Annotated in this window: 114 protein-coding genes, 1 pseudogene, 1 riboswitch and 1 other annotated feature (1 of these 117 running past the window's edge); of the genes and pseudogenes, 34 read left to right on the forward strand and 81 right to left on the reverse strand. The window is 35.9% G+C overall.

Features of this window, described 5'->3' with window-relative positions:
- Together H8718_RS03955 and H8718_RS03960 are read left to right on the forward strand one after the other, a co-directional pair.
- Positions 1-317: IS3 family transposase (locus tag H8718_RS03955; protein WP_249331694.1), on the forward strand; the 317-nt coding region annotated here is incomplete at its 5' end.
- Between the two features lie 141 nt (positions 318-458).
- Complete coding sequence (locus H8718_RS03960) at positions 459-1,430, forward strand: copper amine oxidase N-terminal domain-containing protein (protein WP_249331697.1); 972 nt, start codon at positions 459-461, stop codon at positions 1,428-1,430.
- A gap of 84 nt (positions 1,431-1,514) precedes the next feature.
- Here H8718_RS03960 and H8718_RS20755 read toward each other — a convergent pair whose 3' ends face one another.
- The 28 genes and pseudogenes from H8718_RS20755 to H8718_RS04090 form a co-directional block, all read right to left on the reverse strand.
- Positions 1,515-2,039: an IS66 family transposase gene (locus H8718_RS20755; RefSeq protein WP_330597578.1), complete on the reverse strand. Its 525-nt coding sequence runs from the start codon at positions 2,037-2,039 to the stop codon at positions 1,515-1,517.
- The gene (locus H8718_RS20760; protein WP_330597579.1) at positions 2,008-2,208 is read right to left on the reverse strand and encodes a hypothetical protein; all 201 of its coding nucleotides are present in this window, start codon (positions 2,206-2,208) and stop codon (positions 2,008-2,010) included. Before H8718_RS20760 ends, H8718_RS20755 begins: the two co-directional genes overlap by 32 nt.
- An 18-nt stretch (positions 2,209-2,226) precedes the next feature.
- Positions 2,227-2,721 carry a transposase gene (locus H8718_RS20765; protein ID WP_330597580.1) on the reverse strand — a complete coding sequence of 165 codons (495 nt, stop codon included), beginning with the start codon at positions 2,719-2,721 and terminating at the stop codon, positions 2,227-2,229.
- Positions 2,722-2,728: 7 nt separating this feature from the next.
- Positions 2,729-3,085: an IS66 family insertion sequence element accessory protein TnpB gene (gene tnpB, locus H8718_RS03970; RefSeq protein WP_249331699.1), complete on the reverse strand. Its 357-nt coding sequence runs from the start codon at positions 3,083-3,085 to the stop codon at positions 2,729-2,731.
- Positions 3,078-3,434, reverse strand: a complete 357-nt coding sequence (gene tnpA, locus H8718_RS03975) for an IS66 family insertion sequence element accessory protein TnpA (RefSeq protein WP_249331702.1) — start codon at positions 3,432-3,434, stop codon at positions 3,078-3,080. The genes tnpB and tnpA overlap by 8 nt, the downstream gene beginning before the upstream one ends.
- A gap of 503 nt (positions 3,435-3,937) precedes the next feature.
- Positions 3,938-4,342 (reverse strand): GNAT family N-acetyltransferase, encoded by a 405-nt coding sequence (locus H8718_RS03980; protein ID WP_249331705.1) that lies wholly within the window; start codon positions 4,340-4,342, stop codon positions 3,938-3,940.
- Between the two features lie 121 nt (positions 4,343-4,463).
- Complete coding sequence (locus H8718_RS03985) at positions 4,464-5,708, reverse strand: MFS transporter (protein WP_249331708.1); 1,245 nt, start codon at positions 5,706-5,708, stop codon at positions 4,464-4,466.
- Positions 5,709-5,817: 109 nt separating this feature from the next.
- Positions 5,818-6,957, reverse strand: coding sequence for a tetratricopeptide repeat protein (locus H8718_RS03990; protein WP_249331710.1), 1,140 nt, complete (start codon positions 6,955-6,957; stop codon positions 5,818-5,820).
- Between the two features lie 425 nt (positions 6,958-7,382).
- Positions 7,383-7,916 carry a VanZ family protein gene (locus tag H8718_RS03995; RefSeq protein WP_249331711.1) on the reverse strand — a complete coding sequence of 178 codons (534 nt, stop codon included), beginning with the start codon at positions 7,914-7,916 and terminating at the stop codon, positions 7,383-7,385.
- Positions 7,917-8,214: 298 nt separating this feature from the next.
- On the reverse strand, positions 8,215-8,610 hold the full coding sequence (locus tag H8718_RS04000; protein WP_249331714.1) for a F0F1 ATP synthase subunit epsilon: 396 nt from the start codon (positions 8,608-8,610) through the stop codon (positions 8,215-8,217).
- A gap of 9 nt (positions 8,611-8,619) precedes the next feature.
- Positions 8,620-10,011, reverse strand: a complete 1,392-nt coding sequence (gene atpD / locus H8718_RS04005; protein ID WP_177670638.1) for a F0F1 ATP synthase subunit beta — start codon at positions 10,009-10,011, stop codon at positions 8,620-8,622.
- Positions 10,012-10,036: 25 nt separating this feature from the next.
- Positions 10,037-10,897 (reverse strand): ATP synthase F1 subunit gamma, encoded by an 861-nt coding sequence (gene atpG, locus H8718_RS04010; RefSeq protein WP_177670636.1) that lies wholly within the window; start codon positions 10,895-10,897, stop codon positions 10,037-10,039.
- Between the two features lie 23 nt (positions 10,898-10,920).
- A complete protein-coding gene (atpA, locus tag H8718_RS04015) occupies positions 10,921-12,432 on the reverse strand; it encodes a F0F1 ATP synthase subunit alpha (RefSeq protein ID WP_249331716.1) in 1,512 nt (503 codons plus the stop codon).
- A 21-nt stretch (positions 12,433-12,453) separates the two neighbouring features.
- Entirely contained in the window at positions 12,454-12,999 is a 546-nt protein-coding gene (locus H8718_RS04020) for a F0F1 ATP synthase subunit delta (protein ID WP_177670632.1), read from the reverse strand.
- Positions 12,987-13,505: a F0F1 ATP synthase subunit B gene (gene atpF / locus H8718_RS04025; RefSeq protein ID WP_177670630.1), complete on the reverse strand. Its 519-nt coding sequence runs from the start codon at positions 13,503-13,505 to the stop codon at positions 12,987-12,989. Before atpF ends, H8718_RS04020 begins: the two co-directional genes overlap by 13 nt.
- A 47-nt stretch (positions 13,506-13,552) precedes the next feature.
- Positions 13,553-13,837, reverse strand: a complete 285-nt coding sequence (atpE, locus tag H8718_RS04030) for an ATP synthase F0 subunit C (protein WP_177670628.1) — start codon at positions 13,835-13,837, stop codon at positions 13,553-13,555.
- A gap of 21 nt (positions 13,838-13,858) precedes the next feature.
- Positions 13,859-14,113 (reverse strand): ATP synthase F0 subunit C, encoded by a 255-nt coding sequence (atpE, locus tag H8718_RS20930; protein ID WP_334299074.1) that lies wholly within the window; start codon positions 14,111-14,113, stop codon positions 13,859-13,861.
- A pseudogene (locus H8718_RS20935) lies at positions 14,105-14,368 on the reverse strand (ATP synthase Fo subunit C); the annotation flags it as partial. The pseudogene H8718_RS20935 and the gene atpE (H8718_RS20930), both read right to left, overlap by 9 nt.
- Before the next feature lie 50 nt (positions 14,369-14,418).
- Positions 14,419-15,117 (reverse strand): F0F1 ATP synthase subunit A, encoded by a 699-nt coding sequence (gene atpB, locus H8718_RS04045; protein ID WP_177670624.1) that lies wholly within the window; start codon positions 15,115-15,117, stop codon positions 14,419-14,421.
- Positions 15,118-15,179: 62 nt separating this feature from the next.
- Positions 15,180-15,542 (reverse strand): ATP synthase subunit I, encoded by a 363-nt coding sequence (locus H8718_RS04050; protein WP_249331718.1) that lies wholly within the window; start codon positions 15,540-15,542, stop codon positions 15,180-15,182.
- Entirely contained in the window at positions 15,535-15,762 is a 228-nt protein-coding gene (locus tag H8718_RS04055) for an AtpZ/AtpI family protein (RefSeq protein WP_177670620.1), read from the reverse strand. Before H8718_RS04055 ends, H8718_RS04050 begins: the two co-directional genes overlap by 8 nt.
- A 14-nt stretch (positions 15,763-15,776) precedes the next feature.
- Positions 15,777-16,940 carry a non-hydrolyzing UDP-N-acetylglucosamine 2-epimerase gene (gene wecB / locus H8718_RS04060; RefSeq protein ID WP_249331719.1) on the reverse strand — a complete coding sequence of 388 codons (1,164 nt, stop codon included), beginning with the start codon at positions 16,938-16,940 and terminating at the stop codon, positions 15,777-15,779.
- A gap of 305 nt (positions 16,941-17,245) precedes the next feature.
- The gene (locus tag H8718_RS04065; protein ID WP_330597581.1) at positions 17,246-19,603 is read right to left on the reverse strand and encodes a homocysteine S-methyltransferase family protein; all 2,358 of its coding nucleotides are present in this window, start codon (positions 19,601-19,603) and stop codon (positions 17,246-17,248) included.
- Positions 19,593-20,261 (reverse strand): vitamin B12 dependent-methionine synthase activation domain-containing protein, encoded by a 669-nt coding sequence (locus H8718_RS04070; RefSeq protein WP_249331723.1) that lies wholly within the window; start codon positions 20,259-20,261, stop codon positions 19,593-19,595. The genes H8718_RS04065 and H8718_RS04070 overlap by 11 nt, the downstream gene beginning before the upstream one ends.
- Before the next feature lie 3 nt (positions 20,262-20,264).
- Positions 20,265-21,143 carry a methylenetetrahydrofolate reductase [NAD(P)H] gene (gene metF, locus H8718_RS04075; RefSeq protein ID WP_177670612.1) on the reverse strand — a complete coding sequence of 293 codons (879 nt, stop codon included), beginning with the start codon at positions 21,141-21,143 and terminating at the stop codon, positions 20,265-20,267.
- A 25-nt stretch (positions 21,144-21,168) separates the two neighbouring features.
- Positions 21,169-21,777 (reverse strand): DNA-3-methyladenine glycosylase, encoded by a 609-nt coding sequence (locus H8718_RS04080; RefSeq protein ID WP_249331725.1) that lies wholly within the window; start codon positions 21,775-21,777, stop codon positions 21,169-21,171.
- The gene (locus H8718_RS04085) at positions 21,770-22,636 is read right to left on the reverse strand and encodes a YihY/virulence factor BrkB family protein (RefSeq protein WP_177670610.1); all 867 of its coding nucleotides are present in this window, start codon (positions 22,634-22,636) and stop codon (positions 21,770-21,772) included. The genes H8718_RS04080 and H8718_RS04085 overlap by 8 nt, the downstream gene beginning before the upstream one ends.
- A 230-nt stretch (positions 22,637-22,866) precedes the next feature.
- Positions 22,867-23,316 (reverse strand): hypothetical protein, encoded by a 450-nt coding sequence (locus tag H8718_RS04090; RefSeq protein ID WP_249331728.1) that lies wholly within the window; start codon positions 23,314-23,316, stop codon positions 22,867-22,869.
- A 104-nt stretch (positions 23,317-23,420) separates the two neighbouring features.
- On the opposite strand from H8718_RS04090, the gene cls reads away from it, so the two are divergent.
- Positions 23,421-24,866, forward strand: coding sequence for a cardiolipin synthase (cls, locus tag H8718_RS04095; RefSeq protein WP_249331731.1), 1,446 nt, complete (start codon positions 23,421-23,423; stop codon positions 24,864-24,866).
- 238 nt (positions 24,867-25,104) lie between these two features.
- On the opposite strand, the gene H8718_RS04100 is transcribed toward cls, so the two are convergent.
- Together H8718_RS04100 and H8718_RS04105 are read right to left on the reverse strand one after the other, a co-directional pair.
- Positions 25,105-25,842, reverse strand: a complete 738-nt coding sequence (locus tag H8718_RS04100) for a lysophospholipid acyltransferase family protein (protein ID WP_177670606.1) — start codon at positions 25,840-25,842, stop codon at positions 25,105-25,107.
- An 11-nt stretch (positions 25,843-25,853) separates the two neighbouring features.
- A complete protein-coding gene (locus tag H8718_RS04105) occupies positions 25,854-27,308 on the reverse strand; it encodes a nicotinate phosphoribosyltransferase (RefSeq protein ID WP_249331732.1) in 1,455 nt (484 codons plus the stop codon).
- Positions 27,309-27,467: 159 nt separating this feature from the next.
- Here H8718_RS04105 and H8718_RS04110 point away from each other — a divergent pair, with 159 nt between their 5' ends.
- Positions 27,468-28,085, forward strand: a complete 618-nt coding sequence (locus H8718_RS04110) for a DedA family protein (RefSeq protein ID WP_249331737.1) — start codon at positions 27,468-27,470, stop codon at positions 28,083-28,085.
- Positions 28,086-28,103: 18 nt separating this feature from the next.
- Here the strand turns inward: H8718_RS04110 and H8718_RS04115 are convergent, their stop codons facing one another.
- The 5 genes from H8718_RS04115 to H8718_RS04135 form a co-directional block, all read right to left on the reverse strand.
- Entirely contained in the window at positions 28,104-28,274 is a 171-nt protein-coding gene (locus tag H8718_RS04115; protein ID WP_177670600.1) for a hypothetical protein, read from the reverse strand.
- Between the two features lie 357 nt (positions 28,275-28,631).
- Positions 28,632-29,894, reverse strand: coding sequence for an RNA polymerase sigma factor (locus H8718_RS04120; RefSeq protein ID WP_249331740.1), 1,263 nt, complete (start codon positions 29,892-29,894; stop codon positions 28,632-28,634).
- A gap of 228 nt (positions 29,895-30,122) precedes the next feature.
- On the reverse strand, positions 30,123-30,338 hold the full coding sequence (locus tag H8718_RS04125; RefSeq protein ID WP_249331741.1) for a hypothetical protein: 216 nt from the start codon (positions 30,336-30,338) through the stop codon (positions 30,123-30,125).
- A 225-nt stretch (positions 30,339-30,563) separates the two neighbouring features.
- Entirely contained in the window at positions 30,564-30,740 is a 177-nt protein-coding gene (locus H8718_RS04130; protein WP_249331744.1) for a hypothetical protein, read from the reverse strand.
- A 47-nt stretch (positions 30,741-30,787) separates the two neighbouring features.
- On the reverse strand, positions 30,788-31,006 hold the full coding sequence (locus tag H8718_RS04135; RefSeq protein ID WP_249331746.1) for an RNA polymerase sigma factor: 219 nt from the start codon (positions 31,004-31,006) through the stop codon (positions 30,788-30,790).
- Positions 31,007-31,316: 310 nt separating this feature from the next.
- Positions 31,317-31,556: a binding site (T-box leader), on the forward strand.
- Between the two features lie 391 nt (positions 31,557-31,947).
- Here H8718_RS04135 and ileS point away from each other — a divergent pair.
- A complete protein-coding gene (ileS, locus tag H8718_RS04140; RefSeq protein ID WP_249331749.1) occupies positions 31,948-35,067 on the forward strand; it encodes an isoleucine--tRNA ligase in 3,120 nt (1,039 codons plus the stop codon).
- Between the two features lie 352 nt (positions 35,068-35,419).
- Here ileS and H8718_RS04145 read toward each other — a convergent pair whose 3' ends face one another.
- Positions 35,420-36,349: a magnesium transporter CorA family protein gene (locus H8718_RS04145; protein WP_249331752.1), complete on the reverse strand. Its 930-nt coding sequence runs from the start codon at positions 36,347-36,349 to the stop codon at positions 35,420-35,422.
- Positions 36,350-36,653: 304 nt separating this feature from the next.
- A riboswitch (purine riboswitch) is annotated at positions 36,654-36,757 on the forward strand.
- Positions 36,758-36,787: 30 nt separating this feature from the next.
- Here H8718_RS04145 and H8718_RS04150 point away from each other — a divergent pair.
- Positions 36,788-38,185, forward strand: coding sequence for an NAD(P)/FAD-dependent oxidoreductase (locus H8718_RS04150; RefSeq protein ID WP_249331754.1), 1,398 nt, complete (start codon positions 36,788-36,790; stop codon positions 38,183-38,185).
- 71 nt (positions 38,186-38,256) lie between these two features.
- On the opposite strand, the gene H8718_RS04155 is transcribed toward H8718_RS04150, so the two are convergent.
- Positions 38,257-38,412, reverse strand: coding sequence for a hypothetical protein (locus tag H8718_RS04155; RefSeq protein ID WP_177670590.1), 156 nt, complete (start codon positions 38,410-38,412; stop codon positions 38,257-38,259).
- A gap of 165 nt (positions 38,413-38,577) precedes the next feature.
- Between H8718_RS04155 and H8718_RS04160 the strand changes: the two genes are divergently transcribed.
- Complete coding sequence (locus tag H8718_RS04160) at positions 38,578-39,294, forward strand: hypothetical protein (RefSeq protein ID WP_177670588.1); 717 nt, start codon at positions 38,578-38,580, stop codon at positions 39,292-39,294.
- A gap of 43 nt (positions 39,295-39,337) precedes the next feature.
- On the opposite strand, the gene H8718_RS04165 is transcribed toward H8718_RS04160, so the two are convergent.
- Positions 39,338-41,770: a heavy metal translocating P-type ATPase gene (locus tag H8718_RS04165; protein WP_249331756.1), complete on the reverse strand. Its 2,433-nt coding sequence runs from the start codon at positions 41,768-41,770 to the stop codon at positions 39,338-39,340.
- Positions 41,771-41,931: 161 nt separating this feature from the next.
- Here H8718_RS04165 and H8718_RS04170 point away from each other — a divergent pair, with 161 nt between their 5' ends.
- The 8 genes from H8718_RS04170 (at position 41,932) to H8718_RS04205 (ending at position 49,108) form a co-directional block, all read left to right on the forward strand.
- On the forward strand, positions 41,932-43,221 hold the full coding sequence (locus H8718_RS04170; protein ID WP_249331759.1) for a M18 family aminopeptidase: 1,290 nt from the start codon (positions 41,932-41,934) through the stop codon (positions 43,219-43,221).
- 104 nt (positions 43,222-43,325) lie between these two features.
- On the forward strand, positions 43,326-43,712 hold the full coding sequence (locus H8718_RS04175; protein ID WP_249331760.1) for an adenine nucleotide alpha hydrolase family protein: 387 nt from the start codon (positions 43,326-43,328) through the stop codon (positions 43,710-43,712).
- 31 nt (positions 43,713-43,743) lie between these two features.
- Positions 43,744-44,322 (forward strand): thymidine kinase, encoded by a 579-nt coding sequence (locus tag H8718_RS04180; protein WP_177670581.1) that lies wholly within the window; start codon positions 43,744-43,746, stop codon positions 44,320-44,322.
- Positions 44,323-44,458: 136 nt separating this feature from the next.
- Entirely contained in the window at positions 44,459-45,490 is a 1,032-nt protein-coding gene (locus H8718_RS04185) for an L-threonylcarbamoyladenylate synthase (RefSeq protein ID WP_249331763.1), read from the forward strand.
- Positions 45,491-45,573: 83 nt separating this feature from the next.
- A complete protein-coding gene (gene rpiB / locus H8718_RS04190) occupies positions 45,574-46,008 on the forward strand; it encodes a ribose 5-phosphate isomerase B (RefSeq protein ID WP_177670577.1) in 435 nt (144 codons plus the stop codon).
- Positions 46,009-46,020: 12 nt separating this feature from the next.
- The gene (upp, locus tag H8718_RS04195) at positions 46,021-46,650 is read left to right on the forward strand and encodes a uracil phosphoribosyltransferase (protein ID WP_177670575.1); all 630 of its coding nucleotides are present in this window, start codon (positions 46,021-46,023) and stop codon (positions 46,648-46,650) included.
- Between the two features lie 313 nt (positions 46,651-46,963).
- Positions 46,964-48,013, forward strand: coding sequence for a glycosyltransferase family 4 protein (locus tag H8718_RS04200; protein WP_177670571.1), 1,050 nt, complete (start codon positions 46,964-46,966; stop codon positions 48,011-48,013).
- A gap of 114 nt (positions 48,014-48,127) precedes the next feature.
- Positions 48,128-49,108 (forward strand): zinc dependent phospholipase C family protein, encoded by a 981-nt coding sequence (locus tag H8718_RS04205; protein WP_249331766.1) that lies wholly within the window; start codon positions 48,128-48,130, stop codon positions 49,106-49,108.
- A gap of 88 nt (positions 49,109-49,196) precedes the next feature.
- On the opposite strand, the gene H8718_RS04210 is transcribed toward H8718_RS04205, so the two are convergent.
- Together H8718_RS04210 and H8718_RS04215 are read right to left on the reverse strand one after the other, a co-directional pair.
- Positions 49,197-50,681, reverse strand: coding sequence for a GTP pyrophosphokinase (locus H8718_RS04210; protein WP_249331768.1), 1,485 nt, complete (start codon positions 50,679-50,681; stop codon positions 49,197-49,199).
- A 127-nt stretch (positions 50,682-50,808) separates the two neighbouring features.
- The gene (locus tag H8718_RS04215) at positions 50,809-51,660 is read right to left on the reverse strand and encodes a DegV family protein (protein WP_177670566.1); all 852 of its coding nucleotides are present in this window, start codon (positions 51,658-51,660) and stop codon (positions 50,809-50,811) included.
- A gap of 357 nt (positions 51,661-52,017) precedes the next feature.
- Between H8718_RS04215 and H8718_RS04220 the strand changes: the two genes are divergently transcribed.
- A complete protein-coding gene (locus H8718_RS04220) occupies positions 52,018-53,841 on the forward strand; it encodes a PAS domain-containing sensor histidine kinase (protein ID WP_249331770.1) in 1,824 nt (607 codons plus the stop codon).
- A 62-nt stretch (positions 53,842-53,903) separates the two neighbouring features.
- Here the strand turns inward: H8718_RS04220 and H8718_RS04225 are convergent, their stop codons facing one another.
- The gene (locus tag H8718_RS04225; protein WP_177670562.1) at positions 53,904-54,167 is read right to left on the reverse strand and encodes an AbrB/MazE/SpoVT family DNA-binding domain-containing protein; all 264 of its coding nucleotides are present in this window, start codon (positions 54,165-54,167) and stop codon (positions 53,904-53,906) included.
- Positions 54,168-54,534: 367 nt separating this feature from the next.
- Here H8718_RS04225 and H8718_RS04230 point away from each other — a divergent pair, with 367 nt between their 5' ends.
- From H8718_RS04230 to H8718_RS04240, 3 genes are all read left to right on the forward strand, one after another.
- Positions 54,535-55,116, forward strand: a complete 582-nt coding sequence (locus H8718_RS04230) for a nucleoside recognition protein (RefSeq protein ID WP_177670560.1) — start codon at positions 54,535-54,537, stop codon at positions 55,114-55,116.
- A complete protein-coding gene (locus tag H8718_RS04235; protein ID WP_177670558.1) occupies positions 55,117-55,650 on the forward strand; it encodes a spore maturation protein in 534 nt (177 codons plus the stop codon).
- Between the two features lie 66 nt (positions 55,651-55,716).
- Positions 55,717-56,757, forward strand: a complete 1,041-nt coding sequence (locus H8718_RS04240) for an MORN repeat-containing protein (protein WP_249331773.1) — start codon at positions 55,717-55,719, stop codon at positions 56,755-56,757.
- Between the two features lie 209 nt (positions 56,758-56,966).
- Here H8718_RS04240 and H8718_RS04245 read toward each other — a convergent pair whose 3' ends face one another.
- Together H8718_RS04245 and H8718_RS04250 are read right to left on the reverse strand one after the other, a co-directional pair.
- Positions 56,967-58,316: a rhamnulokinase gene (locus tag H8718_RS04245; RefSeq protein WP_249331776.1), complete on the reverse strand. Its 1,350-nt coding sequence runs from the start codon at positions 58,314-58,316 to the stop codon at positions 56,967-56,969.
- A 12-nt stretch (positions 58,317-58,328) separates the two neighbouring features.
- A complete protein-coding gene (locus H8718_RS04250) occupies positions 58,329-60,125 on the reverse strand; it encodes an L-fucose isomerase (RefSeq protein WP_177670553.1) in 1,797 nt (598 codons plus the stop codon).
- 672 nt (positions 60,126-60,797) lie between these two features.
- Here H8718_RS04250 and H8718_RS04255 point away from each other — a divergent pair.
- Entirely contained in the window at positions 60,798-61,121 is a 324-nt protein-coding gene (locus H8718_RS04255) for a hypothetical protein (protein WP_177670551.1), read from the forward strand.
- A gap of 35 nt (positions 61,122-61,156) precedes the next feature.
- Here H8718_RS04255 and H8718_RS04260 read toward each other — a convergent pair whose 3' ends face one another.
- The 13 genes from H8718_RS04260 to H8718_RS04320 form a co-directional block, all read right to left on the reverse strand.
- Positions 61,157-64,285 carry an alpha-mannosidase gene (locus H8718_RS04260; RefSeq protein ID WP_249331779.1) on the reverse strand — a complete coding sequence of 1,043 codons (3,129 nt, stop codon included), beginning with the start codon at positions 64,283-64,285 and terminating at the stop codon, positions 61,157-61,159.
- Positions 64,286-64,313: 28 nt separating this feature from the next.
- Positions 64,314-65,303, reverse strand: coding sequence for a glycoside hydrolase family 130 protein (locus H8718_RS04265; RefSeq protein ID WP_177670547.1), 990 nt, complete (start codon positions 65,301-65,303; stop codon positions 64,314-64,316).
- Positions 65,304-65,343: 40 nt separating this feature from the next.
- Positions 65,344-66,360 (reverse strand): LacI family DNA-binding transcriptional regulator, encoded by a 1,017-nt coding sequence (locus H8718_RS04270; RefSeq protein ID WP_177670545.1) that lies wholly within the window; start codon positions 66,358-66,360, stop codon positions 65,344-65,346.
- A gap of 92 nt (positions 66,361-66,452) precedes the next feature.
- Positions 66,453-69,002 carry a transglutaminase domain-containing protein gene (locus H8718_RS04275; protein WP_249331780.1) on the reverse strand — a complete coding sequence of 850 codons (2,550 nt, stop codon included), beginning with the start codon at positions 69,000-69,002 and terminating at the stop codon, positions 66,453-66,455.
- 12 nt (positions 69,003-69,014) lie between these two features.
- Positions 69,015-70,046, reverse strand: a complete 1,032-nt coding sequence (locus H8718_RS04280) for a carbohydrate-binding family 9-like protein (protein ID WP_177670542.1) — start codon at positions 70,044-70,046, stop codon at positions 69,015-69,017.
- A 25-nt stretch (positions 70,047-70,071) separates the two neighbouring features.
- Positions 70,072-71,358 (reverse strand): alpha-L-fucosidase, encoded by a 1,287-nt coding sequence (locus tag H8718_RS04285; protein ID WP_177670540.1) that lies wholly within the window; start codon positions 71,356-71,358, stop codon positions 70,072-70,074.
- A 39-nt stretch (positions 71,359-71,397) separates the two neighbouring features.
- Entirely contained in the window at positions 71,398-72,816 is a 1,419-nt protein-coding gene (locus tag H8718_RS04290; protein WP_249331782.1) for a leucyl aminopeptidase, read from the reverse strand.
- Positions 72,817-72,840: 24 nt separating this feature from the next.
- Positions 72,841-73,869 carry a glycoside hydrolase family 18 protein gene (locus tag H8718_RS04295; protein ID WP_177670536.1) on the reverse strand — a complete coding sequence of 343 codons (1,029 nt, stop codon included), beginning with the start codon at positions 73,867-73,869 and terminating at the stop codon, positions 72,841-72,843.
- A 122-nt stretch (positions 73,870-73,991) separates the two neighbouring features.
- Complete coding sequence (locus tag H8718_RS04300) at positions 73,992-74,840, reverse strand: YitT family protein (RefSeq protein ID WP_249331785.1); 849 nt, start codon at positions 74,838-74,840, stop codon at positions 73,992-73,994.
- Between the two features lie 68 nt (positions 74,841-74,908).
- Entirely contained in the window at positions 74,909-76,477 is a 1,569-nt protein-coding gene (locus tag H8718_RS04305; protein ID WP_249331787.1) for an extracellular solute-binding protein, read from the reverse strand.
- A gap of 65 nt (positions 76,478-76,542) precedes the next feature.
- On the reverse strand, positions 76,543-77,457 hold the full coding sequence (locus tag H8718_RS04310) for a carbohydrate ABC transporter permease (RefSeq protein WP_249331790.1): 915 nt from the start codon (positions 77,455-77,457) through the stop codon (positions 76,543-76,545).
- A 17-nt stretch (positions 77,458-77,474) separates the two neighbouring features.
- Positions 77,475-78,431, reverse strand: coding sequence for an ABC transporter permease (locus H8718_RS04315; RefSeq protein ID WP_249331792.1), 957 nt, complete (start codon positions 78,429-78,431; stop codon positions 77,475-77,477).
- A 462-nt stretch (positions 78,432-78,893) separates the two neighbouring features.
- Positions 78,894-79,988 carry a YkvI family membrane protein gene (locus H8718_RS04320; RefSeq protein WP_249331795.1) on the reverse strand — a complete coding sequence of 365 codons (1,095 nt, stop codon included), beginning with the start codon at positions 79,986-79,988 and terminating at the stop codon, positions 78,894-78,896.
- 323 nt (positions 79,989-80,311) lie between these two features.
- Here H8718_RS04320 and H8718_RS04325 point away from each other — a divergent pair, with 323 nt between their 5' ends.
- From H8718_RS04325 to H8718_RS04340, 4 genes are all read left to right on the forward strand, one after another.
- A complete protein-coding gene (locus H8718_RS04325; RefSeq protein WP_249331796.1) occupies positions 80,312-81,091 on the forward strand; it encodes a hypothetical protein in 780 nt (259 codons plus the stop codon).
- Positions 81,092-81,152: 61 nt separating this feature from the next.
- Positions 81,153-81,491 carry a hypothetical protein gene (locus H8718_RS04330; protein WP_249331798.1) on the forward strand — a complete coding sequence of 113 codons (339 nt, stop codon included), beginning with the start codon at positions 81,153-81,155 and terminating at the stop codon, positions 81,489-81,491.
- A gap of 73 nt (positions 81,492-81,564) precedes the next feature.
- Positions 81,565-81,999 carry a universal stress protein gene (locus tag H8718_RS04335; protein ID WP_249331800.1) on the forward strand — a complete coding sequence of 145 codons (435 nt, stop codon included), beginning with the start codon at positions 81,565-81,567 and terminating at the stop codon, positions 81,997-81,999.
- Positions 82,000-82,045: 46 nt separating this feature from the next.
- Complete coding sequence (locus tag H8718_RS04340; RefSeq protein WP_330597582.1) at positions 82,046-82,882, forward strand: tRNA 2-thiocytidine biosynthesis TtcA family protein; 837 nt, start codon at positions 82,046-82,048, stop codon at positions 82,880-82,882.
- Positions 82,883-82,939: 57 nt separating this feature from the next.
- On the opposite strand, the gene H8718_RS04345 is transcribed toward H8718_RS04340, so the two are convergent.
- The 4 genes from H8718_RS04345 to H8718_RS04360 form a co-directional block, all read right to left on the reverse strand.
- A complete protein-coding gene (locus H8718_RS04345) occupies positions 82,940-84,028 on the reverse strand; it encodes an iron-containing alcohol dehydrogenase family protein (protein WP_249331802.1) in 1,089 nt (362 codons plus the stop codon).
- Positions 84,029-84,047: 19 nt separating this feature from the next.
- Complete coding sequence (locus H8718_RS04350; protein WP_177670517.1) at positions 84,048-84,416, reverse strand: CoA-binding protein; 369 nt, start codon at positions 84,414-84,416, stop codon at positions 84,048-84,050.
- Positions 84,417-84,441: 25 nt separating this feature from the next.
- Positions 84,442-84,702 carry a DUF1294 domain-containing protein gene (locus H8718_RS04355; protein WP_177670515.1) on the reverse strand — a complete coding sequence of 87 codons (261 nt, stop codon included), beginning with the start codon at positions 84,700-84,702 and terminating at the stop codon, positions 84,442-84,444.
- A gap of 150 nt (positions 84,703-84,852) precedes the next feature.
- Positions 84,853-85,842 (reverse strand): aromatic acid exporter family protein, encoded by a 990-nt coding sequence (locus tag H8718_RS04360; protein ID WP_177670513.1) that lies wholly within the window; start codon positions 85,840-85,842, stop codon positions 84,853-84,855.
- 212 nt (positions 85,843-86,054) lie between these two features.
- Here H8718_RS04360 and H8718_RS04365 point away from each other — a divergent pair, with 212 nt between their 5' ends.
- The 4 genes from H8718_RS04365 (at position 86,055) to H8718_RS04380 (ending at position 91,160) form a co-directional block, all read left to right on the forward strand.
- Positions 86,055-86,735 carry a TraX family protein gene (locus H8718_RS04365; protein WP_249331804.1) on the forward strand — a complete coding sequence of 227 codons (681 nt, stop codon included), beginning with the start codon at positions 86,055-86,057 and terminating at the stop codon, positions 86,733-86,735.
- An 87-nt stretch (positions 86,736-86,822) separates the two neighbouring features.
- A complete protein-coding gene (locus tag H8718_RS04370) occupies positions 86,823-88,700 on the forward strand; it encodes an ABC transporter ATP-binding protein (RefSeq protein ID WP_249331806.1) in 1,878 nt (625 codons plus the stop codon).
- Positions 88,681-90,537 carry an ABC transporter ATP-binding protein gene (locus H8718_RS04375; RefSeq protein ID WP_249331808.1) on the forward strand — a complete coding sequence of 619 codons (1,857 nt, stop codon included), beginning with the start codon at positions 88,681-88,683 and terminating at the stop codon, positions 90,535-90,537. The genes H8718_RS04370 and H8718_RS04375 overlap by 20 nt, the downstream gene beginning before the upstream one ends.
- Before the next feature lie 86 nt (positions 90,538-90,623).
- Positions 90,624-91,160 carry a 50S ribosomal protein L25 gene (locus tag H8718_RS04380; RefSeq protein ID WP_177670505.1) on the forward strand — a complete coding sequence of 179 codons (537 nt, stop codon included), beginning with the start codon at positions 90,624-90,626 and terminating at the stop codon, positions 91,158-91,160.
- A gap of 403 nt (positions 91,161-91,563) precedes the next feature.
- Here H8718_RS04380 and H8718_RS04385 read toward each other — a convergent pair whose 3' ends face one another.
- The 4 genes from H8718_RS04385 to H8718_RS04400 form a co-directional block, all read right to left on the reverse strand.
- The gene (locus H8718_RS04385; protein ID WP_249331811.1) at positions 91,564-92,004 is read right to left on the reverse strand and encodes a hypothetical protein; all 441 of its coding nucleotides are present in this window, start codon (positions 92,002-92,004) and stop codon (positions 91,564-91,566) included.
- Positions 92,005-92,016: 12 nt separating this feature from the next.
- A complete protein-coding gene (locus tag H8718_RS04390) occupies positions 92,017-93,258 on the reverse strand; it encodes an aminopeptidase P family protein (protein WP_249331814.1) in 1,242 nt (413 codons plus the stop codon).
- The gene (locus tag H8718_RS04395; protein ID WP_249331818.1) at positions 93,251-93,913 is read right to left on the reverse strand and encodes a pentapeptide repeat-containing protein; all 663 of its coding nucleotides are present in this window, start codon (positions 93,911-93,913) and stop codon (positions 93,251-93,253) included. Before H8718_RS04395 ends, H8718_RS04390 begins: the two co-directional genes overlap by 8 nt.
- 222 nt (positions 93,914-94,135) lie before the next feature.
- A complete protein-coding gene (locus H8718_RS04400) occupies positions 94,136-94,651 on the reverse strand; it encodes a hypothetical protein (RefSeq protein ID WP_249331820.1) in 516 nt (171 codons plus the stop codon).
- Between the two features lie 185 nt (positions 94,652-94,836).
- Here H8718_RS04400 and H8718_RS04405 point away from each other — a divergent pair, with 185 nt between their 5' ends.
- From H8718_RS04405 to H8718_RS04420, 4 genes are read left to right on the forward strand one after another with little or no spacing between them, the layout of a single operon-like run.
- The gene (locus H8718_RS04405; protein ID WP_249331821.1) at positions 94,837-96,372 is read left to right on the forward strand and encodes an ABC transporter substrate-binding protein; all 1,536 of its coding nucleotides are present in this window, start codon (positions 94,837-94,839) and stop codon (positions 96,370-96,372) included.
- 15 nt (positions 96,373-96,387) lie between these two features.
- The gene (locus tag H8718_RS04410; protein ID WP_249331824.1) at positions 96,388-97,335 is read left to right on the forward strand and encodes an ABC transporter permease; all 948 of its coding nucleotides are present in this window, start codon (positions 96,388-96,390) and stop codon (positions 97,333-97,335) included.
- A gap of 1 nt (position 97,336) precedes the next feature.
- Positions 97,337-98,137 (forward strand): ABC transporter permease, encoded by an 801-nt coding sequence (locus H8718_RS04415; RefSeq protein WP_177670492.1) that lies wholly within the window; start codon positions 97,337-97,339, stop codon positions 98,135-98,137.
- Positions 98,138-98,197: 60 nt separating this feature from the next.
- On the forward strand, positions 98,198-99,367 hold the full coding sequence (locus H8718_RS04420) for an amidohydrolase (protein ID WP_249331827.1): 1,170 nt from the start codon (positions 98,198-98,200) through the stop codon (positions 99,365-99,367).
- A gap of 68 nt (positions 99,368-99,435) precedes the next feature.
- Here the strand turns inward: H8718_RS04420 and H8718_RS04425 are convergent, their stop codons facing one another.
- From H8718_RS04425 to H8718_RS04435, 3 genes are read right to left on the reverse strand one after another with little or no spacing between them, the layout of a single operon-like run.
- Entirely contained in the window at positions 99,436-99,753 is a 318-nt protein-coding gene (locus H8718_RS04425) for a DUF1540 domain-containing protein (protein WP_177670488.1), read from the reverse strand.
- A 46-nt stretch (positions 99,754-99,799) separates the two neighbouring features.
- Positions 99,800-100,666, reverse strand: a complete 867-nt coding sequence (locus H8718_RS04430; RefSeq protein ID WP_249331830.1) for a S66 family peptidase — start codon at positions 100,664-100,666, stop codon at positions 99,800-99,802.
- A 12-nt stretch (positions 100,667-100,678) separates the two neighbouring features.
- A complete protein-coding gene (locus H8718_RS04435; protein WP_249331832.1) occupies positions 100,679-101,320 on the reverse strand; it encodes a site-2 protease family protein in 642 nt (213 codons plus the stop codon).
- Positions 101,321-101,445: 125 nt separating this feature from the next.
- Between H8718_RS04435 and H8718_RS04440 the strand changes: the two genes are divergently transcribed.
- Positions 101,446-101,952 (forward strand): flavin reductase, encoded by a 507-nt coding sequence (locus H8718_RS04440; protein ID WP_249331836.1) that lies wholly within the window; start codon positions 101,446-101,448, stop codon positions 101,950-101,952.
- Between the two features lie 15 nt (positions 101,953-101,967).
- On the opposite strand, the gene H8718_RS04445 is transcribed toward H8718_RS04440, so the two are convergent.
- The 11 genes from H8718_RS04445 to H8718_RS04495 all read right to left on the reverse strand — a co-directional run bounded on the left by H8718_RS04445 (position 101,968) and on the right by H8718_RS04495 (position 109,418).
- A complete protein-coding gene (locus tag H8718_RS04445) occupies positions 101,968-103,494 on the reverse strand; it encodes a DUF4179 domain-containing protein (RefSeq protein ID WP_249331838.1) in 1,527 nt (508 codons plus the stop codon).
- Positions 103,487-104,038 (reverse strand): RNA polymerase sigma factor, encoded by a 552-nt coding sequence (locus H8718_RS04450; RefSeq protein WP_249331841.1) that lies wholly within the window; start codon positions 104,036-104,038, stop codon positions 103,487-103,489. Before H8718_RS04450 ends, H8718_RS04445 begins: the two co-directional genes overlap by 8 nt.
- 182 nt (positions 104,039-104,220) lie before the next feature.
- Positions 104,221-104,604 carry a hypothetical protein gene (locus tag H8718_RS04455; RefSeq protein ID WP_249331843.1) on the reverse strand — a complete coding sequence of 128 codons (384 nt, stop codon included), beginning with the start codon at positions 104,602-104,604 and terminating at the stop codon, positions 104,221-104,223.
- Positions 104,582-104,920 (reverse strand): hypothetical protein, encoded by a 339-nt coding sequence (locus H8718_RS04460; RefSeq protein ID WP_249331846.1) that lies wholly within the window; start codon positions 104,918-104,920, stop codon positions 104,582-104,584. Before H8718_RS04460 ends, H8718_RS04455 begins: the two co-directional genes overlap by 23 nt.
- Before the next feature lie 17 nt (positions 104,921-104,937).
- Positions 104,938-106,461 carry a DUF4153 domain-containing protein gene (locus tag H8718_RS04465; protein ID WP_249331848.1) on the reverse strand — a complete coding sequence of 508 codons (1,524 nt, stop codon included), beginning with the start codon at positions 106,459-106,461 and terminating at the stop codon, positions 104,938-104,940.
- A 20-nt stretch (positions 106,462-106,481) separates the two neighbouring features.
- Positions 106,482-106,694, reverse strand: a complete 213-nt coding sequence (locus tag H8718_RS04470) for a helix-turn-helix domain-containing protein (RefSeq protein ID WP_177670471.1) — start codon at positions 106,692-106,694, stop codon at positions 106,482-106,484.
- A gap of 14 nt (positions 106,695-106,708) precedes the next feature.
- Positions 106,709-107,164: a DUF2975 domain-containing protein gene (locus H8718_RS04475; protein WP_249331850.1), complete on the reverse strand. Its 456-nt coding sequence runs from the start codon at positions 107,162-107,164 to the stop codon at positions 106,709-106,711.
- 122 nt (positions 107,165-107,286) lie between these two features.
- On the reverse strand, positions 107,287-107,748 hold the full coding sequence (locus H8718_RS04480) for a methylated-DNA--[protein]-cysteine S-methyltransferase (protein ID WP_283246149.1): 462 nt from the start codon (positions 107,746-107,748) through the stop codon (positions 107,287-107,289).
- A 35-nt stretch (positions 107,749-107,783) separates the two neighbouring features.
- On the reverse strand, positions 107,784-108,116 hold the full coding sequence (locus tag H8718_RS04485; protein ID WP_249331855.1) for a hypothetical protein: 333 nt from the start codon (positions 108,114-108,116) through the stop codon (positions 107,784-107,786).
- Positions 108,092-108,544, reverse strand: a complete 453-nt coding sequence (locus H8718_RS04490; RefSeq protein WP_249331857.1) for an N-acetyltransferase — start codon at positions 108,542-108,544, stop codon at positions 108,092-108,094. The genes H8718_RS04485 and H8718_RS04490 overlap by 25 nt, the downstream gene beginning before the upstream one ends.
- 46 nt (positions 108,545-108,590) lie before the next feature.
- Positions 108,591-109,418: an AraC family transcriptional regulator gene (locus tag H8718_RS04495; protein WP_249331860.1), complete on the reverse strand. Its 828-nt coding sequence runs from the start codon at positions 109,416-109,418 to the stop codon at positions 108,591-108,593.
- 139 nt (positions 109,419-109,557) lie between these two features.
- On the opposite strand from H8718_RS04495, the gene H8718_RS04500 reads away from it, so the two are divergent.
- On the forward strand, positions 109,558-112,608 hold the full coding sequence (locus H8718_RS04500) for a glycoside hydrolase family 2 TIM barrel-domain containing protein (protein WP_249331864.1): 3,051 nt from the start codon (positions 109,558-109,560) through the stop codon (positions 112,606-112,608).
- A 400-nt stretch (positions 112,609-113,008) separates the two neighbouring features.
- Here the strand turns inward: H8718_RS04500 and asrC are convergent, their stop codons facing one another.
- The 3 genes in view from asrC to asrA are tightly spaced (at most 13 nt apart) and all read right to left on the reverse strand, a layout consistent with a single transcriptional unit that may run on beyond the window.
- Positions 113,009-113,974: a sulfite reductase subunit C gene (gene asrC / locus H8718_RS04505; protein WP_177670460.1), complete on the reverse strand. Its 966-nt coding sequence runs from the start codon at positions 113,972-113,974 to the stop codon at positions 113,009-113,011.
- 13 nt (positions 113,975-113,987) lie between these two features.
- Positions 113,988-114,779 (reverse strand): anaerobic sulfite reductase subunit AsrB, encoded by a 792-nt coding sequence (gene asrB, locus H8718_RS04510; RefSeq protein ID WP_249331866.1) that lies wholly within the window; start codon positions 114,777-114,779, stop codon positions 113,988-113,990.
- On the reverse strand, positions 114,779-115,343 hold the 3' portion of the coding sequence (asrA, locus tag H8718_RS04515) for an anaerobic sulfite reductase subunit AsrA (RefSeq protein WP_249331868.1). The gene runs 446 nt beyond the window's last position; 565 of the gene's 1,011 nt are visible here — the last part of the coding sequence; the start codon falls outside the window, past its right edge; its stop codon occupies positions 114,779-114,781. Before asrA ends, asrB begins: the two co-directional genes overlap by 1 nt.

Consider the following 115,343-nt stretch of genomic DNA (forward strand, 5'->3'; position numbering starts at 1 on the left):
AAGAACATCCAGATGCTGGCTTAATCGTTCACACCGATCAAGGTTCACAATTTACAAGTGGAAATTTTAGATCCTTACTCGCTAAATATCACGCTATTCAGAGTAACAGTCGAAAAGGAAATCCTTATGATAATGCTGTTATGGAATCTTTCTATAGAACAATAAAAAGAGAGCTTATTCAGGATGCAAAATACGAAAGCCCTGAACAAGCTCAAAAAGATATCTTTAAATATATTGAAATGTATTATAACACAAAGCGAATTCATTCTGCTCTTGGGTATATTTCACCTGCACAATTTGAAGAATTAAATTCATAAAATCAACTTAACTTTGTGTCTACTTTTTATTGACAACTCCACAGTTTTATTATTTAAACTGTCTACCTTAAGGGGAGCATATCACTATTAAGCTCCTATGTTACCCTTTACCTATAGATGATTCATTTAAGGAGGTCCACCATGCGAAAGCTAACTTTAATTTTTCTAGTTTCATGCGCTTTAATTACTCTTGCTCTCCCTGTTCTCGCTTCACCTAAATCCGTTCAGTATGAGATCATTTTAAATGAGCAAGACGTAACACCTACTCTGCCTCTTATAGAAGAAAAAGGTAATATCCTTATTCCCCTTAGAGAATTTGCTAGTGCTATGGGTGCTTCTTCTATTACTTGGGATGACTCTCACCATACAGTTACAGTGGTAATAGACGACTTTTTTAAAGCTCATGAATATTTATCTTTTTTAAGCGGCTTACAATCTGCTCAAAATGACTATCCTCTTCCTCCTAGATTACAAAATCTCAATCTACCTGCCTATCCTCTTTATAGCAAGACTCCTCCTATGCTTCACTCAAATCCTATTGGCCTTAATATTGTTTCTGGAGAACTTACCATGCCTTGGTCCGTGTATGACTATGAAGTTCAAAACGGCACCCTTTATATAGGTATAGATTGGCTCAACACCTTATTTCTAGCTCAAATTGAACAAACGCCTACTTCCCTACTTATTACTTATCCTACAAGTGAAGCGCTAGACCAAGATATTGCTGCCTTATCAGAACTTACTATGCCCCTTTCAGCGGAAGAAGCCATAGCACTATGGATTCACGGTCAGCAAAATCGTAATGGTGCTCTTCAATATGCTGCCCTTTCTCCAAAACTTAAAGTAAAAGCCCTTACCTATTTTCATAAACAAGGCTGGGTAACGGGCAGCTCAAGCCCTTCATTAGAACAAGCCGCTGTTGATGATATCTCCTCTCCTGATGACTCTACAGTAATCTATAAAGTTACCTTCAAAGAAAGAAATGGCATTCATGAAAACTCCCAAATCCACCAGACACTTACCATCAAGAAATACACATGTGATGAACAAGACTATTGGTTTATTACAGAAGCTTCTGGTGACTTAGACTACTACAGCGTTCTGTCTGATTAGTCAAGCGCACTGCTACGTTATAAAGTAAACGCTCCAACATAAGTACACTCAGCAAAAATGCTACCATTTTGGGCGGCATTTAAACTATTCTTTAATTGTTTTAGATTTATGGCATTTAGCCGGTAGCTTAGGTGACCAAGGTAGTAAATCTTGGAGAAAGTCTAAGCTTTTTTCATTCATATATTTAGGTATTTCTCCAAGTAGAAATTCAAAGTACTCATAAGGCTTCAGATCATTAGCCTTTACTGTTTCAGCAATGCTGTAGAGGATTGCACTAGACTTTGCACCAGCTACAGTATCTATAAGACGCCAGTTTTTACGCCCTATACAAAAGCCTCGTATCGTTCCTTCCGTTGCACTGTTATCCATAGGAACATTTCCGTTTGTTAGAAATTCACGTAGGTACTTTTCTTGGTTTAAGCAGTAGGTAAAGCCCTTACCTGTTTCAGATTTAGCAGATACTGCATCTTTTTTCGTTTTTACCCACTCAAAGAAGGCCTCAACGAGAGGTGCAATAATTAAATGGCGTTGATGCAGGCGTTCCTCAGCTGAAAGCTTCGCTAGTTCTTTCTCAAGTTTAAAGAGGGATAGCATTGACGTATTTACCATTAAGAATCGCAGCTTCAAGAGAAGACGTAACAATACTATGACGTAATAATCCTTCTGGTATTGGGGCTTTCACAACTGTTTCGTCGCCATCTGCCTTGCTAGTGTAGACTGCAACCTGATGTTCTTCTACTTCAAAGGTTGCTGGATGGAAAGCCAGGCATTTATACACTTCATCCGGTAAGCGTCTCTAAGTGCTACCAAACTTCTCCTGTAGTTCAGTTTCACACAAGGTATGTTCAATGATTTTGATAGGTAGACCAGCTAGATCTTCTTCTCTTTTGCCTTTTGGACGTGGTGAACGCTTTTTAGTTGTAACATTGTTAAGTTCAGGGCACACCTGTTCAAGAGTAGGTTCAACCACATATTTATCAACGATCAATACCTCGTCTTCATTAAAAAGCATCTCAAGCTGACCTTCCCAGTCAACCTTCTCTGTGGAACTTCCAAAACGTTCTTGCTGCTTTTCGCACTGAGTTGTCAAAGATTCAACCAACTGCTGTAAAGAAATGCACATACCAATGATGTCCTTTTTGGTAAGCTTGGTAAGTTGGGTTTCTGTAAACTCCATATTCATAAGTACACCTTCGCACAAACCAGATTTTCTATATACGAAAACAACGGAATTTTTGCAATCTGTGGCCAGGTCACAACATCCTGTTGTTTTAAGTAGCTGCTTATCCACAAGAAAACTACAAGGCTTTCTTAGGATAAACGTTTTGAACAGCTTTTAGTTGATCAATGGCAAGCCCTTCCGTAAGCCATCTGAATTGTGTCGATGTGATTGCTCTTGCTTCCTGCTCTGTACGAGCCCATTGAAATTTACCACTTTCAAGTCTTTTATAAAAAAGTACAAATCCATCGCCCTCCCAAAGAAGTGCTTTGATACAATCTTTTCTTTTACCACAAAAGAGAAATAAGACATTCTGGAAAGGATCAAGTTGAAATTCTTGTTGAAGGATTGCTGTAAGGCCATCAATACCTCTCCTTAAGTCTGTATATCCTGTAGCAACATAAATTTTATCAAGGCCAGAAGCATTATTAAGCATCTTTCAAAACCTTTAATACAGAAGATAATAATCCAGGCTGAACTTCAGGAAAAAGTTCAACGGCTGCATCACCCACCCGAATAACCATTGCTGAGATAAAAGCGTTATTAGATGTACTTTTAAGTATTAGCATTGGAATAGGTACAAAATGAGCTTGATCTTTAGCCAAGGCAGGTAACGATTCACCAGCAAGCGTTCTTAATTTATTTTCCCAGTAGTAGAACTGGTTTTCATTAATATTATTTTGTTTGCACCAGAACTTAACTGTCATGCCACTCTTTCTACATTCTTTAATGATAGGTAACCATTGGGTTAATCGGTATTCTTGTGTAGCTTTTCTAGAGCTCATGAGAAGATCTCCTTCCGAGTTTTTAGAGCTTACTCGAAAAACTCGGAAGAACTAGAAATGGAGTTTTTCGAACTGTTTCTTATTTATGAAGATTATCTCATGAATAATCGCTAAAGAAAATGTACATATGATACTACGTTTACGTTATAAAGGAGCTTTATATATAGAGAGTTTTATTCAAATTTATATTTTTAGACAAAAAAATAGTAAGAACAACTTTCGCTGTTCTTACTACTTTTGCTAAGCGGCGTACTTTTTCTCTTTAAAAACTTCAGTTTTTAACGTTTAAAAAGTGCCTTTCTTAGACTTTGGTCATTTTGGTGTTTCTTCGCTTAGTTTCTGTTTAGATAAATCTACACTTCTCCAAGGGAATCAGCCCCTCCATGATCATTTTATACACTTAATGTAACATATCTTTTTAAGGATGCGCTGCATTCTGTGTATGTTATTATTATATCCGTTTTGATTTTTAATATGTAAAAAACCTAAAATTTATTTTTAAATTATATAGACTTTATAAAGATAATTTCCAAAGGCTCCTGTGGAAGAAGTAATGAACCTGCATCTCTATACCCTAACTTTCTATAAAAATGCTGTGCACCTTCATTAGATAATGTAGAGGTCATCACAAGTTCATAACCTAAACACTTCATTTTCTCCTCCCAAAATAAAGTGAGCACTTTCCCATATCTTTTTCCCCTATAATCCTCTAAGATATAAAGCATATTCATAAAAGGCGTATTATCCCAGAATAAATTATATCTCAGCCACCCAATTAAATGATTATTCTCTTCTATAATTAATATGCGCTCTCTCATCATACTATAGGCAAGTTCATCCGCACTAATATGCTTATCATAGTGCACTAGAATACTTAGATCACTTTTATTCGCTATTCTTATATTCACTTTAGCTCCACCTCTTCTTTCATCATCTTATATCTAGCTCTTTCTTGATCATGCCACAACTTTCACACACTTGTTATCAAAAAAGAATTTCACAAGTTTATTACCATAATTTCTTTAAGGTCTATTGTTCTTCCGTTATTCTCTGCGCAGCATAGATTGGCGCATTGTCTTTCTTTGGGATGACAATAAGGAAAATCATACTAGTAAAGGTAAGCATACCAAGTAAAAAGGCCACCATTCGATAAGGCATCATCTCCCCTAGTATACCCGCTACTAACTGAAAAAAGATTCCACCAATAGCAAAGACGACGCCAAATAAAGCTTGTACTCTTGCACGCATATGAGCTGGCAAATAAGACTGTATAGCTACAGAACGAATAGTCGCACTCATACTTCCTAATGTCCCGCATAAAAAGCGATTCAATAGCATCAGTGGATAAGGCATAAACAGTAAAAAACCATCCATTGTATCATACACACTGTAGACCATTTTGGTAAAGGCATAACGCTTCTTGGGTGCTATTTCCCATTTATACTGTACTGCTCCTCCAATAACACGACCAATCATCTCAGCACTCTTTAAAAACCCTAACATAGTCACAGATAGCCATGGCTGTGTCTGGTAATACGCCTGCGCCATAACTGCTACTCCTTCTGAGGCCCCACTTGTAATACTCATATAGGTATAAATATTCCTAACTCCATGCTCCTTTTTAAGATATATAAAGCCTTCTTTTATATCCGCCACATACCTAAAAAAAGTATATGTTTCAGATGTTGTCTTTTGAGTTTCTCTAATACAAAGCTCTACTAACACTGAAAGTAGGGTAAGCCCTGCTACTAGATAAAATAGTATACTTATAGAAATTTTCTCATAGAGAAAAGTAGCAATAGGCGCCATGCAAATGGTTATAATTGGATAAATTGTCCCACTTACTGCAAAACCTTTTTGCTCAAATCCTACAGGAATCAAATCTGGGTACCACGCCGAAAAGCTCAGCCTATAAAATACAGAAATGGTTCCTACAACGAATACAAATAATATGTAAATACCATAATTAAATCCATATTGCCCCGCCCATGCTCCAATTGCTACATATAAAAGTGCCATGAGTACATCCAGTCCTACAATCCATTTTTTCTTAGTCCCCCTATCGATAACGGGTGCTACCAATATAGGTAAGATCACATCCGGTAGCATACCACATATTAATAAAAGTGCTGCAAGAAAAGTGGACTGTGTTTCCTCAAAAACAAGTAAGCTAAGTGGCAAATTCATCGCTTCTCCACCAATTGCAGATAATATGGTTGCCACTGTAATACACGAAAAATCCTTTGTCCATAACGTTTCTTTTTTATTTCTCATTCTTTACCCCTTATACTTTTATTTCTTCTTAATAAAAGCATACGATACGATTTGCGCAAAATCCAATACTATTTTCTGAGAAATTTAGAGGCAAATTTCCTACTTTAACTTACATCACAACTACTTTTGAAGAAATTTCTTTTTGGAATACTAAAGCTTTCTTGTATTTTTTTTGTGCACTATAAGCTTCTATTATTTGTTCCCTATAAAAATAGAGATAACCAAAATGTCTTTCTTCTTTAATCACTTTTTGAAGCCTTTCTAGTATCTCCAAATAAGCTGGATCCTTCAGATAATCTTTCTTTTGTTCCATCACAGCTTCCTCATACATGACTGAATAGACCTTGGCATCCTCTCCCTCATTCATATAATCTTTCATTTTTTCTAAGTAAATTTGTGCTTCTTCCACATGACCTGTTCGAATATGTACAAGTGCTTTTTTCTGACATAGCATAAAGGTTTCTACAGTCACTTTATCTAGATAATCCAGTGCTTTTTGATAGTCTTTTGTCGTTACAAAGACAGAACCCATATTATAATAAACACTCTCAAGTTCCTTATCTTCTATCCAATTTGTATTTTGTAAAAGTCTAAGGCCTCTTTCATAATATTCCATCATAAATTCATCTAAATCTAAAACAGCATAAGCATGTCCTTGCATCAAAAAAGTAGCTGCTAATATATAAGTATTGCCTTCTTCTATGGCAAGTTCTCTACAAATCTTAGCTCTTCTATTTATTTCAGCATAACGTCCAAGCTGCAACAGTGCTATCATAATATTATAATAACTTGCACTTGTCCCCAAAAGCTTATAGGCTTTTTCATAAGCCTCTAATAACTCCTCCCAAGACCTATCCGTAGGTGTAAGTAGGTAAAATATTCCTAACTGCTCATCTGTCATACAGCCTTCGCAACTTTTCACCATTTCATAAACAGCTTCTCCCTGCATACCACAAATTAACCTATAATCCAAACCTAATGGACTATACTTAAGCCTATCTTCTAATTGCTTTAATCCTTCAAAAGCAGTTCTTGGAAGGTTATAATGAACTTGCTCATAATACTGTTTTATAAGTATACTTGCTTCTTCTAATAGCTGCGCATCCTGACAATAATCTATACCTAACTGTTTAAATAATTTTTTAATGATTGCTTCATCTGCTCTGACTTGCCCCTTTTCAATCTTACACAAATAACTCGTGACACAAATACCATAACAAATTTCCTTTTGTCCCTTTCCTTGTCTCACCCGTTCCATCCTAAGTAAATTTCCAACAAAGTTCCCTGTCACACTTTTCTCTCCTATTTGACCTATCTATTATTTTCATATATCTAAAAACTTCTTGAATTATAACATATTATCTTGCTTCAGGAGGTCTATTATCATTTTCTTTTCAACAGTTTTACTTTCTTGCTCCACTTCTCCATAAAATTTCTCAAAGAGACTATCTTTCCAAAGATTGAGCGCTATTTTCTTGATTTGAAAAATAAACTTTAAATTTAAAGAACTTATAATATGATTCACCTCACCTAGGAAAAGGGAGGTTTTTTTATAAAATAAAAAGAGTAATAGATCTTAAATCTTTAGCCAAAGACTTATCCTATTACTCTTTTTATTCCTGTAGCTTATAATTACTTTTCAGTAATTACATATTTATAATATATACTTACAAATTAAAGAATACGAATTTTAATACCGAAAACACCTGATGAAAGACAAATATTCAAAATCAAGAAAGTGATTCCTACTATAAGTGAAGCTAATTCAATAGCATATCCAACTTTATCTTTAAAAATTTTGCGTAAGATTTTATAAATCATAATCCCAAGGAATCCACCTAATCCATTTAAAATAATATCGTCAATATCAGTAGCACCTACTTTAAATACGTACTGCAAGATTTCAACTGCCATACTAATAAGGACGACCCATAAAGTGTTAAGACATATCCTTTTATTATGATTGAAGAACATTAAATAGATACCTAATGGTATAAATAAAACAATATTACCTAATACATTAATGAATGACAAAAAGCCACCATAAGATAAGTAATCTGTTATAGTACGGAACGGTATAAGACTTACAGATTGAAACGACCTCGCTTTTAAAAATAAAAATGCAAATAAAATAAGAATATAAACTCCCAATACTATCATTAACACAGTATGGTTGTGTTTTATTTTCTTACTTTCATTAATATTCATAGTGTATACTCCAAATTCTAATTTATCTATTTATAAAATATCTCTCTATTCTATCATAACCTCTTATAAGACATCAATAATTGTGTCGAACAGTTTACTTAAGCTAATCTCTCTATCTCGACATATAATTCCCAGGAAATACTTTATTCCTCTTCTTTTTCAAACTAACTCCTACCACTCCCCTTTCTTATCGGATATACCATAAGGTCTTAACGATTAGGTGGGGTACTTTGTCTAGCCTTATCCTGTTAGAAATGTACAAAAAAAGAAGACTGCTTTTTAAGCAGTCTCCTCTTTCTTATTTATTTAAGCTGAGGCGTACAAGTGCTTTACGAAGGGCAACTTGTGCTCTTGCCACATCATAATCTGCATTTGAAACTCTTCCTTCTGCACGTTCTTTTGCTGCCTGTGCACGTGCAAAGTCGATTTCATTTTCAAGTTCTGCTGCATCTGTAAGCACCACAACTTTATCTTCTGTTACCTCTGCAAAACCACTCATCGTTGTTACGTTGTAAGTTTTGCCTTCTACTTTGTAGCGAAGTACGCCATAGCTTAATAGCGTAACGACTGGTTCGTGGTCGTAGTACACACCCATATCGCCTTCTGCTGTACGAAGTACAACTGAATCTACTTCTGAATCCAACACTGAACGGGTCGGTGTAATAATTTGAAGGCGTAATTTATTTTTTGCCATAGCTATCACCTACAATGTTTTTGCTTTTTCTACTGCTTCTTCAATAGAACCAACCATTAAGAATGCATTTTCTGGAAGGTCATCATGTTTACCTTCAAGAATTTCTTTGAAGCCACGGATAGTTTCTTTAATTGGTACATATTTACCAGGGCTACCTGTAAAGACTTCTGCTACGAAGAATGGTTGTGAAAGGAATTTCTGAACACGACGAGCACGGTTTACAACTACTCTATCTTCTTCAGAAAGTTCATCCATACCTAAGATAGCGATGATATCTTGAAGTTCTTTGTATCTTTGAAGAATAGCTTGAACGCCACGAGCTACTTCGTAGTGATCTTCACCTACGATTTGTGGGTCAAGGATACGTGATGTAGATTCAAGTGGGTCTACTGCTGGGTAGATACCTTGTTCTACTTGTGCACGTGAAAGTACTGTTTTCGCATCAAGATGGGCGAAAGTAGTAGCTGGAGCTGGGTCAGTTAAGTCATCGGCTGGAACGTAAACCGCTTGAACAGATGTGATTGACCCTGTGTTTGTTGATGTAATACGTTCTTGAAGTGCACCCATTTCAGTTGCAAGTGTTGGTTGGTAACCAACGGCACTTGGAGTACGTCCAAGAAGGGCAGATACCTCAGAACCAGCTTGAACAAGACGGAAGATGTTATCTACGAACAGAAGTACGTCTTGTCCTGATTGGTCACGGAAGTATTCAGCCATAGTAAGACCAGTAAGTGCAACACGCATTCTGGCACCAGGTGGCTCGTTCATTTGTCCGAACACCATTGTTGTTTTTGAGATAACGCCTGAATCTGTCATCTCATGGAAAAGGTCATTACCTTCTCTAGTACGCTCACCTACACCTGCGAATACAGAGAAACCACCATGCTCTGTAGCAATGTTACGGATAAGCTCTTGAATGAGTACAGTTTTACCTACACCGGCACCACCGAATAAACCAATTTTACCACCTTTAAGGTATGGACAAAGAAGGTCAACTACTTTAATCCCTGTTTCAAGAATTTCTGATTCTGTAGCTAATTCTTCAAATGTAGGTGCTGCTCTATGAATAGGCCATTTTTCTACATCTGGATTTTCTTTACCATCTACTGCATCTCCTGTTACGTTAAAGATACGTCCAAGTGTTGCTGTACCTACTGGTACACTAATTGGTGCACCTGTGTCAACTGCTTCTATTCCACGCACTAAACCATCTGTTGCAGACATAGCAATACATCTTACAACATCATCACCAAGATGTTGAGCAACTTCTACTACAAGTTTTTCTCCATTTTCTCTTGTGATTTCAATAGCGTTGTAAAGTGCAGGAAGGTTATTTGGCGTAAATTTTATATCTAAAACAGGACCGATAATTTGAACAACATGTCCTATGTTTTGTGCCATTAACTCTTCACTCCTTTTAATTTAATTACTTAAGGGCTCCAGCTCCAGCTACGATTTCAGTTAATTCTTGTGTAATCGCTGCTTGACGTGCTCTATTAGATTCGATTTCAAGTTTTGCAATCATTTCGTTTGCATTTTCTGTAGCAGAATCCATAGCTGTCATTCTGGCACCTTGTTCACTTGCACTAGACTCTACAAGTCCTCCGAAGATAACATCTGTTACATAACGAGGCATGAGATAATCTAATACAGCTTCTGGAGAAGGATCATAGATTAATAAATCTTTTGGTCCTTCTGTTTCTGGTTCTTCAATTTCTGATATATCTACTGGTAAAAGACGAATCATAGTAGGCTCTTGTTGGATAGTAGATTTAAATGCTGTATAAGCTAAATAAACTTCTCCAACTTCACCTTTATTAAATAAATCAATAACATAATGTGCAATCTCTTTTGCATCATTGTAAGTAGGGTCAGCAGAAATACCTGTGATTTCTTTTTGGATATCAAAATGTCTTGCTCTGAAGAACTCTCTTGATTTTTTACCTACTGTAATAAGACGAGCTTCGTCTTTATTTGTTATATGATTCATTACTAATTTACCAACGTTGGCATTGTAACCACCAGCAAGACCTCTATCTGCTGCTAAAATAACATAACCTTTATTACTTGACCCATTCTGTTTAAGAAGTGGTGAGTTAAGGTTTTCTGAGTTTTTAGCAATAGATTTAATAACCTTTTGTACTTCAGTAAAGAACGGTCTTGATTTAAGAGCCGATTCTTTAGCTTTAGTAAGCTTAGCTGTTGCTACAAGGTTCATGGCATTAGTAATTTGTTTGGTGCTGCTTACGCTTTTAATTCGTCCTTTGATAGCTTGTAAAGACGCCATTTACCGCACCTCTTCTTTCTAAATTATTCAGCTTTAAAGCTAGCTTTAAATTCACTAATAACTTTTTTAAGTTTTTCATCTAGTTCGTTTGTAATACCAGCTTTGCCTGTTACTTCAGTAAGAAGTTCTGGGTATTTAGTGTTTACTGTTTCAAGAAGTTCTTTCTCGAATTGTTTTACTGCTGATACTGGAATATCAAGAAGATATTTTCTTGTAGCTGCAAAGAGTACGATTACTTGCTCTGCTACACTCATTGGCTTGTACTGTGGTTGTTTTAAAACTTCCATAATACGTTCACCTTGTGCTAATGCATTTTGAGTAGCTGCATCAAGGTCTGAACCGAACTGAGCGAATGCTGCAAGAGAACGGTACTGAGCAAGTTCCACACGGACTGGACCTGCGATTTGTTTCATCGCTTTAATTTGAGCTGCACCACCAACACGTGATACTGAAAGACCTGGGTTAACCGCTGGTCTTACACCTGCGTTGAAAAGTTCAGTTTCAAGGAAAATCTGACCATCTGTGATAGAAATTACGTTTGTTGGGATGTATGCTGAAATATCCCCAGCTTGTGTTTCAATGATTGGAAGAGCAGTCATAGAACCGCCGCCTCTTTCATCTGAAAGTTTAGCTGCTCTCTCAAGAAGTCTTGAGTGAAGGTAGAATACGTCCCCTGGATAAGCCTCACGACCTGGTGGTCTATGAAGAAGTAATGCCATTGTACGGTAAGCAACAGCGTGTTTAGATAAATCATCATAAATGATAAGTACATCTCCACCGTTTTCCATCCATTCTTCACCAATAGCAGCACCTGCATAAGGAGCAAGGTATTGAAGTGGTGATGAATCACTTGCTGTTGAGGCTACTACTGTTGTGTAGCTCATTGCATCATGTTTCTCAAGTGTTTTAACAAGTTGAGCAATTGTTGATGCTTTTTGTCCGATTGCAACGTAGATACATTTTACATTTTGACCTTTTTGGTTAATGATTGTATCGATAGCAATTGCAGTTTTACCTGTTTGACGGTCTCCGATAATAAGCTCACGTTGTCCACGTCCGATTGGAACCATGGCATCGATAGCTTTTTCACCTGTTTGAAGTGGTGTATCTACTGATTTTCTTTCGATAACCCCTGGAGCAATACGCTCTACAGGACGGAAATTTGTAGTATTGATTGGGCCTTTACCATCGATAGGTTGGCCAAGAGGGTTAACAACACGTCCGCAAAGTGCGTCACCAACTGGAACTTCTACTACACGTCCTGTTGATTTAACGTCGCTACCTTCTTTAATATGTTGGTCTGAACCTAAAAGAACAACCCCAATGTTGTCTTCTTCTAAGTTAAGAACCATTCCGTATACGCCGCCAGTGAATTCAAGAAGTTCCCCTGCCATTGCTTTTTCGAGTCCGTGTACACGAGCGATACCGTCCCCTACTGTAATAACAGTTCCTACTTCTGATACTTCAAGGCGTGTTTTATAGTTATTAATTTGACTTTTAATAACGCTGCTGATTTCCTCTGGTCTAAGGTTCATTAAATCATTACACCCCTTTTATTATGCAAGTCGCAAACTATTAAGCTCAGCTTTAAGTGCATCCATTTGACCTTTGATGCTACCATCTACCACTTTATCACCAACACGTACGATAAGACCTCCAATAATAGAAGCATCTATTTGCTCTTCTATAACGACTGTTTTACCTGTATTGTTTTCAATATGTGCTTTAATTTGCGCTAATTGCTGATTTGTTAATGGCTTAGCTGAAATAACAGTTGCCTTTAAAACTCCTGCTGCTTCTTCTGCCATAGAAATAAATTTTTCAAGAATACGTACAAGATACTCAGTTCTTGCTTTTTTAATAACAAGAGCTATAAGACCTACAAACTCTTCAGATACTTGACCTGCAAAAGCTTTCTCTACAAGCTCAATTTTTTGTTCCTCTGTAATACTTGGATGACTAAGTAATTTAAGGTAATCTGCTTCATCAGCAAGTACTTTAAGAATCATCCTAGCCTCTTCTTCAAATTTAAGCATTGCTCCTTTTTCAAAAGCAATATCAAAGAGGGCAGTAGCATAGCGGTTTACGATTATCTCAGCCACTGTACATCCCCCATCTCTTTAATCATTTCATCTACTAATTCATTTTGTTTATTTTCATCCATAGAAGCTGCTACAAACTTGCTTGCCATAAGGCTAGCTACTTCGATCATTTCAGCTTTCATTTCAGCTTGTACACGCTCTTTTTCAAGTTCGATATCTTTAAATGCTTTAGTTTTAATGACTTCGGCTTCTTCTCTAGCTGCTCTGATGATTTCTTCTTCACGTGCTAGAGCTTTAGCTCTGGCTTCTTTTAATATTTCGTTTGCTTCAGCCTCAATGTTAGTAAGTTTTGCCTGATAATCCTTTTTAAGACCTTCTGCATCTTTTTTAGCATTTGTTGCATCATTAACTTCAGCAGCAATCATCGCTTGACGTTTTTCTAAAAATTCACTTACTGGCTTAAATAATAATTTAGCAAGAATAAAGATAATTAAGCCTAACGCGAGAAGCTGTACAAACCATTCCCATCCTGTTTGCATGGAGAATTCAATAATTTTTGAGCTCAAAGGGAAAGTCCCTCCTTTCTATAGTCTTTATAGCGCCTTTTATTTAATTAACCAATTAAGTTCATGTATGTTGAGATAAGTGGGTTAGCAAATAAAAGAATGATAGCTACGATAAGACCATAGATACCTGTTGTTTCAGCTACGGCTGCACCAAGTAACATTGTACGTACTACGTCTGATTGTGCTTCTGGTTGACGACCTACTGCTTCTGCACCTTTACCAGCTGCATAACCTTGTCCAATACCAGGTCCAATACCTGCGATCATTGCAAGACCAGCACCAATTGCTGAACATGCTAAAATTAAAGCTCTTCCATCGATTTGGTTTTCCATTTTAAATTCCTCCTTATATTCCTATGCGAATAAGTTTACAAATAATAATAGTAATGCAATAATAAGTGCGTAAATACCTGTTGTTTGAGCAACTGCTTGACCAAGAAGCATGGTTCTTACTATAGCACTTTGAAGCTTAGGTCTTTTACCTACTGCTTCCGCAGCCTTACCAGCTGCATAACCTTGTCCAATACCAGGTCCAATACCTGCAATCATTGCAAAACCTGCACCAATTGCTGATGCTGCAAGAACGATTGCTATACCGCCTTTGTTAATAAGCGGATTGGCAAATAACATGATAATGGCAATAACAAGTGAGAAAATCCCTGATGTTTCAGCAACAGCAGCTCCAAGTAACATAACAAGTGTTGCTGGTTTACCACCATCTTTAGGATTTTTACCCATAGCCTCTGCCGCTTTACCAGCTGCAAAGCCCTGACCAATACCTGGTCCAATACCTGCGATCATCGCAAGTCCTGCACCAATCGCGGAGAAGGCTAAAACAAGGGCTACAGGGTCTACATTTGCCATCCATCCAAAAAGGAAATCTGCGTATCCCGTCATTTCTTTCACCTCTTCTTTTAGTCTTCCATTGCGCTAGATACAAATGTCATGCTTAGCATAACGAAAATCAGTGTTTGTAATGCCCCTGCAAATACGTCGAAGTATGAATGCAGTACTGAAGGCAATCCAAGTTGTGCCCACCATGGCATCATGGCATAGTAAAGTCCCATGATGATTGTTCCACCTAAGATATTACCAAATAAACGGAAACTTAATGAAATTGGGTTAGCAAGTTCACCAATAATGTTAAGTGGTAATAAGAATGGCATTGGCTCTAAGAAACCTTTTAAGTATCTTGTTCCTCTTGCTCTTAAACCATACCACTGAATCATAAAGAATGTGGTTAAAGATAAGGCAAAAGTAGTCGCAATGTCCGCAGTAGGTGGTCTTAGTCCAATTAATCCTGTAAGGTTACATAGCAGGATGAATAAAAACATAGGACCATAGAATGAACTGAATCTTGCATTTTTTTCACCCATTGTACTAATTGTAAAGCTATTAATAGTGTCTACTAAAAACTCAATGATAATTTGAAATTTACTATCTGGTATCATTTTAAAGTTTTTAAGTTTATAACGTACAATAAGTCCAAAAATTGTAAGTACAGCCATTACCAGAAATGTATTAATATGCGTAGTTGTGAGACCAAAAGATTGTCCATTATATTCAAAGAATGTGACTACCTGATGAATCCCAAAATCTAAATTTTGCTCCACCTACCCACTCTCCTTTCCATATAAATTTCTATGCTAAAGAGCTAATGCTCTTGTTGCCTCATTTACTTTAGGCCTAATTGTACATAGGCTCCTACTTTCATGGAGACTAATCCAAAAAATACACCTAAAAGACTTACATCCTTATTAAGGGCTGCTACTAAAAGGACAATACCTGTCAGTACATAACGAAGCATATACTGTCTTTGTGTATATCCCTTTGCTTTAGCTTCCGAAAGATTAACTGCCTTTGTAAAAGTATTTTCCATAAGTTTAAGTTTAAGAAGGGCTATAAGAAGACCTAAAACAATACCTAAAGTCCAGCTTAAAGCATCTGTTACCATAAACAATCCTATTCCATATACAACTAACGAAAAAGCTACCATTGTACATTGCATTGCATAATTTTTCATAAATGCTTTATTCATTTTTCTTCCCTTTCTTAGCTTCCTTACCTACAATGTAAAATAAATTTCTAAAGGCACTTCCTACTCCTAGCAAAATAAAAATCACTAGAAATAGTGGTGCTTTACCAGTTACTTTATCTAAAAAATTCCCTATAAATACGCATAGAAAAATAGGAATGATCATAGATAGACCAACTTGTTCTACAAGAGCTAAAGCACTTATCCATCCCTTACTCTTCATCTATTCACCTACTTCTATGCATTATAAATATAATCTTGTGGTCTTTCTTTACCTTCTTTAAAGTAAGAAAGAATAGCTTCTACAATACGTACAGAAGCATGTCCATCTCCAAATGGATTTTTAGCTTGTGCCATTTGCTTATAAACGACTTCATCCGTAAGGAGTTCTTTTGTAAGGTTGTAAATGGTTTCTTTTTGTACACCAGCAAGTTTAAGTGTACCAGCTTCAACACCTTCAGGTCTTTCGGTTACATTACGAAGTACAAGTACAGGTTTCCCCATAGAAGGTACCTCTTCTTGCAGACCGCCTGAATCTGTAAGCACAAGATATGAACGGTTCATCAAGTTATGCATATCTTTAAGATCGAGCGGTTCAATAAGATGGACATTACATGTGTCTCCTAATATTTCGTAGACTACATCTCTTACAACTGGATTTTTATGCACTGCATAAACAACTTCTACATCATCAAATTCCTCTGCAATAGCTTTTACAGCTTCACAAATTTGACGAAGTGGCTCTCCTTGATTCTCTCTTCTATGAGCTGTCATTGTAATGACGCGTTTATTTTTATAGTCAATGTTATTGAGCAAATCTACTGTAAAGTGATAATCCTCTTCAATAGTTGTTTTAAGTGCATCAATAACGGTATTCCCTGTTACATAAATAGCCTGCTCATCTACTGCTTCTTTTAATAAGTTCTTTTTAGCTTGTGGTGTAGGAGAAAAATGAAGTGTTGAAAGCGCACCAGCTAACTTTCTGTTCATTTCTTCTGGAAATGGCTCGTATATATTGTATGTACGAAGCCCTGCTTCTACATGTCCTACAGGAATTTGTTTGTAAAAAGCTGCAAGCGCTGTTACAAATGTTGTAGATGTATCCCCATGTACCAAAACGATATCTGGTTTAGCTTCTTCTAACACACTTTCCATTCCTTCTAGTACACGTGTTGTAATACCTGTTAACGTCTGGCGATCCTTCATAATGTTAAGATCATAATCAGGTACAATGTTAAAAATTTCTAATACTTGATCGAGCATTTCTCTGTGTTGTGCTGTTACACAAACTAAATTTTCAATTTCGCTGTTTTTCTCTAGTTCTTTTACAAGTGGTGCCATTTTAATAGCTTCTGGTCTTGTGCCAAACACGCTCATAACGCGAATTTTATCTCTTATCATTTCTACGCTCCTATTATCCTCTTTTATCATTTGATATCAGATTTAGTGTGTTTATTATACCTTAATATTATGTATATCCTATAAAAATAAGCTTTTTATCCTACTTACTTTACCACTATAGTTGTACAATTGTAAATGCTCTAAGTATATTTTGCATAATATCGAATTTTACAAAAAATTTAAGACAGAGATAAATCTCTGTCTTAAATACTACGCAAATCTATTTTAGAACAACATTAATATCCTTTTATTTCTTGCTTAGTAGCTCTTTTATCCAAGCCTTTTTCCCTCAATTTCCCTGCTATCTACATTTCAAAATATGTTTTAGCAATTCTTACTGTTTCCATTGCATCTTTGGCATAAAAATCTGCCTGAACGAACTGAGCTAATTCCTCAGTCAAAACGGCGCCTCCAACAACAACCTTACATTCTGGCACCTCTTCCTTTAAGCATGTAATAGTCTCTGCCATGCTTGTAACTGTTGTTGTCATAAGTGCACTAAGTCCTACTAATTTTACATTATGTTTTCTTACTGCCTCTAAGACTTCTTCATATGACACATCTTTACCTAAATCGATAACCTCAAAGCCATAGTTTTGCATAATGACTTTCACGATATTTTTACCAATATCATGAATATCACCTTTTACGGTTGCCAGTATGACTTTAGGTCCTTTGCTAGGATTCTCTGTTCCCTTATTCATCAGCGCCAACTTTAAGACTTCAAAACTACTTTGAGCAGCTTCAGCTGATTTAATAAGCTGTGGAAGGTAAAGAATCTCCTTCTCATAATCTTCTCCTACCTTATTCAGTGCTGGCACAATATACTCTTCTACAACTTCTAAAGGCTCATGGTCTTTTAATAACACTTCTGTTAATTGCTTGGCTTCTTTTTTAAGTCCCTTAATAATAGCTTCCTCTAAAGTATGCTCTTGCACACTTACTGTCGCATTATTTGCCTCCTGCTGTTTACCACTAAAGTACTCAATATACGCTTTAGACTCTTTATCATGGCCTGCTAATACACGGTAAGCCATAATAGCTTCTAACATCTGGGTATTTTTCGGATTAAGAATAGGTGCATCTAATCCCTGCATAAGTGCCATAGTCAGCATGGCTTCATTTAGTACACTTCTTTGTGGTAAACCAAAGGATACATTGCTCACACCTAGAATAGTCTTAACACCAAGTTCTTCTTTAACTAGTTTTACAGCTTTAAGTGTCTCAATAACTAAGTCCTGCTGAGCGGAAGCCGTTACAACCAGGCAGTCGATAAAGATATCTTCCCTCGGTATGCCATACCCCTCGGCAGCTTCTACAATACGTCTTGCTACCTCTAGTCTTTCCTCCGCACTTTCAGGAATACCTTTTTCATCAAGTGTAAGGCCTAGTACTGCTGCTCCATATTTCTTCGCAATAGGTAGTATAGTCTCTAAACTTTCCTTCTTACCATTAACGGAGTTGATAAGTGGTTTACCATTATAAATACGTGCCCCACTTTCTAAAGCAGCTACATTTGAAGAGTCGATTTGAAGTGGTAAGTCAATGACACCCTGTATTTGTTTAATAGCTTTAGTAAGCATAGCCACTTCGTCAATATCAGGAAGTCCCATATTCACATCTAAAATATGTGCACCTTCTTCCTTCTGTTCAAGCGCTAATCTTAAAACATAATCCATATTGTCATCTCGAAGTGCTTGCTGTAAAAGTTTCTTACCTGTTGGATTAAGTCTTTCCCCTATTACGCGTACATCATCAAAAAATACAGCCGTTTGACTGCTACAGATGCCACATAACTTTTTAGGTGTTAGTGGTTTTACCTCTATAGATTCTACCTTTTCTACAACTTGTCTGATGTATTCAGGGTTTGTACCACAGCATCCTCCAAGGATATGAACGCCTATTTCTGCAAAGTAAGCCATACAGTCTGCAAACTCTTCTGGTGTAATGTCATACTGAGCTTTACCCTCTATCATGGTTGGCAATCCTGCATTGGGCTGTACAAGCACTGGAATAGACGCAAGGGATACAATTTTCTCTACAATTGGTTTTAATTCCTTTGGTCCTAAGCTACAGTTTACTCCTAGTGCATCTACCCCTAAAGCCTCTAAGGTTAAAATCATAGATTCAATACTTGTCCCAAAGAAGGTACGCCCATTAGCTTCAAAAGTCATGGTACAGTAAATAGGAAGTTTTGTATTTTCCTTAGCTGCAAGTACGCCTGCCTTTAATTCATAAAGATCTGTAAATGTCTCAAAAAGTATAAGGTCTGCTCCTGCCTTTTCACCAGCTACAACTTGTTCTTTAAAAACTTCATAAGCTTCTTCAAATCTTACATCCCCTACTGGTTCTATTAGCTTACCGGTCGAACCAATGTCGAGCACTACTTTTCCACGCCCTACTTTTGAGACAGCACTTTTCGCTAATGCAACTGCCTTAGTAATGACCTGTTCTACTGTGTATTTTGTTTCATTAATTTTATAAGCGTTGGCACCAAATGTATTAGTCGTTACATAATCTGCACCCGCTTCTAAATAAGATAAATGTACACTCTCTATAAGCTGGCTATGTGTAAAGTTAAAAAGCTCTGGAATTTCCCCAAGCTTTAAACCTTTGCCTTGAAGCACAGTTCCCATAGCACCATCAAAAAATCTAGCTCCCACACTTTTCACCTCTTCTTCTATATGCACATACGCCTTGAATTAAACACTCGCCACAGCCCTTTTGCCTATCTTCTTTTATAGAAGAAAGTCCGATAAAAGCTGTAACGGATTTAATAGGAAGGAGCATGCCTGCTTTAGTTGTTGTTAAACCTATTTTGCGCGCTGTATCTAATACCCTCAGTAACTCTGGTTGTACATTAAGGGGTACATCTCCATAACCAGGACTATAACGCATGGTTAAATACCTATCTTCTGATAAGCTTTCCATAATTTCACGCTCTACTTGGTCACAAGCAGATTCAATAAGCACATTAGCACAAGCATTAAAAAGTAAAGCCTTTAACATATCAGTCTGCTGAATGGCACTGATTTTCTTATCTACTTGCGTACCTAATGTAGCTGCTAATACATATACTTCATCACAATTTTTAAGTACTCTAGATAAATCTGATGTCATGATTTGAAGTGATGTATCTTTAAGGCCTATTTGCTGCGCTTCTTTTTCAAGAGCAAATTTTTGATACGTATATCTTATATCGGCAATGTCTTTAAGCTCTTTATAAGTAGCTTGAATCTGCATCTTAATTTCATCATCCGCTTTCGCATAAGGTACATTAATATATCTGAGTACTTCTTTTATAATAATTTTATCGTGCATACTTTAAGCCCTCTTTGTTCTTACAGCGTAATTAATTCCCCTTATATTTTCCATAATACGTTTTGCAATATCTGCTTGATTCATGGTATAAAGGTGAATACCATCTACACCTGAGGCTAATAAATCTATAATTTGCATGGTGGCATAAGCAATACCTGCTTCCTTCAGCGCTTGTGCATTATGATTATAGGCTTTAATTAAATTCTGTATAGATGCTGGAATACTAGCTCCGCAAAGTGTTACCATACGTTCAAGCTGTTTTCCCGATGTAATAGGCATGATTCCTGCCACAATTGGTGTATGTATGCCCTGACTTCTCACGTTTTCTCTCCATTTATAGAAAGCGTCATTGTCAAAGAAAAGCTGACTAATAAGTAGCTCAGCTCCGCAGTCTACTTTATATTGAAGATGTTTAATATCTTCTTCTAAAGTGAGTGCTTCAATATGTTTTTCTGGATAGCAGGCCGCTGCTACATCAAAGCTATCTCTTTGCTTAATATATTTAATAAGGTCACTGGCATAACTAAAATCCCCTAAGCTGCTTCCTTCTGGTAAGTCACCTCTTAATGCCAGTATATTATGAACACCCTCTCTTTCTAACTCATCTAGAATTTGGTCCATACTTTCCTTACTTCCACCGACACAAGTTAAATGTGCAAGTGGTGTAATATTATATTGATTTTTAAGCAAAGATGCAATCTGAACTGTTTTACCTTGAGTACTTCCACCTGCACCATAAGTCACACTAATGAAGTCTGGTGACAAAGGTGCAAGTGCATCGATAGTACTGTAAATACTTTCTATAGATGTAGTCTGTTTTGGTGGAAAAATTTCAAAAGATATGATTGGTTTACTTTCATTAAATAATGTACTGATTTTCAAGCTGAATCTCCCCTTACTTATTATTTTATTTTTTGAATACAGATACGAACTTATTCCCCTCTATATAGAAACGCCACTCTTTATCTCTGTATTCCTCAGCATAATCAATATTAATACGTTTATCTCTTACAATATTTAAAGGTGTATCCCCTTCCTCAACATAAAGCTGTCCCTTCTTTGTAACAGGCAATGCATTAAGCGTCTTATCAATATGAAGCGCTTGGCATAGTTTACCTGGCCCATTCGTTAGATCTTGTACTTTTTTAGATTTAATATGCCTATAGGTTCTACAAAATGCTAGCGCTTCTTCATCTAATGGTTCTACTGCTCTTATTAGTACACAATGTGGTATATCCTTATAGTTCGCTATAATGTTAAGGCAGTTATACATTCCATAAATAAGATAAACGTAGGTAATTCCCCCATCTTCAAAAATAGGCATGGTTCTTGGTGTACGTTTTCCTCCGTAAGAGTGTGCCCCCTTATCCTCTGGTCCTAAATAAGCTTCTGTCTCTACAATTCTAAAACGTGCTACCCTTCCCTCTATCTCTCTTACTAATACCTTACCTAATAAATCCCTAGCTACCTTTAGCCCATCTCTCAAATAAAATTTCTGTTCAATAATTTTAGTCACTTAGATGCTCCCTTCGTTTTCTAGCTCTACTAATTTGCTTCATATCTTGATATAAAGCATTTATTTCAGCGCCTAATAATACTAAAATACAGCTTGTATAAAGCCAAATGAGTAAAATAAAGACACTCCCTAAGCTTCCATACATCTGATTATATCTACTGAATCTATCTACATATAATGAGAATAAATAAGAAAAAGCATACCAACCCATACTTGCAAAAATGGTGCCAGGCCACACATTCCCATCTCTTAAATGCCTACGCGGAATAAACTTATAGATCATATAAAGTCCCATAAGTAGTCCTACTACAGGTAGAGTAAGTCTCACAATATCCCATAGCAACTTATATCCCTCTCCTTGGATGTGAAAAGTGGTAATGACATATTCTCCTATACGATTCCCAAATACTAATAGAATAATAAGCCCTGCAATCAGTACAGCTAAAACAACGGTATAAAGCATAGAAAAGATTTTTCTCACCCAGAAACTTCTACCATCTACGCCACTATAAGCCTTATGAATACCTCTTATTATTACATTAACTGCTGCCGAAGCAGACCAAATGGCAGCAATAGCACTAAAAGACAGTAAAGTTGCACTGCGGTACTCTATAAGCTGATTAATCGTTTGCTCAATAAATGGCATAACTGCTCCAGGCACAACCTCTGATAAGTACACCATAAACTCACTCTGAGCAATATTGGTATAAGTTAAAATGGAAATGATCATCATTAAAAAAGGAAAAAATGCCAATATCCAATAGTATGTGCTTTGTGCACTGCGTGCTGCAATATCGTGCCCGATAAACCTTTTCTTTAGCCTCATAATATAATCAATAAAAAATTTAATGGATTCCAATTAAATGCCCACCTTTATGTAGAATTTCTCCTTTTCAGTATATCTCACTCATTTAAGGAGTATACTTATTTTTTGAAATCTTTCATTTACTATATCACAATTTATACCTCGGTTAAATATTTTAAATTAATAAAGTGAGTAATAGTCCCCTGTATTCCCTATATTATAGAAAAGTAAAATTTTCTCTAATATAAAAAAAGACATGAGTCTACACTCATGTCTTACGCACTTTATTTATTTTGAAGCTCTTTTGCTTTACGTTTCATCTTGTTCATAAAACCTTCTTTTTTAGGAACTGGAAGTTTACCTGAAACAACATTAACAAGCATGATTCCAGCGACTTCTGCTTTAATTTGTTTTTTTACAGGTACTGTATTGTACACGATTTCATCACACATAAGTGTAACAATTTGAGGACCAGCTTTTGCAATAACAACTGGCATCTTTCTTTTACGTTGCATCTTTGGTACTTGGTCTTTTACCTGTTTAGGAAGCTTGAGGTTCTCTAGCTTGTCCTTTTTCTTATCTATAATGAATAAAGGTACAACTTGTTTATGCTGATTAACGAGTTGTTGTTGCTCATCATATCTTTTTTGTAATTTTTTACCCCAAAAATAAAGTCCGACTCCGATTGCCGCGATCACTACGACCCATATTAATACGATCTGCCAGGTTTCCACCTTAATACCTCCTTAGTACGACTAAATATGTAAAATAGTATAGCATATAACGGAATATACCACAATATCAATAAGATATTATCACATTTGAAAGGTGTGCATACATGCTTATTTTACTTGTATTATTGTCGCTTATTATTGATTTAACTTGTATTGGTTATATTATTTTTATTGAACATAAAGATGTAACAACCACCTGGGCTTGGGTAATGGTTATGCTCTTCATTCCTATTGTGGGTTTTATTCTTTACCTTTTCTTTGGGCAAAGCATGAAAAGGCGTAAGATGTTCAATCAGAAAGAAGAATCTGACCGCTATATGCATCTTCTGCATACACAGATTTACAAGGATTCTTGCAGTTCTTGCACATTAGGTACTTGCCCAGCCTGCTATGATTATAACCTCTTAAACCTTCATCTGATAGGCCATGAAACAGTTTATACGTGTGACAATAGTCTTACCTTATTCACGGATGGGAAGGCTAAGTTTAGCGATCTGTTTGAGAGTATTAAAGCAGCCCACTCTTATATTCACTTAGAATATTATATTATCCATGATGATGAAATAGGACAACTCTTTAGCGAATGTCTTATTCAAAAAGCTCAAGAAGGTGTAGAGATTTCTCTCCTTTATGATGGTATGGGATGTCTTAAAACACACTCGGCTTACTTTAAAAAATTAGAGAATGCTGGCATTAAAATTATTTGTTTTGCACCACCTTTTAAACCTTTTATCAACTTACGTTTCAATTATCGTAACCATCGTAAACTCTGTACTATCGATGATAAGATTGCCTATTTAGGTGGCTTTAATGTAGGTGATGAGTATTTAGGTAAAAATAAGAAAATGGGTTACTGGCGTGATACACACTTAAAGATTGAAGGAAGTGGTGCCATTTTAGCCAACCTCCAGTTTCTTTTAGACTGGCGCTTTGCTTCCCATGAAACGCACCTTCTAGAACACTATAAGATTCCTCAACTTACACCACTTTGCTATAGTACTGGCGCTGTTGTTCAACTTGTATCTGGCGGACCTGACTCTAAACATTCTAGTATTCTAAATGGTTATATTGGGATGATTGCTGGCGCCCGCAAAAGTATTTGGATTCAAACCCCTTACTTTATTCCTAATGAAGCACTCCTAACTACGCTTAAAATCGCTGCCTTATCAGGTTTAGATGTACGCATTATGTTCCCTAACAAACCCGACCATGCCTTTGTCTATTGGGCTACCTATTCCTATATTGGGGAGCTTATCGATTGCGGTGCCCGCGCCTATACTTATGATAAGGGCTTCTTACATTCTAAGACTATTATCGTAGATGAAGCCCTCTCCTCTGTGGGCACAGCTAACTTTGATATGCGTAGCTTTAAACTAAATTTTGAAATGAATGCTTTTATATATGATAAAAGCTTCGCCAAAGAACTTAGCGAAGCCTTTATACACGACCTAGACGACTCTTCTGAGCTTACTCTAGAAAGATATAATAACCGCTCACGTCTCATTCGCTTTAAAGAATCTGTATCCAGATTATTTTCTCCTATCCTGTAATCCGATAGAAAGGTATCGTAGGAGTGTAGTGAATCCCCTTCCCAGCTACCTGAAAGGAGGGAGGCTACTACACCCCGAAAGCAGCTAGCGAGGTACGCTTAGAGTGTGTTAATGAAGGTGGACACCGAGCGTTAAGCTAAAGGAGTGTAGTAGCCTCCCTCCTCCTGGAACCAATAAAAAGAGGCCGCTCTGTTTACAAGTAAAAGGGACTATTGCTCATGCAACAGTCCCTTTTACTTTAATCTGTAATCTCTGCTAAAAGCTCTCTCACTATATCTTCTACATGCTTAGGCAGTTTTTTCTTTTCCTCTGCACTTAAAGAAGGTACATCAATAGGTTTTCCAACATTCACATAAATAGTTGTCTTTTGAATCTTTTTCTTTTCCTCTAATACTTTATAAGTATTTTGAATAGCGATTGGTACAATCGGTACATTAGCTTTTGTCGCAAGTTTAAAACTTCCTGCTTTAAAGTTTCCCATTTCTTTTCCCTTCATACGTGTCCCTTCTGGGAAAATAACAATGGATTGACCATTTTTAAGCTCATCAATACCTTTTAAGATAGCTTGAAGGGATTGTTTCATATCATCACGCGCTAAATAAATACATCCCATAGCTTCAAACCATTTACCGAATACTGGCATCTTCTTTGTTTCTTCTTTCCCAATAAAGATGACTGGTTCATTTTCTATAAGAATAGCCATAACTGGACTATCAAAGAGGCCTTTATGTGTCGCCATATACACCACAGGTCCATTAGCCGGTAAGTTCTCTTTGCCTTTAATCTCTATAGTCGCTCCTGCAGCCTTTACCATACGACGGCTTAAGTCTTGCATGGCACGATATATATGAAAGCGATATTCTCTTTTTGTGGCTAAGTCTAGTTCTTTATTATCCACTCTATACTTTTGCCTTTTAAAGATATTGATAACGTAGTGGAATCCTATGCTCCACAATACTCTCATTCCTCTTATCATTGTATCACTCCCTATTCTGTTTTATAGGCATCAAGCATACGCTCTTTCAGATAGTATAAGTCATCTGATAAGTCAACTGGCATACTAGCTGGGTTGATAAGACGTTTATATTCATCCCATAACGTTTCAAGCTCTTCTTTAGCATAGCTACGAATGTCCATAACTTGTGGTGATTCATACACACATTTACCCGCTCTAAAAATAGGCACAAGGAGTTCACGTACTGTATACTGGCCTGCTTTAAGCTTCATTTTCTTCCATCTTGCTTTAGGGTCACGTACAACTAAATCTTGGTTTGTATCAATTGTTTCTTCTTCCAGTGCAATAAGGTCTACTTTTAATTTACCTGTTGTTTTATCATAAATTCTAAGTACTTTTTTAATACCTGGATTTGTAACTTTCTCTGGGTTATCTGAAATCTTAATTTTAGGTATAAATTCTCCGCCTGTCTTACGCTCTGCTGCCAATTTGTAGATACCGCCAAATGATGGACAGTCATCTGATGTAATTAGTTTTGTACCTACACCCCATAAGCTAATTTCAGCTCCTTGTCTCTTAAGGTCTGCAATGAGGTATTCATCAAGGTCACAAGATGCACTGATTACGGCATCTTCATGACCTGCATCATCTAACATTCTTCGAGCTTGTTTAGATAGGTAAGCTAAGTCACCACTATCGAGGCGGATACCATAAGAATCCATTGAAATGCCTGCTGCTTTCATCTCATCAAACACCGCAATAGCATTTGGTACACCTTGCCCCAATGTATCGTAAGTATCTACAAGTAGAATGCATTTGTTAGGGAAGAGTTTTGCATAAGCTCTAAAAGCATCAATTTCATGATCAAAGCTCATAACCCAGCTATGTGCATGTGTTCCTGCTACTGGTACATTAAACATTTGACCTGTAAGGACATTTGATGTAGCATGACAGCCTCCTATAACAGCAGCTCTTGCACCATAAATCCCTGCATCAGGACCTTGCGCACGTCTAAGACCAAATTCAAGTACAGTATCTTCTTCTGCTGCTCTTACCACTCTTGCTGCCTTTGTGGCAATCAGACTTTGATGATTAATAATATTCAGAAGTGTTGTCTCAATAAACTGTGCTTCAAAAATTGGTGCTTTCACACGCATAAGTGGCTCATTTGGTTGTACCACCGTTCCTTCTGGAATGGCATCAATATCTCCTGTAAATTTAAAGCTTCTTAAATACTCTAAAAAAGCTTTACTAAAAATATTTAAAGAATCAAGATATTCAATATCTCCATCTGTAAAATGTAGGTTCTTAATATAATCAATGGCTTGTTCTAAACCACAGCAAATAGCATAGCCATTACCTGATGGATTATTTCTATAAAATAAATCAAAAACGACTTCGTGATTGTTAACATCATTTTCAAAATACCCCTGCATCATTGTTAATTGATAAAGGTCTGTTAACAATGTAAGGTTTCTTGTACTCATATTTTTATCTCCTATTCTTAAGTAAAATTTAAGATAATTTATTTAATTTTATTATAGCACATAAATACTTTTTTGTTGAAGAAATGGTTATACTCATTTTAGCACTATTTGTCCACACTTTGGCATATATTTTATTTGAAAGGAGTGGATAAGTTTATTATGATTGCACACATTGTGGATTACCTTATGCAACTGGCAGGTGGACTAGGTTATTTCGGCATTATTTTTATTGTAGGTTTAGAGTATGCATGCTTCCCTATTCCTAGTGAAGTAGTCCTTCCTTTTGTAGGAATGGGCATTGCAACAGGTACCTATGAAATGGTCTATGGATTTACTGCCAGCATTATCGGCGCTGTTTTTGGCACACTACTCGCCTATGCCATCGGCTACATAGGTGGTGTTCCTTTACTTGAGTGGTCTAAAAGACGTTTTCCTAAGACTAAAAAATCTATCATCGCCTTAGATAAGTGGTTTAAGCAGTACGGAAATCTAGCCGTACTCTTTAGCCGAGTCTTTCCTCTTACACGTACCTATGTATCCTTCCTAGCAGGTAGCCAGAAACTTGACCTACTTTCCTTTATGAGCTATTCTGCTCTTGGCATATTGGCTTGGAATACAGCACTTATTAGCCTAGGATACTTCTTAGGGAATAACTTAGAACTTATTGATAGTATTATGAAAAAATATAGTACATTTGCTCTTATTATTCTAGGTATAGGTATTTTTTATTTACTTCTAAGAAACTATCAGAGTAAAAAAGAAACACGTAGAGCATAAGCCTTACGTGTTTCTTTTTTACTCCTTATTCTTCTTAATATAAAGATTAAGTGTTTGAATACCTTTACAAATTAAAATCCCTAACCCAACTACTAGTACCAACTGTACTAAAAATAGTAAAATAGCCATACCTTGCACTGCCCAATCCAATCCAGTTGACCCATTTATTTCTATGATTTTATCTTGCATTTACATCTTCCCCTTATTATCTTCTTTTACCTTTTAATATAAATTTATCTTACATACTTTTTTCTATAAACTCTATACACACTCTAAAATTTTTTAAAAAATATTGAGGAAATTTTGCTACTTACGACTATATATATAATGTAAGTAATAGAATACATCCTAGGCATTTTTAATACTTACATTTTAAGAAAGATTATAAATCAGCCCCCCCTTCCTTATTTATAATCTTTCTTAAATCCCTACTTATAATAAGGTGACTTTATAAGTAGGAAAGGGGGGGGGAGTGGTCACTAATAAAAGCTAGCACATATACCGCCATATTTAAGGGGGGGGCGTATTTGTGCTGGCTTTTTTTGCTTATAAAATATAATCTGTTATACAATCATACCAATGAACATAGTTTTCTCCATTTACCTTAATGTGTATGTTCTTTGATAACCTTTCACTCCATTTGCTCCCATATCTTTCTATTTGCCAATCATCTTTATTGTAGCGCCTCCAAAGAACTGTTCTACCTTTTTGATCAATATACTTTTCAGCTATTAAATCGCCTTCAAATAATACATATCTGACTGTATCATAAGTTTTACCTTGAATGGTTACATCATACCTACCTATTACACCTATTGCTTCCTTTTGGTCACATATGATTTCACCATCAACAAGTTTTAAATGAGCATCTTGCTTAAGCTGTATTGGGAAACCATAGTTATCTTCTCCCCATCCAAAGTGCTCTAAGAAATTTTCCTCTAAGAAAGTAGCAAACTTCTTCACACCATTTTCTATATGCCACTCAGCTACATATTGAACAGCATCTTCTGTAAGTCTTATATATTCTGCACATTCATAGACCATTTCCCCTTCTGAATTGTACTCTTTAGATTCTATCTCTACACATTCAATGCCACTTATCATAGCCTTTCTTGTAACCTTTGACTCTCTTTGAATAGTCATTGTCTTTTCTGGATAATCATAAAAAGCTACACTACACTTCTCATGTTCTCTAGGTATAATAAATCCCCCAAATCCCTCTTCACAGATTACCTCAAATGGTACATCACCCTTAAATACTATACTCACCTCTGGCATTACTTTCGGGAATTTTATCATTTTCTCTTCTCCTTTCAATTTTGGCGGATAAGGATACTTATCCTTAAACTGTTGTTTGGCCTTGTATAATCTACTCTTAACCGTCCCAATAGGTATATTTAATCTCTTGGCAATCTCATTTTGCTTCTCATTTCTCATGTAGTATAGAAATAAAATCTCTTTATCTTTGTCTGCTAATTCTTCCAGTGTCTCACTTACTACTTCTTCTATACTTCTTCCTGCCCTAGTTTGTCTCATTTCATAAGAGGTCACCTCTTCTAAAGGCAATTCTAGTACCTTACTTCTTACTCTATAGAAATCTTTACATTTGTTTGCTGCAATGGTTAGTACCCATGCTTTAAATTTACTCTGATCCTCTAATTGCTCAAATCTTTTATAAGCACTAAGATATACTTCTTGCAGTACATCTTCTCCATCTTGTTTACAGTTCATCTTATAATACACAAATCTCTGAAGCACATTTTTGTTAGCCTCTAGCAAAGTTTCGAAAACGCTTTTCTTTTCATTCATTTGTATAGCCTCACCCCTTTCTCTACCTTCTAAGATCGATCTTGCTTATATAGACGAACTCACACACCAAAAGGTTCACTCGAATTTAAAAATTACAACAAAAAAATCTTAGAGTATGTACCACTCTAAGATTTTTGCCTATCTTATCGCTTCTGTTAATTCTTGAATTTCTAATGCCTTTCTCTATCTTTCTATAGTTTTTACAAAGGATTCCAATCTATTTTTTTACTAATTAAATTTCTTTTTAATCATTTTTGCTATGATACAAATAACACTACTTAGTAATAAAAATTCTAATGCTCTTACTAAAATAAATGCATAGAATGGGGCTGAATTTTCTATAGAGTTATATTTTAAATAATCAGCACTTATCCTAAAGCAAAACCCAATTATTAAAATAATATTTATTACATATAAAAATCTGTACCAATATTTCTTTTGCATAATAATAGTCCCCCTCATTCTACATTCATTAAATCAATGCACTCTCTATTTTCTTATTCCTAATATGTCTAGAGGTACCTTTTCCTCAGGCACTTGTAAATACTGTTTACGCACCATCTCTTCTACAATACATGCCATTACATCCAACTTATATTTAATAAATGCTAACTGTCCATATTGGTCCTTTAAATTTTTAGGGGCATGATTTTTAAGAATTTTACTAGCTTATTCGATAATCGTCAGCGTACTAGTCCTTATATCTTCAATAATCTGATTAAGCTCATTCCATAAACTCTCTAACATATCCTGTGTGAGGACAGGAAAGTTTGGCTTTAAGTCTCCATCTTTATTTAAGATAATGTTATCTTCTATTAAGTTAATACAACTATTTGTATACTGCATAACCTCCTCATCTAAAGCAATTGATGCTAATAGCTTACACTCGTCTCTTAATTTCGGATTAGATCTTTGACATTTCTAGCAACTGCCCACATGTAGCCATAAAAAGCTTCTTCATTTTTAATGATTTTAATAGAATTTAAAACTTGTACTATTATTTCACTGCATAAATCTTCTGCCTCTTCTTTATTACGCACTTTAGAAAAAGCAAATGCAAATAATATTTTCATTTGTTCTTGTATAAGCTGCGCAGCTTGTTTTCGTTCCAATGTTATGCCCCTCCCTGTATGTTTTGAAAGCTTTCATTTATATAGTGGTACTAAACTTAATTTGGTTAATAGCTACTTTAAAAAATATTGATTTATATTCATCTTCCTTTTTTCTTCAGTATATCATTTCAAGCCTCTTCTCCCTTTCTTGAATGTAGAACATTTTATATTTTTTCATTCCCCAGCTATACTTACCAGAATGGAATACAATGAGATTATCAAATTCTAAGAAAAATACTGGTACATTCCATAAATAATCTTTACAAAAACACACTTACCTTTTATAATAGGAATAAATTTATTTATAATTTAAAACACTATGAAAAGGAAAAGTAGTATTTTTAAAGCGTCTTAGCGAGTGGGGATGGTGCAAGCCCATACGATAGAAAATATGAAAAATCACCTTGGAGTGGCAGACCGAAATTTAAAGTAGGCTCTGACGGAATCCTCCCGTTAACTTAAGGAAAGGTATAACGAGTGGCCAGTCTCAATCTCTGGCAAATCAGGTGGTACCGCGGAAGATGCATACTTATGCCCTTTCGTCCTGTTATCTAGTGGACGAAAGGGCTTTTTTATTGCTTTTACATCAGTCCACGCACGTCGCCCAGCCTCCTGGCTGTGCAGCGTTTTTCTATTTTATCTTTTATTCCCCCTCTGCCCTTGGCATTGGTCGGAATATTTTAATTCACTTATTCTTTATTCGGGCAGAGTGTGACTAGGGCGGGGTGAGCTGTTAGCAGAGTACACCTTCGTAGTTTTTAACTAGAAATTCATGAAGTTATAAAAAAGATGTACTTAGCCGTATGTCTGAGCACTAGCGAGTTTACGGCGTTATCTTTTTTATAACGAATAGAATTTCTCTAAAAACGGAGAGAGTGTACGGCGCTAATAGCTTACCCTGCCCGGCCCACTTCACCCTATTAAACTTAGGAGGTAGAACAATGTACAAAAAAGTTGACACCAATCTCAACTTCGTTGACCGTGAGCTTGAAATCCTCAAGTTCTGGCAAGAAAACAACGTATTTGAAGAATCTATTAAATCAAGAGAAGATGGCCCAGTATTCACATTCTATGATGGTCCTCCAACAGCAAATGGTAAACCACATATCGGCCATATCTTAACACGTGTAATCAAAGACCTTATTCCTCGTTACCGTACTATGAAAGGCTATAAAGTACTTCGTAAAGCTGGTTGGGATACACATGGTCTTCCAGTAGAGCTTGAAGTTGAAAAACTTCTTGGTATTAGTGGTAAACCAGAAATCGAAAACTACGGTGTTGAAGACTTCATTACTAAATGTAAAGAAAGTGTTTGGAAATACCAAAGTGAATGGGAAAAAATGACTAACCGTGTTGGTTACTGGGTAGACATGGACAACCCATATGTTACTTACCACAATAACTACATTGAATCTGTATGGTGGTCACTTCGTCAAATTTGGGATAAAGACCTTATTTACAAAGGCCATAAAATCGTACCTTACTGCCCAAGATGTGGAACATCTTTATCTTCTCACGAAGTAGCTCAAGGCTACAAAGATGTAAAAGATGCTACAGCTATCGCTAAGTTTAAAGTAGTCGGCGAAGAAAACACTTACTTCCTTGCTTGGACAACAACACCTTGGACACTTCCATCAAACGTTGCACTTTGTGTGAACCCAGATGAAACATACGTAAAAGCGAATGACAATGGTACACTTTACATCTTAGCTGAAGCACTTGTAGCTAGTGTACTTTCAGAAGATGCTACAGTTGTAGAAACATACAAAGGATCTGACCTTTGTGGCATGTCATACGAACCACTCTTTAACTTTGTAACACCAGAGAAAAAAGCTTACTTTGTAGTAGCTGATAGCTACGTTACAATGTCAGATGGTACAGGTATCGTACACATTGCTCCTGCATTCGGTGAAGACGATGCTAGAATTGGTCGTGAAAATGACCTTCCATTTATACAACTTGTAAACGAACAAGGTTACTTCACACCAGAAGTAACAGAGTGGCAAAACATCTTTGTTAAAGATGCTGACCCAGCTATCCTTAAATGGTTAGAAGAAAATAATAAACTCTTTAAAGCAGCACCATACGAACATAGTTACCCACACTGCTGGAGATGTGATACACCACTTCTTTACTATGCTCGTGACACATGGTTCATCTCTATGTCAAAAGTTCGTGATGCTTTAGTTAGAAATAATAATACAGTTAACTGGTTACCACCATCAATTGGTGAAGGCCGTTTCGGTAACTTCCTTGAAGGTGTTATTGACTGGGGTCTTTCACGTTCACGTTACTGGGGTACTCCACTTCCAATTTGGGAATGTTCTTGTGGCCATAAACACTTAATTGGAAGCATTGAAGAGCTTAAATCAATGAGCCCTGACTGCCCAGAAGATATTGAACTTCACAAACCATACATTGATAACGTACACCTTAACTGTCCTGTATGTAGCAAAGAAATGACACGTGTACCAGACGTTATTGACTGCTGGTATGATAGTGGATCAATGCCATTCGCACAACTTCACTATCCATTTGAAAACAAAGAAGTGTTCGAGGCTAACTACCCAGCTGACTTCATCTCAGAAGCTGTTGACCAAACTCGTGGCTGGTTCTACACACTTATGGCTATCTCAACACTTATCTTTGATAAAGCACCATACAAAAACGTAATCGTTCTTGGTCACGTATGTGATAAAGATGGTCTCAAAATGAGTAAACATAAAGGAAACGTAGTTGATCCTTGGACAGTACTTGATGGTCAAGGTGCAGATGCTGTACGTTGGTACTTCTACTCTGCAAGTGCTCCATACCTTCCAAGCCGCTTCGGCCCTGAAAATGTAAGTGAAGCACAAAGAAAATTCATGGGTACATTCTGGAACACTTATGCGTTCTATGTACTTTATGCAAATATCGATAACTTCAATCCAACTAAGTACGAGTTAAATTATGACTCACTTAACATGATGGATAAATGGGTACTTTCTAAATTAAATACTTTAGTTAAAGAAGTCGATAATCACTTAGAAAACTACCGTATCTTCGAAGCATCTCGTGAAATGCAAAACTTCATTGATGATGTATCTAACTGGTACGTACGTCGTAGCCGTGAAAGATTCTGGCAAAGTGATATGCCACAAGATAAAGTAAATGCGTACATGACACTTTACACTGTTCTTACAACACTTGCTAAAGTATCTGCACCATTCGTACCTTTCATGACAGAAGAAATGTACCAAAACCTTGTTCGTACAAACGATAGTGCAGCTCCAGCAAGTATTCACCTTTGCGACTTCCCAGTAGCAAACGAAGCTATGATCGACAAAGAGCTTGAAAAACACATGGATGATGTTCTTCAAATCGTAGTACTTGGTCGTGCTTGTCGTAACGAATCAAACATTAAAAACCGTCAGCCAATCGGTACAATGCGTGTAGGTGCTACTGAAGTTCTTCCAGAGGCATACAACGAAATCATTGCTGAAGAGCTTAACGTTAAGAATGTAATCTTCACAGAAGATGCAAGTGAATTCATTTCTTACACATTCAAACCACAAATGCGTACACTTGGACCAAAATACGGCCAACTTCTTAACCCAATTAGAACTGCTCTTACAGAACTTGATGGTACAAAAGCTATGGCTGAGCTTAATGCTACAGGTGTACTTAAACTTGACATCAACGGCCAAGAAATTGAGCTTACAAAAGATGACGTTCTTATCTCTACAGCTCAAAAAGAAGGTTTCGTAGCTCAAAGTGAAGGTGGTTTCACAGTTGTACTTGATACTCACCTTTCAGAAGAACTCATTGAAGAAGGATTTGTTCGTGAACTTATTTCTAAAATCCAAACAATGAGAAAAGAAGCTGATTTTGAAGTTCAAGACCATATTTTAGTAGCTTACACAGGTAATGCTAAAATTGCTGAAATCATGTCTAGAAACAACAGCGAAATTGCATCTGAAGTACTTGCAAATGAAGTTGCTGAAGGTACTTTAGAAGATGGTTATACAAAAGAATGGAAAGTTAACGGTGAAACTGTAACTCTTGCAGTAAAACGTGCTTAATTTTCTGGTTTATATAAAATAATAAGGAGCTTGCCCACGGGCAAGCTCCTTATTATTTTCTTATTTCTTCTAATCCCTTTTCTGTACGTTCAAGCTATTCTATAGTATGCTTTTCCTTATTGCATTTTAGTAAATCAAATCCTATGGAGAACACATCATCTATGAAATTGATTTTTCCATATGTATCTATGCCTAACTTAAATATTCTCCATTTATATATCTTCTTTAAGCCTACTACAATTTTAAGGAGAGGTCTTGGGGATACATCCCTTAATAACATTATTACTGTTTAAGTTTTAAAGAATGTATCTTTAATCCCTTCTATTGTATCAGCTCTACTGCACTACCTTGTTTAAAACATTTTCTTTCTAAACATAACAATTGAACCCATTATAATAAGAACCACACATCCTAATAAAATATAATTAAGTGCTTTTGGATCATGCATAAAAGGTAAGGGCACATTCATTCCAAATAGACTAAAAATCATAGTTGGAATAGAAAGTATAATAGTAAGGGAAGTAAGTGTCTTCATGACAACATTTAGGTTATTAGAGATAACCGAAGCAAAAGCATCCCTTGTCTCACTTAAGATGCTACTGTATATACTGGCCATTTCCATAGCCTGTTTATTTTCAATAATAACATCTTCTAGTAAATCTTTATCTTCTGGATACTGTTTAATATTTTCCATACGCATCATTTTCTCAAGTACCATTTCATTGGCACGTAGTGAAGTTGTAAAGTAAACCAAACTTTTTTCTAATTCTAGAAGCTGGATAAGCTCTTTATTTCTCATAGATTTGCTCAGTTCTTGCTCTATTCTATTTCCTGCTTTATCAATAGATCTTAAGTACTGTAAATAGTAAGATGCATTTTTATAAAGTAATTGCAGAATAAAGCGTGTTTTCTTGAAGGTATAGAAAGTCTTTACTTTTCCTGTAATAAAGTCTTGTACCAGATCTATCTGTTTTAAACAGATAGTCATAATGAAGTTATTGCTGATGATAATTTCCATAGGAATCGTCACATATTCATGGATACCCTCTTCATCTTTAATAGGAACGTCAACGATAATAATCGTATAATTATCCTCTGTGTTAATATGGGCCCTCTCCTCCTCATCAAGACCTGCTCTTAAATCTTCAGGTGCAATATGAAAAGTCTTAGAGATATACTCGATCTCATTAGCAGTAGGGGCCTCTACATTAATCCATGTTCCCGCTTCAAAGGAATGCATGCATTCTAGCCTATCGTTTATCGTCTTATACATTTTAATCATGTTTCCACATCCTTTGCCTCCTTATTAGACAAAAGGCATGAAAACAAAACTCTATTGCATCAAATGTCTAATAAAGAAAGTGATTTTTTATTCAGTTTGAAATCTTTCTGCCTGGCACAACTCGGTCCAAGGTCCATCTGGAAACTCACTCTCCTTTAGTATCTTAATTTAGACAAAAAAATATAACCTAACTCTCTTTTAATAGTAGTTGATTGTACTACATGCCGTCAAGAAATTAAATTTAATATTGAATTTTTTTTGCTCATGGTGTAAAATACTCTTCGTAAACCGAACATTTATTAAATTTATTTATTTAATATTCGCTTATATAGATTTGAAGATAAGGTTCAAATGTCTCTACTTAGCTCCCGTAAAGAGCTAACCGCTATAAGTGAATTACTTTTTTGTAATTTACTTTTATTTGAGGAGGCATGAATCATGAAATATGATTTAATTATTGTGGGCGCTGGTCCATCAGGTATTTTCACAGCTCTTGAACTTGTAAAAACAAATAATGCAAAAAAAGTATTAATTGTAGAAATGGGACATCGTATTGATAAACGTAGCTGTCCAAAAGACAAGACAGAGATTTGTGTAAATTGTAAGCCATATTGTAACATTACAACAGGCTTTTCTGGTGCAGGCGCTTTTTCTGATGGAAAACTTTCTTTAAGTCCTGAAGTAGGTGGGGATTTACCTGAACTTATTGGTTATAAAAATGCTGAAGAGCTCATCCGCTATACAGATAGTATCTACTTAGAATTTGGTGCTGATCCTCATGTAGAAGGCATTGGCAATGATGAAGAAATTAAAGAAATCCGTAAAAAAGCTATTGAAGCTAACCTTAAACTTGTAGACTGTCCTATCCGTCACTTAGGTACAGAAAAAGCTCAAGAAATCTACCTTAAAATTCAAGAATACCTTCTTGCAAATGGTGTAGAGATTATGTTTGATACAGTAGCTAAAGACCTTGTGATTGAAAATGGCATAGCTAAAGGACTGGTTATAGCACCATCTCGTAAACAAGATGAAGAAACTACATTATATGCAGACACTGTTGTTGTTGCTACGGGCCGCAAAGGTGCTGACTGGCTTAAACAAATGTGCATTAAGCACAATGTAGCACATCGTAACGGTACAGTAGATATTGGTGTACGTGTTGAAGTACGTAATGAAATTATGGAAAAAGTAAACACTGTACTTTATGAATCAAAACTTATTGGTTACCCTGAACCCTTTAAAAATAAAGTTCGTACTTTCTGCCAAAACCCAGGTGGTTTTGTAAGCCAAGAAAACTACGATAATGACCTCGCTATTGTAAATGGTCACTCTTATAAAGATTTAAAATCGAATAATACAAACCTTGCTATTTTATGTTCTCATAACTTCAGTACACCATTCAACGAGCCAATCGCATATGGTAAAAAGGTCGCTGAACTTGTGAACATGCTTGGTGATGGCCACATTCTTGTACAACGCTACGGGGATATCCTAGAAGGCAAACGTACATGGCAAGAAGAACTTGACCGTGCAAATGTACGCCCTACTCTTCCTGATGCAGTGGCTGGAGACTTAACTTCTGCTATGTCTTATCGTACAGTACTTAATATTATTAACTTCATCCAAGCTATGGATAAAGTTGTACCTGGTTTTGCAAGTAAAGAAACTCTACTTTATGGACCAGAAATTAAATTCTATAGTAACAAAGTTACAATGGACGAAACACTTAAAACAAACATTTCAGGCCTCTTCTGCCTAGGTGATTCAAGTGGCTGGACACGCGGTCTTATGATGGCTTCCGTAATGGGTGTCCTTATGGCCCGCAAACTTTCTTAATAGATGAATAAGAAAAATACAAAAAGACTAAGAAACTTTAATTTCTTAGTCTTTTTTGCTTATTATTTTATTTAATAAATCTTTCCAGCCTTTTTATTACCTGTTTTAGCTTTGCCGCCTATTTCTGGTACAGGCTCCACATCATTTTTAGGAAAATGTGATTTACTATTGCTTTCTGTACCATGTGGTTCGTTTACATCAGGTCTTCTCATACCTTTTTTAGCCATTATGAAGCACCTCCATTATAATTCAATTCATACTTATTCTTTCCTTGATTTCTATTTTCATGCTTAAAGCTTAATGTAAAAGTGTAACAAAGATACCGCTTCTTTCATAAAATATAGTACTCCTATTTACTCTTTCTACGTTTTCTTATAAAGGAGGTTGACGGAATGAGCAAAGATTTTCTTAAATGTATTTTATCCTTTATCTGTTTTGTTTGTGGCCTTGTCTTAACTTTACTATTTTCTTTTCATTTCAACGCCACTAATCCTTCCTGCATCATTGCGCTTTGTCTCGGGCTAGTTCTTGCAGCAATAGGAGTATTTGGTTTTATTTTGCACTACAAAAATCTAATGATTATAGAAAACATGAAAAAAAATAAATTACCTATTTTAGCTAGGTGGTCCTATAAACCTAGTGACTTTAGTTTAGTTAAAGATAAAATCTTAGAAGACTGTTACGTAGATCTCTCTCTTATTGTTCTTATTGGGGTCTTTTGCCTCATCTTGGCTATAGGCCTTATCTTTCCAATTGCAACTGATAGTATAGGTCTTAGTATACTTATTATCATTTCAACAGTTATACTTTGTAGCCTATGTAGCATATTGGTCTACTTCTATCATGTAAGTAAACTTGAAAAATACACAACTGCACTTATTAACTATCACTATATTTACTTTAACAATGAACTTTATAGTATCTATAGATCTTGTTATATGCTTGAAGAAATCGAGATTACAACCGGAGTTCAAAATTACCTTAGATTTGTCTATGGTGCTCCGGGAACACCTTATGGCCCTTTTCAAATCATTGACATTCCTATTCCACCTAGTGAACTTGCTACAGCTTATCAAATTAAAGAACATTATTTATCTCTTATATCTTGAAACTAAAATAAGCTGAACCCTCAAAGGCCCAGCTTATTTTTTATTATTTATTTTTTTGCGGAAGAATTCTAATAGCATTTAAAATAGCAATAATAGAAACCCCTACATCAGCAAATACTGCAAGCCACATATTAGCTATGCCAAAAATACCAAGAAGCATAACAATAAATTTTGTGCCTAATGCAAAGATAATATTTTGTTTTACAATACGCTCAGTTTGTTTAGCAATATCCATACCTTTTACAACTTGCATGAGGTTATCCTGCATTAATACAATATCACTAGCTTCTACTGCTGCATCTGACCCAATACCACCCATGGCAATACCTAAGTCTGCTAATGCTAATACTGGCGCATCATTAATACCATCACCTACAAAGGCTACTTTCTCGCCTTTATCAATAAGTTCTTGAACTTTTGTTACTTTATCTTGAGGAAGAAGTCCTGCATAAACCTGATCTACACCTACTTCTTTGCCAATGTAGTCTGCTACTTCTTTTTTATCCCCTGTCAGCATAATAACCTTTTTAATGCCTTTTTCTTTTAGCCTTTTAATTGCTGCTTTGCTTTCTTCTTTTACAACGTCTGCTACAATAATGCAGCCTAAATACTCACCATCTACAGCTACATGAACACTTGTACCAACTACTTTAGGTACTTTGTAAACAATCTTTTCTTCTTCCATTAAGCGTTCATTACCTGCAATAACCTTCTTACCTTCAATAAGTGCACTTAAACCATAACCTGCTTTTTCTGTAAAGCCTGTCATCTCTACTTCAGCTACGCCTTTTTTATAATTAGCAATGGCCTTTGCAATAGGGTGGTTAGAATGTCTTTCTAACTGCACACCATAGCTTATAAGGTCTTCTTCTAACCCTTTTTTATCTGGGAATATGCCAATAACTTCAAAGGAACCTTTTGTAATAGTGCCTGTTTTATCCATTACAAAAGTATCTACTTCATTTAATCTTTCAAGGTAGTTACTTCCTTTAATAAGCACACCTTGCTTAGATGCTGCTCCAATTCCACCAAAGAAGCTTAATGGAATAGATACAACTAGTGCACATGGGCAAGAAATAACTAAGAATACGATACTTGTATAAACCCAATGATTCCACTCTCCTGTAATAAGTGATGGAATAATGGCAATAAGCACTGCTGCGATTACAACAATTGGTGTATAGATAGCAGCAAATTTCGTAATGAATTTTTCTGTTTGAGCTTTTTTGCTTGTTGCATTTTCTATAAGGTCTAAAATTTTTGAAACTGTTGAGTCTCTTAAAACTTGTGTAACGCGTATTTCAATAAGCTGTTCAATATTGATACTTCCACTTAATACTTCACTATTTTCCTCAGCAAATACAGGTACAGACTCCCCAGTCAGTGCAGAATGGTCAATAGTCGTTGCACCTTTTACAATGACACCATCAAGAGGAATTTTCTCACCTGGTCTAACAGCAATCACATCACCTACTTTAATGGTATCTGGTGACACAACAACCCAGTTGCCATTTTGTTTCACACGGGCGAACTCTGGTTTAATATCCATAAGGCCTTCAATAGCTTTACGTGATTTAGCAACTGCTTTAGATTGGAAATACTCACCTACTTGGTAGAATAACATAACTGCTACTGCTTCTGGATGTTCTCCAATTACAAATGCTGCTATCGTTGCAATAGTCATAAGGAAGTTTTCATCAAATACTTTACCTTTTGCAATGTTTGTTATAGCTTTTAAAACAATATCATAACCAATAACAATATAAGAAATAAACACAAATAAATCTATCTTTGTTACAAGACCAAAGAGTAAAAGTCCTAGAGAACAAATAATACGCATTAACATATTACTTTCTTTTTCTTTAGATTTAGGCGTAGTGCATCCACAGCCACATCCTACTGGGAAGTTATCTTTTTTATCCACAGAACACTCTACACTACCACGAGTATGTCCACTACATCCACAGCTCTCTCCACATGATTCTTCATGTTTATGCTCATGTTTTTCTCCATGACTGTGTCTATGCTCATATCCACCACACCCACATGCTTCTCCATGTGCATGTTCATGTTTTACCTCATGCTTATGTTCATGATCATGTCCACCACATCCACATGCTTCTCCATGTGCATGTTCATGTTTTACCTCATGCTTATGTTCATGATCATGTCCACCGCATCCGCATGCCTCTCCATGTGCATGTTCATGCTTCTCTTCTGGTGTACGAACTTCTACCTCACCTCTATACCCTGTATCAATTCTACTTAATGTTACGCCACTTTCAACACGTGTTGCAATTTGTCTTACACGTTCTTCTACGCGTTTTTCATCGCTTTCCTTTGTATGTACTTCTATTTTCTTTAACATAAAATTAAGATATGCTTCATCAAACATTTTATCATTTTCTAAAGCTCTCTCTATTTTAGCACCACAGTTTGCACAATCAATGCCTTCAATTCTAAATACAAATTTCATCTTACTCCTCCTTTCATATGAATGATTGCTCATATATTATTATAATATGCAGACCATCGCCTTTTGTCAATACTTTTTCTATTTCCCTGTTATTATGTTCATATTTTTGTTAGAATACTAATTGAAAAATATTTTGAATATCACATACAAGGAGGCTTATTATGTCTAATACATTAGTAAATGGACTCATGTCTTTCATTGATCAAAGTCCATCTATGTTTCATGCTGCAGATACAATTATTAGTCAATTAGAATCAAATGGATTCTCTTACTTAGATCCATCTTCAAACTGGAACCTTGAAGTAAATGGTAAATACTATGTAACTTCTAATCAATCTGCTGTTATTGCCTTTATTGTAAACAGTACTGCTGTTGAAAATGAAGGATTTAAAATTGTAGGTGCACATACAGATGTCCCTGGATTTAGAATTAAACCAAACCCTCAAATGACTACTGAAAGTTATGTCAAATTAAATACTGAAATCTACGGTGGTCCTATTCTCAACACATGGCTTGATAGGCCACTTTCAGCTGCTGGCCGTGTAGCACTTAAATCTGACAACGTACTTAGACCAACTATTAAATTAGTGGATCTTGAAAGACCACTTTTAATTATTCCTAACCTGGCTATTCATATGAACCGTGATGTAAATAATGGTGTTAAACTTAACGCACAAAAAGAAACCCTCCCAGTTGTTTCTTATGTTAAAGAAAAACTTGAAGGGAATATCATACTTGAAGAGGTTGCTAAAAAACTTAATGTAGCTCCTTCTGACATTCTTGAAATGGATTTATTCCTTTACCCGACAGAAAAAAGCTGTATGGTAGGTTTAAATGAAGAATTTATCTCTGCATCTCGTCTTGATGATCTTTCTATGGTTTATAGCGGACTCCATGCCCTTTTAAACAGTTCTTCAGCTTCTGGTGTTAACGTACTTGCATGCTTTGATAATGAAGAAGTAGGCAGTACCTCTAAACAAGGTGCAAATTCACCATTTTTAGGAACAACTCTTGAACGTATTGCAGTAAGCCTTGGTAAGTCACGTGAAGACTACTTTAGAGCACTTGCTCATTCCTTTATTATCTCTGCTGACGTAGCTCATCTTCTTCATCCAAACTACCCAGAAAAATCTGATCCAACTAACAAAGTACTTCCAGGTAATGGCCCTGCTATCAAGTTAAGTGCTAGCTGTAGCTATACAACAGATAGTGATTCATTTGGTGTATTTGCTCACCTTTGCGACAGCAACAATATTCCTTATCAAGTATTCGTGAACCGTTCTGATGAGCGTGGTGGTTCTACAATTGGACCTGTTACCGCCTCACACATTGCTATCCGTTCAGTAGATATTGGTACACCTATGCTTAGCATGCACTCTGCTCGCGAGCTTATGGCATCAGCTGACTTTATTCATACAACATCTGCAATGCTTGCTTTTTATAATCTGTAATTTAATTGGTAATTATTTGTTAACAAATCGCTATATACAGTTTCATAATTTAATTGTATGATATTAAAGGTGCAGGTATAGTCCATAAACTAGGAGGTAGGCACATGAATAAAATACTCGTATGTATTACTATCCAAGAAAACAGTAAACGCCTTATGAAAAAAGGTTATGATCTTGCTAAAAGCAGTGGGGGCGAACTCCATATCCTACATATCAGGCATGGTGAAACTATTTTTGAGACGCCAGATAGTAGCCAGCTTTTTGAAGAACTTTTTATCTATGGCAGTGAACTAGGTGGCCAAGTACATTTTTTATGTAGCACTGATATTCCTCATACAATTAGTGATTTTATAACGCAAAATGCTATTACACACCTTGTTATAGGAAAACCACCAGTATGTACAAACGGACTGGCTCCTAATGTTTTTGAAAAGCTTATATCTCTTCCTAAAGATATTCAGCTATGTGTATTAGATAGAGAAAACCATTAATTATTATGTACCCGAAAGGATTGTTTAAGATATGTATTCACATTATATCGATGTTGGTCGTTTAGAGATGATTTGCGGTCCTATGTTCTCAGGAAAGTCTGAAGAACTTATTAGACGCCTTAAACGTACCATTTTAGCTGGGATGCCAACGATTATTTTTACTCCAAAAATCGATAACCGTTATTTAGAAAATCATATTTGCTCTCATGATGGCAAGCAGCTCGAAGCTGTGCCAATTAGCCATATTGAGGAAGTACTTGAACATGTTACTGATGAAACAAAAGTAATCGGTATCGATGAAGTACAATTTTTAGATGGTGAAATTGTAAGTGTAATTATGAAACTTGTAAATGAAGGTAAACGTGTTATCTGTGCTGGCCTTGATAAAGACTTTAAAGCAGAAAGCTTTGGTCAAATGCCTGAACTTTTAGCTCTTGCTGATGATGTTACTAAACTTACTGCTATTTGTATGAAGTGCGGTAGACCAGCTAACTTTACGCAACGCTTAATTGGAGGTCAACCAGCATCTTATAATGATCCGCTTATTTTAATCGGTGCTTCTGAAAGCTATGAGGCAAGATGCAGATTATGTTATAAAATAGATAAATAAAACCAAAAATAAGACGAGCCTTGACAGGGCTCGTTTTATTTTTACACTTTTTTATAGCAGGCTATTATTTTTATGTAGTGTTTGTGGTATACTATATAAGATAAATTTCTAACTGCTAAAATATAGGAGTATTGTCATGAATACATTAATGATTACTGATGTTAACGCCCTTCATACTGCTGCTGACATTTTAAAAAATGGCGGTCTTGTTGCTGTTCCTACAGAAACAGTATACGGACTTGCAGCAAACGCGTTAAATGAACAAGCTGTATCTAATATTTTTAAAGCTAAAGGTCGTCCAAGTGATAATCCTCTCATCATACATATTGCGGACTTAGAAATGCTTAACCCTCTTGTTAAGAGCATTCCTGATAAGGCGCGTCTGCTCATGGAGCACTTTTGGCCAGGTCCTCTTACACTTATCTTTGAGTCTTCTGATTTAGTACCTGCTAGTGTACGTGGAGGCTTATCTACTGTTGCCATTCGTTTTCCATCTCATCCGGTTATACAATTCCTTATTAAAATGACAGGTTTACCACTTGCAGCACCTTCTGCAAACACATCAGGCAAACCAAGTCCGACCAATGCTCAAAGAGTATTTGAAGACTTAAATGGAAAAATAGATGCTATTATCGATGGTGGTCATTCTTCTGTAGGCCTTGAATCAACAGTTGTCGATATGACTGGATCTGTTGCAACCATTTTAAGACCAGGTGGCATTACAGAAAAAATGCTTAGAGATGTACTAGGTGAAGTAGTCATGGACCCCGCTTTATTAAGTGTAGATGCCAAAGCTACCCCTAAAGCACCAGGTATGAAATATACTCACTATTCACCTAATGCAGATGTAGTCATTTATAAGGGAAATAGCCAAAAGGTTGTAGATGCTATCAACAAACGTCTTTTAGAAGATGCACAAAATGGTATTCGTTCTAGTGTATTATGTGATGATGAAACTAAGACATTATTTAAAACGACTCATACTATTAGTTTAGGAAGCCGCAATCACCCTAATGACCTTGCAGCGCATTTATTTGAGTCACTAAGATGTTTTGATGATTTAGGCATGCAAAAAGTTTATGCACTTGCTTTTTCTGAAGATGGCATCGGCAGTGCAATTATGAATAGATTGGAAAAATCAGCAGGACATCATATTATTGAAATTTAGCTAAGTTTACATGCACTAATGAATTAATCTCTTAGTGCGTATACTATACAATAACAACTATGAATTTGACGGAGGATTTTTTTATGTTAGCACTTGCTTGTGACCATGGTGGTTATGAACTTAAACAAGAAATTATTAACTACCTGAACTCAAAAAATATTGAGTTCATTGATTTTGGATGTACATCAACTGACGCTGTAGACTATCCTGAGTATGGTAAAAAAGCTGCTCATGCCGTAGCTAGCGGTCAGTGTGATAAAGGTATTATTATTTGCGGTACAGGTATTGGTATTTCTATCAGCGCTAATAAAGTACCTGGTATTCGATGTGCATTATGCCATGATTGTTTCTCTGCTGCTGCAACTCGTGAACACAATGATGCAAATATGCTTGCTCTTGGTGCACGCGTTATCGGTGTAGGACATGCACTTAAAGTTGTAGAAACTTTCTTAAATACACCATTTTCAAATGATGAACGTCACATCAGACGTATCGAACAAATCGAAAAAGAATTCTAGGAGGATTTTATTATGAGTAAAGTATTTATTATGGATCACCCATTAATCCAACACAAAGTATCACGTCTTAGATGCATCGATACAGGTTCAAAAGAATTCCGCGAACTTGTTAGAGAAATTTCACAACTTATGTGTTTTGAAGCAACAAGAGACCTTCCTCTTGAAGATTATGAACTTGAAACACCAATTGGAAAAGCAACTGGTAAACGTATTGCTGGTAAAAACTTAAGCATCGTTCCTATTCTTCGCGCCGGTCTTGGTATGGTTGATGGTATGCTTGACCTTGTTCCAACTGCTAAGGTAGGTCACATTGGTCTTTACCGTGACCCTGAAACACTTCAACCAGTAGAATACTACTGCAAACTTCCTCAAGACATCCAAGAAAGAGATCTTTTCGTTCTTGATCCAATGCTTGCTACAGGTGGTTCTGCAGTTGCAGCTGTACAATTCATCAAAGATAAAGGTGCTAAAAACATTAACTTCCTTTGCCTTATCGCAGCTCCAGAAGGTCTAAAATGTCTTCAAGAAGCTCATCCAGATGTAAACATTTACGTTGCTTGCCTTGATGAAAAACTTAATGATCACGGTTATATCGTTCCTGGTCTTGGTGATGCTGGTGACCGTTTATTCGGTACAAAATAAGACATTTCATAAAAAAGGTGCGTATATTAGCTTCATATAATAGGTTATATGCGTACCAAAATTCTTATTTCTACCTCATTGCAATCGCACAAACTGCTCAGCATGGTACTTTACGGCTGGTGCTACACTCTCTGTGAACAATCAACCTTGTAGTTTATGTGCGAAACTTATCATTAATATGGGCATTTCGCATATTATTTATGAGGGTGATTATCATGACGAGTTATAGCAGTAACTCCTTCAAGAGTCTGATATTCACCTTACTCCATTTATAAGTGACCATAAGACTACATAAGTTAAGGAGATGAAAAGCATGAATTTTGCTAGTCTATATATAATGGCCTTTGTGTTAGCATTTTTAATTTCATTTGCAATGACACCTGTAGCCAAAAAAGTCGCCTTTAAAGTAGGCGCTATCGCAAATCCTAGAAAACGTGACATGCATAGCAAACCAATTCCACGTATGGGTGGTATTGCTATTGTGGCAGGCTTTATGATTACTTTATTTATAAGTATTCAATTTATTACGGTATTAGATTGGAAACAAGTTATCGGAATTACGTCAGGGGCACTTATTATCTTCCTGCTGGGCTTCTTTGATGATATTTATGAACTGAGTGCTAAGCTTAAGTTCCTTATTCAAATTCTAGCAGCAACGATTGTTGCCTTATCTGGTGTATCTATACCTTTCATATCTATCCCATTCATTGGAAATGCACCAATGTTCTTAGATATGCTTTCTATACCTATTACAGTTATTTGGATTGTAGGAATCACCAATGCCGTTAACTTTATTGACGGTCTTGATGGCTTAGCTGCTGGTGTTTCTTCTATTGCCTCTCTTTGCCTTATGGTTCTTTCTATTTATAGTGGTTATCCTATTGCTATTTTACTTACAACCATTTTGGCTGGATCTTGTTTAGGCTTCCTTCCATATAACTTTAATCCAGCTTCTATTTTCATGGGTGATACAGGTTCTACTTTCCTAGGATTTATCCTAGCTGTAACGTCTATACTTGGACTTTTAAAAAGCTATACAATTGTTACAATCGTTGTGGCCGTTCTCGTACTTGGCCTTCCAGTATTTGATACAGCTTTTGCTATTATTAGAAGACTACTTGCAGGCAAACCTATTACGGCTCCAGATAGAGGACATCTTCATCACCGTCTAGTAGATAGAGGATATAGTCAAAAACAGGCTGTTATTACACTCTATGCCATTAGTGGTGTATTTGGCCTCTCAGCTATTGCTGTAGCCAATCATGATTTTAGATTTATTGTAGCTATTTTCATTATTATGGGGCTACTTCTTTACTTCAATTTGAAGATTATGTCTTCTCATAATGATAATAAAAAAGATTAAACAAAAAAGCACCTATTCCTAGGTGTTTTTTTTTATAAAAATACTCTATCTCCCTCCTCCCTATAATGCTATAATTACCTTAAATTAGTGTTGTAAACGAAGGAGTTAACAAGTATGCCAGATACCATTACCCACTACCTGTTCGGATTAGATCAGGCAAAGAATATTATAGACTCTCCCCTCTATAAAATGATTAAAGATAACCGTAACCTTTACTTTATAGGTCTCCAAGGCCCTGATCCTATGTATTATCATGCTCCTTACAAAAAACATAATCATTTTAAAGTAGCTTCTCTTATGCATCAAGATCATACTGGCTATTTTTTATCTTCTGCTCTCTGCTTTGCTAAGAAGCACATAGATACTCCTGAGCTGTTTAATCCTTGTATGGCTTATATCAGTGGTCTTATTTGTCATTATGCGCTTGATATTACAGCACATCCTTATATTTTCTATCTAGGCGGACGCTATAGATTAGACGACCCTTCTACTACTAAATATCAAGGACTGCATAAGCGTATAGAAGTGGCTATTGATGCCTTACTTCTAGAAGAGAAATTCGACCGTAAAGCACATACTTTTAAAATCCATAAGCATATTCTTAAGAACCTTAGCTTACCACCTATTATCTTAGAGCTTTATGAGGAACTTCTCTTTTCTATTTATGCTATTCCAAATGGTGGACAGATTTTCAAACATTCTTATGAGGATTTTAGAAACTACTTTAGGCTTACTTATGATAGAACAGGCCTTAAAAAGAGCCTGGCTGTTACAGCTATGCCTCTTCTGCCTTCATCTATTGCAACCTTAGCACCAACTTTCTCTTATCATGACTGCGTTGATGAATTCACAGATTATCTTAATACCCAAAAAGCCGTATGGCTTCATCCTGTAACAGGTAATGTCTATACTTACAGTTTCCATGATTTATTAAGAAATGCACATAAACTGGCAACTACTCTCCTTCTAGGTGCATATAGCTTTATTAATTCAGAAATCTCTTTAGAAGAACTTGAAATGCTTCTTCCAAACTTATCTTACCTTACAGGTCTTAGAACTTCTGATACACGTCCAATGCAATATTTTAAATTTTAATAGTTAAAATAGCCTTTATTGGAAATTAGAATAGAGTAACTTAAAAGGATTGCCACAAAACTTAGTAAATAGTCTTGTGGCAATCCTTTTAAAGTTTATCAATATATTTTACAATACTTTTGTGAATCTCAATATTCGATTCGCTTTTGCGTACATCTTCTAGGAAGTCTAATACTTTAACTGCTTCTACATCCATATCTAACATAGAAGCTATACGAAGTTCGAAGAGTCTTAGGTAGATTTCTCCTTCCCTCTCCCATTCCTCATATGTATTAATATTGCGGTTAATAGTATCTAGAATGTTATTTAAGATGTTTATAATTTGCTCAATAATATTATCATAGAAAAGCTCTACTGTATCTACTCTTATAAATAGATCTGCTAGTCTATTCATTAGCTCATTCATAATATAAGCTGTTTGTTCTTTTCCAAGTTTCTTCTCTAAACCTTTTAAATTAACACCTTTATAAAATCTTTCTTTATAGAATGTAAGGAACTTCTCTAAGTCTCCTGCATTACAATCTGGCTCTATAGCAAATAGGATTCTAAAGAATATATTCCATTGGAATTCATCATTGACTGTCTCTTGGATGAAATGTGCAATCTTATTACTAAATGCATCTTCTAAGTTACATTTTCTCATAAATTCTATCTGACTTGTAAAGTCTATTTCTTTATGCTCAATCTCATTAAGCCTTGCAAATACACTTACCATCGTTTCATTGTATACATCATCATTATCCCCTAATACATTTCTAAATACATATTTTACAATAGTATCACAGGATTTTCTAAAGTCTACAAGAATCCCTATACTCTCTTTAATTTTTAAAGCGAATAAATCATAGAGTGCTTTTGAAAGAAGCTGCTCCATCTGCGCCTTACGCCCTCTCATACTTGTTGCATCCCCTCTATCAAACTGATTAGAGATAAGCAGAAGCTGCTGGTCTATAGTAGTTAAACTGTTTTTAATAGAGCTCATAATATCTTTATAGAAACGGTCTGCAATAATATAATTATAATTTTTATAGATAACTTTATGTTCAATCTCACTCCAGAATATATTAACTAATGATTTAATCTGTACCTCAAAATTAATACATCTATCATCAAATAAATATTTGCCATCTATGCGGTACATCTTCATACCATTTTTTTGACTTTTAGGCTGCTTACTGCTAAGCTCTAATAGTACATTAGGATTACCTTCTGGGCTAGAGTAGCCTTCATACTCTGTAGATGGGACATTGAAGCATTTACGTAATAGCTTATAAATCGTACTTTCATCACCTATGAATCTGCACTCTATACGAATACCTATAAGATCTGATAAATGGTCAAACATGCCTTCTACAGTCTTGTACTTTGTATAATAATCATAACGAAGAATTTTTTCTTTTAAACTTTGTTTTGATTTAACACGAGAATTAATATTTAAATAGCCTTCATTGCTAGACTCAAGCATGTCTTCAAAGAAATATTCTAATTCTCTACTTGCAATATCTAAATTAATTCTCATGCCATCTAAATGGTCTAATACTTCATTAATAAAACTAAACATTTCTAGCTCCATTTTTTATACCTCTCTTTATCCGTGCTTTATGAAACTTTCTAGCTTTATTATAAAAGATAGAAATAAATGCACTATGACGATTTTTTTAATATCATAGTGCATTTTTATCTAAGCTATTTACATATTGTTAATATTTGTTAAAGAAACATATTCCAATCCCACTTAGCCCTAAATGGGCGCTTAGTACACTGCCTATTCCAGTCTCTACAAACTGTACATCCCCTAACCGTTCTTTTAGCATCTCTCTAATCGTATGAAGAAGCTCTGTCTCCTCTGCATGAACAAGTCCTATTGTCTGTTGCTTATAATCACTAATACGCTCTTCTACTGTATCGACAAGTTTAGTAAGTAGTTTCTTCTGACCACGCACTTTCTCATAAACTTCAATAAAACCATCATTCACATGAATAAGTGGTTTAATATTAAGCATATTACCTAATATGCCCTCCGCCTTGCTAATACGCCCACCTTTTACAAGCCAGTTTAAATCTGTCAAAGTAAAAATATGTTCTGCATGATCTGCTAAAAATCTAATACGTGCTAATATCTCATCATAAGTAGCACCTTCATCTCTTAATCTTGTAGCTTCCATAGCCATAAATCCTATACAAATAGAACCCGATTTGGAGTCTACTGCTGTAAAACGGCATTCTGGATAACGCGTACTCATCTCTTCCATAAGTATATGTACTGTCTGATACGTTCCAGACATCTTCCCTGAGAAACTTATATAAATCACATCATCTTTGTTTTCTCCACAAGCTTCTAATTTCTTTATAATATCCCCTGGGAGTGGCTGTGAAGTTTGAGGCATTACCCCTTGTTTCATGGCATCATATACCTCTTGCACTTCAATTTCTTCTTTATCTGCATACTCTTTATCTTCAAGCCTTACTCTTAAAGGTAGCCAATCTATTCTATGTTCTTTTAAAAAACGCTCTGGAAAGTCACAAGTACTGTCAACTAGTAATTTTATCATGTCTGCACCTCTTTCTTTCATTTGCATTTAGTGTAACCTAATTATATAAAGATTCTATTAATTAATAGCATATCTTGCAGTTTATAGTAGATAATTATTAATTTATGAATTATAATACAAAAGTGAGATTATTTTAAATTAGGTGATGATATGAAAAAATATAATTTTCCCCATATTCTTGCAACCATATACTTCGTTTCTTTATTTAATATATCTTTTCTCTACTTTTCAAGACATAGGCAGCATGCTTATCTTATATTTATGTTTACTTTATGCATATTTAGCGTACTTATTGTGACTTTAAGTATCTATAGTTTAGATGCACATAATTCATCCCTATTATGTGTAATAGGATGTATGAATGGGACAAGTATACTTTTTATGACACTTGCACTTCCTCTTACTTGGGTTGAGTGTTATACAAAAGCACTAACTCCATCTCTAGCTAACTCCCTCTTTATACAATCTTTTAGCATTTTTGTTCTTCTTTTCTGTCTTGCAACTCTACTTGTATTTAATTACTTTGATCAGCCTCTTATACGCAAAAAAGTTTGCTATAGCTACATGTCTTTTACTTTAATTATTTTTACAGTCTATTTAATAGTTAATCATACTTTAACACATCCTAATAGTGTTCCTTATGATTACTTTATATTTTGCTTAGTTATTCTACTGATTATTAGCCTCTTAACTGTTTTTGCTAGCATACATATTGCAAATAAGAAAAATCTCCTTAAGGAAAGGAGTAATGCCTTTGTATTAGTACGTCTAACTTTGCTTAGCCTTACTATTATTTTAAGTTATGGTCTGAGTTACTTTATACCTAAGTATCCTTATATGGTCATACTGCTTACATGCGTCTTTCTCCTCTTTAAAATTATTATGAGTGATTCAATCCTCCAACATTCTCAAAGACTTATGACCAAATTAGAGCTTCACCACAACAATACTAAGCTTATGAATGCTTATTTAACCCATATGTCACATGAACAAGAAGTCCTTATTCAGCAATATCATTATATTGATACACTTTACTCTCAAATGATGTTTTTTTACCCTAATGCTCTATTCATTATAGTAAATCAAAATATTTATCATGTTAATGAAAATGCTAAAACACTTCTTAAGTATAAAGATTTAGATCTTATTATGAATACTTGTTTTATGGATTACATTGCACCCGATGATCGCCCAATAGTAGAAGAGATTGTTCATTCATTGTATAGATGCATCATTGAGTTTGAAACTGTAGATGTACACTTTATTACCTCTACAGGTGAACTTATTGATGTTGAGCTCTATCTTACACTTTCCCATGATAATACAGTCCGTGCTATTATTGCCTCTGCGAAGGATATCTCTGATAAAAAACAACGTGACCAACTTCAACGAGCTATAGAATTTGAGAAAATCAAAGTAGAGTTTTTCTGCACTATTTCACATGAATTAAAAACCCCTGTGAACATTATCTATAGTGCTACACAGCTTCAAAATAACTTTATTAACAATCATGAGTATGACAAAATTCCTCATTATAATACTATGATTGAACAAAATTGTATGAGACTCTTAAGACTACTTAATAATTTCTTAGATATTAATAGGCTAGAAAGCCATTATTTTAATATCTCTCCACGTACACTAAACATTGTCATGCTGACTGAAAATATATTAGATTCCATTCTTCCTTATACAGAGCGTAAAAATATTACTGCTATTTTTGATACTTATGAGGAAGAAGTCTACTGTACAGTTGATCCTGATCTTATGGAAAGAATTCTTCTTAATTTATTCTCGAATGCAATTAAATATGGGCATGAAGATGGGCATATTTGGGTAACTGTTACACTAGAAACAGGTTACGCCCATATACATATTAAAGATGACGGTGTCGGTATCCCTGATGAGAGTAAAGAACTTATATTTGAACGTTTTACACGTATTGAAAATGGTCTCATCAGAAAAGCCGAAGGGGCCGGAATCGGTCTTTCTCTAGTAAAATCTTTTGTTGAACTTAATAAGGGCTCTATAGAAGTAAAAAGTAAAGTAAACCAGGGCACAGAATTTATTATTAAATTTCCTATTGAAACGAATCCTACCTTACTACATGACCTAGATTATACTTATATGACAGGTAGTGATAAAGTAGATATTGAGTTCTCTGACCTTTATATGGATTAAACGAATTATGAAACAAATAAAAAGCTCCCTATTTAGGGAGCCCTTTTTATAGTTAAATATGTTTATTCTGCTACTTTAAGTCCTGCAATTTTAGCAAGTTCTACAATGGTAGCTTTTGATATTTTTTTACCTTTGTAGTCAATAAGGTCATCCATGCTTCCATTAAAGATATCTGCTGGTTCATACTTTTTAAGGATGATTTTTTCATCATCTACAAAAATTTCTAATGAATCTTTCTCTTGGATATTAAGGTTTCTTCTTAATTCAATTGGTAATACAACTCGTCCTAACTCATCGACTTTTCTTACGATCCCTGTTGATTTCACTTAAATCCTCTCCCTTTTAAAAAATATTGTCAACCCATGTAGATTTTTCTAATTTCTGTAATAATAAAGTACCATAATTAGCAATAAAAGTCAATTGATGTTTTGTAAATTTTTATCGATTTTTTAGATTTTTTTATCAATTCATTAATATAATATTGTATTACTGCATAATTCGTACCTATTATTTTTATATTTTTTTTATTTTTTTGTCGAATTTCCTGCTTATAGTATTTGTAGTTCTTAATTTGATTCCTATTAATTGATTTTTTTACCATGTAATTTGTACCCTTTTTGTGTAAAGTTTGTCCATCTTGCTGCATATAGTTATAGAGACAAGTCTATTTTATTATGTGTAAGGAGCGATATTATGCTGAATTATCTTTGGGGAGCTATGATTATCTTCTCCATGCTTATGGCTTTATTCGGTGGCCATATGCAGCAGATGACGCAAAGCATATTAAATTCAAGTCAATCTGCTGTTGAAATCTGTATTTCCTCATGTGGCGCATTAGCCATGTGGATGGGGGTTATGCGTATTGCAGAAAATGCACATCTTATAGATGCTCTTGCTAACCGCATGACACCAATTCTTAACTTTTTATTTCCTGATGTACCTCGTAACCATCCTGCCCGTAAATATATTGCCACAAATATTATAGCCAACTTTTTAGGACTTGGTTGGGCTGCTACACCTCCTGGACTTAAAGCAATGACAGAGCTTCAAAAACTTAATAAGACTCATCCTACAATTGCTACTCATGCCATGTGTATGTTCCTTATCGTCAATATTTCTACTGTCCAGCTCGTTTCTATTAATATAATTGCCTACAGAAGTGCATACGGTTCTGCCAATCCTACAGAAGTTATAGGCCCTTCTATTATTGCTACAGCTCTTTCTACCCTTGTAGCTATTACCTTTGCAAAATGTATGTATAGGAGGAATGATTAGATGAAGTTTCTCGTAACCTTATCAGACTTTCTTGTACCTACTGTTATGTTTCTCATTGTTGTCTATGGACTTATACATAAAGTAGATGTATTTCAATCTTTTGTAGATGGCGCAAAGGAAGGTATTAATGTGGTCCTTTCTATCCTTCCAACTCTTGTTGCACTCATGTTAGGTATAGCCATGCTTAGAACTTCTGGTGCCTTAGACGGACTCGTAAGGCTTCTTAGCCCTCTTGTCTCATTCTCTAATTTTCCAACAGAAGTTATTCCTGTTGCCCTTATGCGCACTGTCTCTTCTTCTGCTTCCACAGGGCTTATTCTTGATATTTTTAAGAATTATGGGCCCGACTCTTTCATTGGCAGGCTTGTATCTATCATGTTTGGATGTACAGAAAGTATTTTCTATACCATGTCGGTTTATTTTATGTCCATTAAGATAAAAAATAGTCGTTATACTGTTGTTGGTGCTCTCCTGGCATCTCTAGTGGGAATTACCATGTCTTATCTACTAACTGTCTACCTTTTCGGTGTATAAACTATTTTTTTTTAAGTCAAAGATGGTATAATATAACTATAATTTATACAAAGGAAGGATCCGAAAATGTTCGATAAACTTAAATCTTTATTTTCCCAAAAAGATGATGTATACGAAGATGAAGTATTATACCATAAAAATGGCAATATTATGTATGAAGGTGCTATGAAAGGTCCTATGTTTCATGGAACAGGTAAGCTTTATAATGAAGCAGGTAAACTCATCTATAAAGGTGAATTCAGAAGTGGTGAACCACATGGTCATGGCATAGCCTATTTAGACGACTGTGAGTCTTATGAAGGTGACTTCTATAAAGGGGAACAAACTGGAAAAGGTGTTTATCATTGGGCAGATGGTTCTTATCATGAGGGTGCTTTTCTAAATGGCATACGTGAAGGCAAGGGTATTTTCTACACTGCAGAAGGTACTATTTTTGAAGGAACTTTTATGAATAACAAGCTCCAAGGATATGGTTCTTGCACTTTCCCTAATGGTAACTTCTATGAAGGTGAATTTAGAGATGGCATTGCTACAGGACGCGGTAAACTTACACTTGGTGGCATTGGCACTTATGAAGGTGATGTAGTAGAAGGTATCCCTCATGGTAAAGGTACTTATACCTATGAAGATGGTTCTATGTACCGTGGTGATGTAGTACAAGGCCAACTTACTGGCAAGGGTATGAAAGTTTTTGCAAATGGACATAAATACATAGGTGAATTTAAAGATGGTATGATGCATGGTGAAGGTATGTATGAAGAAGATAACGGTGCTAAATACCAAGGCATCTTCGAAGAAGATTACATGTTAAGTTCTACTCATGGCAGTGTTATGCTCCCAGGCATTGGTATGTATGAAGGTGAATTAGTAGATGATAAGCCAAATGGTAAAGGAAAAATTAACTTCCTCCAAGGAGGTTCCTACATCGGAGAAGTTGTAGATGGTCATATTACAGGCTATGGTACACTCCATTATCCTAATGGTCATAAATATACTGGTGACCTTGTAGATGGCAAAATGCACGGAAAAGGTACCTATGAAGACGAAGAGGGTAATAAATATGTAGGACTATTCGAAGATGACTATATGGTAGAGCGTCTTGCTTAGACTAAAAGTACAGTACTATTCCAAGCAGTAGCAGATCATGTAACTATAAAGAAACTGTTAATGCTTTTCTAATCATTTTAGTTCTAGCAGGACTTATCAGCAATTCTACTCCAGACAGTAAATGGTTCCTAAACGGCATGAAAAAGAAAAAATTAACAAAAAAAGAATAAGCTAGATTGAGTTCACTACGCTCAATCTAGCTTATTCTTTTATAAACGGAGAGTATTCATCTGCACAAGTACATTGCCCATAGCAGATGCTTCAGTTGTTCCTTTAATAACCGCTTTGTGTGTTGCTTGTTTTACCACTTCACATAGATGTGCATCCTTCGTTCCGCCACCTACCATGCGAATAGTACTTATTTCTTCACCAATTAACTCTTCAAACTGGTGAACCGTCTCTTGATAAAGTTTCCCTAAGCCGTTATACACAGCTGTAGCCACTTCACCTATACTTTCTAACTGCACGTTATATTTTTCTTTACATGCAGCAATAATTTCCTGTTCCATATTGGTAGGTGCCATAAAGCGTTCATCTGCTATATCAATAGCATACTCATGGTTTACTTTGCGTGCCTCTTCTATAATATCTGGGAAATCTACTTTTAAACCTTTATCATTTAGACATTTTTTAAGTTGTTGTAAAATCCATAGACCATTAATATTTTTTAGAAGTCTCACCTTGCCTTTAGCACTTCCCTCATTGGTAAAGCCACTTAATCTAGCCTTCTCTTCTAATTGAGCTTTACTTACTTCAAGCCCCATAAGGCACCATGTACCACATACAAGATACATTTCATCTTCCTTTTCAATCTCAGCTCCTACTACTGCTGAAGCTGTATCATGGCTTCCTACTGCTATAATAGGAATAGGACCAAGACCTGTTTCTTCTTGAATAGCTTTTGTAAGTGTGCCTACCTGTGTACCAGGTTGTACTAACTCACACATTACGTTCCTATCAAGATTCAGCTTATCAAAAATTTCTTTGCTGTAGCCTTTTGTCTCTACATCAATAAGTCCACTTGTTGAAGCAATAGTTGCTTCATTATACATTTTACCTGTAAACAAATAGCCTAATAAATCTGGTGTAAAGAGCCACTTCTTACCATGATTTTTAATAATAGAATTATACTTCTTATCATAGTAAAGCTGATAAATAGTATTGAAAGCTGCTTTTTGTATACCTGTTATACCATATAATGTTTCTTCAGATATAATACTTTCTACTTCATCTATTACTTTTGCTGTTCTGCCATCTCTGTAATGAATAGGCAGATTAATCATCTGCCCATTCTCATCAAGCCACGCACCATCCACCCCCCAGGTGTCAATCCCCATGGATTGAATGCTTACATCTTTTCTTAAGGCTACTTTCTTTAAGCCCTGTTTCATTTCATGAAAGAGTCTTGGTATATCCCAATACATAGTTCCATTCATAACAACAGGATCATTAGGAAAACGATGTACTTCTTCTAGTTCTATCTTTCCCTCTTTATCAATACCTAGCATCAACCTTCCACTTGATGCACCTAAGTCAAATGCAATGTAAGCTTTATTCATAGTGGCAGCCTCCTAAGCTTTTTTGTAAAGTGGTCCGTAGTTTTTACATGCTCTAAAGTCTGCACCTTCCATATCCTTTGTACCAAATGCACTCCAAACTTTTGGTCTAAAAATACGTTCTTCTGATACGTTGTGCATTGCTACTGGAATTCTAAGCATTGAAGCAAGTGCAATTAAGTCTGCTCCAATATGTCCATAGCTAATTGCACCATGGTTAGCAGCCCATTCATTCATAACACTATAGACATCTTTGAATGCACCTTCACCTGTTAAGATTGGAGCAAACCATGTTGTAGGCCATGTTTGGTCTGTACGTTTGTTAAGTGTATCATGTACATCAGCTGGGAGATCAACTGTGTAACCTTCAGCAATTTGAAGAATTGGTCCAAGACCTTTAACCATTGATACACGGCTCATAGTTACAGGCATACCACCTTCTGAAAGGAAGCATGATGAGTAACCGCCCCCTCTAAAATATTCACGGTTAGCTGATGGCCAAGTTGTAGCATCAAGACAAGCCTTTACTTCTTCATCTGTAATATCCCAGAATTGTTTCATAACGGGCTCCCCATTTGCACCTTTTTGTTTACCTGTTGCATCAAGTGTTGTTGCTCCTGAGTTAATAAGATGGATAATACCGTTTGCAGCTCTACCTTCTAATTTATGTCCTGTTACACGTTCAACTGCTTCAGGACTCCAATATGTACGCACATCTGAGAAAATTTGTGATCTACCTGTAAGTAGGTGACCAAATAACATAGGTACACCGTTAAGTGCATCATTTTCTGTTGCTACAACAAAAGCTTCACGTGTGCCATTCCAGTCAAATGATGAATTAAGGATAGCTTCCATAAAGTCACCATTAGGTTTATAATCTGTCCATTGTCTTTGGCCTTGGAAACCTGCAGCAATGGCATTGTGTCCATTTGATTCTTCAATGAAACCTTTTTCAGCAAGTTTTTCATTCCCCACCATAAGGTCACGGCAAATAAGTGTCATTTTTACAACGAATTCCCAATCAGCTTCTTTACCTGCTGCATCTTTAACAAGATGAGGTTTATTAATTTCTATACCTTCTTTACAATTTGCTTTTACCCATGCAAGTGCTTTTTCATACTCATCTTTATCGTAAATTTCAAGTTCAATACGTCTCATAATTTCAATCATATCTACATACTCTGTTCTCATGCCTAAATAGTCACTGAAGAAATGTGGATCTACAATTGAACCTGCGATACCCATAGATACATTACCAATTGATAAATAAGATTTATTTCTCATATGTGCTACAGCAAGACCTGCTTTAGCAAAAGTTAAGATTTTAGTCTCTACATCAGATGGAATTGTTCTATCATCTGCATCTTGAACATCTTTTCCATAGATTGAGAATACTGGAAGACCTGCTTGAGCATGTGCTGCTGCTGCAGAAGCAAGATATACAGCACCTGGTCTTTCAGTTCCATTAAAGCCCCAGATTGCTTTAAGTCTATGAGGATTAAGATCAAGTGTTTCAGCACCATAACACCAGCAAGGTGTAACTGTAATAGAGATATCTACATTTTCTTTTTCAAATTTGGCTTCACATGCACTCGCTTCTGCTACTCCACCAATTGTAGTATCTGCAATAACACATTCTACTTTCTCACCATTTGGATGTCTAAGTGTCCCTTCAATAAGCTCAGCTACTGCTTTTGCCATAGACATTGTTTGGTCTTCTAATGATTCTCTAACGCCTTCTCTTCTGCCATCGATTGTTGGTCTAATCCCGATTTTTGGTAATTGCCCTTTTAAACGATATGTATTTGCCATTTTAAGTTCCCCCTAAATTTTCAAATTATAATTTTGAATGTCTTTGTGATTCATTCCTTTAATTAATTTTACTAAACGGTTAACTTCATGTTGTGAAAGCCTTTTTCTCCATATTTTAGATTGTGCAAAACTTATACAGTATTTGTATGGATTTATCTTTTTTTGTTTGTTTATTTTTTATATTATCATCTTAATTTTTATTATGCAATATATTTATATGTAATTTTAATAATATATTTAAAAATATTTATTTTTCTGTTATCACCCGTTTAATTTCTAGTCATACTTTACTATTATAGATAATTTATCTAGATAATCTTATGTAATTTAACTATTTTCTATAGATAAAAATAGTTCACCACAGTGTTTAAGTCTTTTCTATTAAATTTATTTACCATATATTTTTTAGTATAGTCTGTTACAGGTATTAGAATTTTAATGATTAGATTTCTCTAGTATTTCTTCTAGAAAATATGTTGTCTTTTGTGGTTTTCTATTTTTTATTACAAAACTCTTTTTAGCTTTACAATCTCCTTTTTAAACTAATTTTTATTTTATTGCAACAATTTTGTTTTTATTTTCAATAATTTTATATAAAATTATTTTTTTTTATTTTTCATTGTATAATACATACATTAATTTTATCTAAGTTTATTCTAGGGGGGAAGTTGTATGACTAAAAAAATCGACTATGCCATTGGAATTTTAATTGCATTATTTATTTGTATTTTATGGGCACTTCCATTGTTTAATGTACCTTTATTGAACTTTATTACCATAAGCCTACTTGTAGTTTTTTCTACCCTATATATGCTTTATATAAAAACTACACAGTTCATCTATCTATCACGTATACTTATTATTCCTTTAGTTCTTTGGTTCGTAACAGCTAAAGATAGCCTTGCTTTTATTAATGTTATGGGATTTATATGTGTATTTGTTTGCTGTCTATCTGCACTTATACGCTATCTCCAAGCAGAAAAAAGAGTGCTGTAAACTAGAAATCTAGTTTACAGCACTCTTTTTATATCTTAAAGTTCAACTAATACAGTTTTAACTTCATATGGTCCGAATTCAAGTGTAATAGCTTCTGATATGAAATGGTCACCTTCTGGTTTTTCCATAAGGTTAGATTCTTGCCATCCTTTAACTTTTGCATCTAAAGTAATTGTTGCTTTTTGTTTACCGCCTGTGTATTCATGGCAGCGGATTACAAGTGTTTTGCCATCTTCTGAGCGTTTTACAGCATCTACTTCGATATATTTATTATCAATATTTAAGAAGCTGTATACATCCTCTTTAGCTTTACCTGCTTCTACTTTAAGTGGATTGTTAAGATAGTAAGCACGGATTTCTGTATCTGCATCTACCCAGCTACCTTCATGAGGAAGAAGTGAGTAAGTAAATTCATGCTCACCTTGATCTTGCTCTGTATCTGGATGTGTTGCTGATTTAAGAAGTGTAAGTCTAATCACATTGTTTTTAATATCATGACCATATTTACAATCATTCATTAAGCTGACACCATAGTTACGTTCTGAAAGGTCAACCCATTTATGTGCTACAGTTTCAAAACGTGCCCAGTCCCAACTTGTATTCCAATGTGTTGGACGTTGTACGTTACCGTATTGTACATCATAAGTTGCATAAGTTGAACGAATATCTACTGGGAAAGCAACTTTCATCAGTTGTTTACGTTCTCTAAAGTCAACCCATGTTTTAAAGTCAATACGTTTATCTTCCACATAGAAAGTCATATCTTGTTTAATCTTTGTATTCATATAGTTCCATTCAAGACGAACAACCATATGAAGAGGACCTTTTTCAGTAACTTCCATACGTGTAAGGTCTGTTACTTCTCTCATTTTTTCTTGATAATAGATATCAATATCCCAAGCTTCATGTGCAAGAGGTTTATCTTCAAACATTTGAATAACGTTTGCTTTTGCACCTTTTGCAAGTACTTGGCGATCTGCCTTTTTATCTACAAGTGAAGTCATATGACCTACTTCATTAAGCTCTACATGGTAGAATGGTGTTTCAATGATACCGTCAGCAAAAGTAAATACATTTGTAGTATTTTCTACACTATTTGATGTATTATCCACAAGTTTGATTACTTTCCATCCCATTGCAGGTATATTATCCACATAAACCACATAACCATTGTGAGTTTCCTGAGCTTTAAGGACATTTCCTGCTTCATCTACAAACTGACCTTTTGCCTCTGTCACAATATGTGCATAGTCACTACGTTCCCAGTTTGTGTTGTTAATAACAGTCCATGTGCTTTCTTCAGCACCCATAATATTTGTAAAGACACTTTGTTCTATTTCTTTTGCAACAGCTTCTGCTTTTTCATAATTTACATGGCTATCTTTATATACTTCATTAATAGATGAACCTGGAATAATATCGTGGAACTGATGAGTCAGAATGATTTTCCATCCTTCTGTAAGCTCATCTTGTTTAGCCTCTTTGATATCACCTTTATTAATAGCATCCATTGCTGTTAACCACTCTACATTACGGTAGTAGTTTTCAAGGTAACGGTTCATTTTTTTGTTATAGGCCTGACTTGTATAAGTCCCTCTATGGTATTCAAGATAAAGTTCTCCATCCCATGTGTGAACGTACTCATCAGTATTTTCTATTTTTTCTCTAAGGCCTTTGAAGTAATCAGCAGCTTTACTTGTCTCAAGACTTGGGAGTCCTGGCATTTTATCTACTCTTCTTCTGTATTCAAGCATATCACGGTTTACACCGCCACCGCCATCACCATAACCGAAGGAAATAAGAAGTTCATCTGTAAGATTTTTATCACTGTAAGCATCATATACACCTTTTACGATTTTTGGTGTAAGATGGCCATTATATGTGTAGAACCATGAACCTGGCTGACTCCAAGGTTCTGGTGCTGTAATGAAGTGTGTTAAAACTTCACTACCATCCATACCGCGCCATTTGAATGTATCATGTGGCATACGGTTGTATTGGTTCCAGCTTATTTTAGTTGTCATGAACATTGGAATGCCTGACTTTTTAAGAATTTGAGGAAGTGCCCAAGAATATCCAAATACATCTGGAAGCCATAAGTATTTAATTTCTTGACCAAGTTCTTCTCTGAAGAATTTACTGCCTACTAGGATTTGTCTTGTTAAAGACTCACCTGATGTTAAGTTACAGTCAGCCTCAACCCACATACCGCCATCAGCTTCCCAGTTTCCTTCCTTAACCTTAGCTTTAATTTTTTCAAACATTTCAGGATAGTCTTCCTTAATGTATTCATAAAGCTGTGGTTGTGTTTGAAGGAAAGTATACTCTGGGTACTGCTCCATAAGGCGAAGTACTGTTGAGAATGAACGTGCACATTTTTCTCTTGTATGTTTAAGTCTCCATAACCAGGCAACGTCAATATGTGTATGTCCTACGCATTTTACTTTTACTAGGCTGTTTTTATCCATGTTATCAATGAGTTCATTAAGAAGATCGTCTGCTGCATGCACAGATTCATAGAACGCCTCACTACCTGGATAAGACCAGTCGATAAGTTTATAGGCTTTATCAAGTGCCATTCTAAGTTGTGGGACTACTGGATCAAATTCATTAAGAACCTTTAGTGTCTCTAAAATTACGCGGGTCATGAAGAAAAGGTCATCAACTTTTTCATCAAGCCATGCTAAATCTGCACGATTAATACGATGTTCTTGAGGAGTTGGGTTCCCTCCACCTTCAAGACCTGACCATAATCTAAATACAAGTTCTAAATCTTTTCCTGCATAGTTACTATCAAAGAACGCTTCTTTATGGTTAGAGTCAACACCTTGGTATGGTTTACCTTCTATGTAAAGCATAGATTCAAATCCTGAGTTATTTCCTCCTCCAGTGCTACCGAAGTCAAAAATACCAACGATTTTTTTCCCTTCCCATACTTTAGGTACACTCATAGTTTTTCTAAGCCATAAATAACGGTCACGACCACTCCATCTTTCCCCTACTGCCATTAAATCCCAACAAGCATCGCTTGTTGGGATTTCTGGATTAGAGACACCAGCAGTGTCTTCTTTGGCAAATAGGGACTCGAATGGAATAATATCTCTGTAACGATAACTTGCTAATTCATAAAGTCTCGCTTCTAATTTTCTATCAGTAAAGAACATATACCCCGAGCCTCCTCGTTTATTCTAATTATAGAGAATTGTTTTTGATGTATTCTACTAATTCATCAACTTGTGCGAATGCAAGACCTGTTACAGTATCTGCACATCCGTAGTAAATTGCAATTCTTCCTGTTTCAGCATCTGTAAGAGCTGCACATGGGAATGCAACGTTTGGAACGTCGCCTACGCACTCATATAATTCCTGTGGTGAAAGAAGATATGGTTTAGTTCTGTATTTAACGATCCATGGTTTTTCAAGGTCAAGGATAGCAGCACCGAAGCTGTATACGAAACCATTACAGCTGTTAAGAACACCGTGGTAGATCATTAACCAACCTTCTGAAGTTTCGATAGGGATTGGGCCTGCACCGATTTTTGTTGATTGCCATGCAGAGTCGTCACCTTTTACAGTTGACATTACATGTCTATGTTTACCCCAGAATTCCATATCTGGTGATTGGCTATAGAAGATATCTCCGAATGGAGTATGTCCTGTATCAGATGGTCTACTTACCATTCCGTAAAGACCATTGATTTTTCTTGGGAATAATACACCATTTCTGTTATATGGTAAGAATGCATTTTCTAATTGGTGGAATGTTTTAAAGTCGAATGTGTAAGCCACACCAATTGTTGGTCCATGGTATCCATTACACCATGTGATGTAGTATCTATCTTCGATGAAGCATACACGTGGGTCATAACGGTATTCTCTGTTAAGAATTTCTGCATCTTCACCTTCGAATGTAATTGGTTCATGGTTAATATTCCAGTTGATTCCATCTTCACTGAAACCAGCAAAGATATCCATGCTTCTTGATTTGCTATCGCATCTGAATACACCAGCAAATTTACCTTCGAATGGTACTACAGCACTATTGAAGATACTGTTTGATGATGGGATTGCATTTCTTTTGATAACAGGGTTGTTTGAATATCTCCAAACAACGTCTGTGCAACCTTCTGGTCTTTCTTGCCATGGAATATTTGGTAAAGCATTTCCAATAATTTTAGTCATGATTGTTCTCCTTTTAACTAAATTAAGCTATATAAAATCATTAATTGATCTTGCTTACAGAATTTCTATAAATGACTTGACCTGATACAAAGATTCTACTTTGCTTGTCCTTGTCACCATTTTCAACTTTTTCAATGATGAGATTTATTGCCTTCTGTGTCATAACGTCTAAATCCACTGCCACAGTTGTAAGCTTAGGATAAGAAATTTCTGCATAGATATCATTATCAAAACCTACAACAGATACATCTTCTGGAACTTTATAGCCCTTTTCAGTAAGATGCTTGACAAATTTATAGGCTGTATCATCACAGTTACAAACGAAAGCTGTTGGCATTTCCTCTGGGAGGATAAAATCAACCTCTTCGTTAGAATCATCTCTATCAGGAATAATACAATTGTTATTAATCGGAAGCCCTGAACCCATAAGTGATCTGCAGTAACCTAAAAAACGATCCTGAATACTACTTGTTGCATTGATATTGCCTACAAATCCTATAGATTTATGGCCGCATCTAATTAAATAGTTGGTAATCTCAAATGTACTATAGTAATTATCTGTTACAATGCAGTCTACATTCACATCTGCATTATAACAATCAAGAAAGAGCATAGAGATATTTAATTCCTTAATCACCTCAATATGTTGTTTCTTAACATCACCTAGTACGATGATTCCGCTAATGCCATTATCTATAAACATTTTGTTTACTTCTTGAGCACTAGGCATATTACTTCCAAGTGGATAAAGATTACACATGTAACCTCTTCTTGTTAAACTGGATGCTAACTTTTGATAAAAACGAAGATAGAAAGTTGTATACTCTCTTGCATCTACGTATTTTTCTTGAACCATAATAACTATATTTTTAGGCGTACTTATTGCTTGTTCACTGCCTGGGAGCTTGTATCCTAACTGCGCAGCTACTTCCTTAATCTTTTTTCTAAGTTCCTCACTTACGCCATCTTGACCTTTTAATGCTTTAGATACAGTAACTTTACTGATTCCCAGCTGGTCTGCAATAAATTGCATGGTAACTTCTTTTTTTCTTCTCATGTATTACTCCCCTCATCTAACAAGAGTCTCTTCTTTATTATCTCTTCCCCTAGTCCTCCAAGTCAAGCTTTTCGTTAAGTATTTTTCTATTTTTAACCTAAATATTTAAGTAACAATTCACCAATACCTACATTGTATCCAGCCCATGCATATTTTGCTTTCATTGGTTCATGCATAACATAAGCTAATGGAAGTTTTTTATCATGGATTTCAAATGCTTCATATAAATGATCAAGGTTTACTTCTTCTTCTCTTACATAAAGCTCGATATGAGGAAGCACTTTTAGCACCTTAGCAAGAGTTGGGTCATTAATATCTGATACATCTTTAAGCATGAATAAAATGTGCGGTTTAAGTGTAGAGTATTTATCTAAGCTATCAAGCATTTCATTAAGCAAGTGCTCTGTTGGTTCCCCACTTACTTCAAGATATGCTATGATTGCTTGCTCAGTACCTACAAGATCTTTAAGCTGTCTTGTTTCGCCTTCTAATGTTTTTACAGTAGCATCCTTTAACTCTACAACATGCTTTGTATCTTCTTTACGTGAAATATCAATTGTAATAACTGCCTCTTCACCTTCTGCTACCTCTGCATAGTACATACGACCATGGATTGTTCCATCAGCTTGTCTATCTGTTGTAATGATACGATAGCGACCTGCTTCTACGTCCATCTCTAAAGTATCTTCTTCAAATGATACGCCCTCAAGTTCAAAGCTTCTATAAACACCATGAATAAGTTTACCTACTGTAAAGTTTTTGTAGTAATCAAAGGCTTGCTCTTTATTTTCTTTTACTAAAGTAAGTTTGCTTGTTTTCTTAACTTCTTTACCATGTGTACCTAAAGTCACCCAGTTACCCTCTTTAAAGTAAGATACAGTTTGGTCATCTTTATTGAATTTAGCAGGGATACCAAAGCTTCTACAGATTGCTACGAATAATACTTTTCTTGAAACTTTGTTACCTACTTTAAGTTTAAGTAAACCTTCTGGTTCTGCGTAGAAAGTAGAATACTCTGTTTCTTCGCCAGCTTTTACTTCACTTAAAATATATTCATAAATTGCTTTAGGATTAGCCATGAAGTTAGCTTTTGTTTCTTCATCAAAACTTGCTGCAAGACCTTCTCTATAAGCTGTAATCATTTCAAATACAACTCTTGGAGCAAGAAGATGATTTACAAAAGTATCTTCTTCATATTGATCTTTAAATGCTATAGCACCTTGAAGATGAGCTTTAAGGATTTCAAATGTAATATCCGTGAAATCTTTTTTGTTAAGTGTGCTTAAAAGTTTCACTTTCCACTCTAAAAGCTCAGCTGTCTCTTCATCTTGGAAGAATTTAATAAGCTCAGCGTAGTTGCCAAGTGATTTTTCCATAGCCTCTTTAACTTCTGCTTCAAATGGTGCATAGTCTTTTGCGAAAGCTTCTGCTCTTTCTCCTGTGTAGAAAGTATCTTTAAATGCTGCGCGGATTGCTAATGCATTACTATGTTTTGCTTCATGTTTTGCTTTAACATCTTCTGCTAACTCTTCTTCTACAGGATTTTTACCTGTTGCTGGGATAAGTGTAAATTCTCTCATTCCTTCTTCTTTTACGAATGCATCAGGTACTGTAATTTCTAAAGTATCTTCTTTTCTTACATCCATTTGTCCATATGCATGTGCCCCATTTTTATGTGCACAAATCATAAGGTCACCAAATCCTGTTAAGAAGCTTACTTCGCCGTTATTATCTGTTTCCAGCTCTGCAAGCGCAAAAAGTTCTGAGTAGTTGATAAGCTCAAAACGTACATGAGCTCCAGCAAGTGCATTACCTTTTGCATCTTTTACTTTAACAGTAACACGTTTTGTATCTGCATAATGGCTAAGAAGGTTAACTTCTGTAGCTACTTTTGTTTGGTATACCATTTCTTCATCTTCAATAAGTGTTGAAAGCGGTTTACTGTGGATAAGCATACCTTTTGATGCAGGAAGCATAAACCAGCCTGTATCCATTTTCATTTCTGGCTCACAAGCACCTAAGAAATGCCACTCGCCATCAATCCATGCTTCTACCCATGCATGGTTATCATCACAGTGCGCCCATCTTGGAGCGTATACTTGTCTTGCAGGAATACCTACAGAGCGAAGTGCAGCTGTAAGAAGTGTAGACTCTTCACCACATCTACCATATGTGTTTTTAAGTACTGTGAATGGAGAAGCTGTACGGATATCTGTTGACTGATAAGTTGCTTTTTCAAAGCACCAGTAGTTTGTTTCAATGGTTGCATCATGCATGTTCATGTCTTTAATACGTGGGAAGATTTCAGATGCGAAAGCTTCTTTGTAGAACTCAACATTTTCATTGTTGATGCGGTACTGAAGTACGTAGTTAAGGAATAAAGAGTCCGTAAGTTTCTCTCCCCAAGCTACTTGTTTTCTCATTTCAAGAGCAGCTCTTACAAATTTAAGGAATAATTCTCCATCATAGTTTGCAAGGTCTTGCTCTGGCATGAAGGCATAAAGGTATTTAAGGCAAATTGCTTCGTCTTCGTTACATGTATCAAGAACACTAAATAACTCATGACTTCTGCCTTTAGCTAACTCTCTTACCTCATTAAAGCGCTCTTCAATAATCTGTCTATACTCATTAGATACTATCATGTAAGCGCCTCCTTATTTCTTTTCAGTAATCATTGTACGGCTGTCTGAGAAGATTACAATCTCTCTCTTACCGTCTTTTGATGTAGCTCTCATTTCAAATGCATTCTTTGTGATTTCAATCTCTGGTGTAATAGTAAAGTTCCATTCACCTTTAAGCTTTTCAAAATCAGTTGTAAAGCATCCGTGTTCATCATAGTGAGCATGTTGTTTATAGTAAAGTCTTCTAAGTTCCCATTTTGTATATTCATCTTCAGGGATTTCATATGTTTCATCCCCTTCAGTGAAGAATACAAAGCCCCATAATTCTGGGTAGTGAATATTAATTAAGCCTGTAGGTGCCCATACCCAGTTATCTTCAGGGTAGCTTCTACCTGTTTCAGGATTGATTTGTTTTGTAAATCCCGTTTCTGTTTCATCTACTCTCCAGTGTACACGAGAGAAGTTAACTCTGTAGTATTCTCCAGCCTTTGGATTACGGTTGTAATCATCTTGACCTTGACGAAGAACAGCAAATGGCATAACAACCTCTACCATCCAACGTTTGTTGTCTGCTTTTGGATTGTTAAGCTCACCATCAATATGTACAGCTGTTTGCATACCTTGGATATCAAATGCATTAATTGGTTTACCACCATCACGGTATGGTTTTGTAAGCATTAAATCCCATACTGTGTTAAGTGCATTCATTTCAAATTCAAAGTAAGCATGTGTATCTGAGTTTGAATCAATAAAAATTTCAAAGTCATTATCTTGGAAGATTACGCAGTCTCTTTCTGTGAGAGTTGCCCAGATTTCTGGTCCTTCAAGAACAGCTCCGAAGTAGAAGTTTTCATCATCCCATGTCATTTTCGCTCTTGTTTTAAAGCGAGGCATTGGTCTTTTATCCCCTTCAATATCTACGAAGTAATCTGTAAAAGGAATGTCTTCCCAGAATGGTTTATCAATATTCCCGTCAAGTGTAAAAGGCTTAGTAGCCTTTTTACACATATAGACAGGAGGATTAAATTCAATATCAGTTTGAGGAATTCTATAATTTACGCTCATGAATAGTCTCCTAGCGAATAATCTCTTAGTTATGTGTTACAACTGCACCAGAACCACCGTACATATCGATTTCGTCTTCAAGTTCTACTTTAACTACTGTGATATGTTCGTGTGCATCTTCTGGTCTAATGTTAATCCATGTTGTACCTGGAATGTTGAACCAAGGCACACCACCGTGTACTTCATGAGTTAATTCTTTGCCTGAGTGAAGAACAGTGATGCGTTTGATTGGTGTTGATAAACCTTTTAAGCATAAGCTTTCTTGTGGTGTATCATGTACGAATAAGTAAAGTGTTTTCTTATCTTTTGAAAGTGTGCTTCCACCAGCCCAGTAACGTTGCATAATACCATCTTCTGTGCCGTAGATAGCTTCTTCGTGTTCTTTAATCCATTTACCAAGACCAAGTAATGTTTCAACTTGTCTTTCTGGAATTGTACCATCTTCCATTGGTCCGATATCAAGAAGCATATTACCGCCCATGCTGATACAGTCAACGAACATACGAAGAATTTGTTTTAATGATTTATAGTTATTGTCTTTATGTTGGTAACCCCATGAAGAGTTAATTGTTGTACAGAATTCCCATGGTCCTACTGGACGAGTGATTGGAATACCTTGTTCTGGTGTTTTGTAATCGCCATGTCCTTGAAGACGTGAGTTGATGATAATATCTGGATTAAAACTTTGAAGGTAATGTTTGAACTCTGGAAGGTTCCATTGCTCTGCACTTCTTTCCCAGTCACCATCAAACCAAAGAAGATCTATCTTACCATAGTTTGTAAGAAGTTCACGAAGTTGGTTATTGTTAAATTCTAAGAATCTTTGCCATTTCGCTTCATCTTGAACGCCATCTGTTGGAGCGTTAAATCTATTTACTGTTGATAAATCTTCTGGCACTCTACCACCTTCATATACACTTGGGTAATCTGGATGTGACCAGTCGATAAGTGAGTAGTAAACACCTGAACGGATACCACGTTTTTGAATTGCTTCATAGAATTCTTTTACGATATCACGTTTAGCTGGAGTTTTCTTAACAACATTTAAATCACTGTATTGAGTATCGAATAATGCTACCCCATCATGATGTTTTGTTGTAAGAACTGCATATTTAGCACCTGATTTTTCAATAATATCAGCCCAGTATTCAGCATCAAAATTAGATGCTGTAAAACCATCTAATTGGCTCATGTAATCTTCATAAGAAATTCTTCCGTTAAAGAATGACCATGATTCTGCGATTCCTTTTACTGCATAAATTCCGTAATGAATGAAAATACCTAATTTAGCATCTGTAAACCACTGTTGCATAATAAACCCCTCCAATAATTTAATAATTTTATTATTTTATTAATTATTAATAAGCTCATAAAGAGTTCTTATTGCTACGCCTGTACCGCCTCTGAATTCATAATCACGAACAGCAGGGTCAACACATGCTGTTGCTGCGATATCTAAATGAATCCATGGGTGTTCTTCAACAAATTCTTGTAAGAACATTGCTGCAGTGATGGTACCGCCACCTGCAGCCCCTGTATTTTTAATATCAGCTACATCACTATTAATCCACTCTCTGTAACGAGCATCTGTAGGAAGTCTCCAGAATTTCTCCTCTGCTACTTCAGCAGCTTTAAGGAATTCATTATAGAAAGCATCATTATTTGAGATTGCCGCTGTATATACATTTCCAAAAGTAACACCAGCTACGCCGGTAAGTGTTGCAAGATCAAGTAGTTTACCTACTTTTTCTTCTCTAATAATATAAGTAATGGCATCTGCTAAAGCCAGACGGCCTTCTGCATCAGTATTTAATACTTGTACTGTTTTACCTGCCATTGTTGTAAGCACATCGCCTACTTTATAGCTACAGCCTGATACTACGTTTTCGCAGGCTGGAATAACTCCAATAACATTTTTCTTTACGTTGTTTTTAGCTAGTGCAATCATTGTTCCAAGAACACTTGCCGCACCACTCATATCTGTTTTTTGATAGTACATTGAATCTGTGTGTTTAAGTGAGTAACCACCTGTATCACATGTAAGCCCTTTACCTACAAGGCCGAAAATTTCTTCATCGCCAGCGTTCATATGGCGCATTACGATAAGTCTTGGTTTATTTACTGAACCGTTTCCTACTGTTAACATGGCATCCATGCCAAGTTTCTCTAAAGCTTCACCTTCTAGAACTTCTACTTCGAAGCCGCTTTCTTTACCACACTGTGTGATAATATTTGCAAGTGTCTCTGGATAGAGCACATTAGAAGGTTCGTTTATGATATCTCTTGCCATGTTGATTCCCGCTGCAATGTGCTCTCTTTCTTTTACACATCTGTTAGCAGTTTCTACTTCCACGACTTCTTGAATTGAAAACTTAAGTTCGCTTGCTTCTTGTTTGTCTGTTTTATATTTATCAAAAGCATATAACCCAAGACAAATAGCATCTGTCACTGCTTCAACCATTTGTACTTCTGTTAAAACGTTAGACTTAACAAGCTTAATGTTTGCTGCATCTAATTTTAATTCTCTTACTCTTCTTGCCCCTTTAGCTACAGCATTTCTTACGATTTCTTGTGTAAGCTCGGCTTCTTTGCCAAGACCTATAAGTAAAGTATATTTAACAACTTCTTCATTTGTAACAAGTGTGTAGAGTTCTTTCGCTTTTCCCTCAAACATACCTTTTAAATACATTAAGTTTTCTGGCATTTGGTCTTCATAAAACATTTCAATATTTACTTGACTACTTACTGCCTCGTTAATTGTAATATTCATAAACTCACCTTCTCATTAGTGTTCTTAAAGTTTTTCTATTTCTTTTCTCATATGGCCTGTTAAAGTATGTGTCTCATCTGTACCGTATTCCCAGTACATTACACCTAATAAGCCTTTTTCATTCATATATTTGATTTTGTGAGAGATTGACTCTTCATCATCATAACTAATGAATGTACTTCCATCGAATAAGTATGGTGCTTTACATACATCATCCCAATGTCTTGTAAAGCCATTTTTGTTGATGTAGTTTTGTGCTAAATCGCCGTAGCTTGGTCCATATGTACCAACTGTTTCAGCCATTTGAAGGTAACCATTATCCACATTTGGCACACCTTTCCACATTCTACTGTAGAATGCAACACCGATAACAAGTTTCTCTGCTGGTACACCTGCTGCCATGAAGTCACGAACAGCTTCTTCTGTACTTGCTGCAAATAAATCAATTTCTGGTGCATAAAGATTTGTGTGGTGACCTGTAAGAGTTTGGAATCCTCCGCGAAGATCATAAGTCATAAGTTGTACATAGTCTAATTGCTCTGCAACTTTGTCCATTTCTACACCTTTAAGGTAGAAGTTTCCGCCACCTGCTGCAATTGTAAGCATGTAGTACTTTTCAAATTTGTTTAAATCATCTCTGATTTGTTTAAGTAATGCTGTGAAGTTTTGTTTGTCTTCTTTGCATCCACCGATACCAGCTACTGTGTATGATGGGTATTCCCAGTCTAAGTCTAAACCGTCTAAACCATACTCAAGTACGATATCAATTGCTGTTTTAGAGAAATTTTTTCTACCTTCTTCTGTGTAAGCAGCTTCTGAGAAACCGCCAGCACCCCATCCACCAATAGATAAAACGAATTTAATCTCTGGGTTTAGGTTTCTGATTCTTGCCATATGATCTTTTGTAGCATCTGTGGCTGCATTCCATGTAACATTACCATCAATAACATGACCAAATGCGATATTGATGATATCAAGGTTTTTTGCATCAGCATCTGTAACATTTACTAAGTCTGCTGTGTTCACATAACCAATAAGTTTGTGTCTCATCATGGTGTACTCCTTTTTGGTAATAATAACTAAAAACTTTACTTTAATTTACTTTATAAGTTTTGTTAAGTAACTTATGTCTTATTTTATCATTTCTGTGCAAAATTTTCAATAAAATAATAAATCTAAATCATACTTTTGAAACCATTGCCTATAACTTCACTAGCATCTGTAATAATGACGAATGCATGTGGATCGACTGTATGAATCATCTTTTTAATCGTTACATATTCATTTTTTCCAAGTGCACAGAAAATGACTTGCTTATCCGATTCAGAGTACCCCCCTATCCCATTCATAATAGTAAACCCTTTACGTGTAGAATCACTAATATATGTTTTGATTTCCTCATTATGATCTGAGATAATAACAACAAATTTATTATTATTAAGGCTGCAAATCATACCATCCATACACATACTTGAAATATAAATGGCAATAATAGCATACAGTACTGATTCAATATTGTTAAAGACAATAGCGGATGCCCCTACCACTGTTAAGTTTAACACAAAAATCAGCTTGCCTACCTCAAATTGAGGAAATTTCTTTTGAAGAATAACACCTAAAATCGTAAGTCCACCTGTTGTAGACTCCGCCATATGTACTAAAGCAAGCCCCACTCCCATAAATACTCCACCAAATATACATGCAAGGAGGGGATCACCTTTATAAGTAGGAAAAAGAACGACTACATAGTCCGTTATAAATGAAAATAAAGTAATTGAAAAAAGTGCATTGTAAAAAAATTTCTTGGTCACATATTTATATGCCAAAATAAGAAGCGGGATATTAAATAAGAATGTAAAAAAACCTATCGGGAATCCTGTTACATAGTTCACTAAAATCCCAATACCACTTGCTCCCCCGGGTGCAATTTGCTGTGGTGCTGTAAAAGCATGAATTCCTAACCCATAAAGTACTGATCCAATAATATTTAATAATAAAAATTTACCGTATTTCTTAACGTCCACTTTTATTTACTCCTTTTTGTACTAGAAAGGCTCCCTTCAAGATGAAGAGAGCCTTTCTTTATATTAAATTATTGTTGTTCTAAACTTCTTTCGTAAGCTGTTCTGTAGATTTCCATGTATCTTTCTAATCCCATTTTGTTAAGAGTTTCTACATAGCTATCCCATTCAGCATCGATATCTGCTTGGCCTGTTGTCCATTTAGCTTTTTTCTCAGAAACGAAGTTTCTAATATCTGTAGCCATAGTTGAAAGTTCTTGTGATTCTTCAGCTGTGAAGTTGAAGATTGGAAGTGCATCAGCTAAGTATGGTTCATACATTGCATATCTTTCTTGTGATGCAATTTGACTTTCTGTTTGAACTAAGTATTCATTAATTCTTTCTGGTGTTTCAAGTGTTGGTACGTATGGACCTGGTGCTTCTGTTTGTACACCTGGCTCTAAAGTAATAACTTCGTATTTGCCGTCACCAGCTTCTACTAAAGTTTTACCATATCTAAGATTAAGTGAGTTTTCTAGCTCAAAGAATGAATCAATATATCTCATAGTTGCTTCTGGGTATTGGTTTGTAGCAGAGATAATCGCACGGTTTTTATCAATACCATGTTCAAATTGTGACCATAATTGGTGACCTTCTGGTCCTTTAAGTGGCTCAATTGCAATCCACTCTGTAGCTGTTCCATCTGCTGGACCATGTGTAAGGTAAGCACCTACATAATCAGAACCTCTTTTAGCCATGTATTGGTTATGGTCTTGTGTAAAGATTTCTGCATCGATAAGTTTGTTTGTGTAAAGATCTCTTGTCCATTTGATGTATTCTTTGTAACCTTCATCTGTACCTACGAAGATGATTTCCCCGTCTCTAAGCATTAAGTTTGCTGTACTGTCTGTTACACCGAATGCACCACTTAAACCTGTATCCCCATTCCATATGTTGTATGGTGGTGTTGGTTCATATGTGAATGGAATTTCATCTGCTTGACCATTTCCATTTGGATCTTGTGTTTTGAATGCTTCAAGAACAGCTTTGAATTCATCAGTTGTTTTTGGAACTTCAAGACCTAATTTATCTAACCATGTTTTGTTTAAGTATAATTTAGTTGGTACGTTACCATCTAAGTTACCGTTGATTGCTGGAATCGCGTAGATGTGACCATCTGGCATTGTAATTGCTTGTCTAATTTCTGGTCTTTCTTCTAATAAAGCTTTAATGTTTGGAGCATATTGATCAATTAAATCTTCAAGTGGTAAGAAAAGACCCATTTTTGCGTATTTATTGATCATTGTATCACTAAGACCTGAGAAAAATACGTCTGGTAATTGGTTTGATGCTAATGTAAGGTTTAGTTTTTCTTCAGCACCATCACCACTTACTGTTTGGAATTCTACATTAATACCTGTTTTTTCATTTAACGCTTGGAATACTGGGAAGTCTTTCCAATCACCGCCACCTGGTTCACCAAATGCGAATGCTTTTAATGTAATTGGTTGGTCAACTAATGGATAACCTTCAAGGTTTACATTAACTGCAACTTTATCTGCACCATTTGTTGCAGCTTTGTCTGATGAACAGCCAACTAAGCTAGTAGCTAAAAGTGCTGTTGCTGTTGCTAAAGTAAGTACTCTTGTAAATTTAGTCATGCTATGATACCTCTCTTTTTTTATATTACTAAACAGATTATAGGTCCTCCAAAAGGAGGACCGTATCAACCTTTTACTGATCCAATCATCATACCTTTTACAAAGTGTTTTTGAACGAATGGATAAATACAAAGTACTGGTAATGAAGAAACGATGATTACACCGTATTTGATCATCTCTGAAAGTTTTCTCTGAGCTTCTACTGCTTCTGCATTTGCCATACTTCCGCCTGCTACAGATTGTTGTTGAATAAGAATTTCTCTTAAGATTACTTGTAATGGATACATATCTCTATCTGTTAAGTAGATTAATGCACTAAAGTATGAGTTCCAGTGACCAACTGCATAGATAAGGAACATAACTGCAAGGATTGGTTTTGATACTGGTAATACAACTTTGAAGAAGTATTTTGCGTAAGTACATCCATCTACGATAGATGCTTCATATAACTCTTCTGGAATACTTTGAGCGAAGAAAGATCTTGCTACGATAAGGTTATATGTGCTTACAGCTCCTGGAAGAACTAACGCCCAGATTGTATTGTTCATACCTAAATTGTTAACAAGTAAGTATGTTGGTACAAGACCACCACCGAAGAACATTGTGAATGTGAAAAGAGCCATGATCACATTTTTACCAACAAGTTCTTTTCTTGATAAAGCGAATGCTGCTGGAATAGTAAGAAGTAAGTTAATACCTGTTCCTACTACTGTATATTTAAGTGAGTTCCAGTAACCTGTCCAAATTTCTTTGTATTCGAAGATTCTTTGGTAACCTTCTGTACTGAAGTCAACTGGTAATAACCAAACTTCACCCCTTGCTACTGCGTCTGGTGAACTAAATGATGCGATTACGATAAAGTAAAGTGGATAAAGTACAAGTAACAGAATCATCGCTAAGCCGATGTAGTTAAGAACGTCAAATACCTTATCTGATTTTGCTTGTTTGCTAAAGCCTTCTCCAAATATCTTTTCTAACATTGATGTCTCCTCCTTTCTTACCACAATCCGTCTTGTCCAATTTTCTTAGATACCTTATTAACTGTTACAAGTAAGATACAGTTAATGACTGAGTTGAATAAACCAACTGCTGTTGAGAATCCGTATTCTGCATTGATAAGACCCATTTTGTAAACATATGTTGCAATGATTTCTGAGTTTTCCATGTTAAGTGGATTTTGCATTAAGAATGCTTTTTCGAATCCCATACTCATAACTGAACCACAGTTAAGGATAAGTAATGTAACGATTGTTGGAAGAATTGTTGGAAGGTCAATGTTCCAAATTCTTTGAAGTTTTGTAGCACCATCTACTGTAGCTGCTTCATGAAGCTCAGGACTTACACCTGATAATGCTGCTAAGTAAATAACCGCACTCCAACCCATACTTTGCCAGATTCCTGACCATACATACATGTGTCTGAAGTATTTAACTTCACCCATGAATAATTTTGGTTCACCACCAAATAATTTAATAACTTCGTTTACTAAACCACCATTTACTGAGAAGAAGATCCCAAGCATACCTACGAGTACTACGACTGAGATAAAGTGTGGTGCGTAAGTTACTGTTTGAACTAATTTCTTGAATTTACTGTTTTTAACTTGATTAAGTGCTAACGCTAAAATAATAGGAATAGGGAATCCTACTATTAAAGAGTAAAGACTTAAGATTAAAGTGTTACCAATAAGTTGTTTGAATTGGTATGAATTGAAGAAACGTGTAAAGTGATCAAATCCTACCCATGGGCTTCCTGTAATCCCCATAATTGGGTTGTAATCTCTAAATGCTAACTGTACACCGTACATTGGTACATAAGAGAAAAGGATAAGGATAACTAAAGCTGGTAATAAAAATGCATAAAGTTGCCAGCATTTTAAAACGTTTTCAGCTTTGTCTTTAAAGCTTAACTGTTTAGCTCCGATTACAGCTGTGTCTTGCGGAGTTTTTTTCATAGGTCTGCCCCCTCATGTGATTTTCTAGCTAATTTTTTCTTACTACAATCCATTCATCTATGTAAGTTTAGCTCCTTCTTACTAGATGCATTAAAGCACTTAACAAATCTTTTAAAGTATAATTTTATTTCTTTTTTAGTAAGTTTTTGTTAACTAAATTATAAATTGTTAACGAACTATTGTCAACCGTGTTTTATAGATATTATACATTTTTATTTTTTAAATTCTCTTGTTTTATAATCATTTTGTCCATACTCCTTGAAATTTCTTGTTAACTTAGCCCAAAATACACTTTTATGTATGTTACAAATTACTTTATTTTACCTTTACTAAACTTTTCTAAAATTTTTCAAATTATTTACTTTTATTAGCACAAAATGTAAAAAAGAAGATGCCTCTCCTTTTTGTAAGGTTAGGACATCTTCCTAGAAAACGCATTTTATAACACACCCATGCTATATCTTATGCTTCTTCTCTTGATTTTGCGTATACTTTTTTGTAGGAAATTACTTTAAGGTTATCCTTTACATAAAAAATTACTGAGCACATCACAAAAGCTAAACTCAGTACACCGTAAATAGGATATAAAATATCTACTAGCTTGCTAAATCCAATCAGCGAAAACGGTGCTGCTAGTGCTAATATTAAAAAAATACCTTTCTTATATGAAATATGTAATTTACTTTCAAGACACCTTGTTAAACTATATATGTTAGAGATTTGGGAAGAAAACATTTCTAACCAAATCACCATTAATAAACCTATCTGTAATACTTTCCCTCCCTGCATAGCAATTTGTAAGATAGGAATTTCATATAGCTTTGGATAGCTACTATTGACCATCATGAGAAAAACGATAAATCCACTCACTAAAGTTAAAATACAGGTCCCCAGTATTATCCCCTTTTTAATGGCTTTAGGGTTCCTAAGTTCATAGGTGAGAGGTACCAGAATACCTACCACAGATATGATATTAAACCCCGTATAGACAAAGCTTGAACTAAGCCAATTTTTCTTTTCACAAGGTAAATTCTTTATGTACTCCCAGCTTATAGTCTCTGGTGACCTCATGATAAAACTAATAAATATAGTTGTCATAATAATAGTTAAAAGCGGTACAATCACACTATTTACTTCAAATAATCCTTCTGTATTTCTAAGCAAAAATACAATACTACATACAACCATCAGAGTAAATCCTATCCATTTAGGTATCCCAAAGTACTCATTAATTACTGCTGAGCTTCCTGCAAATATAATAGCCGTACTACTTACCAAAAACAAACTCAGTATAATATTGGTAAACTGACTTACACCCTTGGGGCATACAAGTGTAATAAATTCATTATATGACTTTACCTTATACTTCATACTTATATTAATAATCATAGTGCCTACTAATATATAAAAAACTGCACATATTAAAAGTCCTATAAATCCTTTATATCCATACTCTGAAAAAAACTGACTAAGTTCCCTCCCTGAAGAAAGTCCTGCCCCTACAATACTTCCTACAAAGATAGTTGCCAATTGCATGACTAAAAACTTCTCTTTCATAACCTCCTCCTCACTATAGCTTGTCACTCTATATATATTCTAATTTTTATAAATTTATGTTTTTATTCTCAAATATATAATGTCAAATTCTGTCACCCGTGCATAGTATATGTAGTGAAGTAACCTTTTAATCTTTCTTTTGAGGAGGAATATTATGTCTTGTAATTGTAAATTTGTAGGAACTTCTAATTGTAACTCTTGCGAACCTAATAATAATATCCGTATACAAACTTGTGCTGGTTATGGTTTTACAAATCGTTGTAACTGTGCATGCCCACCACAACCACGTCGTCGCCCTTGGAACTGCGATATAGATAACAACTGTGACTGCAATTGTGATTGTGGTTGCAATAATTGCGGCTGTGGCTGCGATTGTGGTTGTGTTTGCAATAATTGCGGCTGTGGCTGCGATTGTGGTATCGAACCTCGTAGACGTCGCCGTAACCGTCGTCGTAACCGCGATTGTGACTTTGACTGTGATTGCGGCTGTGGCTGCGATTGTGACTGTGACTGCGACTGTGACCGCGACTGTGATCGCAACTGTGATCGCAACTGTGACCGCGACTGTGATCGCAACTGTGATCGCAACTGTGATCGCAACTGTGACCGCGACTGTGACCGCGACTGTGACTGCGACTGTGACCGCGACTGTGGCCGCGACTGTGATTGTGACTGTGATCGCGATTGTGATTGCGATGATCACAACCATGCTCCCGGTATTGAACCTCGCCGTCGCCGTCGTCATCATGACTGCGGCTGTGGCTGTAACTGCAACTGTGGCTGTAACTGCGACTGTGGCTGTAACTGCGGCTGTGGCTGTAACTGCGGCTGTGGCTGTAACTGCGACTGTGGCTGTAACTGTGGCTGTAACTGCGACTGTAGCTGTAATGATCATAACCACGCTCCTGGCATCGAACCTCGCCGCCGTCGTCGTAGCCGTAACTGCGCTTGTGACGCTTGTAGCAACTTTGGATCACCTTGCAGAAACACAACAACTTGGGGAAGATGTGAATAAGCATATTCGCTTAAATATGAAAGGTGAGGCATTCTATTTAGGACGCCCCACCTTTTTTACTTCATTTCATTTATGCAATTTTTCATAGTCCTCATTCATATACTATATTAAGCATAGCTCATGTTACTTTAGGAAAGGAGATTTAGACTATGGCTATTACAAATCATATTAAAATTACCAATATCTCAGAAAAAATGCTTACTAATGTTACCTTATGCCTTAATGATCCCCTACCCGAACTCTCTAAGCTACTTGTCGTTAGAGAACGTGGCAGTTTAGACTTTGCACCAGACACAAACAAAATTTGTCTTGGAAATTTATATCCAGAAGAAACTGCCTATCTCTATTATACAATAGGTAATGATAAACCAGAGCCCAAAACCTCTCTGTCTACCAAACAAAATATAAAAATCCTTTTTACCCCTGAAGGCAAAGAGGATATGACAGATAACACAAAAAAGTTTATTAATTTTGAGCATTTCGACTAATCCGTTCCACTCCCCTATATCCAGCTTATTTTTATGTTATACTAATACTATACAAGTATAAAGGAGGATTGCCATGAAACCAACAACTATCCTGCTCCCGATTACTCACACCCTTGACACTGAACTTATTTGCTACACTAAATCACTCGCTAAGGAACACAGTGCTAAGCTTATTTGTCTGTATATTACCAGTCCACTTACTCTTACTAACTGTTACTCTTATCCAAGCTTACTTTACTCCATCTCTAACCTTAATGTAGATCTTGTTCAAATGGCTCAGGAAGATATAGCTAAAAAAATTGACCTCTTACTTGATGACTGTGAACACGAAACAATTTGTCTTATAGGTCCTACTACAGATACCATCATCCATGTCGCTAACCAAAAAGATGTAGATCTCATTGTTATCCCTAGTCAGAAAGATGGCACGGGGAGCCGCTTTGTACTTTCTCCTAAAGAAAAGTTAGCAAAAAGGTGCAAAGCTTCTATTATTGAGTATACAAAATAAACTTGTTATAATGAGGGCTGACTATTTTAACAAGAGAGGTGTCACTGTGGAAATTAAACCTTTAGCCCAAATTGAACGTAGTATTCAAAAGAACTATCGTAAATATATATGGTCTCCTTTTATCAAGGCAATTAAGGATTATAAACTGATTGAAGAAGGAGATGTTATCGCAGTTGCTATTTCAGGTGGTAAAGATAGTCTCCTTATGGCAAAGCTTTTTCAAATGCTCCATCGTCATACAGAGATTAACTTTACCCCTATTTTTATTTCTATGGATCCTGGCTTTAATGAAGTCAATAAAAACAATCTTATCGCTAACTGTAAGCATTTAGATCTGCCTGTGCACTTCTATGACTCAGACATTTTTGAAGTGGCTGGACGTATCTCTGGCGATTATCCTTGCTATATGTGTGCCCGTATGCGCCGTGGTTTCCTCTATGCAAGAGCCAAAGAACTTGGCTGTAACAAATTAGCACTAGGCCATCATTTTGATGATGTTATTGAAACAACTATGCTTAATGTCCTCTATGCAGGTAACTTCAAGACTATGCTTCCTAAACTACATTCTTCTAACTTTGAAGGTTTAGAACTTATTAGACCACTCTATTATATAAGAGAAGAGTCTATCAAAAGCTTTACAACTTCTAATGGTATCCCTGCTATGAACTGTGGCTGTTCTGTAGCTGCTGGAGAAACTTCTAGTAAGCGCCGTGAGATCAAAGAACTCATTGCCACTCTTAAGAAAACGAATCCATTAGTAGATAAGTCTATTTTTAAAGCTGCTGAAAATGTTAATGTAGATGTTGTTTTAGGTTACCAAATGAATAATCAAAAATACAGCTTCTTAGATTTCTATGATGATGAAAAAATAATAGAAGAATAAATATAAAACAAAACCTGATAAAAGTGCACTCGCGTACACCTCTATCAGGTTTTATTTTTAAAGCAGACTATCTGCATAAATTTTATAAACTTCTTCTTTAGAGATAGGTTCTGGATGATTTTGAAGTTTTGCTTTATTAGCACACATTTCTTCTGTATAAAAAGCAATCTCTTCTTTACTTATTTCTATATCTACCCTACATAGCGCATTGAGCATTTTTTCTAAAGCTTCATAGCTTTCAAGACCTAGTAATACATGTAGTTTCTGCACCTTAGATTGGTCTTTGAAACTTCTTAGGTAAGCTTTATAAAGAATGCCATTAGCAAGACCATGAGGAAGGCCCTTATAATAAGTAAGCGCATACCCCATACCATGTGGTAAGCTTGTGCCTGTCTGAGCAATAGCCATCCCTGCTAGCATAGAGGCCATCATAAGACATTCTCTGCCCTCTAAGGTAAACTCTCCAGCCAGAAGTTGTGGGATACATTTTCCCCACTCCTTAAGACCTTCTACAACGAACCCCTCACTCACTGCATTACTCTTAACACTTAAGTAGCTTTCTACTAAATGGCTCATAGCATCTACCGCAGTATGAATCGTAATGGTCTTAGGCATATCTTTCATATAATATGCATCTACAAAGGCAATTTGAGGGAATACAGTATGGCCTATATTCTTCTTCGTTTTTGCTTGATGGTCTGTTACAATAGCATATTGTGTAACTTCTGTACCTGTACCTGCAGTAGTCGGAACAGCAATAACAGGTACACTACTAAGACTACCTCCTATCAGTGTACTTCCAGTAAGCTCTGGATGCTTAAGCATTACTGCAATAGCCTTTGAAGCATCTATAGGAGAACCTCCTCCTATACCAATAACAAAGTCTACACCTTGCGCTACTCCAAAATTTTTTGCCTTCTCTACTGTCTCTAAAGATGGATTTTCTTCAACTTCATCAAATACACAGTAAGCCATATTCTGCTCCTCTAATGCCTTAATAACATCCTCTAAAGCTCCATTCTTCTTAGCTGAATATCTCCCTGTCACAATGAGAGCCTTATTTCCTATCCCTTTTAAAAGATGTCCCTCTTTTACTACACATTCTCTTCCTATAATAACTTTAGTAGGCATATAAAATTGAAACATGTTCCCCCTCCTATCTAATCTAATATAATCTAAGCCCAACTAATGCACAGCCTTCTAGTACCTCTACTCTATTTGTTCTAAGTAATGCAAGTACCTCTTCACTCTGTGCACCTGGTTGAATCAGTACATATTTTATTCCCATTTCTACAATCTCCCGGGCATAACTAAGTCCATCACGGGGATTAATGCACAAATCTACTATATCAATAATTCCTGGTATATCTTGAAGCCTTTTATAGGTAAATCCTGTCCCCTGTGGATGCACCCCATAAGTCTTATATCCTTTTTCTTTTAATTCATTACGGATTTGGTATGCATATTTAAGCGGATTATCTACATCGCCTATAACTGCCCAGTTTTTCATTTTCATAAAATCTCTTAAATGCATAAGTGTGCTCCTTCATTTAACTATTCTATCTCACCATGAGCCACGCCAAAATCAGTTGTATAATAAGTAACAAAGGCATTCCCCATTTAAAATACCAATGTCTTGTCTTATGTCTAAACATTTCCATTCCTAGTGTAGTCCCTAGACTACCACCTATTAAGGCTACAAGGAATAAATTTTTTTCTGGAATACGATATTTCTTTTTTATTGCACGCTTCTTATCTATGAACATGATTACAAATCCAATAAGATTGATGACTACTAAATAAATAAATAGATATTTCACGCTTAACCTCCTCTTATAGGTTCTTGATACGCTACTAACCTTATTGTAGTGAATTATATACTTTTAATCAATAGCATAAAAATAATGGTCCTTTTACTCTCAAGAAAGTTTCTTCGTAGCTATATAAAATACTAAAAAAGGATATGCCTTTTAGAAGCCATATCCTTTTTTGTATTCTAAAAACTCTTCTTCTGTTAAGCTTTCTCTAAAATCTCTCTTAATTTCCAAAAAGTGCTCAAGATCATTTAGAAATTGATAAAGCATGGCACGATTTTCAAACTCTTCACGCGTAACCGGAAGCTTAGAAGCCTTAAAGTTATTTCTAAGTTCTTCAAGTTCTTCAAGTAAAGCTTTAGCCGTAATTGTCCCTCGCATACAGCCTGCTACTTTTTCTGTAAAGCTTGCAACAATTTCTGTCTCTTCAAAACACATAAAGAACTTTGTGAAGTGCTCTCTCATATAAGTAATGACTTGATACTGACTTGCTCTCATATTAAAGTATTCCGCAAAGGGTGATCCTTTTGTAAAGAGATAGTTATTGGTATATTTATAGGCCTTCTCTTGACCTTCCTTAATGCTTGTTTCCAATTTTTTATAGAGTATGTCTTCTTCGATAGAAATACATTGCGCTCTTAAAGCATAAGCCATATCCATAAAGAGCTTATACATCATTTCCTCTATATCTCTTCTACACTTACTTAATTCACTTTCAATACTTGGCATATATAAGTTGATAATTAAAGCAATAATAACACCTACCAATATTAGAAGCATCTCATTTACAAGCAAAGCAATTGTAATACTCCCTGAGGTTAAAAGATGTGTTACAAGCACAGATGCTGGTACAATCCCCTCTCCTATATTAAGTTTTGCTGCAATAGGTATAAAAAATACCAGAAAAACGCCAAATGCAAGTGCATTAAATCCCATACTCATAAAAATTACGGAAGCTAGCCCAAGTGCAATGACTGTAGCAATAAGTCTATTAACTGCCATCTGAATGGACTGCCTCTTCGTGCTTTGTATACTTAATATGGTTATGACCGCTGCTGCCGTAGCATATTGCAATCCCATACTATTGGCAATGATTAAAGTAATTGTAGCACCTAATCCTGTCTTAAGCGTTCGAACGCCAATCATTCTTTTAATCGTCTCTTCCTCCTTTCATCATCTCGCTCCTTGTCTACCCGTTTATCTCTTTTTATTTTATTCGCTATACATTTCCTTATTATAACATACTATTACTTTTTACTAGGCATCAAATTTTATATCTACCCCACAATTTGATATATTTCTTCTGTATGGCTTTGATATACTATAATTAAAAATTATCTTAAATGGAGTTGTATTGTATGTTAAAAATTCTAGCCATGATTACTATGGTCATTGACCATCTAGCCCTTGCTTTTTTACCCTCCTCTTCTTCACTTTACTTAGTAGGAAGACTTATAGGTAGAATTGCTATGCCTATCTTTGCTTATAAAATTGCTTGTGGCTTCATTCATACAAGTAATCTAAAACGTTACGCCTATAAAATCTTACTTATGACGCTAGCAGCCCAAATTCCTTTTACACTTTTAAATAATAGGGGGAACTTTGCAGCTGAGCTTCTAACACATTGGAATATCGGTTTAACCTTTCTATCAGCTCTAGGTGTTCTCTATCTTTTGACATCTCCTAGTGAAGGACATTCACTTTCACGATTTATTATGCTTTTTATACTGTTTATAACAGCAAGTCATGCTGATTATGGAATTTATGGCCTGGCCATGGTCATTCTCTTCTACTATTTCATTACCTATAAAACTTCTATGCTCTTAAGTACATTAAGTGTAGGCGTTCTTACTATCCTCTATTATACCTTAAGCTATCCAGCACTTGCAGGCTATATGATTAAAATGCAGCTTCCTGCCCTCTTAGCTGTACCTCTTATTCATTATGTCCCTGATAGTAAGGTTAAACTAGGTAAGTATTTCTTTTATATTTTTTATCCTGCACACATGTTTATTATTTTTATTTTACAACTTCATTAAATTTTTTCACAAAAATTGATATTAAATTTATTTTCTGATAAACTAGACAAGTCTTTATCAAAAAACGTCTAGGGGGTAGGTGAATAAATGACAAAAGAAAAACCTAAATATGGCTTTATGAGCAATACGCTCTTTGCAGTAAGCACATTGTGGCACTGTGACCGTTCTATACTTTTTTATATCTTCGGCAACGTGCCTGTTATCTTACTGCTCCCTTTATGTAGTGTGTATCTACCTAAAGTTATTGTATCAGCAATAGAAGACTCCAAGGCACCTATGTATATGGTCACAGGTGTCTTATTTATTACTCTTTCTATGCTTATACTCTCGGTCCTTCAGCAATTCATTGCTGCTAGAATGGAACTTCATCATCAAAAGGTTATGAGTTATATGAAGGCGACTGTGTCTAAGAAAGCTATGAATGTCTCTTATGAGGTCATTGACAGACCAAGTACACAGGTTATGTTTAAAAAAGTTTTTGAAATGATTCAAAATGGAGAAGAAGAAGGTCTCCAGGCTATGCCTATTTTATTTGCAACACTTTTGGGGAATATCCTTGGTTTTACTGTTTATACAGGTATTCTAAGTACCTTAAATCCTCTTATTACAGTTCTTATTATAGCAAGTACTTTTATCACTTTCTTTGTTAATAAGGCGATTAATAAATGGGTTTTCAAAAACAGAGATAACTGGCTTAAATTAGACGTAAAACTGGCTTATTTAACTTATAAATCCGGTTCCTTTGACTGCGCCAAAGATATTCGTCTTTATCACATGAAACAATGGTTTGGGGATGTTTTTAAAAAATTCATGGCTAAGCGTATTAAATGGACAGTAACCATGCAAGGTCTCTACTATTTAGGCAATGGAGTTGAAGCACTCTTTGTCTTACTCCGTGATGGCTTTGCCTATGGATACCTTATCTATCTTATTTGGAAAAATACCATTTCCGTAGCGGACTTTGTTCTTTATTTTGGCATTATATCAGGCTTTTCTTCTTGGTGTATGGAGATTATTAAAAGCTTCTCTAAAGCGAATAAAATTAATTTTAATCTCTGTGATATCCGCTCTTATTTAGAGCTTCAAGAAGATACGACCTCTACATATGAGAACAAAATACGTACATCAACTCTGGATGAAACAGCTGCATCTTGTGTAGCTTCTAATCCTATGCCTTGCCAAATAGAACTTGAGAATGTGTCTTACTGTTATGAAGGTGAGGACACTCCAACACTAAAAAATATTAATCTCTTGATTAAGCCTGGGGAAAAGATAGCCGTTGTAGGCGCAAACGGGGCTGGAAAAACAACCTTTGTTAAGCTGGTATGTGGACTCTACACCCCCACTACAGGTACCGTAAAAGTCAACGACTGTAATTCTACTGCCTATGATAAACAAACTTACTATAATCTGTTTGCACCTGTATTCCAAGATGTACGCCTTTTACCTATGTCTATTGTCAAAAACATTACACTTTGTGACCAAGATCAGGTGGATGAGGCAAGGCTCCTAGAGTGTCTTAGCCTTTCAGGTATGGATGAAGTTGTTGCTAAGCTTCCTGATGGTCTAGATACTTTACTTGTACGAGATATTAATGAAAAGGCTATTCAGCTATCTGGTGGTGAGCAGCAAAAACTGATGCTTGCTAGAGCCCTTTATAAAAATGCTCCCATTATGATTTTGGACGAACCTACAGCAGCTCTTGACCCTATTGCTGAAAATGCTATGTATCTTAAATACAATGAACTCACCGCGCATACGACCTCCATCTTCATTTCTCACAGATTAGCAAGCACAAGATTCTGTGACCGTATTATCCTAATTGAAAATGGAGAAATCGTTGAAATAGGCAGTCATGAAGAGCTTCTAGCACTTGGGCAAAAATATGCCAAGATGTTTGAAATTCAAGCACAATATTATAAAGAACAAGAGGAGGAAGATGAGCATGAAGAATCTATTTGCTGACCTCAAAAAAGAAGGGCGACTTATTTGGAGGGGGATTAAAACCATCCATAGCCTCCAGCCTTATATGCTTCTTGTTTCCTTTTCTGCTGGTATATTTGCCTCTATTAATCCTTTTATCGGTATGTATTTTTCATCACTGATCATTACAGAGCTCATGCTGCCAGCACGTGATATCAAGCATATTCTTTATTTAGCTATTCTTACTGTAGTCCTTACTTTCCTATGCAGACTTATCTTAAACTTCCTTTACCAAATGCTTGATACGTTGCAGTACGTATTAGGACACAAAAAAGAACTGGATTTATCCAATAAAGGCTATGAACTTGACTATGCTGATATGGATGATGTAAAAATACGTCAAATGCGTGAAAAACTTGAACGTGATCGCTACTATAAGGGTATTATTGCACTTGTTTATCAAATACGCTGGATTACATCAAGTATACTTTCTATTATCTTTTCCGTTGCTTTAGTGGCAGAGATGCTAAAGGCAAGAAGTCCCAAAAGCAGCCAGCTTAGTCAGTTTGTAAATTCACCTGTTGCTGCTATTTTACTATGCCTGCTTATTGGCGGAACTATTTATTATTCAACTCGAAATGCTTCTATTATAAATAAAAAATATTTTGAGATTACGGATAAACTGGCACCTCATTATAATAGCGAACATTTCTTTAGTTTCCTACTCGCTACAGAATATAATGCAGGTAAAGACATTAGGCTTTATAATCAAAAAGCTCTTATTGAAAAAGAACTAGGCTTCCATTTAGATAAAATCTTTAATATGCGTAAAATCTTACCTGAGCTTGATACAAAATTTTCGTGCACCGAAAGTGCCCTAAAAGTACTTGTCACCCTTGTCACTTACTTATTTGTAGGTTTAAAAGCACTTACTGGTGCTTTTGGCGTAGGAAATATCGTGCTTTATACAGGTGCTGTTACACAGCTTGGCCAAAATCTTTCAGATTTCCTTTACTTCCTAACAGAAATGAGAAGAAACAGTGAATACCTCACTTGGTACTTTGAATTCTTAGATTTACCTAACCGTAAAGAAAGTGGCAATTTACCTCTTGAGGCTAAAACAGCTAAAGATGCTATTATTGAATTTAAAAATGTAAGCTTTAAATACCCTGGCAGTGAGCATTATAGTCTAAAAAACATTTCTATACGCTTTAACGCCAACGAAAGAATCGCTGTTGTCGGGAAGAACGGCTCAGGTAAAACAACTTTTATTAAGTTACTTTGTAGGCTTTATGACCCTACTGAAGGTGAAATTCTATTAAATGGCATTAATATTAAAGACTATAAGTATGAGGATTACTTAGCAGCCTTTTCTGTCGTCTTCCAAGACTTTAAACTTTTCTCCTTTACTTTAGGCGAAAATGTAGCAATCGCTTCGGATTACGAAGAAGGAAAAGTTACTGAGTGCATTAACCAAGCAGGTCTTAAAGAGCGCATGGCTCAGTTCCCTGATGGCCTTCATACACAACTTTACAATGAATTCTCCGAGGATGGGATAGAAATATCCGGCGGGGAAGCTCAGAAAATTGCTATAGCACGTGCACTTTATAAGGATGCACCATTCATCATCTTAGATGAGCCAACAGCAGCCCTTGACCCGATTGCAGAGGCAGATATTTATGCCAGACTTAACGATATGATTCAGGATAAGACAGCCATCTATATCTCCCATCGTTTATCAAGCTGCTGTTTTTGTAATCAAATTGCTGTATTTGATCAAGGTGAACTCATCCAATATGGTAAACATAAAGACTTACTAGAAGATACAGCTGACCTTTACTATGAACTTTGGAATGCTCAGGCTCAGTACTATACTTAATACCTTATAATTTAAAATTTTAAGCATAAATCCTCCTTTAGGCTCGTACATATAAAGTAGTACGATACGAAAAAGGAGGATTTTACATGTCATCAAAAGTTTTTACAATTATGCCAAGAGATTCTAAAAAAAGTTTAGCTGAGCTTCGCCATAAAGGGATGATTCCAGGGATTATGTATGGACAATCTCTCACCCATTCTATCCCTATTCAAATAGCACTTCCTATGCTTCAAAACATTATTAATGATACAACAACTATGATTTTCAAACTTGAACTAGATGGTCAAATTTATGACTGTGTGCTTCGTGACTTCCAAACAGATCGCTTACATACAGAAATTCTTCACGTAGACTTTCAATTTGTTAAAGCCGGTGAAGTAATTAAAATGCAAATTCCTATGAATTTTGAGGGTATTGAAATACTTCGTAGCAAGAAATACATCCTTGAGAAAGCTGTTACTAAAATTCCTGTTAAGGGACCTGTCGATGTCTTACCAGAAGCTTTTGTAGTGGATACAAGTAATCTTGAACAAGGCTCAAAAATCTTTGCAAGCGATTTGGAACTCCCTCATAAAACAGAAATGCTTCTTCACCCAAATACTATTGTAGCAACCATTCAATAAGTTTAAAGTTAGGTGATACTACTCTTCCAGCTTCTCCCTACAGAATGTCAAGAATCTCTAAACTTGATGCTTGAAACTCGCTACGCTCAAACATCAAGCTAAATACCATGCACACCCTCTTCATTAAGAGCTTCTAGACATTCCTTCGAAGGAAGCTTACAGAGTATTATCACCTAAGCACGCCTCCGTAAAGAAGCCTACGTAGGAGCAGCCCATATCCCTGTACCTTTCCTAGTATGGGGCCGGAGGCAAAGGGCATAGTACTACTCACTCCTCGTATTAGTGCTTAGCAGGTGGTAATAGGCCATCTCTGATCTACATAAATTTCAACTAAGGAATATCTACCAATAAAAAGGGGACTGTTACATAGCTCACGAATGAGTCATGTAACAGTCCCTTTATATTATAGAACGGAAAAATAAAGATAATAGCTATAAGATCCCCCTACAAGTAAAATAAGTGCTACTAAAATGCAGACAAAAATACGAAAAGGATACTTCTTCTGATGCAATGCCCATGCCCCATCATGGTAATTTTTAGCTTTATTAATGAGCACTCCTGCACACATACCAAAGACCATATAAGTCATAAAAAATACCATGCATCTTACACTCCAAAGTATATCTTGTAAGGCCATCCCCATAAAGAAACTTTGTATAAGTGTTATACCTGTAAATAAGAGCTTTTCTTTTGTGGCAAAACCTATTATAAAGGCTGTAAGCACAATAAACGGTATACTTGGAATGACCTGTCTATAAAGTAAGGCAATACTTACACTAAGCAAGCTGCTTACTACAATTGCTGCATAAAATAGTCTTGTTTTAGTTGGGTTATCTCTATTCATATTAGTCTCCTTTTATGACTGCATATAAGCTTCTATATCCTCTACAGTCTTAATAATATCCTTTGAAAGTACTTCACATCCATCTTGTGTTACAAGTACATCATCTTCAATACGAATACCGATTTCTTCATCTTCGATATATAACCCCGGCTCTACTGTCAGTACCATACCTGGTTCAAGTATCATACCTCTATCCCCTACATCATGGGTATCTAAACCTAAGAAGTGGCTTACGCCATGATAGTAATATTTACTTACATCTTCCATTGTCTCTACTAAACCTAATCCTTTAAGCTCTTCAAGGTAAATTTCTCTTACAATCTCATTAAGTCTGGTAAATGGTACACCAGGTTTAATGGCTTTAATTACTTCTTCATTTGCTTTAAGTACAATATTATAAAAAGTTTTTTGGCGCTCTGTAAATTTGCCATCGGCTGGAATAGTACGTGTGATATCTGCATTATAATAATCATATTGTGCACCCAGATCAAATAACACTAAGCTGTTTTCAGGAATGATACTATCATTACTTGAGTAATGTAAAATAGTACCGTTTACACCTGAAGCCGCAATGGTTTTGAAAGCAAAGTCTTTAATGCCGTTACATTTAAGGACAAAGTCAAAGTGTGCTTCAAGTGCATATTCCATAATACCACTTTTAGCATTTTTCATAAGTGCTTTAATCCCTTCATCTGTTACTTTAATGGCCTCTTTAAGTTTATCCACTTCATAGGGTGCTTTAATCACTCTTAATGAACTAATGAGGTGATGAACATTTTGAATCTGAATAAATGGATAACGTTCTTTACATTTATTTGCAAAAACTTGCTCTTTGGTAAGGGGAGCATTAAATCCTTCTAATTCAAAGTCTAAGTAGAGGTGATGAACGACTTGTCTACTTAATATATAATGGAGCGTCCCTTCAAAATCCTCTACATATTTCACTTCATCTACAGCAGATACAGTGAGGGCATCTTCCTTACTAATTGTCTTACCTACCCATTTCTCCATAAAGGGATCTGCTTTTTTAATAAAGAGAGTGGATTTAACTTTATCTCCCTCTTTTACCATCATAAGCATAATGTGCGGCTCTTTTACTCCACACATATAGTAGAAATGACGGTTCGTCGTAAAAGCATAATCTTCATCTGCACTTTTCTTTGGTGGCTGCCCTGAGAAAAGTACTACCGCACTTCTATCTTCTAATTTTTCTCCTAACCTCTTTCTGTTACATTTAAAGAAATTCTCACTCATTACTTTTTTCCATCCCTTCTATTTTAAGTCCCAACATCTTCGCAAACTCTAATGCCTGGTCAGGCGTAACTTTAATACCTTTAAGTTCAAGGAGCTTCACTTTAAGTCCATCAATACGGCAAGTTGTAAAGTCTAATCCATTAAGCTTCGTTCCTGCAAACTCTGCTGCTATCAGATTACATGTATCAAAGTCAACTTTATTAAACTTACAAGAACCAAAGTTAGCAAACTTAAGTTCACACCCTTTAAAATGTACATCCTTCATAAGAGCAAAGCCTACATTAAGGTAATCTCCAAGACACCCTTCAAAAGTCACATACTGAATACAACTTTCAGGTAAACTTAATCCTGTTAACTTACATTCTTCAAATCTACTTTTATGAAAGATAGCATCCTCCATATTTTGATTAGAGAGGTCACATTTTTTGAATATAACATTATTAAATTCAATCTTTTTAAAGCGATTTTCGCTAAACGTTACATTCTCTAAAATGCATTCTTTAAAAATCAGATTACGGCAAGCTTGGTCCTCAATATAAAGATTTTTTAAATGCTTGCCCTGCACAGTCATCTCATCTTCTAAATCATCTAGGTCTATCGTAATAGTCTCAAGATATGGTGGTATATAAGGCTGCATCTCTATGTTATCCTCCATCCAAATAGCTTCTTTTATTATATTAACACTTTTCGTATTACTAAGACATCATTTTTTATAAAAATTTAGTGTTTTCTATTCTTTTATAATCTAATAAAGGTTAAAAGAATAGTCACGTAGATAAAAAGGCAGTGACCATTCTTTTATAATCCCCATCTCCATAAGATGTGTAAAAGATTTGTCACTGCCTTTATTTTGTAATATTTTAATAACTGTTTTGTACTACAGAAATTTAAAGCTATCTAATAAGTTTTGCAAATTATCCTTATTCGTCCATATAACGGTATAGTCATAGATGCCACTACTTTCTGAGACAGGCCTTTTATTCTTCACAATAACAGCTACTTCTCGATCAAATACTTTCTGCTGGTCTGCTGATGGCATAATAATTCTAGCGGGTTCTCCATCTAGCTCTGTTGCAATAACCTCTGGATTGGTTCCATAAGGTTGAATAGGAATATCAATCTCCTGCTTCGCCACTTGGTCAATAGGACGTCCGAAGGATTCTAACTCACTGACTTCAAAAAAGCCATTTGGCCCATCATAACGTTCTTCATAATTAGAGTTCTTAATCCAATTAGCAGGGTATTTAAATGTAATACCATATAAAGGACTTCTAAAAGTCTTATAATTGGTATCTTGTTCGCCTCTTGTATAGGTCATTTCGTTATTATTTCCTTGATTAAGAAGCAGATAGCTTATACCCAATATAGCAATTAAACCTAATTGATCATTCATTATGTTACGCCCCTTTTCATCAATACTAATTACTACTATCCTATTAAATTTTCCATAAAATGGTTACAGTTTTAAAAAATTATTGTAACATTAAAACAACTTTCTTATAATAAAGAAGTATTGAAACACTATAACAAGCGCAACCTACCTATAAGTATGTGCGCATTGTACAAGGAGGCTATATCATGAGAAAATTATTTGCTTTGATGATGTCCTGCATAATCGTTTTTTCTGTAGGCTGTTCATCAAATGCCGGCGGAGACCAAGCGGCTCCTAATGGCACAGCTAATGAACCGGTTTCAGGCGGTATCGTAAGAACTACAATGCCATCAGAACCAGACAATCTAGATCCATACCTATCAGCAGCATCCGATACGGATGCAGTTATGAACAATGTTTTTGAAGGACTTATGCGATTTGATGAAAACGGTGAGATCCTTCCACAACTTGCGACAAGCTATACCATTTCAGATGATAGTTTGACCTATACTTTTGATATAAGAACAGATGTAACTTTCCATAACGGCGATCCTATGACCATAGAAGATGTATTATACTCTTATAAAACCTTAGCAGGCCTTAATGGCATGGAGATTCTTTCTTCAAAATTCAAGCTTGTTAAAGCTATTGAAAAAGTAGATGAAGATACTTTAACCTTCACTTTAAGTGAACCTTCTTCAGCTTTCTTATCTACTTTAGTTGAACCTGTAGTCCCAGCTGATTATATGCAGCAATCAAGCTCCCCTGTAGGTACTGGTCCCTTTACTTTTAAGAGCTATGTACCAGGCCAAAAAATTGTCTTAGATCGCAATGATACTTATTATGATACAAATCGCATGGCAAAGATTGATCAAATCGAATTTCGCATTATGACAGATGAAAACAGTATCCTTATGGCTCTTAAATCAGGAGATTTAGATATTGCACAGGTTCTATCTATGAGTGTACCAGCTCTTGAAAAAGACTTTAACATTACTTCCTTCCCTCAAAATATGGTACAAATCTTTGCTTTAAATTTAGATAAAAAACCTTTTGACGATGTACGTGTACGTCAAGCTATCAACTATGCAATAGATAAAGACCTTATTATAGAGGGTGTAGTGGGTGGCTACGGCACTAAGCTTTATACCAATGCAAGCCCTGTAATGAGCTTCTGGTATAATGACTTAAGTCAAAATGAACCTTATCCTTATAATGTAGAAAAAGCTAAAGCACTTCTTGCTGAAGCGGGTTATAAGGATGGCTTTGAAACAACCATTAAGGTACCTTCAAATTATCAAACACACGTCGATACAGCACAGGTACTTGCTGATATGCTTAGTAAAGTAGGCATTACACTGAATATTGAACTTATTGAATGGGGCCAATGGCTTGAAACAGTTTATACAGGTGGTAACTATGACACAACTCTTGTTGGGCTTTCTGGTAAACTTGAACCACATGAAGTGTTTCTTCGCTATGAAAGCACTTACCCTAAAAACTTCTATCACTTAAGAAGTCCTGAATATGATGCCATCTTAGAACAAGCTATCACTGAAACAGATGCACCAAAACGTGCTGCTCTTTATAAACAAGCTCAACAATTCCTTGCAGATGAGGCCGTAGCCGTTTATATTATGGATCCACACCTTATCCTTGCAAGCAAACCAAATCTTAAAGGCTATACGCCATACCCTGCACCATATTTTGATGCAACAAAACTCTTTTACGTAGGGGAATAAACAGGTGAAATTATCATGTCATTTTATCTAAAAAAACTACTTTCTTTAGTCATAACACTTTTTTTAATTTCTATAGTCACTTTTGGGGTATTTCAAATACTGCCAGGGGACCCAGCTGCAATCATCTTGGGTCCCGACGCAGACCCCCTTCAGCTAGAGGCCTTAAGACAGTCTATGAATCAAGATGCACCTCTTCTTACTCGATATACAGATTGGTTAGGTAATGCTTTAACGGGCGATCTTGGGGAATCTTTTAGATTCCATATGCCTGTAAGTGACCTCCTACTTTCTCGTATTCCTGTAACCACTTCTTTAGCACTGATTACACTTATTTTTACTTTACTTATAGGCCTTCCACTTGGACTATTTATCGCGAGTCATAAAGGCCCTTTAGGTAAAGTTATTTCAGCTTTATCTCAGCTTGGTATTGCGATCCCTTCATTTTGGATGGGGATCTTACTTGTTCTTTTATTTGCAGTCACTTTAGGCCTTTTACCAAGCAGTGGTTATGTGGCTTTTGCAGATAATCCTATAGGCTGGCTAAAGAGTCTATTACTACCGGGCCTCTCTATTGCTCTAGGGACATGTGCTGTACTCATTCGTTATCTTAAAACAGCGATGCTCGATGAACTCCCTAAGCAATATGTACAGACAGCTCGTGGCAAAGGACTTAGTGAGAAAATGGTTGTGCGTAAGCATATCTTTAAAAATGCTCTTATTCCTACTGTAACCATTTTAGGGATGCTTGTGATTGATATACTCGGTGGTAGTATTATTACTGAAAATGTTTTTAATATCCCTGGTCTTGGCAACTTAATTATTACAGCCATTAACAGCCGTGACCTACCACTTATCCAAGCACTTGTGCTTTATCTGGGGACAATTGTTGTTGTTTTCAACTTTATTGTGGATATGTTATACAGTGTGATTGACCCTCGTATTCGCGTAAAGGGGGATAACTAAGATGAAACGTAAACTTAATTTTGAACTCATTGTAGGCCTTAGCCTCATTGGTTTTGTCAGCCTTATTGCCATCATTAGCCTTTTCTATACACCCTATGACCCTAATGCTATGGATATTGCCAATAAGCTTAAACCCCCTTCTACGGTCCACTTATTAGGGACAGATCAGTTTGGTCGTGATGTGTTAAGCCGTATGATGGTAGGCTCACAAGTTGTGCTTTTAGTTGGTTTTAGTACAGTTCTTATCTCCCTTATCATAGGTGGACTCCTTGGTATCCTAGCTGGTTTCTATGGTGGTATAGTCGATACGCTTATTATGAAACTTATTGAAATTAAAATGGCTTTCCCTGGTACACTTCTTGCACTTATGCTCATTGCTATTTGGGGGCCTAGCGTAAGTATGATTATCCTTGCTTTAAGCATTATGAATATGCCTCGCTTTACAAGAGTTGTGCGAAGTGGCTACTTACAGTATAAAAATGCCACTTTTGTAGAAGCCGCACAAGTTCTCGGATTATCTAACACACGCATTATGCTGATACATATCTTGCCTAATCTCTCATCGAGCATTTATGTAACAGCCGCCTTAGCCTTTGCTTCTGCTATTCTTTCAGAAGCAGGACTTAGCTATTTAGGGCTTGGGCTTCAGCCTCCTCTAGCGAGTTGGGGGAAAATGCTTAATGAAGCGCAGCCTTATATGATCCAATCTCCATTTCTAGCTATTATCCCAGGTATTATGATTACCTTAATCGTACTTGGCTTTAACCTACTAGCTGATGGACTTAGAAAAAATAGAGTATAAATTTTTCTCTGTTTTTAATACTAGTAAAGGTATTCATTTACTCAGAAAGGAGAAAGATTTATGCTATTTATTCAAAACGGCAAGCTTCTCACTATGGCTGGCCGCTCTTATGAAAAAGGCTCTATTCTTATTAAAAATGGTAAAATCGAAGCCATTGGTGAAATCACCTGTCCTTCTTCTGATATCCAAATTATAGATGCAACAAACTGCTGGGTTATGCCAGGTATTATAGAAGCTCATTGCCATGTTGGCATCTCTGAACAGAAAAAAGGGATGGAAGGTGAAGACTGCAATGAAATGATGGACCCCATCACTCCGTACTTACGTGCCCTAGATGCTATTAATCCCATGGACCCAGGTTTTGACGATGCTGTACGTATGGGTATCACCTCTGTTATGGTGGGCCCTGGCAGCAGCAATATTGTAGGGGGGCAATTCCTTTTTATGAAAACAAAAGGTAGTAGGTGCATTGATGATTTAGTCGTTAAAGAACCTGCTGCTATGAAAATTGCTCTAGGTGAAAATCCTAAACGTACTTATATGGATAAGCAAAAATTACCTTCTACTCGTATGTCCACTGCCGCTTTACTTCGAGAAGTTCTCTTCGAAGCTAAGCAATATGAGCAAGATAAAGAAGTTGCTCTTCAACAAGGAAATCATACTTTTAAAACGAACTTTAGACTGGAGCCCTGGCTCCCTGTTCTTAGGAAAGAAATTCCACTTAAAGCTCACGTACACCGCGCCGATGATATATTAACAGCTATTCGTATTGCCAAAGAATATGATGTGCGTTTGACGCTTGATCACTGCACAGAAGGTCATCTTATCGCTGAGCATATAGCCACTTCTGGATTTCCTGCTATTGTAGGCCCTAGTCTAGCCTCTCGTGATAAAATTGAGACTCAAAATATAGACTTTAAAACAGCCGGTCTCCTTCATAAGGCGGGTGTCAAAGTGGCTATTACAACAGACCATCCTGTTACACCACTTTATCATCTTCCTAGGTGCGCTGGTATAGCAGCAAGAGAAGGACTAGGTATAGAAGAGGGACTTCACGCTATTACTATTAATGCAGCTGAAATTTGTGGCGTTGCAGACAGGGTAGGGAGCTTAGAAGTTGGGAAAGATGCGGACATTGCTATTTTTACTGGTAATCCTATGGAGATTTTCACTAAGCCTCTTTATACCCTTATCAATGGTAAAATTGTCTATCAAGCTGAAAAGTGTTAAGCCTTCCTTATCCTCTAAATAAAAATGGAGCACTCCTTTACAGATAGTGCTCCATTTCTATGTTTGATTTAGAGAACTTTACGCTCAAAGCTTAAGCAGTCTGTTTCTGTATAATCACTTACATCACCATGACTACTTACTTCAATTTCACTTAAACTACAATGTTTATTGACATTGTAAGCACATGTTTCTACTTTACATAGAATCTCTTCTGTTTCGCCTGCTTCCGTTACATTATTGTGAACGTCATCACTATCTCTATAAGTCTCACAACAAGTGGACTCTGTCCAGTTAGCTCCTTTTCCTCCGATTTGAAGAATTTCAGCTTCACATATCTTTTCTTTGTTATAAACACAAGATTCTACAGAACAATTAATTGTTGGCATGGTCAGACCTCCTTCTTAAAGCTATTATGAACTTTAAAGGTCCCTTTTATACTTCCAGGCAAATAGGCTGACCAATTTTAATGCATTTTGAATCCATATTATGACCAATCTGAGAAGTTTTAACGATTGGCATAGTAGGGTCATCCACTATTTTTTGAACAAGTTCTTCTATAGTTGGTAAAAGATGCTCCTGTTCCATTACAGTATAGCTTCCTAGCAAAATCCCCTTAATCTGTTTGAATACACCTAACTGCTTGTACTGATTAAGATAAGTACTCATTTGCATAGGCCCTCCACTATAGCTTTCTAAAAGAAGGACTTTATCTTTAAAGTCTGGCATATAAGATGTCCCTGCTAGTTTTAAGAAGCATCTAATATTCCCACCAACTACTACACCTTCTAATTTCTCACCTTGTACAAACTTATAATCCAGGCTGAATAAATCATCTTGGCCTTCAAATAGACTTTTTCGAAGACGTTCTTTTTGCAGCCTTCTCTCTGATCCGATTAACAATCGAATTTGATATAAATAAGGCTTAATATCTGCTTTAGTATAAAGGGCATTCAGTACAGTCGTTAAATCACTGTATCCAAATACAGCTTTAGGTGGTAAATTCCTCATAAGTTCATAATCAAGGTACTCTAATACTTCATTCGCTAAATCGCCACCTGAAAGGTCAAAGATAGCTTGAATCTCTGGGTCTTTATAAAACGCCATAAAAGCCTCTGCCTTCTCTTTAGCTGTTCCATTAAAGCCATCTTCTCTTTCATAAATGCAAGGACTCATTTCCACCCTAAGTCCTAATGATTCTAATTCTTGTATAAGTTCATCAATACGTATTTTATAAGTTAAAGCTTGGGGATTTGAACATCCTACAAGGCCTACCTTATCACCTTTTTTCAGTAATGGCATTTCAATCACCTCTTAAATTCTTAAAATTAAACTCACTATATCTACCATTCCATTATGAAGGAGATTGGTTACAAAACTAAGTGGGCCACTGATCACACCTATAACTAATAAAAGGATTAGAATAAGTGAACCATATCTTTCATACTGCATATATTTAAAATATTTATCTTCCGGAAGCACTGCACCTAATACTTTAGAACCATCTAATGGCGGAACTGGAATTAAGTTAAAAACACCTAACCCAAGATTAATCATGACCATATATTGAAGTCCATTAAACACCATCCTTACTAAGCTACTTGTGATGTAGCCACCTGTTACTTTAATAATAAGCCCCATCGTCAATAAGCTCATAAAAGCAATAAAGAAGTTCATAATAGGTCCACCTAGTGCTACCAAGAGCATGCCCTTTTTCCTCTTTTTATAATAATAAGGATTGACCATGACAGGCTTTGCCCATCCAAAATGGAAGAACATCAAACATAAGGTTCCTACTAAATCCAAATGTCTAAAAGGGTTTAATGATAATCTTCCAGACTGCTTAGGTGTTGGGTCCCCTAACTTATAAGATACATAGCCATGAGCAAATTCATGCATTGAAATGGCTATGAGTACTGCTAGTATTGTATAAAGTAAATCTTCTATTTGACTCATTTTTTCATCTCCTAATTTCTTATGGACTGTCATTAATTATTAATCATTAAAATATTATAATATAATGCTTTATTTTTATAATTATTTATAACATAATATTATGTATATTAAAAGGAGATGATGAAATGAATACATTTATAGAAATTACACCTGAAAGCCTTGAAAAAAGTCCCTTCCAACTTATAGGTAAAGAATGGATGCTTGTAACAGCTGAAAAAGATGGCATTGTCAATACTATGACGGCTTCTTGGGGTGGCCTCGGTGTCATGTGGGGAAAAAATGTAGCTTATGTGGTGATCAGGCCACAACGCTACACCAAAGAATTTATTGATAGTAGTGATACATTCTCTCTTACTTTCTTCGCACCTGAATTCAAAAAACAACTTGGCTACCTTGGTAAAGTATCTGGTCGAGATGAAGACAAGATCGAAAAAGCTGGCCTAACCGTAGCACATAGCCATGAAACGCCTTACTTTGAAGAAGCTAACCTTGTTATGCTATGCAAAAAACTCTATAAACAACCTCTTAATCCAGAAGGCTTTATAGCAAGTGGCATTGATGAAAAATGGTATCCAAATAAGGATTACCATGAAATGTATATTGTGGAAATTGAGAAAGTGTTAGTGAAATAATAACAAATCCCCCTTCTAATGGAGGGGGATTTCTGTATTTTCAATAATAAGACTTTGCACTTCATTTAAGTCTATAAAATCATTTGCACTTAAACCCATTGTATGACTTATGCTCTCTGTATACGGATCATGATCTGAATGAGAAGTAGGAGTATGAGGCTGATTTGCTTCTTCTGTTAAAGCAAGTTTAAGATGCTCGGTAAAGAAATAGTTTGCGCTTGTGCTTAACCCAGAAGTAGAAAGTTTAAGGATTTGTCCATCTTTCATTTTAAGACTCCAATCAAATACGCCTACTGAGCCTTCTAGCTGATAGCCATCTACTCTTACACCTAGACTCGATACTTCCACATTTTTCACTTTTATCTTAGACCCTTGTTCTGATTCTACCACTCTATTTGGTCTTGCTTTTTTCACATTAGAGTTCTTACTTAGTTTGAAGGTGAGTGACCACTCATCTCTTACTATAGGTGTATAATTTTCATAGGCTAATTGTAGCTTTAAGTCTTTTAAATCCTCTTCTGTTATGGATCCAAAGACATCTTTTATCCTTCGCCTTTGAGTATCTTCATCCCACCTATTCGTTCCTTCTTGATAGTAAACTTCTAAGTCTCGTTTAGAATCCATAAGTTTAAAGCGTGTATCTAAATGATTTTCCTCATAAGGATCTGGGTAGCTCGTATAAAGTCTTAAAGTGCCTTTATGATCTAGAATCATCTGATCTAACATAAACCCTTCAAGTTTATCCGTTAACGGTATATTTAAGGTTTGGTCTTTCTCATAGTCCATATCCTCATAGTAATTATAATCAAGCTCTTGCATCTTATGATAGGCTTCTTGTAAATCTATATCTAAAGGTATTTCTTCACTTTCAAAATGTCCTATATTTTCTGCTACAATAGTAATTTCCTGTCCGTATAAATTTTTATTCATGTTAATGTCAATAAGATAATAAAGCTTCTTTTTATCTGCTGAGAGGATAGGTTCATATGCATACCCCATACTTGTATGCTTTGCTGGTTGAATACGAATATTTTCTACTAAAGTATTCTCCTCAAAAGGCTCCCCATTCTCTTTGGTCATACTGAGTGCGATAAAACCAGATGAACTATCAATAACGGCCTCCTCTACTGTAAAAATAATGCCTTGATTGTTCACACTTTGCCCCACCACTTGAGCTTCTTTGTGAATCATAGCAAATTGATCCCCTATAAGACTACTAAGAACAGGGCTATTACTTACTGCTACTACACTCATGCCAAGTGCTGTAAAAACTGCCACTAAAGGTAAAAGGATGCGCTTCTTTCCTTTTAACCGAGACTTCTTTTCCTTTTTTGCCTCTCTATGGCTCTCTATAGAGGTTACCTTAATCCCTTCTAAAGCTCTTCTTTTAATGACATCTAAAGACGGCATCTCATTTAGTTTCTTATCTGTATCTAACAACGTTTCACGCTCTTCATTACCTCCATAAAGTGCTTCCTCATCATAGCTTTCTAGGTACTTTATATCTAAATTATCCATCATCTCAGATATTTTCTTACTCATAACACTCACCTCTCTCCTTTAAAAGCTGCTCCAGCTTTTTCTTACCTCTAAAAAGCTTAGTCCCAACTGTAGCAGGATTAATCCCTATATGTTTAGCGATTTCTGATAACTTCTCCATATAGAAGTAACGTCTAATAAAAATCTCTCTATCTGGCTCTGGCAGTGCACTTACTAACTCATTAATCAAGTCGTCACTTTCCTTTGCCATAAGGTCACTTTCAGGTGTAGCATACTCTATAAGATCCTCTTCAAGTGGAAGCAGCTCATAATGACCTTTAGCTCTTATTTTATTGAGTACATGATTTCTCGTCATGGCTCCTAAGTACGCCTTTAAAGAACCTTCTTTTATAGTAAGCTTGTGCCTGTTTTCCCAGAGTTTCACAAACACATCCGCACAAACCTCTTCCATGTCTTCTTTAGTCAGCCTATTAGAGGAAACTTTAAAGGTAACACGTGCTATGTAGCTACTATATACATCAATAAGATTTTCATAGCTCTCTACTTGGCTAGCCCTTATCCCCTCTAGTATTTGTTTCTCGTCCATACTATCCTCCTTATTAGGGTATTCACTTATATAGACACATCAAAAGGTTAATATTTTCCCATTTTCTTATTTTTAGTATAACCAATATTAACCATACCCTAAATAAAACAAAAAGTATCCATGAATTTTATAATCATGAATACTCTTATACACCATTCTACCATTTCCTAAGCTTAAATTTCTCAGACCATGTGCCATTCATTTTTTTCACCCATCTTTTTCAGTACTAACCTATATCCACCATCCCCACTATAGAAATAAATTTCTTCACAAGATGGATTTAGTTCTACTTCAAACTCACTCTTTGCACCTATACTATTATTTAGACCATATGTGGAGTAAAAAGTAATGTACTTATTATCACCACCTTGTTTTACTTTGAGTCCCCTCACATAACCCATACTACCTGCTACATTAATATGGAGTGTCATTACTTTATTATCTTCAGAAAGAGAATAATGAGTGAGGATAACATCTGTCCTCTCACCACCTGTACTCAAGAAAAAAACTAAACCTATTACAAATATGACTATACTGCCTATACTAATAACTATTTTCTTTTTCACAGAATTCCCCCCTATAACATAGAGCTAATGAAATAACATTAAGTATGATCGTAACCATAAGAAGGATTAAAGAAACAAACGCTACTGCATAAGATATATCCATAAGCGCTGTCCAATCTTCTATCTTAACTAAATGATCTGTATAAAAAATTTGCATGCATAATGAAGCAGCACATGCACTTAAACTAACTATTGAAAATGTACCTGTTCTTTTAAAATTTCTATTCTTATATTGCATCATATCTATAATAGGTATTCCCCATGCGATTAATCCAAGTATTAAACTCCCTATATTTAACCAATACGCCTCTATCATCATTTCCTCCTCATTACTCATTGATTGGTATGATTCTGTTCTTTAAAGAGCTGTGCTGCATGAGCATAGGAAAGATTCCACTGCTGCCACTTAGATACAAAATTCACACACTCTTCATAGTTACGTACACAATATTCATAGTCATCATTTTCTACTATTTTCATATCTAAGAGTGGTCCTACTGCAGATAAACTTAGACCGTAGAAATCCTCTACTGTATCTTTCCCTTTTTCTAGGTATAAATCTGCATTATGATGTGCTACCTGATAGTCTGGATTCATATAATTAAGCCCTAAATACATAACTGTAAAGATAATAAATAAAGATTTACAAAGTCTAACCTTTTCTCTACATATTTTAAGCGTAATAAGTCCTAATACTAAGATACATAGAACAAGGAACCAAGTTACATAAATACGTTTTAAAGTAAGTCCGTAGTTATTCATATACATAGCCATTTTAGATAGCGCAGTTACAATAATAAATAAAGTAAAACCTATAAAGAAAAAGGTATAACCTTTCATCCACTTCCTTTTCTTGGCTTCACTCCTACCCTTTGTAAAGAGAGTGATACCCGCAATAACACCCAAATTAAGACAAGCTATAGGAAGCATTTCAAAGAAACCTCGTCTAGCATATTCTGCATAAGTATAGCTCTCTGGCAAAATACTTTGAAAAGCTGATACAAAGTAACTAAGCTGCGCAAAGCAGTATAATAAGTAGAGCATCCCCAGCAAGGTACTAACTGTCATCACAATAGTAAAATCTAGCCCTCTTTCATACTGTGTAGCTGGCACCTTGTTGTCTATCTCTACCTCCAAACTCCATGCCTCTTTCTTGTCTAATCCACGTCCCCTACTTTCCTCTTTCTTCTCATGTGTCAGCCCATATAAGAAACCCATTAGTGGGAAGAAGATTATGGTGAAACTTACGATACGTACAACAATATCTTCAACATCTACATCTATGTATAGGTTTCGTATTATTAAATCCATCATGCCTTCAAAGGCTGCATCTGCGCCAATTAAGAGATTCCCAGCTATAAGAAGAATAGGTATCCCAATAACACATCCTATCCCAATTTTACCTACCAGCTGCATTTTCTTAGAACTGACAAGTTCCTCATCTTGCTTTATAGACTTAAGCCCTATCCCCCAGTTTTGGAAAGGCATCGTTAGAGCGAGCATACCCGCATGCCAAAACCATTTTACAGAGTAACGTTCATAAGTATTACGTTCAAAAAGTCCCCCAAGTTGTAATACCATAAGAGCTGCTAAGAACACGCAGTTGAAGAATTTCAATAGTTCATTTGAAAAGATACTAAAGCTTAGTGCTAGTAAGATTATAGGAATAAAAAGTTTATCTTTAAAAATAAGGCTCACTGGCCCTTTGGATTTATACAGAAAGATAACCCCTATATAAAAAGCTGCAACCACAATAGGTACAGCTATCCCAAATCCTCCAAATACTAAAAGCTCTACCATTAAACAGGTGAGGATAATGGTAATCCCCATCCTCATTCTCTCATCTTTATATCCCATAAATCCTTTCCCCTTTCTATCTACTCTTCATCAGGTCTATACTCAAGTAAGTCCCCTGGTTGACAGTCTAATACTTTACAAATGGCATCAAGCGTAGAAAATCTTACTGCTTTGCCTTTGTTATTCTTCAATATGGATAAGTTAGCAAGGGTAATCCCCACACGTTCTGAGAGTTCATTCATACTCATTTTTCGCTTTGCTAACATCACATCTAAATTAACGATAATAGCCATTTCAATCACCTCTTCTATATTGTAAGTTCATTCTCTTCTTGAATTTCAATGGCAATCTGTACAAGTTTATATAAAATCGCACCAATAAGTGTAACCATAAAGGCTCCTATGGCAATAATAAGTATACTGAGGCTTGGTCCAATGACAATGGCTGCCACTACATACGCTACGAAAATAATAGCTGCGCATACACTAATCCCTTTTAAATGCTTTTGACTGCTTATCGAAAAAGGTTCACGTACCATAATATTTCTTGCTAATCCCTTTGTGTACCATAAAACCATCCAAGCTGGTATACCTGACCCATAGAGCAGAATCATAAAAGATTTATAATGCTGCACGCCATAGAAAGTCGTACGCTTTAATACCTCTGGTACAATCCAAGGTAACCCAATCATCACACCTGTTAATACAATTAATCCTGCTAGACATAACCCATACAAAAATTTGCTTAATAAATTCTTTTCCATTTTATCACCTCAAGGTGATTATATAACGTTCATATTCTAATTTCAATATTTTTTTATCGAAAAACAATATATTTTTATTGATTATATAGAAATACATAAAAAAAGATAAACGCTTTTACAGTTTATCTCTTTTCTAATTCTAATAATTTGATTTTCATTTCAAGACCACCACCATACCCTACAAGCTTGCCATCTGCTCCAATCACTCTATGGCAAGGTATAAAAATAGGGATAGGATTTTTATTATTAGCACCACCTACTGCTCTGCATGCTTTTTCATTACCTACAGCATGGGCAATGTCCTTATAGCTTCTCGTCTCACCATAAGGAATGGTACAAAGTGCTTCCCATACGCGCTGTCTAAAAGGTGTTCCTTGTGGCCTTAAGGGTAAATCAAAAATCTTTCTGCTGCCTTCTATATACTCTCTCAGCTCTTCTGCTGCTTTTTGTAGAAGCTCAGTCTCTTCTTGTATACATTCCTCCTGAAAGTTATCTGCCTCTAGGATGACATTGGTAATCCATCCCTCTTCTTCAGCAACACCAATCTTCCCTATGGCTGTATCATAGTAATAGATGTTTTTCATATTAACTTCCTCATTTCTATACTCTTTACTATAAACTAACCTTTAATGCGATACTTTTTCTCAATTCTTCTATACACAAGTATTAAAAGAATCAGCCCAGGTAAAGCACTTAACCCCATTAAAATACTTGCTAAAGTTATACTCCAAAATCCTAATATGCCAGCTACAATATAAAGGCTTCCATATACGAGCCACATGATTGCATTGGCTTTGTTATAAGCTTTAATATCTGTAATTTCTTCACTTTTTACAACTGTACCTGACCAAAAGTGTATAGGTGTTTTTGCTTTTAAAGCATATAGACCTATACCTAAAAAAGTAACGGCACATATTAGACAAACTATTAAACTGACAATACTTTCTCCCATCTCATCCCATACTCCCTTGCTTTGGAATCTTCATTTTCCTGCTCCGCTATTACATGAAAACCTTGTTTTTTATAAAAATCTACAGCCCTTTGATTCTCTACATAAGCAGCGAGTTCTAACACTTCATACTGTGCTTTGCAGTAGTCTATTAAAGCTTTGCCTACACCCTTTCCTTGTGAATGCGTATCTACAAATAGTGCTCCAATAAAGCTCCCCTCTATAATGCTAATAAACCCTTGTATCTGTTTACCTTCTTCATAGACAAAAGTTTTAGCTAGAGGTAAATACTGCTCTTTTACAACCTTGTAGTTTGCTTCCCAATAATCCCTAGCGATAAAGGGATGCCCTTGTAGCGTTGATGTAAGCCAAATATTCATGACTTCTTCAATCTGTACATCTTGCATTTTATAAATACTATATTTGGTCATTTGAGTTACTCCTTATAAATCTTATAAAATTCTTATTCTGCTTTCTCTAAATGTATTTACGCTTAAACTCTAGCGGTGAGCAGCCTTCATACTCCTTAAACTTAGAGCAAAAGTAGCTTGAATCCTTAAAACCTACGGCCTCTCCAATTTCTTTGATTTTCACCTGCTCCTGCATAACTAGATATTCTTTAGCTTTTTTAATTCTAATCTTATTGAGATAATCAATGGGTTTATGCTCATACGCCTCTTTAAAAAGTCTGCATAAATAGTATTTCGTCACCCCAATTTGATTTGCTAAATCTTCTAATGTAATATCTTGAGCATAATAGGTATCCATATAGCGGATAACAGGTCTCAGTCTTTCATAAATTTGATTCTCATTTTGACAAGCTCTTCTATTCTGATCCATAAAAATAAGGAAATTATAAAGTTGCCCTGAACCTATAATATTCCTCTCATATCTATCTAGTGGCACATTAAGGGTATAAAAAATTTCTTTTATCCTTTGTCTCATTTCTGTCATCCACTCAATATTTAGAACCAATGCATTCCCTATCCCCATATAATCTAAAATACTTTCTATCTGCATTCCATTAAAAGTAATCCATGCTGTTTTCCAAGTTTTGATAGTGGGCTCATAAACATGAGGAATATCTTTTCTAAAGAAAAAAGCCATACCTGGTTTAATGGTATAGACCTCCCCATTAATTTTAAGTATTCCCTCGCCCTCTAAACAATACGTCCATTGATAGTCCGAATACCCCTTTTCCCTCTCTACACCATTCTCCTCATAATACATACCTATCCCTGTTACAAAGCAAGGAAGGCTCTCTACATCTTTAGTTAGCATGGGAAATAACACTTGCTTCTCCATACCCACTCCTCCGTTCAATATTTTTATATCCTTTGCAATATCTTTAGATTTACTTATATTTTAAAACTACCTATAATGCAATTATAGATTAATATTCTTATATCTCAAATTATTATTTTGTATAAAAAAGGAGTCGACTATGTACCCTCAATCTACTACTCAGCCAGAATGGCAAAACCCAGCTATTGTACAAGTAAATCGTAAACCCGCTCGTGCTTATTACATTCCTTTTGCAACAACTGAGACTGCACTTATGCATCACAAAGGCATGTCCCCTTACTACAAACTCCTTAATGGAACTTGGCAGTTTAGCTACTACGATAAGTATAGTGATGCACCAGATAACTTCCACACTTTAGATTTTGATAGCTCTGCTTGGACATCTATCCCTGTTCCTTCTAACTGGCAAATGCATGGCTATGATAAACCACATTATACGAATGTCAATTATCCTTTCCCTGTTAATCCACCTTATGTTCCTAATGAAAACCCTGCAGGCCTTTATATTAAAGAGTTTACACTCCCTGAAAACTGGGCTAATAAAGAAGTATCCATTAACTTTGAAGGGGTAAATGCCTGCTTCTATATTTGGTTAAATGGTACATATATAGGCTATAGCCAAGGGACACACATTCCTGCAGAGTTTGATTTAAGCCATGCCCTTGTAAAAGGTACGAATAAACTTGCTGTTAAAGTACTCAAATGGTGTGATGGTAGCTATCTTGAAGACCAAGACTTCTACCGTTTATCCGGTATCTTTAGAGATGTTTACCTTCTTGCTAGAACGCCTCATGCTATTCGTGATATTTGTGCAAGACCTACATTAGATGAAACCTATACAAACGGTATACTAAAAGTAAATGTGGATTTTACCGGAGAGGATCCATCTGAATTTGAAGCTTCTTTATTTGATGCAAAAGGTCAACTTCTTATGACCAAAACTGTTTCTTGTACGGACTTTACCTTTGAAGTTCCAAATGTTAGGAAATGGACTGCTGAAACACCAGTGCTTTATACCTTAGTCCTTCACCATCAGGATGAATATATTCCAATCCAAATTGGCTTTAGGAAATTAGAAGTCGCTTCTAACGGTGCACTCTTAATTAATGGTACACCTGTAAAACTTAAAGGTGTCAATCGTCATGACTCTCACCCAGATCTAGGGCACTATACACCAGTTAGTCATATGATAGAAGACCTTATGATTATGAAACGTCATAATGTCAATACAATCAGAACTTCTCACTACCCTAATACACCTGAATTTTTAAGACTTTGTAATGAATATGGGTTCTATGTAGTCGATGAAGCAGACCTTGAAACACATGGTACTTATGCCGCTTCTGACTGCAATATTTTAACCAATGACCCAGTTTGGAAAGATGCCTATGTAGACCGTATGATACGTATGGTAGAACGTGATAAAAACCATCCATGTATCATCATGTGGTCACTTGGAAATGAATCCTTTATGGGTGCAAATCATGTGGCTATGGCGACTTGGGCAAAATGGCGCGATGACAGCCGTCTTATTCACTATGAAGGAACTGCTGCTAACGGCTTAGTAGACGGCAAGCCACATCCTTGTGTAGATGTAGTGAGCCATATGTATGCCTCTCCTGAAGAGTGTGAAAAACAAGGACAAGAAACAGAAGATATGAGACCATTCTTCCAATGTGAATACAGTCATGCTATGGGTGTAGGCCCTGGTGACTTAAAAGATTACTGGGATTTATTCTATAAATACCCTCGTCTTATCGGCGGCTGTGTCTGGGAATGGTGCGACCACTCTGTACGTCAAACAGATGAAGAGGACAAAGACTTCTTCGTCTATGGCGGATACTTTGGGGAATTCCCTCATGATGGCAATTTCTGCGTAGATGGTTTAGTAAGCCCTGACCGCGTTCCACATACAGGTCTTAAAGACTATAAACACGTTATCCAACCTGTACAAGTAGAAGCCAAAGACTTATCTACTGGTACCCTTACACTTACAAACCGTTATGACTTCTTAGACCTTAGCCATCTCGCATTAGAATGGACTGTGACTAAAGATGGTATCGAAATAGAGTCAGGTATTGTACAGGATCTTGACATTTATCCACATACTACAGAAGATATAACCCTTGGTTATACACATACACACACAAAGGATGGGGATTACTACCTAAATCTCTCCTTCGTTCAAAAGACATCTACTCCTTGGGCTAGTCGTGGTTATGAAGTCGCTTTTGCTCAGTTTGAACTGGCAGTAGCATCTAAAATTTCTATTCCTGTAGTAAGCAAACTCGAATGCGTACAAACCGCTCAGCATCTTACACTTATAGGAGAAGACTTTAAATATAGTTTCAATACCTTCACTGGCTCCTTTGAAAGCCTAACTTCAAATGGCGTAGAGCTTTTAGCAGCTTGCCCACAGGTAAGTGTTTGGCGTGCACCTACGGATAACGACCGTAATATTTACCACACATGGCGCGGGCAAATGATGCATTGCAGTACTGCTCATGTCTACCAAACTGGCATTAGTGAAAAAACTCCTCACTTTGTAAAACTTGAAGTACGCTACGCTCTAGGTGGCCCATCTGTACGCCCACTTCTTGAAGGTGTTACAACTTATACCGTTTGGGCAAATGGTGAAATCGAAGTGGCTATGGATGCCCAGGTTCGCGACAACCTTGATGTTCTTCCACGCTTTGGATTAGAACTTCATATGCCACAAGGTAATGAACAGGTTACCTACTTTGGTATGGGACCAAATGAAAACTATATAGACTTATGTAGAAGTGCTTATATGGGACTGTTCCATACAACAGTAAATGACCTTTATGAGCCATACATTAAACCACAAGAATGTGGTAACCATACACATGTCAAATGGGCACTTATTCAAAATCAAAGAGGTGTTGGCCTTATCTTCAAAGGGGATTCAGAGTTTAACTTTAGTGCACTTCACTATACAGCGCATGACCTTTCTGATACACCTATGGCACACCTTCTTAAACCTCGCAAAGAAACCATCGTCCATATCGACTACCGCCAAACAGGCATCGGCTCTAATAGCTGCGGTCCTAGACTGGCTGAAAAATATGCCTTTAACGAAAAAGAGATCCACTTTGCCTTCTCTATGAAGCCAATCTGGACTGAAAGCATCCCAGCAGATCTAGAACGCCGTTTCAAACCAAGTCTATAAATAAAAAGTAGTAGCATCTTTTATATAGAGATGCTACTACTTTTTCCTGTTACTCTTTATAAATTGCCTTTATAAATACTTTTGCATTTAAGGCTATGTTAATTTTTTATTTGTCAAAAATAATTTATATTTTATTTAGGAGATTCCTTATACTGATGCATCAGGCTCTACACATTTTATACCTGACTATACTTTAAAAACTGAGGGTTATCCCGTTTTATGCTCCTTATATCAAAATGTTAGTGAACCAGGCTTTTCTGATATTAAGGAATTGGTATTTAGCTGCATGTTTGAGCACAAGCAAGTTTGCAGCGTTCATGAGACGATCGAGCTCAGAGCTTCTTAACATTCTGTAGATAGAAGCCCAAAGAGCATCCCACCTGGCCTTTTACACTTCCTATTATTTATATTGAATCCCGCTCCAATATACATTATTCTTCACAACAGCTTCTTCAGGAAGTTCTACGCCTTCTAAAGCCCATTTCTTGAATTCCATAAAGCCTGTACGGTCCACAATATAACCGATATGCTCTTTGCCACCTGGTGCACTTCTATCAATATACTCTGTTACGTATTTATAAGTATTTAAAATGATTTTAATAATGCTCTCTTCATCTGCCCATACAATAAAGTCTTCAGCAAGTCTCGGATTGGTCTTACCTGTTCTTCCCATAATGGCAAGTCTGTAGTATTTCTTCTGACTTCTTGTCCAAGCACCTGTTGGGCAGGCATTAATACATACGCCACAGCCTACGCATTTATCTGCTTGACGTTCTACACGGTAATTTTTAGCTGATAAGCAGCCTACAGAACGACCTTTGCACCCTTTTACACATGCTCCACAAGATACACATCTTGTGGCATCATACTGAGGCATTGTCATACCAATAATACCAAAGTCTTGCATTCTTGCTTTAATACAGTCATTTTGGCAGCCTGTTAAAGCAATTTTAAAGTGAAGGTCATTTGGGAAAATAGCCTTCTCAATTTTTTTAGCAAAATCTGTTGTATTATAATTTGCAAATGGACACACTTTATTCCCAATACATGCTGATACGTTACGTGTACCTGCTGAAGTGTACCCTTTACCTGGTACTTCTTGATTAATACCAAGGCCTTCAATAATAGGCTGAAGCATTTCATTAACTTTATCCATATCTTCAAACTTAATACCTAAAATCTCAAAACCTTGTCTAATGGTAATATGCACTTGGCCATTACCGTATTTTTCTGCAATCTCTTGGATTTTACCAAGGTACTCCGCATTAATAAGACCACCTGGAACACGTACACGAGAAGCAGTGATCCCTCTTACTTTAGTTACCCTAAAAGCGTTCTTTTTCAGTTTCTTTGTATTGATATCCATCACTTAACCCCTCCTAGTCTCTTAATAGTTTCCCTTGTGTATAGTTAAATACTGGTCCTTCTAGGCAGATGTAAGTATCACCAATTTTACAATGACCACATTTACCAATACCACAGCACATTTTACGTTCCTGAGAAATCCAGATATTCTTTTCTTTAATGCCACGTTTTAAGAATTCAGCAACTGTGAACTTCATCATAATAGGTGGACCTACCACGACAACCTGTACATTTTCCATATCCTTAATCTCAAGGTCTGGGATATATTTTGTTACAAGACCTGTAGGGCCCTCATAACCTTCTGGTGCCTGGTCTACTGTCACTGTAATCTTTGCAGCTTCTGCCCAAGCTTTAAGGTCATCTTTAAAGAGTACATCATCTGGTGTTTTAAAACCTGTAATAAGTGTAAGTCCTTTACATTCTTCTTTGTGCTTTGCAAAATGCTCTATAATACCTCTTACTGGTGAAAGACCTGTTCCACCTGCCACAACCACTACTTCATGCCCTCTGTAGTTGTCTAGCTCAAAGCCATTTCCATAAGGCCCTCTTAAGAACAGCTTATCCCCAACATACTTTTCAAAGATTTCTCCTGTTACTTTCCCTACTTTACGAATAGTAAGGTCAATAGTACCTTCTCCAATACCACTTACAGAAATAGGTGCTTCCCCATACTTAGGAAGAGAAACTTCAAAAAATTGGCCAGGCTTTACATCACCTTCAAATGCCATACGGAATGTATATTCAATAGCTGTATGCTGGATAACTTCTTTAATTTCTGATAAGAAAGGAATATATTCGTTTTTCATTAGCCCTCAATCTCCTTCATGCCATCTGATAATTTGTTGATACAAGCAGAAAATGAAATGTATTCTGGACAAATATCATCACAACGTCCACAGCCTACACACATGTTGTAGCCAAAACGTTTTTTGTAATCATATACTTTATGAAGGACTTTAAAGCGCATACGCTGACCTTTATCACCTCTAAAGCTATGACCACCTGCCATATCTGTATAGCCGTTCACTTGACAAGACGCCCATACTCTGCGGCGCTCCCCTGCCTGTTTACGGTCAGACCCTTCATAAAATACATCCTGCATGGTAAAGCATGTACAAGTTGGACATACAAAGTTACATCTTCCACAAGCAATACAGCGTTCATTGTATTCATTCCACATGGTACTATCCATAATGTCTAAAGAAAGGTTCTCCGGAATGTTTACGCGTGTTTTATTCTCTGTTACAAAGTCAGGTTTTACAGTTACTTCCTCTACTTCTTCAAGGCGCGTAATAAGGGCTTCAAATTCACCATCTATAAGGGCACTATCCCCATCTACTTTAATATAAGCATCATAGTGATCCGACTTA

The sequence above is a fragment of the Zhenhengia yiwuensis genome, assembly GCF_014384995.1.
Lineage (GTDB): Bacteria > Bacillota > Clostridia > Lachnospirales > Cellulosilyticaceae > Zhenhengia > Zhenhengia yiwuensis.

Coding starts and splice junctions, on each gene's coding strand:
- H8718_RS03960 (WP_249331697.1), top strand. CDS start 459: ATGCGAAAGCTAACTTTAATTTTTCTAGTTTCATGCGCTTTAATTACT.
- H8718_RS20755 (WP_330597578.1), bottom strand. CDS start 2,039: ATGGTAAATACGTCAATGCTATCCCTCTTTAAACTTGAGAAAGAACTA.
- tnpB (WP_249331699.1), bottom strand. CDS start 3,085: ATGCTTAATAATGCTTCTGGCCTTGATAAAATTTATGTTGCTACAGGA.
- tnpA (WP_249331702.1), bottom strand. CDS start 3,434: ATGAGCTCTAGAAAAGCTACACAAGAATACCGATTAACCCAATGGTTA.
- H8718_RS03985 (WP_249331708.1), bottom strand. CDS start 5,708: ATGAGAAATAAAAAAGAAACGTTATGGACAAAGGATTTTTCGTGTATT.
- H8718_RS03995 (WP_249331711.1), bottom strand. CDS start 7,916: ATGAATATTAATGAAAGTAAGAAAATAAAACACAACCATACTGTGTTA.
- H8718_RS04000 (WP_249331714.1), bottom strand. CDS start 8,610: ATGGCAAAAAATAAATTACGCCTTCAAATTATTACACCGACCCGTTCA.
- atpD (WP_177670638.1), bottom strand. CDS start 10,011: ATGGCACAAAACATAGGACATGTTGTTCAAATTATCGGTCCTGTTTTA.
- atpG (WP_177670636.1), bottom strand. CDS start 10,897: ATGGCGTCTTTACAAGCTATCAAAGGACGAATTAAAAGCGTAAGCAGC.
- atpA (WP_249331716.1), bottom strand. CDS start 12,432: ATGAACCTTAGACCAGAGGAAATCAGCAGCGTTATTAAAAGTCAAATT.
- atpE (WP_177670628.1), bottom strand. CDS start 13,837: ATGGAAAACCAAATCGATGGAAGAGCTTTAATTTTAGCATGTTCAGCA.
- H8718_RS04050 (WP_249331718.1), bottom strand. CDS start 15,542: ATGAATAAAGCATTTATGAAAAATTATGCAATGCAATGTACAATGGTA.
- H8718_RS04055 (WP_177670620.1), bottom strand. CDS start 15,762: ATGAAGAGTAAGGGATGGATAAGTGCTTTAGCTCTTGTAGAACAAGTT.
- wecB (WP_249331719.1), bottom strand. CDS start 16,940: ATGATAAGAGATAAAATTCGCGTTATGAGCGTGTTTGGCACAAGACCA.
- H8718_RS04070 (WP_249331723.1), bottom strand. CDS start 20,261: ATGCACGATAAAATTATTATAAAAGAAGTACTCAGATATATTAATGTA.
- cls (WP_249331731.1), top strand. CDS start 23,421: ATGCTTATTTTACTTGTATTATTGTCGCTTATTATTGATTTAACTTGT.
- H8718_RS04100 (WP_177670606.1), bottom strand. CDS start 25,842: ATGATAAGAGGAATGAGAGTATTGTGGAGCATAGGATTCCACTACGTT.
- H8718_RS04105 (WP_249331732.1), bottom strand. CDS start 27,308: ATGAGTACAAGAAACCTTACATTGTTAACAGACCTTTATCAATTAACA.
- H8718_RS04110 (WP_249331737.1), top strand. CDS start 27,468: ATGATTGCACACATTGTGGATTACCTTATGCAACTGGCAGGTGGACTA.
- H8718_RS04115 (WP_177670600.1), bottom strand. CDS start 28,274: ATGCAAGATAAAATCATAGAAATAAATGGGTCAACTGGATTGGATTGG.
- H8718_RS04120 (WP_249331740.1), bottom strand. CDS start 29,894: ATGAATGAAAAGAAAAGCGTTTTCGAAACTTTGCTAGAGGCTAACAAA.
- H8718_RS04125 (WP_249331741.1), bottom strand. CDS start 30,338: ATGCAAAAGAAATATTGGTACAGATTTTTATATGTAATAAATATTATT.
- H8718_RS04130 (WP_249331744.1), bottom strand. CDS start 30,740: ATGCAGTATACAAATAGTTGTATTAACTTAATAGAAGATAACATTATC.
- ileS (WP_249331749.1), top strand. CDS start 31,948: ATGTACAAAAAAGTTGACACCAATCTCAACTTCGTTGACCGTGAGCTT.
- H8718_RS04145 (WP_249331752.1), bottom strand. CDS start 36,349: ATGATTAAAATGTATAAGACGATAAACGATAGGCTAGAATGCATGCAT.
- H8718_RS04150 (WP_249331754.1), top strand. CDS start 36,788: ATGAAATATGATTTAATTATTGTGGGCGCTGGTCCATCAGGTATTTTC.
- H8718_RS04155 (WP_177670590.1), bottom strand. CDS start 38,412: ATGGCTAAAAAAGGTATGAGAAGACCTGATGTAAACGAACCACATGGT.
- H8718_RS04160 (WP_177670588.1), top strand. CDS start 38,578: ATGAGCAAAGATTTTCTTAAATGTATTTTATCCTTTATCTGTTTTGTT.
- H8718_RS04165 (WP_249331756.1), bottom strand. CDS start 41,770: ATGAAATTTGTATTTAGAATTGAAGGCATTGATTGTGCAAACTGTGGT.
- H8718_RS04170 (WP_249331759.1), top strand. CDS start 41,932: ATGTCTAATACATTAGTAAATGGACTCATGTCTTTCATTGATCAAAGT.
- H8718_RS04175 (WP_249331760.1), top strand. CDS start 43,326: ATGAATAAAATACTCGTATGTATTACTATCCAAGAAAACAGTAAACGC.
- H8718_RS04180 (WP_177670581.1), top strand. CDS start 43,744: ATGTATTCACATTATATCGATGTTGGTCGTTTAGAGATGATTTGCGGT.
- H8718_RS04185 (WP_249331763.1), top strand. CDS start 44,459: ATGAATACATTAATGATTACTGATGTTAACGCCCTTCATACTGCTGCT.
- rpiB (WP_177670577.1), top strand. CDS start 45,574: ATGTTAGCACTTGCTTGTGACCATGGTGGTTATGAACTTAAACAAGAA.
- upp (WP_177670575.1), top strand. CDS start 46,021: ATGAGTAAAGTATTTATTATGGATCACCCATTAATCCAACACAAAGTA.
- H8718_RS04200 (WP_177670571.1), top strand. CDS start 46,964: ATGAATTTTGCTAGTCTATATATAATGGCCTTTGTGTTAGCATTTTTA.
- H8718_RS04205 (WP_249331766.1), top strand. CDS start 48,128: ATGCCAGATACCATTACCCACTACCTGTTCGGATTAGATCAGGCAAAG.
- H8718_RS04210 (WP_249331768.1), bottom strand. CDS start 50,681: ATGGAGCTAGAAATGTTTAGTTTTATTAATGAAGTATTAGACCATTTA.
- H8718_RS04215 (WP_177670566.1), bottom strand. CDS start 51,660: ATGATAAAATTACTAGTTGACAGTACTTGTGACTTTCCAGAGCGTTTT.
- H8718_RS04220 (WP_249331770.1), top strand. CDS start 52,018: ATGAATGGGACAAGTATACTTTTTATGACACTTGCACTTCCTCTTACT.
- H8718_RS04230 (WP_177670560.1), top strand. CDS start 54,535: ATGCTGAATTATCTTTGGGGAGCTATGATTATCTTCTCCATGCTTATG.
- H8718_RS04235 (WP_177670558.1), top strand. CDS start 55,117: ATGAAGTTTCTCGTAACCTTATCAGACTTTCTTGTACCTACTGTTATG.
- H8718_RS04240 (WP_249331773.1), top strand. CDS start 55,717: ATGTTCGATAAACTTAAATCTTTATTTTCCCAAAAAGATGATGTATAC.
- H8718_RS04245 (WP_249331776.1), bottom strand. CDS start 58,316: ATGAATAAAGCTTACATTGCATTTGACTTAGGTGCATCAAGTGGAAGG.
- H8718_RS04250 (WP_177670553.1), bottom strand. CDS start 60,125: ATGGCAAATACATATCGTTTAAAAGGGCAATTACCAAAAATCGGGATT.
- H8718_RS04255 (WP_177670551.1), top strand. CDS start 60,798: ATGACTAAAAAAATCGACTATGCCATTGGAATTTTAATTGCATTATTT.
- H8718_RS04260 (WP_249331779.1), bottom strand. CDS start 64,285: ATGTTCTTTACTGATAGAAAATTAGAAGCGAGACTTTATGAATTAGCA.
- H8718_RS04265 (WP_177670547.1), bottom strand. CDS start 65,303: ATGACTAAAATTATTGGAAATGCTTTACCAAATATTCCATGGCAAGAA.
- H8718_RS04270 (WP_177670545.1), bottom strand. CDS start 66,360: ATGAGAAGAAAAAAAGAAGTTACCATGCAATTTATTGCAGACCAGCTG.
- H8718_RS04275 (WP_249331780.1), bottom strand. CDS start 69,002: ATGATAGTATCTAATGAGTATAGACAGATTATTGAAGAGCGCTTTAAT.
- H8718_RS04280 (WP_177670542.1), bottom strand. CDS start 70,046: ATGAGCGTAAATTATAGAATTCCTCAAACTGATATTGAATTTAATCCT.
- H8718_RS04285 (WP_177670540.1), bottom strand. CDS start 71,358: ATGCAACAGTGGTTTACAGATGCTAAATTAGGTATTTTCATTCATTAC.
- H8718_RS04290 (WP_249331782.1), bottom strand. CDS start 72,816: ATGAATATTACAATTAACGAGGCAGTAAGTAGTCAAGTAAATATTGAA.
- H8718_RS04295 (WP_177670536.1), bottom strand. CDS start 73,869: ATGATGAGACACAAACTTATTGGTTATGTGAACACAGCAGACTTAGTA.
- H8718_RS04305 (WP_249331787.1), bottom strand. CDS start 76,477: ATGACTAAATTTACAAGAGTACTTACTTTAGCAACAGCAACAGCACTT.
- H8718_RS04310 (WP_249331790.1), bottom strand. CDS start 77,457: ATGTTAGAAAAGATATTTGGAGAAGGCTTTAGCAAACAAGCAAAATCA.
- H8718_RS04315 (WP_249331792.1), bottom strand. CDS start 78,431: ATGAAAAAAACTCCGCAAGACACAGCTGTAATCGGAGCTAAACAGTTA.
- H8718_RS04320 (WP_249331795.1), bottom strand. CDS start 79,988: ATGAAAGAGAAGTTTTTAGTCATGCAATTGGCAACTATCTTTGTAGGA.
- H8718_RS04330 (WP_249331798.1), top strand. CDS start 81,153: ATGGCTATTACAAATCATATTAAAATTACCAATATCTCAGAAAAAATG.
- H8718_RS04335 (WP_249331800.1), top strand. CDS start 81,565: ATGAAACCAACAACTATCCTGCTCCCGATTACTCACACCCTTGACACT.
- H8718_RS04345 (WP_249331802.1), bottom strand. CDS start 84,028: ATGTTTCAATTTTATATGCCTACTAAAGTTATTATAGGAAGAGAATGT.
- H8718_RS04350 (WP_177670517.1), bottom strand. CDS start 84,416: ATGCATTTAAGAGATTTTATGAAAATGAAAAACTGGGCAGTTATAGGC.
- H8718_RS04360 (WP_177670513.1), bottom strand. CDS start 85,842: ATGATTGGCGTTCGAACGCTTAAGACAGGATTAGGTGCTACAATTACT.
- H8718_RS04365 (WP_249331804.1), top strand. CDS start 86,055: ATGTTAAAAATTCTAGCCATGATTACTATGGTCATTGACCATCTAGCC.
- H8718_RS04370 (WP_249331806.1), top strand. CDS start 86,823: ATGACAAAAGAAAAACCTAAATATGGCTTTATGAGCAATACGCTCTTT.
- H8718_RS04375 (WP_249331808.1), top strand. CDS start 88,681: ATGAAGAATCTATTTGCTGACCTCAAAAAAGAAGGGCGACTTATTTGG.
- H8718_RS04380 (WP_177670505.1), top strand. CDS start 90,624: ATGTCATCAAAAGTTTTTACAATTATGCCAAGAGATTCTAAAAAAAGT.
- H8718_RS04385 (WP_249331811.1), bottom strand. CDS start 92,004: ATGAATAGAGATAACCCAACTAAAACAAGACTATTTTATGCAGCAATT.
- H8718_RS04390 (WP_249331814.1), bottom strand. CDS start 93,258: ATGAGTGAGAATTTCTTTAAATGTAACAGAAAGAGGTTAGGAGAAAAA.
- H8718_RS04395 (WP_249331818.1), bottom strand. CDS start 93,913: ATGGAGGATAACATAGAGATGCAGCCTTATATACCACCATATCTTGAG.
- H8718_RS04400 (WP_249331820.1), bottom strand. CDS start 94,651: ATGAATGATCAATTAGGTTTAATTGCTATATTGGGTATAAGCTATCTG.
- H8718_RS04405 (WP_249331821.1), top strand. CDS start 94,837: ATGAGAAAATTATTTGCTTTGATGATGTCCTGCATAATCGTTTTTTCT.
- H8718_RS04410 (WP_249331824.1), top strand. CDS start 96,388: ATGTCATTTTATCTAAAAAAACTACTTTCTTTAGTCATAACACTTTTT.
- H8718_RS04415 (WP_177670492.1), top strand. CDS start 97,337: ATGAAACGTAAACTTAATTTTGAACTCATTGTAGGCCTTAGCCTCATT.
- H8718_RS04420 (WP_249331827.1), top strand. CDS start 98,198: ATGCTATTTATTCAAAACGGCAAGCTTCTCACTATGGCTGGCCGCTCT.
- H8718_RS04425 (WP_177670488.1), bottom strand. CDS start 99,753: ATGCCAACAATTAATTGTTCTGTAGAATCTTGTGTTTATAACAAAGAA.
- H8718_RS04430 (WP_249331830.1), bottom strand. CDS start 100,666: ATGCCATTACTGAAAAAAGGTGATAAGGTAGGCCTTGTAGGATGTTCA.
- H8718_RS04435 (WP_249331832.1), bottom strand. CDS start 101,320: ATGAGTCAAATAGAAGATTTACTTTATACAATACTAGCAGTACTCATA.
- H8718_RS04440 (WP_249331836.1), top strand. CDS start 101,446: ATGAATACATTTATAGAAATTACACCTGAAAGCCTTGAAAAAAGTCCC.
- H8718_RS04445 (WP_249331838.1), bottom strand. CDS start 103,494: ATGAGTAAGAAAATATCTGAGATGATGGATAATTTAGATATAAAGTAC.
- H8718_RS04450 (WP_249331841.1), bottom strand. CDS start 104,038: ATGGACGAGAAACAAATACTAGAGGGGATAAGGGCTAGCCAAGTAGAG.
- H8718_RS04460 (WP_249331846.1), bottom strand. CDS start 104,920: ATGATAGAGGCGTATTGGTTAAATATAGGGAGTTTAATACTTGGATTA.
- H8718_RS04465 (WP_249331848.1), bottom strand. CDS start 106,461: ATGGGATATAAAGATGAGAGAATGAGGATGGGGATTACCATTATCCTC.
- H8718_RS04470 (WP_177670471.1), bottom strand. CDS start 106,694: ATGGCTATTATCGTTAATTTAGATGTGATGTTAGCAAAGCGAAAAATG.
- H8718_RS04475 (WP_249331850.1), bottom strand. CDS start 107,164: ATGGAAAAGAATTTATTAAGCAAATTTTTGTATGGGTTATGTCTAGCA.
- H8718_RS04480 (WP_283246149.1), bottom strand. CDS start 107,748: ATGAAAAACATCTATTACTATGATACAGCCATAGGGAAGATTGGTGTT.
- H8718_RS04485 (WP_249331855.1), bottom strand. CDS start 108,116: ATGGGAGAAAGTATTGTCAGTTTAATAGTTTGTCTAATATGTGCCGTT.
- H8718_RS04490 (WP_249331857.1), bottom strand. CDS start 108,544: ATGACCAAATATAGTATTTATAAAATGCAAGATGTACAGATTGAAGAA.
- H8718_RS04495 (WP_249331860.1), bottom strand. CDS start 109,418: ATGGAGAAGCAAGTGTTATTTCCCATGCTAACTAAAGATGTAGAGAGC.
- H8718_RS04500 (WP_249331864.1), top strand. CDS start 109,558: ATGTACCCTCAATCTACTACTCAGCCAGAATGGCAAAACCCAGCTATT.
- asrC (WP_177670460.1), bottom strand. CDS start 113,974: ATGGATATCAATACAAAGAAACTGAAAAAGAACGCTTTTAGGGTAACT.
- asrB (WP_249331866.1), bottom strand. CDS start 114,779: ATGAAAAACGAATATATTCCTTTCTTATCAGAAATTAAAGAAGTTATC.